Source organism: Rathayibacter sp. AY1F9, from assembly GCF_002932155.1.
GTDB lineage: Bacteria > Actinomycetota > Actinomycetes > Actinomycetales > Microbacteriaceae > Rathayibacter.
Window position 1 is genome coordinate 57,672 of record NZ_PSVA01000003.1, and the last position, 114,608, is coordinate 172,279.

Below are 114,608 nucleotides of genomic sequence, written 5' to 3' on the forward strand. Positions count from 1 at the left end.
GAGCATCAGCGCGATGCTCACCCTGATGGGCGCGACCGCGACCGTCGCGAGCTGGGAGGAGCTGCGCCAGCGCCGCGAGGTGCGGGCGACCGCGAACCGCCTCGTCAACTTCGACGACGCGAACCTCCGCCGCTCCGCCCAGGCCGCCGTCGCGGCGTGCGCCCGCGTCGAGCGCGCGATGGAGATCCTGGGCGACGACATCCCCGAGCACCTCCGCTACGCCGGGCGCCTGCGCCTCGCGCACCGCGACGCGAGCCTCGACGAGCTCGGCCACCACGCCGATCCGCCGATGACGAAGGACGCCGTCGCCGGCCGCATCCGCCGCCTCCTCGCGATGGCCGACAAGCGCGCGTCCGACCTCGACATCCCGGGCACCGACGCGAACCTCCCGGCCGAGCTGCAGGACCTGTAGGCCCGGCCGCACGGCGCGCCCCGCCCGGCGAACGCTGAGTGTCTCCTGGTCGAACAACGCAAGCCCTCCGAACGCGGAGGGGCCCCCTCGCTAGACTGATCGGGTCGCTCAGGACACTCCCGGCCCTCCTCCTCCGCCTCGCGGAGGACGCCGAGACGCCGGCGGGTCGCACGGGAGCGACGACCACGAACAGGAGATCGCACATGGCTGACTACACGCTCGCCGAACTGCCCTACGACTACTCGGCCCTCGAGCCGAACATCAGTGGGCGGATCATGGAGCTCCACCACGACAAGCACCACGCGACGTACGTGGCCGGGGCGAACACCGCCCTCGCCTCGCTGCAGGAGGCTCGCGACAGCGAGAACCTCGCGAACGTGAACAAGCTCCAGAAGGACCTCGCCTTCAACCTCGCCGGTCACGTGAACCACACCGTGTTCTGGAACAACCTCTCGCCGGACGGCGGCGACAAGCCCGTCGGCGAGCTCGCCGCGGCCATCGACGACAACTTCGGGTCGTTCGACAAGTTCCGCGCCCACTTCACCGCCTCGGCCCTCGGCATCCAGGGCTCCGGCTGGTCGATCCTCGCCTGGGACTCTCTCGGCGAGAAGCTCATCATCGAGCAGCTCTACGACCACCAGGGCAACCTCGCCGCGGCGACCGTCCCGGTCCTCCTCCTCGACATGTGGGAGCACGCCTTCTACCTCGACTACGTCAACGTGAAGGCCGACTACGTCAAGGCGTTCTGGAACATCGTGAACTGGGCCGACGTCTCCGCGCGCTTCGAGAAGGCCCGCGAGAAGACTTCGGGCCTGCTGCTACTGTCGTAGCGATCTCGGCGTCCCGGGCCCCGCGTCCGGGACGCCCTGTCGTCGGCTTCCACCCCTCCACTGCACCGTCGAGGTGCCTTTCCTCACCAGGAGATATCTGTGTCCGTCAAGATCGGCATCAACGGCTTCGGCCGTATCGGCCGTAACTTCTTCCGTGCAGCCCTCGCCAAGGGCAGCGACCTCGAGATCGTCGCGGTCAACGACCTCACCGACAACAAGGCCCTCGCGCACCTCCTGAAGTACGACTCCATCACGGGACGCCTCGACGCGACCGTCGAGCTCGACGGCGACCGCATCGTCGTCAACGGCAAGCCGATCGTCGTCCTCGAGGAGCGCGACCCCGCGAACCTCCCCTGGGGCGAGCTGGGAGTCGACGTCGTCATCGAGTCGACCGGCCGCTTCACCAAGTCGGAGGACGCGCGCAAGCACATCACCGCGGGTGCCAAGAAGGTCATCGTCTCCGCTCCCGCCACCGGCAGCGACGTCGCGACCCTGGTCCTCGGCGTGAACGAGAACACCTACGACCCCGCGACGCACGACATCATCTCGAACGCGTCCTGCACCACGAACTGCCTCGCGCCGCTCGCCAAGGTGCTGCTCGACAACTTCGGCATCGAGCGCGGCCTGATGACCACGGTCCACGCGTACACCGCCGACCAGAACCTCCAGGACGGCCCGCACAGCGACCTGCGTCGCGCCCGCGCTGCCGCCGTCAACATCATCCCGACCTCGACCGGTGCCGCCAAGGCGCTCGGCCTGGTCATCCCGGAGCTCGTCGGCAAGCTCGACGGCTACGCCCTCCGCGTCCCGGTCCCGACCGGCTCGATCACCGACCTGACCGTCGAGCTGACCAAGCCCGCCACCGTCGAGGAGATCAACGCGGCGTACAAGGCGGCCTCCGAGGGAGACCTCAAGGGCATCCTCAAGTACACCGAGGACCCGATCGTCTCGAGCGACATCGTGACCGACCCGCACTCGTCGATCTTCGACGCGGGCCTCACGAAGGTCATCGGCAGCCAGGTCAAGGTCGCCTCCTGGTACGACAACGAGTGGGGCTACTCCAACCGCCTCGTCGACGTCACCGAGTTCGTCGCCGGCAAGCTCTAAGGGCTGCGCGCAGTGACGCTCCGCACTCTGGACTCACTGGGCTCCCTCGCAGGCAAGCGCGTCGTCGTCCGCTGCGATCTGAACGTCCCCCTGAAGGACGGAACGATCACGGACGACGGCCGCGTGCGCGCGTCGGTGCCCACGCTCCAGCGTCTGGTCTCCGAGGGCGCCCGAGTCGTGGCCGTGAGCCACCTCGGGCGCCCCGAGGGGAAGCCCGAGGCGAAGTACAGCCTCGCTCCCGTCGCCGCCCGCCTCGGCGAGCTGCTCGACGCTCCGGTGGCCTTCGCCGAGGACACCGTCGGGGAGGCGGCCTCGGCCGCCGTCGACGCCCTCGAGGACGGCCAGGTCGTCGTCCTCGAGAACCTCCGGTTCAACGCCGGCGAGACGAGCAAGGACGAAGCCGAGCGCCGCACCTTCGCCGAGAAGCTGGCCGCCTACGGCGACGCCTTCGTCTCCGACGGGTTCGGCGTCGTGCACCGCAAGCAGGCGAGCGTCTACGAGCTCGCCGAGCTTCTCCCCAGCGCCGCCGGCACGCTGATCGCGGCCGAGCTCGAGGTGCTGGAGCGGCTCACCGAGAAGCCCGAGCGCCCCTACGCGGTCGTCCTCGGCGGCTCGAAGGTCTCGGACAAGCTCGGCGTGATCGAGCACCTGCTGCCGAAGGTCGACTCGATCCTCATCGGCGGCGGAATGCTGTTCACCTTCCTCAAGGCCCAGGGCCACGAGGTCGGCGCCAGCCTGCTGGAGGCGGACCAGGTCGACACCGTGCTCGGCTACCTCGCGAAGGCGAAGGAGCTGGGTGTGGAGATCGTCCTGCCGACGGACGTCGTCGTGGCGTCGGAGTTCGGCCCCGACGCCGATCACCAGGTCGCCTCGGCCGACGCGATCGAGGGCACGCCCTTCGGTGAGAAGGGCCTCGGCCTGGACATCGGACCGGACACCGCCGCGCACTTCGCCGAGATCATCGCGGCGTCCAGGACGGTGTTTTGGAACGGCCCCATGGGCGTCTTCGAGCTCGAGCCGTTCGCGGCGGGCACCAAGACCGTCGCGCAGGCGCTCACCGAGGTCGACGGTCTCAGCGTCGTCGGCGGAGGCGACTCCGCCGCGGCCGTCCGCGCCCTCGGGTTCCGCGACGACCAGTTCGGCCACATCTCGACGGGAGGCGGAGCGAGCCTCGAATTCCTCGAGGGCAAGCGCCTCCCCGGACTGGAGGTCCTCGGATGGTAGACACCGCCGCCCGCACCCCGCTCATCGCCGGCAACTGGAAGATGAACCTGGACCACCTCCAGGCCATCGCCTTCGTGCAGAAGCTGGCGTGGAGCCTCAAGGACGCCGACCACGACTTCGACGGTGTCGAGGTCGCGGTGTTCCCGCCCTTCACGGACCTCCGGCCCGTGCAGATCCTCGTCGACTCGGACAAGCTGCCGCTCAAGTACGGCGCGCAGGACGTCTCGAAGTTCGACAGCGGCGCCTACACCGGTGAGATCTCGGGCCAGTTCCTGAAGCAGCTCGACTGCGACTACGTGATCGTCGGCCACTCGGAGCGTCGCACGCTCCACGGCGAGACGGACGCGGACATCGCCGCCAAGTCGGCCGCGGCCGTCAATCACGGCGTCGCTCCGATCATCTGCGTCGGCGAGACCGCGGAGGACCTCGAGAAGCACGGCCCGTCGGCTGTGCCGGTCGCCCAGCTGAAGGAGGCCCTCACCGGCCTCCCCGCGGACGCCGACCTCGTCGTCGCCTACGAGCCGGTCTGGGCCATCGGCTCCGGACAGGCCGCGACACCCGAGCAGGCCCAGCAGGTCTGCAAGGCGCTCCGCGGAGTCGTCGCCGACGTCCTCGGCGCCGACACCGCCGCGAAGACCCGCATCCTCTACGGCGGCTCCGTGAAGTCCGGCAACATCGCCGGCTTCATGCGCGAGCCCGACGTCGACGGAGCACTCGTCGGAGGCGCCAGCCTCCAGGTCGACGAGTTCGCGGCGATCGCGCGATTCCGGAACCACGTCGGGGTCTGAGCTGCTGCGACGAGAGGGCGGGCCCATCGGGCCCGCCCTTTCGTCGTCCACGCCGCTCCCCGCGCGGCGTGGCGGGGTCGGCTTCGCGACGGGGCGGGGTTCCGAGAGCGGGATGCGTTCGGCTACGGAGATCCGCTGGGACGCGGATCGCCGGTTCGCCTCGGAGATCCCACACCGGCTTCGCGCGTTGGCCGGTGCGGTGCTGTCGGCTCGTCGCGGGGTGCTCTCCGAGAGAGTGGCGCGTTCGGCTCGATCGGTCCGCTGGTACGTGGATCACAGGCTCGCGGTCCGGCGACTGAAGAGGTTGTCGAGGGCACCGCGACGAGGCCACCCGCTCCGCCCCTCGACGGACACTCGTATACATCGCCCCGAACACGGGACGACGCATTCCTCGCGGATTCGCAGGCGCCGTTATACTCGTCGGGGCGCGCAACGCGCCAGAACTTCGAAAGGTACCGCGTGGACATCCTCCAGGTCGTGCTCCAGGTCATCCTGGGCATCACGAGCCTCCTGCTCACCATGCTGATCCTGCTCCACAAGGGGCGCGGCGGCGGTCTGTCCGACATGTTCGGGGGCGGAGTCACCTCCAACCTCGGCGCGTCGGGCGTCGCCGAGCGCAACCTCAACCGCATCACCGTGATCCTGGGCGTCGTCTGGCTGGCCTGCATCGTGGTGCTCGGACTCATCACCAAGTTCACCACCGGAGCATAGGGGTACTCGCAATGGCATCAGGCGGCAGTGCAATCCGCGGTTCGCGCGTCGGCGCAGGACCCATGGGCGAGCAGGACCGGGGCTTCCACGCGGAGCGCGTCGCGGTCTCCTACTGGGACGCTCTCGGCAATGAGACGGTGCGCCACTTCTCGGCGGCCCTCCCCGAGGACGAGATACCCGAGGTGATCGACTCCCCGCAGTCCGGTCTCCCCGCGGGCCGCGACCGGGCGAACCCGCCCCAGGTCGCGAAGACCGAGCCCTACAAGACGCACCTCGCCTACGTGAAGGAGCGCCGCACCGAGGCCGAGGCGGCTCAGCTCCTCGAGGAGGCGCTGCAGCAGCTGCGCGCCCGACGAGGCACCGCGACCCCGTCCTGATCCTCACCGCACGACGAACGACGGAAGGCCCGCCCCCTCAGGGGACGGGCCTTCCGTCGTTTCCGGACCGGCCTCAGTAGCTCGGAGCGATGAGCGACTCGGGGACCTCGGCCGCAGCCTCCTGGTCGACAAAGAACACCGTGCGCTTGCGACCGAACGCGCCCGACGCGGGCACCTCGTTCGTGCTGGCACCCGCGAGCGCGAGGCCCAGGGCCGAGGCCTTGTCGGCGCCGGCGAGCACCATCCAGATGCGGTCCGACTGGTTGATCAGCGGCAGCGTGAGGGTGAGGCGCTCCGGCGGCGGCTTCGGCGAGTTGCGGACGGCGAGGACGCCGGGAGTCGTGGAGCGGATCGCGGAGCGCTCGGGGAACAGCGACGCGATGTGCCCGTCCGGCCCGACACCGAGGAAGGTGATGTCGAAGCGCGGGTAGTCGCGCCCCTCGGAGGCGTGCTCGCGCAGCTCCGCGTCGTAGGCAGCGGCGGCGCCGTCGAGGTCCAGACCCTCGTCCGAGGCCGGGTAAGAGTGCACGTTCGCCGCCGGCACGTCGAGGACGCTGAAGAGGTCCCCCGCCTGGACGTCGTTGCGGTCCTCGTGGCCGCGGGGCACCCAGCGCTCATCGCCCCACCAGAAGTGCACGCGCGACCAGTCCACGTTGCCGGCGGCGGAGGAGGAGCCGATCTCCTTGAGCGTGGCGGCTCCCATCGTCCCTCCGGTGAGCACGACGTTCGCCGAACCCAGGTCGTCGAGGACGTCGATCGTCTTGGTGAGGAACCGGGCGGCGACCGAGCCGGCGAGGGTCTGCTTGTCGCGGTGGACCAGCACGCGGCGTTCGGTGGTCATCTCAGGGGACTCCTTCGGGTTCGGGTGCCGATCGGCGGGGTTCGGCTCCGTGTCGGGAAGCTCTGAGGCGTGGGCGCCCTGGACGGGCGCCCACGCCTCAGGAGGCGCTGCGGGCCTCGGCCTTCTCAGTGAGCATGTCGACCCCGCGCGAGATCACTTCACCGTACAGGTCATCCGGGTCGAGCCGGCGCAGCTCCTCCGCCAGGCAGTCCCGGAGGCTGCGGCGGGGGAGCGAGATGTCGTGGACCGGCTGATCGGGCTGCGTGAGCGTCGCGACGTTGGGCACCGAGCGCTCGAGCTCGATCACTCCGGAGTCGCGGATGAGCCGCACGCCGTGGATCCCGCTGGACCCGGTGGCGCTGATCGTGAGCTCGTGGTCGACGGGGATGTCGAGCTCGAGCTGCAGCCAGGCGGCGAGCAGGATCGTCGAGGGGGAGTCGGGCGCGCCCGAGACCTCGACGGCCGTGATCGGCTCGTAGGGCGGCTGGTCGAGCACTGCTGCGAGCTGCGCGCGCCAGAGGGTGAGGCGGGTCCAGGCGAAGTCGGTGTCGCCGGGGGCATAGGTGGAGGCGAGGTGGTGCAGCGCCTCCGCCGGGTTCGACTGGGCCGACGCGTCGGTGATCCGCCGGGTGGCGATCCGGCCGATCGGGGACGCGGAGGCGTTGTCCGGAGCGCTGTTCGGCCACCAGGCCACGACGGGGGCGTCGGGGAGGAGCAGGCCCGTGACCAGGCTCTCCTCGTCCTCGGCCGCGTCCCCGTAGGGACGGAGCACGACGACCTCGCTCGCGCCGGCGTCGCCTCCGACCCGGATCTGCGCGTCGACCCGCGCCGTCGCGTCGACCGGGACCGTGGTGGTGCCGTCGTCTTTCGAGACCACGATGACGCGCATCGGGTGCTCGCGGGACGCGTCGTTCGCGGCTTCGATGGCCTCCTCCTCGTGACCCCGGGAGGTCGCGATGATGAGGGTGAGGACGCGGCCGAGGGCGACGGCGCCGCCCTCCTCGCGGATCTTGACGAGGGTCTTCGAGACCTCGCTCGTCGTGGTGTCGGGCAGATCGACGATCATGGACGCCTCCAGGTGCGGCCGTCGCGGGCGAGGAGCTCGTCGGCGGAATCGGGGCCCCAGGTTCCGGGGCGGTACTGCTCGGGCTGGCCCTGCGTGGCCCAGAACTCCTCGATCGGGTCGAGGATCTTCCAGGACAGCTCGACCTCCTCGTGCCGGGGGAAGAGCGGCGGCTCGCCCAGGAGGACGTCGAGGATGAGACGCTCGTAGGCCTCGGGACTCGCCTCGGTGAACGCGTGGCCGTAGCCGAAGTCCATCGTCACGTCGCGCACCTGCATGCCGGCGCCGGGCACCTTCGAGCCGAAGCGCATGGTGACGCCCTCGTCGGGCTGGACCCGGATGACGAGCGCGTTCTGGCCCAGCGACGTGGTCTGGCTCTCGGCGAAGAGCTGCTTCGGTGCCCGCTTGAACACGACCGCGATCTCGGTGACGCGGCGGCCGAGGCGCTTGCCGGCCCGCAGGTAGAACGGCACGCCGGCCCAGCGTCGGGTGCCGATGTCCAGGCGCATGGCGGCATAGGTCTCGGTGGTCGAGGTGGGGCTCATGCCGTCCTCCTCGAGGAAGCCGAGCACCTTCTCGCCGCCCTGCCAGCCGCCGGCGTACTGCCCGCGGGCGGTCGCGGTGGAGAGGTCGGCGGGGAGGCGGACGGCCGCGAGGACCTTCTCCTTCTCCGCACGGAGGTCGGCCGCGTCGAACGAGATCGGCTCCTCCATGGCGGTCAGGGCGAGCAGCTGCAGCAGGTGGTTCTGGATGACGTCGCGCGCCGCTCCGATGCCGTCGTAGTAGCCCGCGCGCCCGCCCACGCCGATGTCCTCGGCCATGGTGATCTGCACGTGGTCGACGTAGTTCGAGTTCCAGAGCGGCTCGTACATCATGTTGGCGAAGCGGAGGGCCAGGATGTTCTGGACCGTCTCCTTGCCGAGGTAGTGGTCGATCCGGAAGACGGAGTCGGGCGGGAAGACCGACTCGACGACGTCGTTCAGCTCGCGAGCCGTCTTCAGGTCGCTGCCGAACGGCTTCTCGATGACGACGCGGCGCCACTGGCCGTCCTTCTGCTCGGCGAGGCCGGAGCTGCGCAGCTGCTCGGTGACCTGCGGGAAGGACTTCGGGGGGATCGAGAGGTAGAAGGCGAAGTTGCCGTTCGTGCCGCGCTCGCGGTCGAGGTCGTCGACGGTCGTCTTCAGGCGGGCGAACGCCTCGGGGTCGTCGAACTCGCCCTGCACGAACCTGATGCCCTGCGCAAGCTGCGCCCAGACCTCCTCGTGGAACTCGGTGCGGGCGTGCTTCTTCACGGAGTCGTGGACGACCTGCTCGAAGTCCTGGTCGTCCCAGTCGCGCCGGGCGAATCCGACGAGGGCGAAGCCGGGAGGCAGGAGGCCGCGGTTGGCGAGATCGTAGACCGCGGGCATGAGCTTCTTGCGGGAGAGGTCGCCGGTCACGCCGAAGATGACGAGGCCGCTGGGCCCGGCGATCCGGTTCAACCGGCGGTCGAAGCTCAACCTCAGCGGATTGAACTCGGGGGTGATGTCCACAGACATGTGCAGTGTCCTTCTGTGTGCCGGTGGGACCGGCGCACTGCTATCGGTGAGAGAGGGGGAGGAGCGGGCGGGCCCGGCTGCTGCCCCGGGAAGTGGTCGCGGGACGACCGCGGGCACGCCGCCGCGCGCTCGAGAGCGCAGCGGCGGCGTGCCCGTCGGATCAGGTGTTGAGGGCCTCGAAGAGCGCCTCGAGGTCGGCCTCGGGGTCGGTCAGCGTGAGGGTCAGCACCGGCCGGCCGTGCTCGGCGAGCACGCTCGCGTCGCCGGCGGCCTGCGCCAGGATGAGCTGGCCGAAGGTGAACGGGCTGTCCGGGATCTCGAGGTCCACGTCGGAGCGCTCGGTGATCTGGAGGAACACGCCGGTCGGCGCCCCGCCCTTGTGGTACTGCCCGGTCGAGTGCAGGAAGCGCGGGCCCCACCCGAAGGTGACGGGGCGCTGGGCCTGCGCGGCGAGGAGGTCGCGCACGCCCTCGAGCTGCGGGAGCGCGAGGCGGTCGACGTACGCCTGGATCGAGACGTAGCCGCCGTCGCCCAGCTGCGCGAGGAGGCGGTCGACAGCGGCGGCGACGGTCGAGACGCCCTCGGTGACGCTGCTGCTGCCGGTGACCTCGATGCCCGCGTCGGTGAACGCGGGCGCCTCGGGCTCGGGGCGCTTCTCGAGCAGGGCCCGGGTCGCGACCTTCGCCGACTCGACGTCGGGCTGGTCGAACGGGTTGATGCCCAGGAGGCGACCCGCGACGGCGACGGCGTACTCCCACGTGAGCATCTGAGCGCCGAGCGAGCCGGAGAGGAGGATCTCGCCCTCGTGGCGGTCGCGCGGGAACAGGTGCAGCGCCGTGGCGTCCTCGACCAGGCGGACGACCTGCACGTCGGGCAGGTCCTCCGAGAGCTCGGGGGCCAGCGTGCCGAGGACGACGGGGAGGATGCCCGTGCCGTCCTTGCCGGTGGACTCGGCGATGAGCTGCTCCGCCCAGTCGGCGAAGCCGACGATGTCGGTCCCGTCGGCGACGATCGCGAGCTTGTCGCGGCGCGGGCTGGTCGCGGCGATCGCCGCTCCGAGGATCAGGCCCGGGTTCTCGGGGGAGTCCACGGCGAGCCCGAGGGAGGCCTCGGCCGCCTCGTCGAGGAGGGCCTCGATGTCGGCGCCGGCGAGCCCGGACGGCACGAGGCCGAACGCGGAGAGCGCCGAGAAGCGCCCGCCGATGTTCGGGTCGGCGTTGAACACGCGGTAGCCGGCCTCGCGGGAGGAGGTGTCCAGGGGCGAGCCCGGGTCGGTCACGATGACGATGCGGTCGAGCGGATCGATGCCCGCCTCCGTGAACGCCTTCTCGTAGGCCTTCTTCTGGCTCGCGGTCTCGACGGTCGAGCCGGACTTCGAGGAGATGACGACCGCGGTCGACGCGAGCCGGTCGTTCAGGGCCGCGAGCACCTGGCCGGGCGCCGTCGAGTCGAGCACGGTGAGCTCGACGCCGGCGGTGCGGGTGATGACCTCGGGCGCGAGCGAGGAGCCGCCCATGCCGCCGAGGACGATGTGGTCGACGCCCTTGGCCTGGAACTCCTCGCGCAGGGCGAGGATCTGGGGGATCAGGGGGCGGGAGACGGTGGTCGACTCGGTCCACCCGAGGCGCTTGGCCGCCTCCTCCTCCGCCGCGGCGCCCCACAGGGTGGGGACCTGGGCGGTGATGCCGGAGGCGACCTCGTCGGCGACGAGCTCCGGGACGACGCGGTCGACGGCCTTCTCGGCGTCTCCGCTGACGTGGATCTGGATGGCCATGATCAGGCCTGCGCCTTCGCGCCCTCGAGCGCCGCGGTGACGGTGTCGAGCAGCTCGTTCCAGGAGACGATGAACTTCTCCACGCCCTCCTTCTCGAGCAGCTCGGTGACGTCGGCGTACGAGACGCCCTGCGCCGCGACGGCGTCGAGGACGGCGTTCGCGTCGGCGTACGAGCCCGTGACGGTGTCGCCGGTGATGACGCCGTGGTCGAAGGTCGCCTCGAGGGTCTTCTCGGGCATCGTGTTGACCACGCCGGCCGCGACGAGCTCAGTCACGTAGAGGGTGTCGGGGAGGTCGGTCGACTTGACGCCGGTCGAGGCCCAGAGGGGGCGCTGGCGGTTGGCGCCGGACTCCTGGAGCAGCAGGGCGCGCTCGGTGGCGAACGCCTCGACGAAGACCTCGTAGGCCAGCTGCGCGTTGGCGACGCCGGACTTGCTCTTGAGGGCGCGGGCCTCGTCGGTGCCGACGGCCTCGAGGCGCTTGTCGATCTCGGTGTCGACGCGCGAGACGAAGAACGAGGCGACGGAGTGGATGGTCGACAGGTCGATGCCGGCGTCCTTGGCCTTCTCGAGGCCGGCCAGGTACGCGTTGATGACGGCGCGGTAGCGGGCGAGCGAGAAGATCAGGGTGACGTTCACCGAGATGCCGGAGCCGATGACCTCCGTGATGGCCTCGAGGCCCTCGACGGTCGCGGGGATCTTGATCATCGCGTTGGGGCGGTCGACCTTGGCCCAGAGGGCCTTGGCCTGCTCGATGGTGCCCTGGGCGTCGTGCGCCAGGCCGGGCTCGACCTCGATCGACACGCGGCCGTCGTAGCCGTTGGTCGCGTCGTAGATCGGGCGGAAGATGTCGGACGCCGCGGCGACGTCGTCGGTGGTGATCTCGAAGACGGCGTCGGTCACCGAGGTGCCGGCGGAGGCGAGCTCGCGCACCTGGGCGTCGTAGGACTCGCCGTTGGTCAGGGCCGCGGCGAAGATCGTGGGGTTCGTGGTGACTCCGACGACGTTCTTCTCCTCGATGAGCTTCTGCAGCCCTCCGGTGGAGATGCGCGAGCGGGAGAGGTCGTCGAGCCAGATGCTGACGCCGGCGGCGGAGAGCTCTGCGGTGGGGGTGTTCTCGGTCATGTCTCTTCTTCTTCTGCGTAGGTGGTGCGTGGTGTGAGGGGGAGCCGCTGCTCCGACGGCGAAGGCCGCGTCCGTGGTGGACGCGGCCTTCGGGTCAGGAGGCTGCGAGCGACTCCTTGGCGGCGGACAGTGCCGCCTCGGTGGTGATCCCGAACTCGCGGAACAGGGTCTTGTAGTCGGCCGAGGCGCCGAAGTGCTCGATCGAGACGGAGCGGCCGGCGTCGCCGACGTACTTCTGCCAGCCCAGGCTCAGGCCGGCCTCGATCGAGACGCGCGCCTTCACCGAGGAGGGCAGGACCTTCTCGCGGTACTCGGCGTCCTGCTCCTCGAACCACTCGAGGGACGGAGCCGAGACGACGCGGGCGTTGACGCCCTCGCTCCTCAGGGCCTCGCGCGCCTCGACGGCGATCTGGACCTCGGAGCCGGTCGCGATGAAGATCACGTCCGGGGTGCCGCCCGGCGCCTCGGCCAGGATGTAGGCACCGCGGGCGACGTTCGCGGCGGAGGCGAAGGTCTCGCCCTCCGCGTCGCCCTCGCCGCGCTCGAACACCGGGATGTTCTGACGGGTGAGCGCGAGGCCGGCGGGGCCCTCGCGGCGCTCGAGGATGGTCTTCCAGGCGTAGGCGACCTCGTTCGCGTCGCCGGGGCGGACGACGTCCAGGCCCGGGATCGCGCGGAGGGTCGACAGCTGCTCGACCGGCTGGTGCGTCGGGCCGTCCTCGCCGAGCGCCACGGAGTCGTGGGTCCAGACGTAGATGGCCGGCGCCTTCATGAGCGCGGCGAGACGGACCGCCGGGCGCATGTAGTCGGAGAAGATCAGGAAGGTGCCGCCGAAGGGGCGGGTGTTGCCGTGCAGGACGATCCCGTTGAGGATCGCGCCCATGGCGTGCTCGCGGATGCCGAAGTGCAGCACGCGGCCGCCCTTCTTCCCGGTCCACTCGTGGGTCGAGAACTCCGTCGGGACGAAGGAGCCGGCTCCCTCGATCGTCGTGTTGTTCGACTCGGCGAGGTCGGCGGAGCCGCCCCACAGCTCGGGGATCACTCCGGCGAGGGCGTTGATGACCTTGCCGGACGCGGCGCGGGTCGAGACCTCCTTGCCGGGCTCGAAGACGGGGAGCGCCTCCTGGACGCCCTCGGGCAGCTCGCCCGAGAGGACCCGGTCGAGCAGCTCCTTCTTCTCGGGGTTCGCGGACGCCCAGGCGGCGAGCTGCTCGTCCCACTCGGCGTGCTGGGCCTGGCCGCGCTCGACGGCCTTGCGGGTGTGCTCGATGACCTCGTCGGCGACGTCGAAGGTCTTCTCGGGGTCGAAGCCGAGCACCTCCTTGAGTCCGCGGAGCTCGTCGGCGCCCAGGGCGGAGCCGTGGATCTTGCCGGTGTTCTGCTTCTTCGGCGACGGCCAGCCGATGATGGTGCGCAGGATGATGAGCGACGGCTTGTCGGTCTCGCCCTTCGCGGCCTCGATCGCGGCGTGCAGCTCGGCGACGTCCTCGTGGTACTCGCCGGTCTTCTTCCAGTCGACGACCTGGACCTGCCAGTCGTAGGCCTCGTAGCGCGCCTTGACGTCCTCGGTGAAGGCGATGTTGGTGTCGTCCTCGATCGAGATCTGGTTGGAGTCGTAGATGACGACCAGGTTGCCGAGCTTCTGGTGGCCGGCCAGCGAGGAGGCCTCGCTGGTGACGCCCTCCTGCAGGTCGCCGTCGCCGGCGATCACGTAGACGAAGTGGTCGAACGGGGAGGTGCCCGCGGCGGCCTCCGGGTCGAACAGCTCGCGCTCGAAGCGCGAGGCGTAGGCGAAGCCTACCGCGGAGGCGAGGCCCTGGCCGAGCGGCCCGGTGGTGATCTCGACGCCGTCGGTGTGGCCGTACTCCGGGTGGCCCGGGGTCTTCGAGCCCCAGGTGCGCAGCGCCTTGAGGTCGTCGAGCTCGAGTCCGTAGCCGCCCAGGTAGAACTGGACGTACTGGGTCAGCGAGGAGTGGCCGACCGACAGGATGAACCGGTCGCGGCCGATCCAGGTCGCGTCGGACGGATCGCGGCGCATGACCTTCTGGAACAGGAGGTAGGCGGCGGGCGCGAGGCTCATGGCGGTTCCGGGATGGCCGTTGCCGACCTTCTCGACCGCATCCGCGGCGAGAACCCTCGCCGTGTCGACTGCCTTCTCGTCAATGGATTCCCATTGCAGTTCTGACACTTGGTACTGACCCTTCTCGAGACGTGGGGCAGACGGGGACCGTCCGCCCTCTCGCATGGTGGAGCACGCCGCATGACGACTTCGACACGATGCTCCGGCGACGGCCCTCTCGGCCCCGTGCCGACGATCGTCGGGCGGGCTCGGGTGCGTGCCGGGCGCTCTGGCGAGCAGTCCCGAGTATACGGAGGGGGGTGCGCCGCTGACCGGGGGTTGCGTGGTCGCATATGTCTGCGTCCGATTGGACAAGCGTGCACGCCGGGCCCGGCTCCCGGACGGGCGCATTACACTCGTTCGGGATCATCGAATCGTTAGAGGAGCAATGGACGCAGTCGTGGAGACCACCGCCGTCGAGCGGGACGGGGCGTCGCCGACGACCCTCTCGCGCAAGGTGAAGGCCTTCGTCGCTCTGACGAAGCCGCGCGTGATCGAGCTGCTCCTCGTGGTGACTGCTCCGACGATGATCCTGGCGCAGGGCGGGATCCCCAATCTGCTGCTGGTCCTCAACGTCCTGATCGGCGGCGCGCTGAGCGCCGGGTCCGCGGGCGCGTTCAACTGCTACTTCGACCGCGACATCGACCGGATCATGAACCGGACGAAGAACCGGCCGCTCGTGACCGGGGAGATCTCGGACCGGTCCGCGCTCGTCTTCGCGACCACGATCGGCGTCCTGTCGATCGTCTGGCTCGGCCTCACGGCCAACTGGCTCTCCGCGGGCCTCTCGCTCGCCGCGATCCTGATCTACGTCGTGTTCTACACGCTCTTCCTCAAGCGCCGGACGCCGCAGAACATCGTGTGGGGCGGCATCGCGGGCTGCATGCCGGTGCTGATCGGCTGGGCGGCGGTCACCGGCTCGCTCGACTGGGCCCCCGTCATCCTCTTCTCCGTCATCTTCCTCTGGACGCCGCCGCACTACTGGCCGCTGTCGATGAAGTACCGGGACGACTACCAGGCCGCCGGCGTGCCGATGCTGGCCGTCGTGCGCGGACGCACGATCGTCGGGCTCCAGGTCATCCTCTACGCCTGGGCCACCGTCGCCTGCTCGCTCCTGCTGATCCCCGTCGCCGGAATGGGGGTGCTCTACACGGTGGTCGCGCTCGGCAGCGGAGTCTGGTTCATCGCCGAGACGCACCGCCTCTACAGCCTCGCGATCCGTCACGAGCACGTCTCGCCGATGCGGGTGTTCCACGGGTCCATCGGATACCTCACCCTGCTCTTCCTCGCCGTCGGCATCGACCCGCTGCTCCCCTTCTGATGGTGACGCCGTTCTCCTTGCTCGCCGAGCGGGTGACCCTGGGTCCGCGCGCACTGCGCTGGGGGACCACCGCGGCGCTCGTCGCGAGCATCCTGATCATCTTCTTCGGGGGCGTCGTCCGGCTGACCGGCTCTGGCCTCGGCTGCCCCACCTGGCCGGCGTGCGAGCCGGGCTCGCTCACCTCGACCCCCGAGCTCGGGATCCACGGCTTCATCGAGTTCACGAACCGCGCGTTCACCGGCGTCCTCGTGGTCGCGGTGGGCTGGGCGATCACGGCCGCGCGCCTGCAGAAGCCGCGCGACCGCACCATGACCCGGCTCGCTTGGTCGCAGTTCTGGCTCGTCGTCGCGAACGCCCTCGCGGGCGGCGCGACCGTCCACTCGGGCCTCAACCCGTACATCGTGGCCGGGCACTTCGTTCTCGCCATCGCCCTCCTCACCACCACCGCACTGACGTGGCACCGCGCCCACCGCTCGCAGTCCGTGGCCTTCGAGCCTGACCGCCCGACGCGGGCGCTCAGCATCGGGCTCGTCGGCCTGACGCTCCTCGTGATCCTCGTGGGGACCCTCGTGACGGGGACCGGCCCGCACGCCGGCGACTCCGCGGAGGTGCCCCGCATGCAGTTCCACTGGGAGAGCGTGACCGTCGTCCACGGCGTGCTCGGCACGGCGGTGCTCGTCGTGGGCGCCGCGCTGCTCCTGCGCCTGTCGCGGGCGGCGGGCTCGGAGCTCGCCCGGCGGCGCGTGGTCGCCTTCCTCGTGGTCGTCGTGCTGCAGGCGCTGGTCGGGGTCGCGCAGTCGCTCACCGCGCTGCCCGAGACGCTCGTCGCGGTGCACCTGCTCGGCTCGGCGCTCATCTGGGTCGGCGCGGTCCGCGTGCTGCTCGACGTCAACCCGAGGCTGTTCACCGTGCGCGCCCAGCGCCGGGACGCCGCCCAGGAGCTCCAGCCCGCCGCCTGACCGCGGGCTCCGGCTCGGCGGAGAGCAGGTGCCGCCGGAGGCGCAGGAGCACGCGGGGGAGCGCCCGCAGCGGGAGGTCGGCCGCGATCGCGCGGGCGAGAGGGCCGAACGCCCGTGCGGGTCCGGTCGGCAGGCCGGCGCCCATCAGTGCGGTCACGAGTCGTGCGGGGATCGGGGTCGATGCGTCGTTCGTCATGGCGGAACCGAATCACGGACCACCGACACTTGTATGGCCATGCGCGTCTGGAGGCACGTCGCCGGTGCCCGGCCGACACCCAGGTGCGGAGGTTCCGCTGAACGGCGGACGCCGGTAGAATGAGAAGCTGGTCACGGTTCGACGCACCCTGCGCACGTGATCCGCACACGGCCCGATGGAGCGCCGACGCACACCTCCGGAATCCAGGGACGCACATCATCCGCTCCGCGCATCAGATCGATCGCGCGACCGGCCGGAGAGCACCCGCGGGCCACCCCCGGGGGAATTACTCCGGGACCCGACCGGTTAGCAGTGGGTAGGAAACGAGGTACACATGTCAGACATCCTGATCGACCGCCCCGAGCTCGAGAGCCTGGGCGTCTACGAGTTCGGCTGGTCCGACTCGGACTCCGCCGGAGCCTCCGCGCGACGCGGCATCTCGCCCGAGGTCGTCTCCGACATCTCCGCGCTCAAGAACGAGCCCGCCTGGATGCGCGACCGCCGCATGAAGGCCCTGAAGCTCTTCGAGCGCAAGCCCATGCCGACGTGGGGCGCCGACCTGTCGGACATCGACTTCGACAACATCAAGTACTTCGTCCGCTCCACCGAGAAGCAGGCGCAGACCTGGGACGACCTCCCGGACGACATCAAGAACACGTACGAGAAGCTCGGCATCCCGGAGGCGGAGCGCCAGCGCCTCGTCGGCGGCGTCGCGGCCCAGTACGAGTCCGAGGTCGTCTACCACCAGATCCGCGAGGACCTGGAGGAGCAGGGCGTCATCTTCATGGACACCGACACGGCGCTGCGCGAGCACCCCGAGATCTTCGAGGAGTACTTCGGCAGCGTCATCCCCGCGGGCGACAACAAGTTCGCGGCGCTGAACACCGCGGTCTGGTCCGGCGGCTCCTTCGTGTACGTCCCCAAGGGCGTCCACGTGGACATCCCGCTGCAGGCCTACTTCCGGATCAACACCGAGAACATGGGCCAGTTCGAGCGGACCCTGATCATCGCGGACGAGGACAGCTACGTCCACTACATCGAGGGCTGCACGGCTCCGATCTACAAGTCGGACTCGCTGCACTCGGCCGTGGTCGAGATCATCGTGAAGAAGAACGCCCGCGTGCGCTACACGACGATCCAGAACTGGTCGAACAACGTCTACAACCTCGTCACCAAGCGCGCGATCGCGCACGAGGGCGCGACGATGGAGTGGATCGACGGCAACATAGGCTCCAAGGTCACGATGAAGTACCCGTCGATCTTCCTGGTCGGCGAGCACGCCAAGGGCGAGACCCTCTCCGTCGCGTTCGCGGGCCCCGGCCAGCACCAGGACGCCGGCGCGAAGATGGTCCACATGGCGCCGTACACGCAGTCGTCGATCGTCTCGAAGTCGATCGCCCGCGGCGGCGGTCGCGCCGGATACCGAGGCGAGGTCCGGGTGGACGCGAACGCGCACCACTCGGCGAACACCGTGCGCTGCGACGCCCTCCTGGTCGACACCATCTCGCGCTCCGACACCTACCCGGCGATCGACATCCGTGTCGACGACGTGCAGCTCGGCCACGAGGCGACGGTGTCGAAGGTCAGCGAGGAGCAGCTCTTCTACCTGATGTCGCGCGGCCTGCCGGAGGACGAGGCGATGGCCATGATCGTCCGCGGCTTCATCGAGCCGATCGCGCGCGAGCTGCCCATGGAGTACGCCCTCGAGCTGAACAAGCTCATCGAGATGGGGATGGAGGGCAGCGTCGGTTGACGCCCGCCTCCCCCCTCGAAGGGGCGCCCGGACGGGGCGCCCCGCACCCATCGAAAGGAACCACCGCCAGATGACGGTCCCCACGAGCGCCGCGACCCCCGAGATCGACGGCGCGGCCGCCGCTGAGCGCCTGGGCATCAGCGCCCACTCCGACGGGGCGTTCACGCCCGTGCAGACGCGCTCCGAGCGCTTCGCGTCGGCCGACGTCGAGGCCTTCGAGGCCGTCACCGGCCGCGAGATCGCCTGGAAGCTGACGCCCGTCGCCCGCCTCGGCGATCTGATCGACGGCGCGCTCGACGGCTCGCCCGCCCCCCTCGAGCACGCGGCGGTGGACGGTGTCGACGTCTCGTGGGTCGGCCGCGACGACCAGCGGATCGGCACCGTCGGCCTCCCCGAGGACCGCGCCGCCGCGAACGCCTGGTCGAGCTTTGAGAAGGCCCTCGCCGTCCGCGTGACGGGCGAGGACGAGAAGGTCGCCACCCTCGTCCGCTCGAGCCTCGGCTCCGCACCCCGCGCCGCGCACACGATCATCGAGGCGGCGCCCTACGCCCGCGCCGTCGTCGTGCTGCAGAACGAGGGGGAGGCCTCCCTCGCGGAGAACGTGGAGATCCTCGTCGGCGAGGGCGCGCAGCTCACCGTCGTCACCGTGCAGGAGTGGGCGGACGACGCCCGGCACCTGGCCAACCACTTCGTGCGGGTCGGACGCGACGCGAAGGTGAAGCACATCGTGGTCACCCTCGGCGGCTCCATCGTCCGGGTGAACCCCTCGGCGCACCTCGTCGAGCGCGGAGCGGACGGCGAGCTCTTCGGCCTGTACTTCGCCGACGGCGGCCAGCACCTCGAGCAGCAGGTGTACGTCGACCACGACGCCCCCGACACCCGCAGCCGCGTGACCTACAAGGGCGCGCTGCAGGGCGAGGGCGCGCGCACCGTCTGGATCGGCGACGTCCTGATCCGCAACAGCGCCACCGGCACCGACAGCTACGAGCAGAACCGCAACCTGGTCCTCTCGGACGGCACGCGCGCCGACTCCATCCCGAACCTCGAGATCGAGACCGGTGACATCGCCGGAGCGGGGCACGCCTCGGCGACCGGCCGCTTCGACGACGAGCAGCTCTTCTACCTGCAGTCCCGCGGGATCCGCGAGGACGAGGCGCGACGCCTGGTCGTGCGCGGGTTCCTCAGCGAGATCGTGCAGCAGATCAAGGTCGCCGAGCTCGAGGACCGCCTGCAGCTCGCGATCGAGGCGGAGCTCGCCGGCAGCGCCGGCCAGACCGGCTCCTCCCGCGGAGCGGCGGTCACCGCATGAGCAACGCCGCGATGATCTGCTCGGTCTCCGAGCTGATCCCCAACCAGGCCATGCGTGTCGAGGTCGACGGAGTCGCGATCGCGGTCGTGCAGGACTCCGCCGGCGAGATCCACGCCATCGGCGACACGTGCACGCACGGCGAGATCTCGCTCTCCGAGGGCTTCGTCGAGGGCGACAGCCTCGAGTGCTGGGCGCACGGCTCCCAGTTCTCCCTCCGCACCGGCACCCCCCTGAACCTCCCGGCCTACGAGCCGGTCCCCGTCTTCGTCGTCGAGATCATCGACGGCGACGTCTACATCGACCCGACCGTCACGAAGGAAGTCTGAATGTCCGTTCTCCAGATCAGCGATCTCCACGTCAGTGTCGAGACCGAGCAGGGGACCAAGCAGATCCTCCGCGGTGTCGATCTCACCATCAACCAGGGTGAGATCCACGCGATCATGGGCCCCAACGGGTCCGGCAAGTCCACCCTCGCGTACACGATCGCGGGACACCCCAAGTACCACGTCGACGGCGGCTCGATCACCCTCGACGGCGTCGAGGTCCTCGACATGTCCGTCGACGAGCGCGCCCGCGCGGGCCTCTTCCTCGCCATGCAGTACCCGGTCGAGATCCCCGGTGTGACCAACACCAACTTCCTCCGCACTGCCAAGACCGCGATCGCCGGCGAGGCGCCCGCCATCCGCACGTGGACGAAGGACGTCAAGTCGGCGATGGCGAACCTCCGCATGGACTCGTCCTTCGCGGCGCGCAACGTCAACGAGGGCTTCTCGGGCGGCGAGAAGAAGCGCAACGAGATCCTCCAGCTCGAGCTGCTCGCCCCGCAGTTCGCCGTCCTCGACGAGACCGACTCCGGCCTCGACGTCGACGCGCTCAAGATCGTGTCGGAGGGCGTCAACCGCGCCCACCAGAGCACCGGTCTCGGCGTGCTGCTGATCACGCACTACACGCGGATCCTCCGCTACATCCAGCCCGACTTCGTCCACGTCTTCGTCGCCGGCCGCGTCGCCGAGCAGGGCGGCAAGGAGCTCGCCACCCGGCTCGAGGACGAGGGCTACGACCGCTTCCTGACCTCGGCGACGGTCTGATCATGGCGGTCACCACTCTCGAGCCGAAGCTCTTCGACCAGGTCGAGGAGGCCCTCAAGGACGTCATGGACCCCGAGCTCGGGGTCAACGTGGTCGACCTGGGACTCATCTACGACCTGGGCTGGGACGACGAGAACGACGCCCTCGTCATCCACATGACCCTCACCTCGGCGGGCTGCCCGCTGACCGACGTGCTCGAGGAGCAGACCGCCGAGTCGCTCGACGGCATCGTCGAGGCGTTCCGGATCAACTGGGTCTGGATGCCGCCGTGGGGTCCCGACCGGATCACCGAGGACGGGCGCGACATGATGCGCGCACTCGGCTTCTCGATCTAGCCGCTGCACACCGACGCCGAAGGGCCGGGAGGAGTCGTCCTCCCGGCCCTTCGGCGTTCCTGTCGTCTTCAGCCTGTCGCAGTCCGTCGTGGAGTCGGAACGGCCGGGCGGGACGGCTCCGGAGTCCGGGGCCGTCGTCGTCCCCGCCGGTCGAGTCGGTGGAGGTGCCCACCGAGGTCGAGCAGGAGGACCGGGCGGCTCGACCTCTGCCGGACGCCCGAAGGGCCGGGAGGAATCGTCCTCCCGGCCCTTCGGCGTCCGTGCGACCGCTCAGCGCGAGCGTCGCGAGAGCATCGCCCAGGTGGTGGGGAGCAGCGCGGCGGCGACCAGCGCCTTGAGCGCGTCGCCGACCAGGAAGGGCACGAGTCCCGCGGAGAGGACGGAGCCGAGGTCGGCTGGCAGCCCCAGCGAGGCGAGGGCGGCGGCCAGCCAGGGCAGGCCGACGAGGTAAATGGTGGCGGTGCCGGCGAGGAAGGTCACCAGCGTGCCGAGGACGCGACGGTCCCACTGCCGCTGGGCGAGCCACCCGGTGACGATCGACGCGAGGACGAAGCCGACGATGTAGCCGCCGGTGGGACCCGCGAGGACCGCCCAGCCGTGCGAGCCCTCGGTGAAGACCGGGGCGCCGAGAGCGCCGACGAGCGCGTACACGAGCATGGAGAGCGCGCCGCGGAGTGCGCCGAGCGTCGTGCCGACCAGAAGGACCGCGAAGGTCTGGCCCGTGAAGGGGACCGGCCACATCGGGATGAACAGCTGCGCCATCGCCGCGGTGAGACCCGCACCCGCGAGCACCAGCAGGGCGTCGGTCGCGACGGAGCGGGTGACGAGCCGGTCGGCGAGGACCGGGCGCGGGAGGGCGGAAGAGGAAGGGGACATGGGTGATCTCCGAGAGTCCTGGTCGCCCGAGAGCGAGGAGCGAGCGCGTCCGCGGTGAGCGGACGTGGATCCGCCCCGCGGCTCAGGAAATATACTAGGGGGCTGCCGCATCGCGGCCCCTTGCCCCACTCCTCCCGAACCGAACGCCATTTCTTGGCGGGAACGGACAGCACTGTGCTCAGCGTGCACGACCTCGAACTCCGAGTCGGCGCCCGACTCCTGATGGAGAACGTCTCCTTCCGGGTGGGCGACGGCGACAAGGTCGGCCTCGTCGGCCGCAACGGGGCGGGGAAGACGACGCTGACCAAGGTCCTCGCGGGCGACCTCATCGCCTCGAAGGGCACGGTCGACCGCGGCGGCGAGATCGGCTACCTCCCTCAGGACCCGCGCTCCGGCGACCCGGAGGAGCTCGCGCGCACCCGCATCCTCGACGCCCGCGGGCTGGGGCAGCTGGTGCTCGGCATGCAGGAGGCGACGGTCGCGATGTCGAGCAGCGACACCTCCGTGAGCGAGGCCGGCATGAAGAAGTACGGCAACCTCACGGATCGCTTCCTCTCCCTGGGCGGATACGCGGCTGAGGCGGAGGCCGCGTCGATCGCGAGCAACCTCAACCTCCCCGACCGGATCCTCGACCAGCCGCTCAAGACGCTCTCCGGTGGCCAGCGGCGCCGCATCGAGCTCGCGCGCATCCTCTTCTCCGACGCGAGCACGCTGATCCTCGACGAGCCGACGAACCACCTCGACGCCGACTCCGTCGTCTGGCTCCGCGAGTTCCTCAAGAACTACCGCGGCGGCTTCATCGTGATCAGCCACGACATCGAGCTGGTCGGCGAGACCGTGAACCGCGTCTTCTACCTCGACGCCAACCGCCAGGTCATCGACGTCTACAACATGAACTGGAAGAACTACCAGCGCCAGCGCGCCGCCGACGAGGAGCGCCGCAAGAAGGAGCGGGTCAACGTCGAGAAGAAGGCCGGCGCCCTCCAGCTGCAGGCCGCCAAGTTCGGCGCGAAGGCCTCGAAGGCCGCAGCGGCGCACCAGATGGTCGCGCGTGCCGAGCGCATGCTCAGCGGGCTCGAGGAGGTCCGTGCGGTCGACCGCGTCGCGAAGCTCCGGTTCCCGACCCCGTCCGCCTGCGGTCGCACCCCTCTGCAGGCTCAGAACCTGTCGAAGAGCTACGGCTCGCTCGAGATCTTCACCGCCGTCGACCTCGCGATCGACCGCGGCTCCAAGGTCGTCATCCTGGGGCTCAACGGAGCGGGCAAGACGACGCTCCTGCGCATCCTGGGCGGCGTCGACCAGCCCGACACCGGAGTGATCGAGGCCGGGCACGGCCTCCGGATCGGCTACTACGCGCAGGAGCACGAGACGATCGACGTCAAGCGCTCGGTGCTCGAGAACATGGTCTCCTCCAGCCCGAACCTCACCGAGACCGAGGCCCGCCGGGTCCTGGGCTCGTTCCTGTTCACCGGCGACGACTCGCACAAGCCGGCCGGGGTCCTCTCCGGCGGGGAGAAGACCCGTCTCGCCCTGGCGATGATCGTGGTCTCGGGCGCGAACGTTCTCCTGCTCGACGAGCCCACCAACAACCTCGATCCCGCGAGCCGCGAGGAGATCCTCGACGCGCTCGCGCACTACGAGGGCGCGGTCGTCCTGGTCAGCCACGACGAGGGAGCCGTCGAGGCACTGAACCCCGAGCGCGTCCTGATCATGCCGGAGGGCACCGAGGACCACTGGGCGGCCGACTACCTCGACCTGATCACGCTCGCCTAGCGGGCGTCGAGCAGCTCGTCCTCGACCTCGGAGTCGCTGCGGCCGCGGCGTCGGCGGCGCTCCTCGCGCCGCTCCTCGGCCGCCACGACCTCGGGGTCGTCGGCGTTGCGGATGCGGTACTCGTGTCGGATCGCCCAGCCGAGCCCGCCGAAGCCCATGACGGCGAACAGCACCCACTGGATCGCGTAGCTGATGTGCAGGCCCTCGTCGGAGACTGGCTTGATCGCGGCCAGCGGGGGAGCGTCGACCGGCGCCGGCGCCTCGGCGACCAGCAGGCCGTACGCCGAGGTCCGCAGGGGCTCGTCCAGCTGCGTCGACAGGTCATCGAGCTGGATCGTGGCGATCTGGCCGGCCGGTGCGGAGCGTCCGTCGATCCGTCCCTCCGCGGGCTTCAGGCGGGCGACGACGGTCACCTCTCCCTCGGGCGGCGCGGGGATCGCGTCGGGGGAGTCCTGGGTCGAGCCGACGGGGACCCAGCCGCGGTCGACGACGAACACGCTGCCGTCGTCGAGCCGCAGCGGCGTCAGGATCTCGAAGCCGGGGTTGCCGTTGTAGGGCCGGTTGCGGACGAGGGTCTGCCCCTGCGTCTCGTAGACGCCGGTGATCTCGACCGGGCGGTACTCGAGGGCGTCGTCCCACGTGGAGTCGGCGGGGAGCAGCCCGTCGAGCGCCACCGGGTCGGCGGTCCAGTTCGCGGTGACCAGCCGGTTGGTCGAGGCGGCCTGGTCGAGCCGCGCGACCTGCCAGCGCGAGAGCAGCACGCAGGCGACGGCGAAGACGATCGCGAGAGCGAGGTAGCCGAACCAGCGTCGCGAGAAGACGAAGCGCCAGGAGGGACGGGGCGCGTCGCCGCTCATCGTTCCGCTCCGCGATCGACCGTGTAGAGCGGCTTCACCTCGAGCGGGAAGTCGCGGGCGAGGAGGAACTCGCGCAGGAACTCCAGGTGCTCGCCGCAGGCCAGCCAGGTCTTCCGACGGTCCTCCGCGTGGATCCTCGGGTTCCGCCACGCGATCGCGAACGTCGCCGTCCGCGGGCAGCCCGCTCGGGAGCAGGCGTGCGCGTCGGGGACCCGGCCGAGCGGGATCACGGCCGGTCTCCTCGCGGGTCGCCGCCCTCGGGGCCGGTCGGCGCCTCGGAGTCGGGGGCGGGGGGCGGTGGGACCGGCCGGGAGAGGACGATCGCACCCGGCCGCTCGACGTTGCCGCGCTCGCCCGCACTGCCGACGTTGGCCAGCACGACGGCGAAGTAGGGCAGGACCACGGCGCCGATGGCGAAGAACAGCAGCCACCAGCCGTGGGCGAAGAGCAGGCAGATGACGCAGAGCATTCTGATGCCCATGGCGATCGAGTACTTGATCGCGCGGGAGCGCCGCTCGGCGCTCGGCGACGGCGGTAGGGAGGTGAGTGTCTCGCGTGGTTTCACAGCCCTGCAAGCCTACGTCGCGGCGGGCGGGTGCAGGCCGGGAGGGCCTCATCCCGGAATCTGTTGCGCGACGCGCCTCTAGGATGTACGGGTCGCCCGGCGCCGCACGAGCGCCGGCAGGAGGGACACCATGACCACGCCGCGCACCGTCCTCGTCACCGGGGGCAACCGGGGGATCGGCTTCGCCATCGCCCAGGAGTTCGTGGCCGCCGGTCACCGGGTCGCCGTGACCGCGCGCTCGGGCTCCGGCCCGGAGGGCTCCCTCACCGTCGTCGCGGACGTGACCGACGCCGCCTCCATCGACGCCGCGTTCACGCAGGTCGAGGCCGAGCTGGGCCCGGTCGAGATCCTGGTGGCGAACGCGGGCATCACCCGCGACACCCTGCTGCTGCGCATGTCGGAGGAGGACTTCACGTCCGTCGTCGACACGAACCTCACCGGGGCGTTCCGCGTCGTCAAGCGCGCATCGAAGGGGATGCTCAAGCAGCGCTTCGGCCGCGTCGTCCTCATCTCCAGCGTGGTCGGCCTCTACGGGTCGCCGGGCCAGATCAACTACTCCTCGTCGAAGGCCGCCCTCGTGGGCTTCGCCCGCTCGCTGACCCGCGAGCTCGGCGCCCGCAACATCACCGCCAATGTCGTCGCTCCCGGCTTCATCGAGACCGACATGACCGCGGAGCTCTCGCCGGAGCAGCAGGCGGAGTACCGGAAGAGCATCCCGCTCGCCCGCTACGGCACCGCTGCCGAGGTCGCGAAGGTCACGCGCTGGCTGGCCGGCGACGAGGCGGCGTACATCTCGGGTGCCGTGATCCCGGTCGACGGCGGCCTCGGGATGGGCCACTGACCGATAAGCCCTGGGCTTATATCCAACGGATATAAGCTCTAGGCTTATGCGATGACCTCCTCCGATGTCGTCGCCGTGCTCCTGGACCTGGTGACCTCCCGCTCCCTCGTCGACCGGGCGGGTGCTCAGCGCGAGATCGAGCGGGGCTTCGCCGAGGTGGAGGCCGCGGTCCCGGCGATCCAGCCCCTGCACCCGACGGTCGGCGACGAGTTCCAGGCGATCTACCCCTCCGTCCACGCCGCGCTCCGAGCGACGCTGCAGGCGCGCCTCTCGCTCCCGGCCGGCGTCGACTGCCGCGCCGGCATCGGCCTGGGCGAGGTGCGGGTGGTCGGGTCGGGGATCGCCGGGGACCTCGAGGACGGGTCCGGCTGGTGGCACGCCCGCGAGGCCATCGATCGCGCCCACGCGCTCGAGGACGGTGCCGTGCCCACGGCCCGCGGATGGTTCGTCGCCGGGGACGCCGACGGGGACTCCGGCGAGGCGGCGGTCAACGCCTACCTCCTCTCCCGCGACGCCCTGGTCGGAGCGCTCAGCGCGCGCGATCGCCGGCTCGTGCTGGGGAGCCTGCGCGGAGCGTCGCAGAAGGAGCTGGGCGAGCAGGAGTCGATCTCGCAGCCCGCCGTCTCGCAGGCGCTGCGGCGTGCGGGAGCGGGCGCCCTCCTCGTCGGCGCGCGCCTGCTGGAGGAGACGTGCTGACGGCGCTGCTGCTCGCCGTGATCGGCCTCGGCGACCTCGCGCGCACGCACCTCCGCCGCCGTGGGGCCCTCCTCGCGATCCCCGTGCTCGCCGCCGCAGCCGTGACCGCAGCGCTCCTCGTCGGAGCCCCGCCGCTCGGTGCGGCGATCGTCGTCGTCCTGGCCGGAGCCTGGCTGCTGACGACCACGACCGTCGAGAACGCGCGGCCGCCCGGGGGTCTGCGTCCGGCCGTCGCCCTCGTCGCGGCGGTCCTGGTGCTGACCGCTGTCGACCGCGCCGCCGGCGTCCCGACGGGGCCGCTCGCGCCGATCACCGTCGCGAGCACGCTCCCTCCGATCGAGCAGCTCGCTCTGGCGGTCGGAGCCGGGCTCTTCCTGCTGGAGAGCGGCAACGTGATCGTGCGGGCGGCGCTGTTCCGCGAGCTCCCGCAGGCCGAGCCCGCGCCGCGTCCACGCTGGAGCGAGCGCTTCGCGCGTCGGGAGCCGGCCGACGCCCGCCTGCCGGACCTCCAGGGCGGGCGCACGATCGGACCGCTGGAGCGGCTGCTGATCGCCGGCCTCACGCTCGCCGGAGCCATCGGCCTCGCCGGTGCCGTGCTCGCGGCCAAGGGGATCGTGCGCTTCCCCGAGATCTCCCGCGACGGCGGCAGCGGCGAGAAGGCGGAGTACTTCCTGGTGGGCTCGCTCGTCAGCTGGGCTCTGGCGCTCGGCTGCGCCGGACTCGTCGCGATCGCGGGCCGCTGACCTCCCTGAGGCCGGGGGAGGCGGGCCTCAGCCGCGGAGGCCGAGGACGGGCAGCAGCTGCGACAGGTCGAGGCCGCCGACGACGAGGTCGGCGCGCTCGCGCACCAGGGGCTTGGCGTTGAAGGCGACCGCGAGGGAGGCGACCGCCATCATCTCCAGGTCGTTCGCACCGTCGCCGACGGCGATCGTGCGCTGCGGCGGGACGCCCGAGACCGCCGACCACTCGCGGAGCGCTTCCGCTTTGGCCGCGGCGTCGATGACCGCCCCGTCGACCGCTCCGGTCAGCAGGCCGCCCCCGCAGCAGAGGCGGTTGGCCCGGACGAAGTCGAGGCCGAGCGCACCGGCGACCGGGTCGAGGACCTCGTGGAACCCTCCGGACACCACTCCGATGCGGCCGCCGGCGGCGTGGACGCCGGCCACGAGCTCGGCGGCGCCGGGCGTGACGCGGACGCCTGAGCTCACACCGGGGAGCACCGACTCCGGGACCCCGGCGAGAGTGGCGACCCGCTCGCGGAGGCTCTCGCCGAAGTCGAGCTCGCCGCGCATCGCCCGCTCCGTGACGGCGGCGACGCGCTCCTCGGAGCCGGCGTGCACCGCGAGGAGCTCGATCACCTCGTCCTGGAGGAGGGTGGAGTCCGCGTCGAGGACGACGAGGAAGCGGGCAGGCGTCGCAGGACGCTCACTCATGGGCCGGTCCGATCGGTCGGGTGGGCGCGCCGGGGCGCAGAGCTCGACCCGCGGGGGTGCTACGGGTGGACGACGACGCCCTTGCCGACGACGGTGATGCCCGACTCGGTGACGGTGAACCCGCGCTCGCGATCGCGGTCGTGGTCCACGCCGACTCGAGCACCGGGCTCGACGACGACGTCCTTGTCGAGGATAGCGCGGACGACCAGCGCGTCAGGGCCGATGCGGACCTTGTCGAAGACCACCGAGTCGGTGACCGTCGCGTTCGACTCGATGACCGTCCAGGGCCCGACGACGCTGCGCTCGATGTGCGCGCCCGAGATCACGGTGCCGAGCGAGACGACCGAGTCGACCGTCGATCCCATGTTGCCCTTGCCGTCGCGGACGATCTTGGCCGGAGGGGAGTTCAGCTGCGACGAGAAGATCGGCCACTGCTGGTTGTAGAGGTTGAAGACCGGCAGCGCCGAGATGAGGTCCTGGTGGGCCTCGAAGAAGGAGTCGATGGTGCCGACGTCCCGCCAGTAGTAGCGGTCGCGGTCGGTCGAGCCGGGGACGTCGTTGAGCTTGAGGTCGTAGACGCCGGCCTCGCCGCGCGCGACGAAGTCGGGGATGATGTCGCCGCCCATGTCGTGGTCCGACGTGGAGGACTCGCCGTCGCGGATGACCGCGTCGATCAGGGCGTCCGCGTCGAAGACGTAGTTGCCCATGGAGGCGAGGACCTCGTGCGGGGAGTCGGCCAGGCCGACGGCGTCCTTGGGCTTCTCGAGGAACTCGGAGATCATCGTCGGGACGATGCCGTCGCCCGCCTCGTCACCGGCGAGCTGGATGACGCCGAACTGGTCCGCGAGCTCGATCGGCTGGCGGATGGCCGCGACGGTCGCCTTCGCACCGGACGTGATGTGCGCGTCGATCATCTGCGAGAAGTCCATGCGGTAGACGTGGTCGGCGCCGACCACGACGACGATGTCGGGCTTCTCGTCGCGGATCAGGTTGAGGCTCTGCAGGATCGCGTCGGCCGAGCCGCTGAACCAGCGCTTGCCCAGGCGCTGCTGCGCGGGGACCGAGGCGACGTAGGAGTTCAGGAGCCCGGAAAGGCGCCAGGTCTGCGAGACGTGGCGGTCGAGCGAGTGCGACTTGTACTGCGTCAGCACGACGATCTGAGTGAGACCGGAGTTGATCAGGTTGGACAGCGCGAAGTCGATCAGCCGGTACTGCCCGCCGAACGGCACCGCGGGCTTGGCCCGGTCCGCCGTGAGGGGCATGAGGCGCTTTCCCTCGCCGCCGGCGAGGACGATGCCGAAGATCTTCTTTGACTGCATGGCACCACAGTAGGGGCTCGGGCTTCCCCGTGGACCCCGGCTGTCGCCGGGGGAGCGCCCTGTACTACGGTTCGGGGGTGCGAGTCGATCTGCTGACCAAGGAATACCCGCCCGAGGTGTACGGGGGAGCCGGTGTCCACGTGGCCGAGCTCACCAAGGCGCTGCGCAGCGACCTGGAGGTCGTGGTGCGCTGCTTCGGCGCGCCGCGCGAGGAGGAGGGCACGTTCGCGTACTCCGTCCCCGCGGAGCTCGCCGAGGCGAACGGCGCGCTGCAGACCCTCGGGGTCGACCTGCAGATCGCGCAGGACGCGGCGGGGGCCGACCTGGTCCACTCCCACACCTGGTACGCCAACGCCGCGGGGCGTCTCGCCCAGCTCCTGCACGGCATCCCGCACGTGGTCTCGGCGCACAGCCTCGAGCCGCTGCGTCCGTGGAAGGCCGAGCAGCTCGGCGGCGGCTACCGCGTCTCGAGCTGGATCGAGCGGGAGGCGTACGAGAACGCCGACGCCGTGATCGCGGTGTCCGGCGGCATGCGCGAGGACATCCTCCGCTCCTACCCGGCCCTGGACCCGGCGAAGGTCCACGTGGTCTACAACGGCATCGACCTCGACGCCTGGCACCCGGTCGAGGACGAGGCCGTCCTCGCCGAGCTGGGCATCGACCCCTCGCGCCCCTCCGTGGTCTTCGTCGGCCGCATCACCCGGCAGAAGGGCCTGCCCTACCTGCTCCGCGCTGCAGCGACCCTGCCTCCCGAGGTGCAGCTCGTGCTCTGCGCGGGCGCCCCCGACACCCCCGAGATTATGGCCGAGGTCACCTCCCTCGTCCGCAGCCTCCAGGAGGAGCGCACCGGCGTCGTCTGGATCGACCGGCATCTGCCGCGCCACCAGCTCTCCGCGGTCCTGACGAACGCGACCACGTTCGTCTGCCCCTCGATCTACGAGCCCCTCGGCATCGTCAACCTCGAGGCGATGGCCTGCGGTGCGGCGGTCGTCGGGACGGCGACCGGCGGCATCCCGGAGGTCGTCGACGACGGCGTGACCGGCCGTCTCGTCCCGATCGAGCAGGTCACCGACGGCACCGGCACCCCCGTGGACCCGGAGCGCTACGTCGCCGACCTGGCCGCCGTCCTCGCCGAGGTCGTCGCCGACCCGGAGACGGCGAAGCGGATGGGCGCCGCGGGCCGCGAGCGCGCGCAGAGCCACTTCAGCTGGACGCAGATCGCGCGGGACACCCGGGCGATCTACGACTCGCTCGTCTGAGCCTCCCGGCCGCCTCCTTTAGAATGGCTCCCATGCCCAGCGTTGTCTCGTTCGTCGATGTGTCCTTCGTCCGGAACGGCAAGCGGATCCTCGACCACGTGTCGTGGGACGTGGCCGAGGACGAGCGCTGGGTGATCCTCGGCCCCAACGGGGCGGGCAAGACCTCGATCCTGCAGATCGCCGCCGCGCAGAACTACCCCTCGACCGGTGCCGCGCACCTGCTCGAGGAGACCCTCGGCCGGGTCGACGTGTTCGAGCTGCGCCCGCGCATCGGCTACGCCTCGACCGCGATGGCGCGCCGCCTCCCGGTCGGCGAGAGCGTGCTCGACGTCGTGATGACCGCCGCCTACGCCGTCACCGGCCGCTGGAACGAGGGCTACGACGCGATCGACGAGCGCCGCGCCCGCCGCGTGCTGTCCGAGTGGAAGCTCGAGCACCTCGCCGAGCGCACCTTCGGGACGCTCTCGGACGGCGAGCAGAAGCGCGTCCAGATCGCCCGTGCGATCATGACCGACCCCGAGCTGCTCCTGCTTGACGAGCCGGCCGCGAGCCTCGACCTCGGCGCCCGCGAGGAGCTCGTCCAGCTGCTGGGCGGCTTCGCGAAGGACCCGGCGTCGCCCGCGATCGTGATGGTGACCCACCACGTCGAGGAGATCCCCGACGGCTTCACCCACGCCCTGCTCCTCCGCGACGGAGCGGTGGTGGCGGCGGGCCCGCTGGCCGAGTCCCTGACCGAGGCGACGCTCGCCGAGACCTTCGGGCTCGACATCGCTCTCACCCGCGAGAACGGGCGCTTCTCGGCCCGCGCCCGCGGCTGACCCCGCTCCGGGATCCGGGCGCGGCGCGACTTCTGCGCGCGCTGCCGGTCTGGTATTCTCGGTAGCTGGTTCGGGCCCGTTCGCGGTGCGCCCGCCCTCATCCACCCGTTCCCGTCGACGACAGGTGCGGTTCAGGACCATCGACGACAGGACACGACCATGAAGACCGACATCCACCCCGAGTACTCCGCGATCGTCTTCCGCGACCTCGCGTCCGGTGAGACCTTCCTCACCCGCTCGACCGCGAAGAGCAGCAAGACGATCGAGCTCGACGGCGTGACCTACCCCGTCATCGACGTCGAGATCTCCTCCGCCTCGCACCCGTTCTACACGGGCAAGCAGCGCATCATGGACTCGGCCGGCCGCGTCGAGAAGTTCAACAGCCGCTACAAGAACTTCGGCAAGTAGCACTCCTCGAAGGGCCCTCGACCTCACGGTCGGGGGCCCTTCGTCGTTCCCGCGGGGCGGTCCTCAGTAGCGGTAGAAGCCCTCTCCGGTGGCCGTTCCGAGGCGGCCGCGATCGAGGTACTCCGTCTTCAGGTGGGCGGCGAAGGCCTGGGAGGCCTCGTCCGGGGCCGCGGCGGCGATGTTGTAGGCGGTCCGCAGACCGACGACGTCGAAGATCTGGAAGGGTCCGAGAGGGGCGCCGGTGCCGATCCTCCAGGTCTTGTCGATGGTCTCGTGGTCGGCGTAGCCGCCCATGAGCAGACCCGACGCGGCGTTGAGGAGCGGCACCAGCAGCGAGTTCAGGACGTAGCCGGCCTTCTCCTTCTGCAGCCTGATGGGCTCGAGGCCGCTGGAGACGGCGAACTCCACGACGGCGTCGACCACGGCGGGGTCCGTGTCCGCCGTCCCCATGATCTCGGCCGTGTTCTGCGCCCAGACGTGGTTGGCGTAGTGCAGCGCGAGGAACCGGTCGGGTCGGCCGGTCGAGGCCTTCAGGTCGCTGGGGAGCAGCGTGGACGAGTTGGTCGCGAAGACCGTGCGCTCGGGAGCGAGCGCACCCAGGCGGCCGTACAGCTCCTGCTTCAGGCCCAGGTCCTCGGGGACGGCCTCGATCACGAGGTCGGCGTCGGCGACAGCCTCCGCGAGGTCGGAGGTGAGGCGGAGGGAGTCGAGCGCCTCCTGCGGTCCGCCGGCGACGCCGCCGGGCACCGACTCGTAGACGCCCGCGAGACCGCGGAGCCGCTCGCGCGCCGACTCGAGGACGTCGTCGGAGAGGTCGTAGACGGTGACGGCGAAGCCGTGGAAGGACGACTGGAAGGCGATCTGGGAGCCGAGCACTCCGCTGCCGAGGACGGTGACCGTGCGGATCGTGGGCATGACTTCTCCTTGCGAGAGGGGGGGAGGGGGAACACGTGCTCACCCGATCCCACAGCGCCGCGGTCCGCGGAGCGAGGGCTTGCGCCGACGGGCGGGCCGTGGCCGTCGGGGAGCCGGCGCGGTAGCGTCCCGGCATGGTGTCCTTCGCCGACAAGCCGATCCTGCCGTTCACGACTCCTGAAGAGTGGGACGCCTACCTCCGCGGCGAGCCCGACCCGGACGGAGTCCGGCTGAAGCTGCGGAAGAAGGCCGCCGTCGATCCGGGGATCACCTACGCCGAAGCGCTCGACATCGCGCTCTGCCACGGCTGGATCGACGGTCAGGCGGGAGCCTTCGACGAGCAGTTCAAGCTCCAGGCCTTCACCCCGCGGCGTCGCGCTAGCCCGTGGTCCAAGGTCAACCGCGATCACGTCGCACGGCTGCTGGCGGAGGGCCGGATGCTGCCGGGCGGGCTGGCCGAGGTCGAGCGGGCACGCGCCGACGGGCGCTGGGACGCGGCCTACCGGCAGCGCGATGCGGAGGTGCCGGACGACTTCCAGCGGGCGCTCGACGCGGATCCGCAGGCCCTGGCCTTCTTCGCGACCGTCGGCGGGCAGAAGCGCTTCGCGTTCCTCTTCCGCCTCTCGCAGCTGAAGCGGGCGGCGACGCGGGAGCGGCGGATCGCGGAGTACGTGGCGCTCCTGCGCGAGGGGCGCACGCTGACCTAAGGGGTCAGTGGCGGACCGGCCAGCCCCCGTCGGCGACGAAGGACTCGTCGCGGACGCGGCGCATGTACTCCTGGAAGGACTCGGCCTGGGTGCGGCACCAGTCGACCTGGAGCGCGTGCAGGGCCTCCGCGCCGACTCCGAGCTCGTCGGCGAAGGCGCGGCCCAGCGCCTGGGCGACCCGACCCGCCGCGATCGCGTCCGCGCCCGCGTCGTGCGCCTCGGTGAGGGCGACGCCGTAGTGCTCGGCGGCGAGGGTCAGGGTGCGCTTGCCCTTGCGGTAGCGGTCCACCGCCTTGTCGATCACGAGCGGATCGACGACGGGGCTCGGGTCGAGCAGCACGGGCACGCCCCAGCGGCGCGCCTCGTGGGCGAGGAGCGAGAGGTCGTAGGGGGCGTTGTAGACGACGACCGGGATGCCGCGGGCGAGGAGCGAGCGCAGCGCCTCGGAGATCTCGGCCACGACCTCGCCGGCGGGGCGGCCGTGCGCGCGGGCGTGCTCGGTGCTGATCCCGTGGACGGCGGAGGCGCCGGCCGGGATCTCGACCCCGGGATCGGCGAGCCAGGTCGTGCCCTCGATCGGCTCGCCCGCCGCGTCGATCACGCCGACGTGCGCGGTGACGATGCGGCTCGTGCGGACGTCGATGCCGGTGGTCTCGAGGTCGAACACGGCCAGCAGATCGAACCACCGCGCCCCCTCGGAGGGGACGAGCTCCTGCTCGGCGTCGTCGAACAGCATCGGCTCGGTCTGCGTCTCGGTCGTTCCGGTGGTGCTCACGCCGACAGCCTAAAGGGGGCCTCCGACATCGGCCGGAGGCCCCTCGGCGTGCTGCCGGGTCAGCGGGCCTCGTGCGCCTTGGCGACGTGGAGCCAGAAGAAGCCCTGCGTGCCGAGCGTCATCGTCAGCGTGCCGTCGTCCGAGAATCCGGGGAAGCGGCCGCCGCCGAACAGGTCGCTCAGCGTCGATCCGGGGTTCTCGGGGTCGGTGATCGTGACCGAGACCGGGTTGTGGTTGAAGCTGAAGACGCAGAGCACCTCCTCGGGCTGGTCACCCATCTCGGAGCCCGAGCCGGCGTAGTCCCGCACGAAGGCGAGCACCGACTCGTGGTCCGTCTCCAGGACGCGCATCGACCCGAGGCCGAACGCCGGGTGGCCGCGGCGCACGTGCAGGACGTTCCGCATCCAGTGCAGCAGGGAGCGGGACTGCGCCAGCTGCGCCTCCACGTTGACCTGGTTGTAGTGGTAGACGAGCGACTGGACGATCGGCTGCACGAGCTTGCCGGGGTCGGCTGCCGAGAAGCCGGCGTTGCGGTCGGGCGTCCACTGCATCGGCGTGCGCGACGCGTCGCGGTCGTTGAGCCAGATGTTGTCGCCCATGCCGATCTCGTCGCCGTAGTACAGGAACGGGCTGCCGGCGAGGGAGAAGAGCAGGGCGTTGATCAGCTCGAGCTCGGCGCGCGAGTTGTCCAGCAGCGGCGCGAGCCTGCGGCGGATGCCGATGTTCGAGCGCATCCGCGGGTCGTAGGCGTACCAGCCGTACATGGCCTGGCGGTACTCCTCGGACACCATCTCGAGCGTGAGCTCGTCGTGGTTGCGGAGGAACACGCCCCAGGCGGCGCCGCTGGGGATGTCGAACGTCTCGGAGAGCACCTTCTTCAGCTCGTTCGCCGTCTGCGCGCGGAGGGAGTAGAAGATGCGCGGCATGACCGGGAAGTCGAACGCCATGTGGCACTCGGGCTCCTCCTCCGTGCCGAAGAACGCGGCGACCTCTCGCGGCCACTGGTTCGCCTCGGCGATCAGGATGCGGCCGGGGTAGTCGCGGTCGACCATGGTGCGGAGGTTCTTGATGAACTCGTGGGTCGGCGGTTCGCCCTCTCCGTTGCCCTCGTCGGACTCGTAGAGGTAGGGGATCGCGTCGAGCCGGATGCCGTCGACGCCGAGGTCGAGCCAGAACTTGACCACGTCGTGGATCGCCTCGTGCACGGCGGGGTTCTCGAAGTTGAGGTCCGGCTGGTGCGAGAAGAAGCGGTGGAAGTAGAACTGGCGGCGCTCGGCGTCGAAGGCCCAGTTCGAGTCCTCGGTGTCGACGAAGATGATGCGGATGTCCGGCCACTTGTCGTCGGTGTCGTTCCAGACGTAGAAGTCGCCGTAGGGGCCCTCGGGGTCGGACCGGGACTGCTGGAACCACTCGTGCTGGTCGCTGGTGTGGTTGAGCGGGAAGTCCATCACGATGCGCATGTTGCGCTCGTGGGCCTTCCGCACGAGGTCGCGGAAGTCCTCCATCGTGCCGAACTCGGGGAGGATCGCCTTGAAGTCGGAGACGTCGTAGCCGCCGTCGCGCAGAGGCGACATGTAGAACGGCGGGAGCCAGAGGGCGTCGATCCCGAGCCACTGCAGGTAGTCGAGCTTGGAGGCGAGCCCGTTGATGTCGCCGGCGCCGTCGCCGTTGGAGTCGTAGTACGACCGGATCATCACCTCGTAGAACACCGCCCGGCGGTACCACTGGGGGTCGAGGGCGAGTCCGGGGAGTTGGATCGGCGACGTGAAGCTCACGGTGCTCCTTCTGCTGCTGCCTGAGCGGATGACCGTCTCGCGAGACGGGTGGGCGGTGCGCCGTGTTGCGAGCGCGTGATCATGCTCCCGGCTCGGATCGAGGCCACGCAAGGCGTTGCGGCCAGATCTTCGACGGGGTTTCCCTACGATAAGGAACGCGATGACCACTCCCTCCCCCTACGCCTCCGATCTCGGCCGTGTCCCCGTCCGCGAGGCCGCGGTGGACGTCGCCGGATCCCGCACCGCCTACTGGACCTACGGCGCTCCGGACGCCTCGACCGTCCTCGTGCTGGTGCACGGGTTCCGCGGCGAGCACCACGGCCTCGAGCCCGTCGTCGCCCGTCTGCTCGCCGGGGGAGCGGACGTGCGGGTCGTCGCTCCCGACCTGCCCGGCTTCGGCGCCTCGACCCCGATGACGCGCCTGCCGCACGACGTGGACGGCTACGCCTCCTGGCTCGGCTCCTTCCTCGACGCGCTGGGGCTCCGCGGCGAGGCGGCCGTCCTCGGCCACTCCTTCGGCTCGATCGTCGCGGCCGCGGCCGTCGCGGACGGGCTGCCCGCTCCGCTCCTGGTGCTGGTCAACCCGATCGGCGCGCCCGCCCTGCAGGGTCCGCGCGGCGTCCTGACCAGGCTCGCCGTCCTCTACTACCGGCTCGGCGCGCTCCTGCCGGGGCCCCTCGGACGCCGCCTGCTCAGCGACCCGCTGATCGTGCGGGTGATGAGCCTGGCGATGGTGAAGACGAAGGAGCCGGCGCTGCGACGCTTCGTGCACGACCAGCACGACCGCTACTTCAGCGCCTTCGCCTCCCGCGACACGGTCCTCGAGGCGTTCCGCGCCTCCGTCTCGCACGACGTCGGCGAGTACGCCTCCCGGATCGGCGTGCCGACGCAGCTGATCGCCGCGGCGCAGGACGACATCACTCCGCTCCCGGCGCAGTACCGCCTGCTCGAGAGGCTGCCGCACGCCCGCCTGCACGTCATCGACGGAGTCGGCCACCTGATCCACTACGAGACGCCGGACGAGGCCGCCGCCGTGCTGCGGACGGCCCTCGAGGAGGGGATCGACCGATGAGGATCGTCGTCGACTGCCGGTACACCCGGCTCGAGCGGCACGACGGGATCAGCCGCTACACCGCGGAGCTCGTCCGCGAGCTCGCGAAGCTGCACGACGTGACCATGCTGATCAGCGACCGCCGCCAGCTCGCGATGCTCCCGTCGCTCCCGTGGGAGCGCGTGACCGGGCCGACCAGCCCGTTCGAGCCGTTCGTCGCGCTGCTGGTGAACCGGCTGCGGCCCGACGTGGTCTTCTCGCCGATGCAGACCATGGGCTCGCTCGGCCGCCGCTACCGGCTCGTCCTGACCGTGCACGACCTCATCTACTACCGCCACCGCACTCCGCCGCGCGACCTGGCCGCTCCCGTGCGCGCGCTCTGGCGGCTCTACCACCTCGCCTGGTGGCCGCAGCGGAGGCTCCTCCAGCGCGCCGACGCGGTCGTCACCGTCTCGGAGACGACCCGCGACCTGATCCGCTCCCACCGCCTCACCACCCGGCCGGTGGTCGTCGTCCCGAACGCGGCGACCGAGCCCGACGAGGCGAGCGCCGCTCTGGCGGGATCGCTGCCCGACCGGTCGGCCGCGCGCTCGCTCGTCTACATGGGCTCGTTCATGCCCTACAAGAACGTCGAGACGCTCGCGCGCGCGATGCGGCTGCTGCCCGACTACGAGCTGCACCTGATGAGCCGGGCGAGCGACGAGACCGTCGAGACGCTCCGGGCCCTGGCGCCGACCGCGAAGCTGGTGTTCCACCAGGGGGCGCCGGACGCGGAGTACCGTGCGGTGCTCGCGCGGGCGACCGCTCTCGTGACGGCGAGCAGGGACGAGGGCTTCGGGATCCCGCTGGTCGAGGCGATGGCGCTCGGGACGCCGGTCGTGGTGAGCGACATCCCGATCTTCCGCGAGATCGCCCAGGACGCCGCCGTGTACGTCGACCCGTCGAGCGCGAAGGGCATCGCGGACGGCGTGCGGTCGCTCGAGGACGGCGCCGTGTGGCGGACGCACTCGGCCCGGGCGAGGGAGCGGGCCGCGGCCTTCTCCTGGCGCGACTCCGCCCGGGTGCTCTTCGGGCTCCTGCAGGACCTCGGCCGGCGCTGACGCGGTCCGGCGATCGGACCGCCTCCGGGAGGCGGGCCGTCAGGCTCCCGGAGCCGGGCTGAGCACGTCGTCGAGGTCGACGTCCGCCACGACCACGTCGCCGGAGTCGTCGACGCCGACGATGCGCAGTGCCCCGTCGACGATGGCGAAGTCGTGCCGGGAGCCGTTGCCGACCGAGACGCCGTGCACGGGGAGGTCCTCGCTGCTGAGCGCGCGGATCAGGCTGCCGATGACCGCACCGTGCGTGGCGACGACGACGGACGCGTCGGGGAAGCGCTCGGCCACCTCGAGCAGCGCGGCGGTCGCCCGCTCGACGACCTCGGCGCGGGTCTCGCAGCCGGGGATCGGCGCGCGCTCGATGCCTCCGGGGAAGCGCTCGGCGAGCTCGGGACCGGTCATCCCCTCCGCCTCGCCGTAGGCGCGCTCGGCCAGGCCCGGCACCGCCAGCGGCTCGTCGAGTCCGAGACCGCGCGCGATGATCGCTCCGGTGTCGAAGGCGCGCTGCAGCGGACTGGCGACCACCGCGTCGAAGCGCCGGTCGGCGAGCAGCCGCGCCGCCGCCCGCGCCTGGGCGCGCCCGGTCGCATTGAGCGGGATGTCGCTCCTGCCCTGGATGCGCCGGGCGGCGTTCCAGTCGGTCTGGCCGTGGCGGACGAGGGTGAGCTGGGTCACAGGGGCCTCTCGGGAGGTCGGGTGCGGAGCGGGCGGGAGCTCAGAGGGCGGCGGTGCGGCGCGCGGGCAGGCGCTCGGCGAGCTCGCGGAGCACCTCGCTGGTGCCGCCGTCGATCTTGATGCTCGCGCGCGAGTCGCCCTTGGTGGTGCCGCGGTTGACGATCACGATCGGCATCCGGGCGCGACGGGCGATCTCGAGGAAGCGGATGCCGGAGTTGACCACGAGCGACGAGCCGGCCACGAGCAGCGCGTCGGCGCCCGCGACGATGGCGCGCGCCTCCTCGAACCGCTCGGTCGGGATGAACTCGCCGAAGAAGACGATGTCCGGCTTCAGGATCCCGCCGCAGACCGTGCACTCGGGGACGGTCATCGCCGAGACGTCGTGGACCTCGGCGTCGCCGTCGGGGTTGAGGGAGGAGACGTCGGGGTCGTCGAGCCAGGGGTTGAGCGCCTCGATCCGCTCGGCCACCGCGTCGCGGGCGAAGTACTGGCCGCAGGTCATGCAGCGCACACGGTCCGCCGAGCCGTGCAGATCCACCACGCGGCGCGAGCCGGCCCGGACGTGCAGGCCGTCGACGTTCTGCGTGACGACGCCCGTGAGCAGGCCGCGCTCCTCGAGCCGGGCCAGGGCCCGGTGGCCGTCGTTGGGGAGCGTGCTGGTGAACCGGCGCCAGCCGAGCTGGCTGCCGGCCCAGTACCGGCGGCGGTAGTCGGGATCGGCGACGAACTGGGAGTAGGTCATCGGGCTGCGCACCGGTGCCCCGGCTCCGCGGTAGTCGGGGATGCCCGAGTCGGTGCTCATGCCCGCGCCGGTGACGGCGGCGATGCGGCGCCCGCTGAGGAGTTCGACGGCCTGCTCGACCGCGAGCGCCTCGGGGCCCTCGGCGACCGGTGTCGGACTCGACTCCATCCGCGCCTCCTTCGAGGGCCGTTCGAGCGGCCCCTGGACGAGTTTAGTCCGCGCCGTGCCCTAGATTGCCGGGATGCCGATCGTGCACATCACCGACCTCGACCACCCGCTCCTCGCCGACTACCACCGCCTCACCGACGTGGCGCTGCGGCGGGTGCTGGAGCCGGAGGGCGGTCTGTACATCGCCGAGTCGGCCAAGGTGATCGAGCGGGCGCTCGACGCCGGGCACCGTCCCCGCTCGGTCCTGGTGCAGGAGAAGCGGCTGCCGGACGCGGCCGGGGTGCTCGAGCGTCATCCCGAGGTGCCGGTCTTCGTGGCGCCGGATCCGCTGATCGAGGAGCTGACCGGGTTCCACCTCCACCGCGGAGCGCTCGCCTCGATGCACCGTCCGCCGCTGCGGCCGATGGCCGAGCTGCTGGAGGGCGCGCGCCTCGTCGTGATCCTGGAGGACCTGGTCGACCACACCAACGTCGGCGCCGTCTTCCGCGCCGCGGCCGGCATGGGCGCGGACGCGGTGCTCGTGACGCCGCGGTGCGCGGACCCCCTGTACCGGCGCAGCGTCCGGGTGAGCATGGGCACGGTCCTGCAGGTGCCGTGGACGCGCACCCCCGAGTGGGCACCGGCTCGCCGCGCTCTGGAGGAGGCCGGGTTCTCGGTCGCCGCGCTGGCGCTCGCTCCGGACGCGGTGCCGCTCGACGAGTACGCGGCGGCTCGCCCCGAGCGCGTCGCGATCGTCCTGGGCGCCGAGGGGGACGGGCTCAGCCGCGCGGCGCTGGACGCCTCGGACACCGTCGTCACCATCCCGATGCTGCACGGCGTCGACTCGCTCAACGTGGCCTCGGCGAGCGCCGTCGCACTGTGGGCGCTGACCCGCGGGCGCTGACCGCCCGGCTCCGGCGCTCGGCGGCCCCGCGGTGACCTGCTGCTGACGCTCCCGACGCTGGATCGGGGTCGGTGCCGCGCGTCACCCGCCGCGTCCGACGACGGGGCGGCGTCCGGGACGGATGAGAGGCCCGCCCGTACGATGACGGGGTGACCTCCCCGACCCGATCCGACGACGCCCTCGACCTGTTCGGGGAGCCCGCCGCGCCGGAGCCGCGACCGCGTCGACGGCGCGGGGCGGTCGTCGCCGGTCTCGTCGCCGCGACCGTGCTGGTCGGCGGAGGCGGTGCCTACGCGACCAACGCGGCGACCGCGGAGCTGCCGACGGCGAGCGCCGTCGCGGTGGACCCCGTCTCGAGCACCGTCGACGCGCCCGCTCTGGCCTGGCCTGCCTACGGCTCCGGCGCCGTGGCGGCCGTGGGCATCGACGGGACGGAGGAGGACGGGCTGCTCGCCCGCTACGGCTCCACCGGAACCGTGCCGACGGGGAGCATCGCCAAGGTCGTCACCGCTCTCGTCGTCCTCGCGGCGAAGCCGATCGCGGCGGGGACGGACGGGGAGACCATCACCTTCACGAGCGCGGACGTGCAGTACTACAACGACACCCTGGCCGAGAACGGCTCGAACGCTCCGGTCACCGCGGGTCTGCAGCTGACCGAGCGGGAGGCGCTGACCGCCATGATGCTCCCGTCCGCGAACAACTACGCGAAGTCGCTCGCGATCTGGGCGTACGGCTCGGAGGACGCCTTCCTCGCCGCGGCGCGCGGCTGGCTCGACGGGCAGGGGCTCGAGCGGACCTCCCTCGCCGACACCAGCGGGCTCTCGCCGGCGACGGTCAGCACGACGGCCGAGATGGTGCGCCTGGGCGAGCTGCTGATCGCGGACCCGGTGCTCGCTCCGATCGTCGCGATGCCGACCGCGGTCATCCCGGGGGTCGGCGAGGTCGACAACACCAACTCGCTCCTCGGCCGCTCGGGAGTGGACGGGATCAAGACGGGGACGACCGACGAGGCGGGCTCGTGCCTGCTGTTCTCGCTCGACTCGACCGTCGAGGGCCGGCCGGTCACCCTGGTCGGCGTGGTGGTGGGCGCGCGCACGCACCCGCAGCTCGCCGCGGACGTGCTGACCCTCGTCCCGACCGTCGAGGCGGGCTTCCGGACCGTCCCGCTGACCGTCGAGGGCCAGGACTACGGCACCCTCACGAGCGCCTGGGGGGAGACGGCGACGGCCGAGACCGCGGAGGCGCGGTCCGTGCTGGTGTGGGGCGCGGTCTCGACGACGACCACGGTCGCCCTCGATCCGCTCGAGACCGTCGCCGACGGCGAGCGCGTGGGGACCGCGACCGTCGACGTCAACGGCACCCCGTACGAGCTTCCCCTCGTCGCCGACGGGTCGATCGAGGACCCGGGCTTCGCCTGGCGCCTCGGCCACCCGGCCGAGCTGTTCGGCTGAGCGCGGGGCGAGCCGCCGCCTCCCGGGAGCGGATCAGGCCAGGGGATCCGCGGCCCTATCGCCGATGATCCGCACGCCGGCGGTCGCGATGTCCTCGGCGACCTCCTCCGGCGTCGCGTTGCCCGGCACGACCGAGCCCGGCTCCGAGGCCGCGGGATCGATGCTCCAGCGCTCGGCGGAGGGCCGCTTGGCGGTGATGAAGTCGCCGGAGGACTGGTGGCGGACTCGGCGCAGCACCCAGGGCACGAGGTACTCCCGCGCCCACTGGATGTCCTCCGTGCGGGCGGCACGCCACGTGCGGGCGTGCAGCGGCTCCGGGGCGAGGGGGCGCAGGTCGTTCTCGACGTTCAGCGACTCGAGGACCATGCGCGCGACCTCGTGGTGGCCGTGCGGGTTGAGGTGCAGGCGGTCCGGCGCCCACATCCGCACGTCCTGGATCTCCTGGAGGGACCACTGGTCGGCGACGATGCAGTCGTACCGCTTGGCCAGCGCCCGCAGGTTCTCGTTGTAGATCGCGACCTTCCCGCGGATCCGCCCGAACACGGGGGAGAAGCCCACATCCACTCCGGTGAAGAGGACGACGGTCGCCCCGTCGGAGCGGAGCCGGGCGAGGCCCGACTCGAAGCGGGACGCGATGTCGTCGGGGTCGGTCCCCGGGCGGATGACGTCGTTCCCGCCCGCGGAGATGGTGATGAGGTCGGGGCGCAGCTCCAGGGCGGGCTCGACCTGCTCGTCGACGATCTGCTGCAGGAGGCGGCCGCGGACCGCCAGGTTGGCGTAGGCGAAGTCCTCGTTCTGGCTGCCCAGGACCTCCGCCACGCGGTCCGCCCAGCCGCGGTGCCCGCCGGGGCTGCCGGGCTCGGGATCGCCGATCCCCTCGGTGAAGGAGTCGCCCAGGGCGACGTAGCGGGACCACGGATGACGCTGCTCGACCATCCCTCCATCATGCTCCGCACCCGGCCGCCGGTGGCACGGCGCGACACGCCGTGCGCCTCCCGGCGGGCCGCGGAGACCGAGCCGCTGTCGGAGGCGTCGGCTAGATTCGGTCCACGTGAACAGTCCCTCGAGCTTCGGTCATCAGGTCGGCACCTCCGCCGCTGAGCACCTGTCCCCGTCGTTCCCGGGCAGGGCGCCGTGGGGTACCGCGAACAAGCTCCGCGCCTGGCAGGCGGAGGCGCTCGAGGCCTACTTCCAGCACGAGCCGCGCGACTTCCTGGCCGCCGCGACCCCGGGCGCGGGCAAGACCACCTTCGCGCTGCGGCTGGCCGCCGAGCTGCTGCACAACCGCACGGTCGACCGGATCACCGTGGTCGCGCCGACGGAGCACCTCAAGCGCCAGTGGGCCGAGGCCGCGCACCGCGTCGGCATCCGCCTGGACCCGACCTTCACCAACCGCATGGGCCGCCACGCCCGCCACTACCACGGCGTCGCCGTCACCTACGCGCAGGTCGCCGTCCGCGCCGAGCTCCACCGCGAGCTCACCCTGTCCGGGCGCACCCTCGTCATCCTCGACGAGGTGCACCACGCCGGCGACGCCCTCAGCTGGGGCGACGCGGTGCGCGAGGCCTTCGAGCCCGCGGTCCGCCGGCTCTCGCTGACCGGGACGCCGTTCCGCTCGGACACGGCGGCGATCCCGTTCGTCAGCTACCTGCCGGACGAGGAGGGCATCCGCACCTCGCTCACCGACTACGCCTACGGCTACGGCCGCGCGCTCGCGGACGGCGTCGTCCGGCCGGTGCTGTTCATGGTCTACGCCGGGCAGATGCGCTGGAAGTCGAAGGCCGGCGACGAGATGGAGGCGCGGCTCGGCGAGGGCAACACCAAGGACATCACCTCGCAGGCCTGGCGGACCGCGCTGGACCCGAAGGGCGACTGGATCCCCTCGGTCCTCCGCGCCGCCAACACCCGCCTCACCGAGGTGCGGCGCGCCGTGCCCGACGCCGGCGGCCTGGTCATCGCGACCGACCACTACACCGCGCGCGCCTACGCCGCGATGCTCCGCGAGATCAGCGGCGAGACCGTCACCGTCGTGCTCTCCGACGAGAAGGAGGCGAGCGACCGGATCGAGGAGTTCGCGAAGGACACCAGTCGCTGGATGGTCGCGGTCCGCATGGTCTCCGAGGGCGTCGACGTGCCGAGGCTCGCCGTCGGCGTCTACGCGACATCGGCGTCGACTCCGCTGTTCTTCGCCCAGGCGATCGGCCGCTTCGTGCGCGCGCGGCGCCGCGGCGAGACCGCCTCGGTGTTCCTCCCGAACGTGCCCGGCCTGCTCGCGCTGGCGGGCTCGATGGAGCTGCAGCGCGATCACGCCCTCGACCGCAGGACCTCCGACGACGAGGAGTACCCCGAGGCCGACCTGATGGCCGACGCCGAGCGCAGCGACAAGGCGTCCTCCGATCTCCTGGAGGAGGGCCGCTTCGAGTCGATCGGCTCGGCCGCCACCTTCGACCGCGTCGTCTACGAGGGCGCCGAGTTCGGGATGGAGGTCGAGGTCGAGAGCGAGGAGGAGCTCGACTTCATCGGCCTGCCGGGGCTCCTCGAGCCCGACCAGGTGCGGGAGCTGCTCCAGCACCGGCAGCAGCGGCAGGCCAAGCGCGCCGGCAGCCGCGCGGGGGCGGCGGCCCCGGCCGAGCCGGCGAGCGAGATCCCGGCGCCGCTCTACCGCACGCTCAAGGAGCAGCGCAGCCTGCTCAACTCCCTGGTCGGTCTGTGGGCGCGGGGGACGGGCGAGTCGCACGGCCAGGTGCACACCGAGCTGCGCCGGCTCTGCGGCGGACCCGCGGTGGCGCAGGCGAGCGTGACCCAGCTGCAGGCGCGGATCGACCTCCTGCGGCGCAGGCTCGGCTCGCACTGATCGCGGTGCGGCGCCCCGGTGAGTGGCGCCGTGGCCCCGACGACGGGGCCGATCGCTGCTCCTGCCCAGCCCGGCCGTCCCCTCCGCGTGCACCGGACAGTCCCCCCGGCGCGTTCTAGCCGATGCACCCGGCGCGGCGCCAGCCCTCCCCGGCGGACCGGGCGCGACCGTACTGTTCGAGCGTGACCCACCGGAACGACCTGCCCGCTCACGCGCCCGCAGGACGAACCGGACGGCGGTTCCGGCCGCCGGTCGTGACCACCGGAGGAGGACCGCGCGATGAGCGCTGACCGTCAGGGGAATGCTCGAGACACGCTCGCTAAGCTGAGCAGTCGGTCCGTCGCGGAAGTGACGGACCATCACCCCCGACGTCGGGCATCCGCAGACCGCACATCGGCGTCTCCCGGACTGCCCGAGAACAATCCCCTGAGGAGTCTCGTGGAGACCTGGCCCGGAACCGCCTACCCGTTGGGCGCGACGTTCGACGGAAGCGGCACGAACTTCGCCCTGTTCAGCGAGATCGCCGAGCGCGTCGAGCTGTGCCTCTTCGAGGAGGACGGCACCGAGACGCGCGTCGAGATCCAGGAGTCGGACGCCTACGTCTGGCACTGCTACCTCCCGCAGGTCCAGCCGGGCCAGCGCTACGGCTTCCGCATCCACGGACCGTACGACCCCGATGCCGGCCACCGCTGCAACCCGAACAAGCTGCTGCTGGACCCCTACGCGAAGGCGATCTCGGGGGAGATCGACTGGGACCAGTCCCTCTTCTCGTACACCTTCGGCGACCCGGACTCGACGAACGACGAGGACTCGGCGCCGCACATGATGATGGGCGTCGTCATCAACCCCTTCTTCGACTGGGCCGGTGACCGCCGCCCGCGCACCTCCTACGACAGCACCGTGATCTACGAGGCGCACGTGAAGGGGCTCACCAAGACGCACCCCGACGTGCCGGAGGAGCTCCGCGGCACCTACGCCGGAGTCGCCCACCCTGCGGTGATCGACCACCTCAAGCACCTGGGCGTCTCGGCGATCGAGCTCATGCCCGTGCACCAGTTCGTGAACGATTCGACGCTGATGGACAAGGGCCTCTCGAACTACTGGGGCTACAACACGATCGGCTTCTTCGCTCCGCAGAACACCTACTCCTCCACGGGCGACCAGGGCCAGCAGGTCCAGGAGTTCAAGAGCATGGTGAAGGCGCTCCACGCTGCCGGCATCGAGGTCATCCTCGACGTGGTCTACAACCACACGGCGGAGGGCAACCACCTCGGCCCCACCCTGTCGTTCCGCGGCATCGACAACGAGGCGTACTACCGCCTCGTCGACGACGACAAGCGCTACTACATGGACTACACCGGCACCGGGAACACCCTGAACGTGCGACACCCGCACTCGCTCCAGCTGATCATGGACTCGCTGCGCTACTGGGTGACGGAGATGCGCGTCGACGGCTTCCGCTTCGACCTCGCCTCGGCGCTGGCACGCGAGTTCTACGACGTCGACCGGCTCTCCACCTTCTTCGAGCTCGTCCAGCAGGACCCGGTGGTCTCGCAGGTGAAGCTGATCGCCGAGCCGTGGGACGTCGGGCCCGGCGGCTACCAGGTGGGAAACTTCCCGCCCCAGTGGACGGAGTGGAACGGCAAGTACCGCGACACGGTCCGCGACTTCTGGCGCGGCGAGCCGTCGACGCTGGGGGAGTTCGCCTCGCGCCTCACCGGCTCGGCCGACCTCTACGCGCACTCGGGCCGCTACCCGGTCGCCTCGATCAACTTCGTCACGGCGCACGACGGCTTCACCCTCCGGGACCTGGTCTCGTACAACGAGAAGCACAACGACGCCAACGGCGAGGACGGCAACGACGGCGAGTCGCACAACCGCTCCTGGAACCACGGCGTGGAGGGGCCCACGGACGACTCGCGGGTGCTCGCGCTCCGGGCGCGCCAGCAGCGGAACTTCCTCGCGACGATGCTGATCTCCCAGGGCGTCCCGATGATCCTCCACGGCGACGAGCTGGGCCGGACCCAGAACGGCAACAACAACACCTACGCCCAGGACAGCGAGCTGACCTGGATCGACTGGGCGCACGCCGACCGGCCGCTGCTCGAGTTCACCGCGGCGCTCATCCGCCTGCGCGCCGAGCACCCGACCTTCCGCCGCATGCGCTTCTTCGACGGCCGCCCCGTGCTGCGCGGCGACGGCGAGCCCCTGCCCGACATCGTCTGGTTCACCGCCGCCGGCACCGAGATGTCCCCGTCCGACTGGGACTCCGGTCTCGGCCGATCGGTGGGCATCTACCTCAACGGCAACGGGATCCGCGAGCGCGACCAGCGCGGGCGCCCCGTCACCGACGTCAGCTTCCTCCTGTACTTCAACGCCGACGACGTCGACGTCGAGTTCGCGATCCCGAGCGACGAGTACGCGCTCGAGTGGAGCGTCCTCGTCGACACCGCCGGCGCCGAGGCGGACTCGATCCCGCGTCCGGCGGGGGCGATGCTCACCGTCCAGGCGAAGTCGCTCGTCATCCTCCAGGAGCACAGCACCCCCGAGCCCGAGGTCGACCACTCGGTCGCCGCCTCGCTCGCGTCCCTGGCGGCCACCTCGGCCATCCCGATCGTCTCCTCGACGGGACCCACCAGCCCCCACGCCGAGTCGACCGACTCCGCGACCGCACCCTCGACAGGAGCCTGACGTGCGTCTGCCCGCCTCCACCTACCGCCTCCAGATCCGGTCGGCGTTCGACCTCGACGACGCCGCCCGCGTCGCCGACTACGTGCGCGCGCTCGGAGCGGACTGGCTGTACTTCTCGCCGCTGCTGAAGGCCGAGCCCGGCTCGGACCACGGCTACGACGTGGTGGCACACACCGAGGTCGATCCCGACCGCGGTGGCGCGGCCGGCCTGGCGAACGCCTCGGCCGCGGCGCGGGCGGAGGGCCTCGGCGTCCTCATCGACATCGTCCCCAACCACATGGGCGTCGCGACCCCGAGCGAGAACTCGTGGTGGTGGGACCTGCTGAGGAACGGGAAGTCCTCCCGCTACGCCACCGCCTTCGACATCGACTGGGAGGCGGGGGGCGGGAAGCTGCGCGTGCCGATCCTCGGCGACGGTGCGAGCGAGGGCGACAGCGACAGCGAACTCGACGCGCTCGAGGTCGTCGGCGACGAGCTGCACTACTACGAGAACCGCCTGCCGATCGCGCCCGGCACCGCCGAGCCCGGCGACTCCGGCCGCACGGTGCACGCGCGCCAGAGCTACGAGCTCGTGAACTGGCGCCGCGCCGACGCCGAGCTGAACTACCGCCGCTTCTTCGCGGTGAACACCCTCGCCGCCATCACGGTCGAGCGGCCCGAGGTGTTCGACGCCTCGCACGCCGAGATCGTCCGCTGGTTCACCGAGGGGCTCGCAGACGGCCTGCGCGTCGACCACCCGGACGGCCTGGCCGACCCGGGCGGATACCTCGACGACCTGGCCCGCGCGATCGGCGGCGCCCCGGTCTGGGTCGAGAAGATCCTCGAGGGCGACGAGGAGCTCCCGCCGCACTGGGCGACCGTCGGCACCACGGGCTACGACGCCCTGGCCGACGTCGACCGCATCCTGGTCGACCCCGACGCCCGCCCCGTGCTGGAGGGCCTCGACGCCGAGCTCACGGGGAAGGGCGCCCCGCTGCAGTGGGCCGACCTCATCCACGACACCAAGCGCGGCATCGCCGACGGCATCCTCCGCTCCGAGGTCCTGCGGCTGGCCCGCCTGATCCCCGGCATCGAGGGAGCGGACGACGCGCTGGCGGAGCTCCTGGCGACCTACCCGGTCTACCGCAGCTACCTCCCCTACGGAGCGGAGCACCTCGAGCACGCCCGCGTCGACGCCGTGCGCCGCCGTCCCGAGATCCGCGCGACCATCGACGAGGTCGCCGCGGCGCTCGGCGAGACCGGCACGCCGGTGTCCGTGCGCTTCCAGCAGACCTCCGGCATGGTGATGGCGAAGGGCGTCGAGGACACGGCGTTCTACCGCTTCAGCCGCCTCACCTCGCTGAACGAGGTCGGAGCGGACCCGGACGAGTTCGCGATCGACCTGGTCGAGTTCCACCGCCGCCAGGCCGTGCGCCAGGCCTCGTTCCCCGCCTCGCTCACCACGCTCTCGACCCACGACACGAAGCGCGGCGAGGACACCCGTGCCCGCATCACCGCACTGGCCGAGGACCCGGAGGCGTGGGCGGCGACGCTCCGCGAGCTCCACGCCCTCGTCGGCTTCGGCGACGGCCCGATCGAGCACCTGCTCTGGGAGGCCGTCGTGGGGACCTGGCCCGCGAGCCGCGAGCGCCTGCACGCCTACGCCGAGAAGGCGTCGCGCGAGGCCGACGACTCGACGCACTGGACCGCTCCTGACGAGCAGTTCGAGAAGCGGATGCACGCGGCGATCGACGCGGCGTTCGACGAGCCCGCCGTCCGCCGGCTGGTCGAGCAGACCGTCGAGCGGGTGTCGGCCGCCGGCTGGTCGAACGGCCTCGCCGCGAAGCTCGTGCAGATCACCGCCCCGGGCATCCCGGACGTCTACCAGGGCAGCGAGCTCTGGGAGACCTCCCTCGTCGACCCGGACAACCGCCGCGAGGTCGACTTCGGGCAGCGTCGAGCGCTGCTGGAGCGGATCGACGGCGGCTGGAAGCCCGCGATCGACGCCGAGGGAGCCGCGAAGCTCCTCGTCACCTCGCGCGCCCTCCGGCTCCGCCGCGACCGCCCCGAGCTGTTCACCCGCTACGCCGCCGTCCCCGCGATCGGGCCCGCCGCCGAGCACGCGATCGCCTTCGACCGCGGCGGCGCGCTGACCGTCGCGACCCGGCTCCCCGAGGGCCTCGCCGCTTCGGGCGGGTGGAACGGCACGGTCGTGGTCCTGCCCGGGCACCCGATGGAGGACGTCCTCACCGGCCGCACCTTCGCGGGAGGAGTGACTCCGGTCGCCGAGATCCTCGCCGACTACCCCGTGGCACTGCTCGCCCCGGTCTCCTGATCGGTTCCGCCACCGCACCCCAGACCGATACGACCCCTCCTGGAGACAGCAGTGATCAGCACGACTCCCTACCGCTACGCACTTCCGACGACCGGTCCCGAGCGGTTCGACGTCTGGGCCCCCGAGGCCTCGACGGTCGAGCTCCTCCTCGGCGGCGACTCGTCGCTGACGATGACCCGCCACGGAGACGACGGATGGTGGCGGGCGCCCGCGTCGGCCCCGGCCACCGGCGAGGTCGACTACGGGTACCGGGTGGACGGCAGTGGTCCGCTGCCGGACCCCCGCTCGCGTCGCCAGCCGAAGGGCGTGCACGAGCTCTCGCGCACGTTCGACCCCTCGGCGCACGAGTGGGGCGACTCCGCCTGGACCGGGCGCGAGCTCGCCGGCGCCGTCATCTACGAGCTGCACCTCGGCACGTTCACACCCGAGGGCACCCTGGACGCGGCGGCGGAGCGCTTCGAGCACCTGCGCTCGATCGGCGTGGACTTCATCGAGCTGCTGCCGGTCAACGCGGTGAACGGAACGCACAACTGGGGCTACGACGGCGTCCTCTGGTACGCCGTGCACGAGCCGTACGGCGGACCCGAGGCGTACCAGCGCTTCGTGGACGCCGCCCACCGTGCCGGCCTCGGCGTGGTCCAGGACGTCGTCTACAACCACCTCGGCCCGAGCGGCAACTACCTGCCGGAGTTCGGCCCCTACCTCAAGAACGAGAAGGCCAACACCTGGGGCAGCTCGATCAACCTGGACGGCGAGGGTTCGGACACCGTCCGCGGGTACATCATCGACAACGCTCTGATGTGGCTGCGCGACTACCGCGTCGACGCCCTGCGCCTGGACGCGGTGCACGCCCTCTCGGACGAGCGGGCCGTGCACGTGCTCGAGGAGATGGCGAGCGAGGTGGCCGTGCTGTCGGCCCACGTCGGGCGCCCTCTGACGCTGATCGCCGAGTCCGACCTCAACGACCCGACGCTGATCACTCCGCGGGAGGCGCACGGCTACGGGCTCGACGCGCAGTGGAGCGACGACTTCCACCACGCGGTCCACGTCGCGCTGACCGGGGAGACCACGGGCTACTACGAGGACTTCGCGCCGCTCGGCGCCCTCGCGAAGGTGCTGACCCGGGGCTTCTTCCACGACGGCACCCTCTCGACGTTCCGCGGCCGTCACCACGGCCGTCCGGTGGACACCGAGCACATGCCGACCTGGCGCCTGGTGGTCTGCAGCCAGAACCACGACCAGATCGGCAACCGGGCGGTCGGCGACCGTCTGACGGCGTCCCTCGACGAGGGCCGTCTCGCTATCGCCGCTGCTCTGACGCTGCTGGGCCCTTTCACTCCCATGCTGTTCATGGGCGAGGAGTGGGCGGCGTCGACCCCGTGGCAGTTCTTCACCTCGCACCCGGAGAAGGATCTGGGCGAGGCGACGGCGAAGGGCCGCATCGAGGAGTTCGCGAAGATGGGCTGGGATCCGGAGGTCGTGCCCGACCCGCAGGACCCGGAGACGTTCCTGCGCTCGCGGCTCGACTGGTCCGAGGTCGGGGAGGGGCGTCACGCCCGCACCCTCGAGGTGTACCGCGAGCTGGCGGCGATCCGCCGCCGCTACCCCGAGCTGACGGACCCGCGCTTCGGGTCGCTCCGCGTGGAGTTCGACGAGGATGCCCGCTGGCTGACTCTCGGCCGCGGTCGGGTGACCGTGGCGATCAACGTCGGCGAGTCCGCCGCCCGCATCGCCCTGCCGGAGGTGGCGGAGACGCTGCTCGGCGTCGGGGAGTACGCGGTGCAGCCCGGGGACACCGAGGTGGATCTCGGCGCCTCCTCGCTGCTGGTGACGCTGAGCGCCTGAGCGCCTGAGCTCCGTGGCGGCCGGCTGATCAGGTGGCCGGCCGCCGCTGTCCTGAACGGTCGCCTCGGGCCCGAGCGCTCAGAGCGTGACCGCGGCGTACTCCGTCGCGGTCACGACCCGCACTCCCTCGTCGTGGACGAGCAGGAGCGCGCGGAGGGGGATGGCCCGCTTGTGGCACGCCGCCGCCAGGTGACGGGCGAGGACCCGATCGGTCTCGCCGAGGAAGGCGCGCCCGGGACGTTCGAGGGCGAAGGCGAGCGAGCCCACGTCCTGGTGCGCCACGGCCTTGGCGAGGGTGGCGACGATCCGCTCGGTCTTCTCCTCGTCGGGGTGCACGGGGAGCCCGTCCACCGGGTAGAGGATCGGCAGCTGCACGCCGTCGCGGTCGAGGAAGATCGGCCACAGCGCCCGGCGGTAGGCCGGTCCGATCAGCGAGGAGACGCGCTCGCGCAGCTCGCGGTCGTTCAGGAGCGGCGCATCGAGGTGCGGAGCGGGAGCGGCGTGGTCGAGAGTGGTCATGGTGTCGCTTTCTCGTGGGGCGAGCGGGCGGTGCCGCTGAGGGGTCATCGGAAGTTGCGGGAGGTGGTGCGAGCGCCGACCGTGAGGGTCTCGAACCTGTCGGCGAGGAGGTTCGTCACCCCCTCGTCGGAGCGCTCGAGGATCCCCCTGACCAGCAGGGCGGGTGCCTCGCGGGCCACGCGGCGGTAGCGGTTCCATACTCCGACGGAGCAGATCACGTTGAGGATCCCGTGCTCGTCCTCGAGGTTGAGGAAGGTCACTCCACCGGCTGTGGAGGGACGTTGGCGGTGGATCACGACCCCACCGACCTCGATCCGGGTCCCCGAGGGGATGGCGGGGAGATCGGCCGAGGAGCGGGCGCCGCGGCGAGCGAGTCCCTCGCGGAGGTGGCGCAGCGGATGGTCGTCGGGCGAGATGCCGGTGGCCCAGAAGTCGAAGACCACGCGCTCCTGAGGGGAGAGCATCGGCAGGAGCGGGGGCTGCACGACGACCGTGGAACCGGCGAGGAACTCCTCGCGGTCGCCTGCGGCGGTGCCGGCCTCCCAGAGCGCCTGCCGACGCTGCAGACCGAGCGAGTCGAAGGCGCCCGCGGCGCCGAGGGCCTCCAGCTGAGCCGCGGTCGTGCCGACCCGACGCGAGAGGTCGGCCATGCTCGCGTAGGGTCCGCCGCGTTCGCGCTCGGCGACGATGTGCTCGGCGAGCGCGGTGCCGATGCCCTTCACCCCTGCCAGCCCGAGCCGGATCACGAAGCCGCTGTCGCGCCTGTGGTCGTCCGTGTGGAAGTGCTCGGTGCGGTCGAACAGTCCCGTGGGCGGCTGATCGGCGCGGAGGCAGTCGTCGCTCCCGTAGGCGGCGCCGCTCCTCCGGCGTGCGGGGGCATCCTCCTTCGCCTCGAGCCCGGGAGGCGCCAGGGAGCGGTTGACGTCGGGCGAGACGACCTCCACTCCGTGACGCCGGGCATCGGCGACCAGGGTGTGCGGGGCGTAGAAGCCCATGGGCTGCGCCCTCAGCAGCGCGGCGGTGAACGCGGCGGGGTAGTGCAGGCGGAGCCAGGCGCTCGCGTAGACCAGCAGGGCGAAGCTGATCGCATGGCTCTCGGCGAAGCCGAAGTTCGCGAAGGCCTGGATCCGGAGGTAGATGTCGTCCGCGACCTCGCCCGTGATGCCGTTGCGGGCCATCCCCTGGTAGAGCCGCTCGCGGAGGGTCTCGATCTTCTCGGTCCCGCGCTTGGACCCCATCGCCCGGCGCAGCAGGTCGGCGTCCTCCGCGTTGCAGTCGCCGACGGCCACGGCCACCTGCATGAGCTGCTCCTGGAAGAGCGGCACGCCGAGGGTGCGCTTGAGCGGCGTCACGAGGAGGGGGTGCTGGTACGTCACCGGCTCCTCGCCGAGTTTGCGGCGGATGTAGGGATGGACCGCACCGCCCTGGATGGGGCCGGGGCGGATGAGCGCGACCTCGATCACCAGATCGTAGAAGCGGCGCGGCTGCAGCCGGGGGAGGGTGCCCATCTGCGCCCGGCTCTCGACCTGGAACACCCCGATCGAATCGGCGCGGCAGAGCTGGTCGTAGACGCCCTTCTCCTCCCGGGGGAGGGTGGAGAGGTCCCACTTCTCGCCGACGTGCTCGGCGACGAGGTCGAACGTGTACTGCAGGGCGGCGAGCATCCCGAGCCCGAGGAGGTCGAACTTGACCAGGCCCATCCAGGCGCAGTCGTCCTTGTCCCACTGCAGGACGGTGCGGTCCTCCATCCGGGCGGGCTCGATCGGGCAGACCTCGCCCACGGGCCGGTCGGTCAGCACCATGCCGCCGGAGTGGATGCCCAGGTGCCGGGGCGTGCCCAGCACCCGGGTGGTCAGGGCGACCACGTCCTCGGGGATGTCGTGGTCGGTGCTCTCGGTGACGGACCCCCACCGCTCGACCTGCTTCGACCAGCCGTCCTGCTGCCCGGCGCTGTATCCGAGGGCCTTGGCCATGTCGCGCACGGCGAACTTGGGCCGGTAGGTGATGACGTTGGCGACCTGGGCCGCGTTCAGACGTCCGTACTTCCGGTAGACGTACTGGATCACCTCCTCGCGTCGCTCCGAGTCGAAGTCGACGTCGATGTCGGGCTCCTCGTCGCGGATGCTGGAGAGGAACCGCTCGAACGGCAGGTCGTAGAAGATCGAGTCGACCGCCGTGATTCCCAGGACGTAGCAGACCGCCGAGTTGGCGGCCGAGCCGCGTCCCTGGCAGAGGATGCCGTTCCGCTTGGCGTAGTGGACGATGTCGTGGACGATCAGGAAGTAGCCCGGGAAGTCCTTCTGCTCGATCACCGCGAGCTCCTTCTCGAGGCGCGCGAGGACGTCGGCGTCGGCGCGGGGGTACTTGGCCGGCACGGCCTCGCGCACGAGCTCGCGCAGCCAGCTCATCGAGGTGTGCCCCTCGGGGACCTCCTGGCGCGGCAGCCGGGGCCGGACTCGGCCGAGCTCGAAGGCGATCTCGTCGGCGACGCGCACCGTGTTCTCCACGGAGCCGGGGTAGCGGCCGAAGCGCTCGGCCATCTCGGCTCCGGAGCGCAGGTGGGCGCCGCCCGCGGCGGGGAGCCAGCCGTCCATCTCGTCGAGGCTCCGGCGTGCTCTGACCGCGGCGAGGGCCGTCTGGAGGGGGCGCTCCTCCGGCCGGGCGTAGTGCACGTTCCCGGTGGCGACCGTCCGCAGCCGGAGCTTCTCGGCGATCGCCGCCAGCTGGTCGTTGGCGCGCGAGGCGAGGGGATCCCCGTGGTCGTACAGCTCCACGAGGACGTTGGCGGGACCGAAGAGCCGGACGAGCTCGCGGACCTCCTGCTCGGCCGCGGCCACTCCTGCGGCGGCGAGCGCTTGACGGACCGCTCCCTTGCGGCAGCCCGTCAGCACGATCCAGTGGCCGTCGGCGGCGCGCGCGAGCTCCTCGAGGTCGTAGCTCGGCTTGCCCTTCTCAGCTCCGGCGAGCTGGGCGGTGGTGATCGCACGGGCGAGGCGGTGGTAGCCCTCCTCGCGGCGCGCGAGGACGAGCAGGTGGGTCCCCTCCGGATCGGCGACCCCGTTCTGAGGCGAGGTGAGCCCGATCGAGAGCTCGGCTCCGAAGGCCGTGCGGACGGCGTGCCCCTGCGCGGCCTCGGCCATCCTCACGATGCCGTAGAGGCCGTCGTGGTCGGTGAGCGCGAGAGTGTCGATGCCGAGCCGGACCGCTTCCTCGACCAGCTGCTCCGGCTTGCTCGCCCCGTCGAGGAAGCTGAAGTGGGAGTGGGCGTGCAGCTCGGCGTAGGGCACCGGATGAGCCGGCGGCCGGACGTCGTCCCCTGCCACGTAGGCGGGGCGCTTGTGCGACCAGGCCGGACTGTCGCCGCCGTCGCCCCGGACGACGGTGCCGTCGGCGCGCTTGCCGCTGGAGAGGCGGCGCTCGAACTCCGACCAGGGGATCGGCGGGTTGTTCCAGCCCATCGGGGCTCCTTCGATGCTCGTTCGCGGTGGTGGAGGGATGCTCCGGTTCAGTCGTAGCGGGCCTCGGCTGCCCAGACCCCGTCGAGGCAGAGCAGCAGCCAGGCGACACCGGCGGCGTCGACCACCTGGAAGCGGTCGTAGCGGACGGCGGTGCTCGGATCCCACCAGCGCTCGTCGATCGGCCAGGGACCCGCCCATCCGGCGAGGGGCTCCAGGCGTGCCTGAGAGGTCCCGGGGGTGAAGTAGGCGGGCACGGAGCTGAGGGCGCCGCGCTCGTCGACCGCGACGGGTTCGCCCCTCGGTCCGCGGACGAGCACGGCCGCGGGCTCCGCGAAGACCGTCGGCGGGAGGGGCGGCGGCAGGGAGCCGGGCCAGGGCAGGGTCCTCGGCCGTGCGTCGCCCGGCTCCCGGTCGCCCCAGGGGATCAGGTGCTGGCGGTCGCGGAGGGATCGACCCCCTCCGATCGACGCGGTCATCACGGCCTCGTGCCCGAGCATGCTCTGCACGCGGCTCAGCCCGTGGTGGACGCGCTCCTCCGGAGCGGTGCCCCAGAGACCCTGCTCGTGGTTGCCGATCGCGTCGACCGCCTCGGGCTCGACGCACAGCCGCGAGATCGGCGCTCCGAGACCGGTGTCGATCTCCCCGCTGCCCTGCAGCTGCCAGCGGACCCGGTCGAGCACGTCGCCCGGGGTGAACCATCTCGGGTGCAGCCAGCTCCTGGAGGAGACCTCACCGCGCTCGCTGACGACCTCGATGCGGATAGCGGTCGCGACCAGCTGTGCGCGGGTGAGCCCGGCGACGAACTCCTCCGCGGGGACGCGGAAGGCGAAGGCGGCCTGGTCGATGCGGTCCAGAGGGGGCTCGAACTCCATCGCCCGGTCGAGGCGCTCCGGCGGGAGCCGGGGCACCACCGTCTCCGACTCCGCACCGGCGGCGAGGAGGTGCGCGTGGGCGCCCTCCGGTCCGAACCGGGCGGCGACGTCCTCGCGAGGGAGGGCGGCGAAGGCGCCGAGGGTGCGGACGCCGAGTCTGCGCAGGAGCGCCACCAGGTCGTCCCCCCGGCGGGGAGCACGGGCAGGGGCTGCGACGGACTCGGTCTCGAGGGCGTCGAGCGGGAGCGGGGCGAGGAAGTCTGCCGCTGCTCCTGGGGGCACGACGGCGACGGGGCGGCCGGAGTGCTTCGCGGCGAGCTCGGAGGCGAAGAGCCCGTCGGCGATCCCGATGCGGGCGTCGGGAAGACCCAGCTCGGCCAGCCGCTGCAGGATCGCCTCGGCCGCGCTCTGCTCGCTCCCGTAGTAGCGGCGCGGACCGCGGGCACGGATCGCGCACAGACCGGGCCGGATCAGCTGGACGCCCGGGGTGATCTCCTCGAGCGCCTGGATGAGCGGCTCGAACGCCCGGTGGTCGAGCACCGGGTCGTACGGGAGGACGGCGAGACCCGTGCAACGGGACTGCGCCTCGCGCACGCGCATGCCCCGCCGGACCCCCTCCGCCCGGGCAGCGGGGGAGGAGGCGAAGACCAGGCTCTTCTCAGTGAGGGCCAGGGGGTGCTCGTCGCCGAGGCCGGCGTCGGCGGCGGCCGCGAGGAGGGGCCAGTCGGGGCACCAGACGAGGATCGTCCGCCGCAGCTCGGGTGCGCTCGCCATCTCAGACCGCCCGCTCGTGCAGGCGGCCGTGCTCGACCCGGGAGCCGAAGGCGCTCTCGACGCCGGGCATGCTCATCCGCACCGTGCGCACCCGGGTGCCGGCCCGGCCGACCACATCGACCATCGCCTCCCGGGAGCGCAGGTAGCCGTGGCCGTCGCCGAGCCCCTCCCAGCGGCTGCTGCGGATGCTGAGCCGCGCCTCGGCCTGGGGCCACTCGCCGAGGATCACGAGCGCGGCACCCCGCTGGCGCAGTCGTGCTCCCAGACGCGAGACGTCGGCCGAGGAGACGGAGGCGGGCGGACGGGTGAGCACGACGGTCAGCACATCGACCAGAGCGGCGGTGACGGTGAGCCAGTGCTCGGCCGGTGCGGGCACGAGCACCAGGCGCTCGAGGTCGATCCCCATGCCGGCCGCGGCCTCGGCCCCGAACTCCGGGACGCCCACCACGCCGCACCACGAGCCCTCGGCGGACGGGCCGGCGAGCAGCCCCATCGCCAGACTCATCGAGCCCTCCACCGAGTAGGCGGCACCCTGCTTGAGCGAGCCGCCCGGGAGCACGGAGGAGAAGGCCGGCAGGGTGGCGAGGCTCCTGGTCTCGAGAGTGGTCGCCTGCATGTCCCGGATGCGGGACTGCAGCTCCTTCACCGACGCGAGCTGCCGCAGAAGGGGCTCTGCGGCCTCGGCCGTCTCCGCGGAGACGAGGGATGAAGGGGGGCTCATCTGCCCATGTTCGAACATGTGTTCGAGTATGTCAATCGCCACCGACATCCACCGGCGAGCCGCTCGGACCCTTCCGCGACCGCCCGGCGAGGCGCACTGAGGAGGAGGTTCCAGGCGTCCCGGGCAGTCTCGCATCCGCCTCCGACATCCCCGTCCTGGGGCGTTCTCCACCGGGTCTCGGCGAGGGAGGGCCTCCTGCCGCGCCTCTACCATGGGAGCCATGTCCGACGCCCTGCTCGACCCCGCCGACTCCGACGCCACCGCCCCGGCCGCGCCGCGCAGAAGGACCCTCGTGGTCAAGATGGGGTCCAGCTCGGTCACCAAGCAGTCGGGTCCGGATCCCGTTCTCCTGGCCAGCGCGCTCGAGAGCGCCTTCGCCGCCCGCGCGCTGGGCTGGGACGTCGTGCTGGTCTCCTCCGGCGCCGTCTCCTCGGGCCGGGCGCTCTTCGCCCGCTCGCAGGAGGAGCCGATCAGCGCCCGCCTGGCGGCAGCGGTGGGCCAGACCGTCCTGATGGGCTTCTACCGCTCGGTGGCCGAGCTCTCGGGCGCCCTGGTCGCGCAGATCCTCATCGGCGAGTCCGACCTCGCCTCTCCCCGGCAGATGGCACACGTCGCCGAGGCGATCCGCCACGCCCTCGACGCCGGAGTCGTGCCCGTGGTCAACGGCAACGACACGATCGACTCCGCCGGCTCGGACAACGACGGCGTCGCCGGCGGATTGGCGATGCTCCTCGGCGCGGACCTGCTGCTGCTGCTCACCGACGTCCCCGGCGTCTTCGCCGGCAGCATCGCCGAGGGCGTGCACCTCGAGGAGCTGGGCATCTCGGAGCTGCGCCGCATCGGCGTGCAGAAGGGCGGTACCGGCCGAGGGGGCATCCGCTCCAAGCTGCGGGCCGCCGAGCTCGCCGCGCACAACGGCGTCTCGACCAGGATCGCCGGGGCGCGCACCCCCGAGGTCATCCTGGGCGCCCTGGGAGGGCCGGGCCCGGGCACCCTCGTCCGCGCCGTGCACGCGCATCCGCCCGTGGAGCAGCGCTGGATCTCCGGAGTGGCCACCGGCCGCGGCCGCGTCGAGATCAACCTCGAGGCCGAGCGGAGCATCGGAGCCGGCTCGAGCCTGTTCGCCTCTGGCATCAAGCGCGTCTCCGGCGAGTTCGGCGGCGGCGACGTGATCGAGGTGCGCGCCCTCAGCGGAGAGCTCCTCGCGCGCGGCGTCTCCCGCGTCTCCTCGCGTCTGCTGACCCTGGTCCGCGCACTCCGGGTCGACGAGATCGCCCGCGTCTTCGTGGCGGTCCTCGGCCATGCCGCCACGACGGCGCCGTCGGCGAGTCCGGAGGGGGAGGAGAGGCCGCAGCTGACCCGCGCTCTGGAGTACGCGCGCACTCTCTCCTCCGAGCACGCTCGGGCCGTCGCGATGGAGATCGTCTCCCTCTTCCCCGCCGAGAGCATCTCGGCCCTGCTGGGGCAGGGCGCGGGGGAGGGCGAGCTCGTCGAGCGCTACACCCGCCTCGTCCGCACCCTCGCCATCGTGGAGAACGAGAACCTGGCCGTCTTCCGCTCCTGACCGCCGGTGGCGCGCCACGTCTCAGTGCATTTCGCGCCTTCGCGTCATGATCGCCGTTCTCCGGTGTCTTCCTGGTGATGGCGCCGCTCCTGGGCGCCCCCGACGGAACGGATCATCGATGAGCGTCCCCACTTCCACAGCCGGCCACTTCCGCGAGTCCGACATCACGCCCGAGAGCTTCGAGATCGAGCGGCTCGAGCGGCGGCTCGCCCTGCTCGAGGCCTCGATCGCCCAGGGGGAGCGGGCACTGCTGGGCCGGGTCGACCCGAGCACCGGAGATCCCCTCCCAGGCGCCTGCGGGGGGCACCGAGCCCAGCTGGTCAGCAACTTGACGACGGAGCGGGCCCTCGCCGACCGCATCCGGGAGATGCTCGCCGCTCGGAGCTGACGGGGTGCGTACGGCACCATGGGGCCATGGTCACTATCACCGTCGCCGGTCTCGCCCAGCACTTCCACCCCGCCGAGCGGGGCACCGTCCGCCTCGAGATCCGGCGCGAGTCGCGATCCCGACCCCAGGCGCTCGCCGAGGTCACCGCCCTGCACGCGCGGGTCCGTGAGGAGGCGGCCGCCGAGCAGGCGTCCGGCGCCGCCACCTGGTGGTCCTCCGATCAGATCTCGGTCTCCTCGATCCGCCGGTACATCAAGGACTCGGACGTCACGCAGCTGTTCCATGTCGCGGCCGCCGGGGTCCGGGTGAAGTACCGGGACTTCGCGGCTCTCGGGCGCTGGGTCGGCTCGATCTCGGAGGTGCCGGGGATCCAGATCTCGGGGATCGACTGGGACGTGACGGCGGCGCGACGGGCGGGCATCGAGCGCGAGGTCCGCACCGCTGCCGTGCGCGACGCGCGCGAGCGGGCCGAGGCCTATGCGGCGGCCCTCGGCCTGACCGAGGTGCGGGTGCTGACCCTCTTCGAGCCGGGACTGCGGCCGCACACGCGCATCGAGGGCGGCTCGGCGATGATGAGCCGCGCCAAGGCGTTCTCCTCTCCTGAGGAGCCGCTGGCCCTCAAGCCGGAGGACATCGAGGTCACCGCCTCGGTCTCCGCCGACTTCGAGGCGCACTGACGCGGAGACGCGACCGGGGGACCGGTTCCGCTGCGGACGGAGAGCGCATGCCTGCACCTGCGACCCGCTGATCGTCTGCATGGCGACCCCGAGAGTCGCCCCGAGGCGACCGACCATCGGCTCCACGACGACCCCTCTCCGCCCCGATCAGCGGGCACGCGACCACCATACGTGTATTGAGGACTCCTCGGGAGCGCTGTCGCGGTTCGGCGTCCGCCGTGCACACCCTCCGGGAATAGCGGGGGACCCCCGAGCGCTGAGGCAGGCATGGTCTCGCGCAACGGCTTCCTCTCCTTCGGCCACTACCAGTCCGTCCCCGGGTCTCAGACCCGCTCGGCTCGCGACGTCCTCCTCCAGACGATCGAGCTCGCGGAGGCGGCGGAGGAGATCGGCATCGACGGCGCCTACGTCCGCGTGCACCACTTCGCGCCGCAGCTCGCCTCGCCGTTCCCGCTGCTGGCGGCGATCGCCGCGCGCACCCGCCGCATCGAGATCGGCACCGGGGTCATCGACATGCGCTACGAGAACCCGCTCTACATGGCGGAGGAGGCGGCCGCCACCGACCTGATCTCCGACGGCCGGCTCGAGCTCGGGGTCAGCCGGGGATCGCCCGAGACCGCCCTGCGCGGGTCCGAGGCGTTCGGCTTCGTCCCCCCGGAGGGGATGACCGACCCCGACCTCGCCCGGCAGAAGGTGCGCATCCTCCGGGAGGCGCTCGCCGGAGCGCCGGTCGCGCAGTCGGATCCGGCGATGACGCGCCAGTCGCTCCCGCTCTCGATCGAGCCGCGCTCGCCCGGCCTCGAGGACCGGATCTGGTGGGGTGCCGGCAGCTTCGCGACCGCGCGCTGGGCAGCCGAGCAGGGCATGAACCTGCAGTCGTCGACCCTGCTCCTGGAGGAGGAGGGCGTGCCCTTCGACGAGCTGCAGGCCCGCCAGATCCGCGAGTACCGCGACGCGTGGAGCGAGGCGGGCTGGGAGCGCACTCCGCGCGTCTCCGTGTCGCGCAGCGTCCTTCCGATCACGACCGATCTCGACCGGCTGTACTTCGGCGGCCGCGGCGAGCAGGACCAGGTCGCCACCCTCGAGGGCGTCCGCGCCCGATTCGGCCGCAGCTACACGGGCGAGCCGGACGCCGTCTCCGCCGAGCTCGCTGCGGACGCCGCCGTGCAGGAGGCGGACACGCTGCTGCTCACCCTTCCCAACCAGCTCGGGGTCGAGTACAACGCGCGGCTCCTGCGCACTGTCGTGGAATCGATCGCTCAGGCTCTCGGCTGGTCGCCGGCGACAGCAGGCGTCTGACGCCGAGGCACGGTCTGTGCAGGAGGGCCCCTGCGGTGCAGGAGCGCCCCTGCGGTGCAGGAGCGCCCGTTTACTGCAGGAGCGCCCGTTTACTGCAGGAGACGCCCCGCCTCTTCGGGAAAGAGCGGGGCTTCTGCTCTCTCCGACCACAGCATCTTTCCCGCCGGCGCGAGGAGCGGACGGTGCCGGGAACGACGGAACCCCCCGCCTCTCCGAGGAGAGACGAGGGGTTCCGATCAGTGTGTCCGAGGGGGGACTTGAACCCCCACGCCCTATACGGGCACTAGCACCTCAAGCTAGCGCGTCTGCCATTTCCGCCACCCGGACGAGTGTTTCCTTCGACCTGCGTTTCCGCGGCCGAAGAAGACATTAGCACGGTTCCGGGGCCTCTCACGCCACCTCCCGGCCCACCGTCCTCCGCGCGCCGTCGAGCCCGCGCCGGTACCGTTGCCCGCATGTCCGACAGCATCGACAGCGCGCCCGTGACCGACAGCACCCTCGACGAGACGGCGCTCATCGCGCGCGATCTCATCCGCTTCGACACCAGCAACTACGGCGACGGGAAGGCGGAGCCGGAGCGCCCGGCCGCGGAGTACGTCGCGGCGAAGCTGCGCGACCTCGGCCTCGAGCCCGAGCTGATCGACTCCGACCCGGGACGCACGAGCGTCGTGGCGCGGGTCGCCGGGGAGGACCGCGAGCGCGGCGCCCTCGTCGTCCACGGGCACCTCGACGTGGTGCCCGCCATCGCCGACAACTGGAGCGTCGACCCGTTCGGCGGCGAGATCAAGGACGGCATGCTCTGGGGCCGCGGCGCGGTCGACATGAAGAACATGGACGCGATGATCCTCGCCTCGCTCGGCGACATCCTCCGTGAGGGGAGGCGCCCCTCCCGCGACCTCGTCATCGCCTTCTTCGCCGACGAGGAGGCGGGCGGTGTGCGGGGATCGGGATTCCTGGCCCGTGAGCGGCCCGAGCTGTTCGCCGGAGCGACCGAGGCGATCAGCGAGGTCGGCGGCTACTCGATCGAGCTGGCCGGCAAGCGGGCCTATCTCGTGCAGACGGGCGAGAAGGCGCTGATGTGGCTGACCCTCCGCGCGCACGGCACGGCGGGGCACGGCTCGCAGATCAACTCCGAGAACGCCGTCACCCGGCTGGCGCAGGCGATCGCCCGCATCGGAAGCGAGGAGTGGCCCACCCGCCTCACCGACACCACGCGCGAGCTGCTCGACGAGGTCGCCCGCCTGCTCGGCCACGACCCTCAGCGCAGCACTCCGGAGGAGCTGGCACTCGCCACCGGCACCGCCTCGCGCTTCATCGCCGCGACGCTGCGCACCACCGCCAATCCGTCGATGCTGTCGGCCGGCTACAAGGCCAACGTCATCCCGGACACCGCGGACGCCACCATCGACGTGCGCGTCCTCCCCGGCGAGGAGGACGCGGTGCTCGAGCGCCTGAAGGTCCTCGCGGGCGAGCACGTCGAGATCCTCGTCCAGCACCGCGACATCGGACTCGAGGTGCCCTTCGCCGGCCCCCTCGTCGAGAGCATGGCCGCCTCGATCCGCCGGTTCGATCCGGGCGCCGAGGTCCTCCCGTACCTGCTCTCCGGAGGCACCGACAACAAGGCGCTCTCGACGCTCGGCATCACCGGATACGGATTCGCGCCGCTCCAGCTGCCGTCGTCCCTGGACTTCCCGGCGCTGTTCCACGGGGTCGACGAGCGCGTTCCACTGGACGCACTAGTGTTTGGCAGGAAGGTCCTGACCGATCTCCTGCTGAGCTCCTGACGGCGCCGCGGACCGGGTCAGCACCGACCGATCCCGACCGACTGCTGGCCGACGACGCCCCAGCCCTCCTCGAAAGTGACGCATGGGCCTGCTCGACGCGCTGATCCTGGGACTCGTCCAGGGTCTGACCGAATTCCTCCCCATCTCCTCCAGCGCCCACCTCCGGATCGTCAGCGAGCTGCTGCCCGGTCTCGGCGGCCGCGACACCGGAGCCGCGTTCACCGCTATCACGCAGCTGGGCACCGAGACCGCCGTCATCATCTACTTCTGGCGCGACATCGTACGGATCGTTTCGCACTGGGCGCGCTCCCTCGTCGGCCGGATCCCGCGCTCGGACCCGGACGCCCGCATGGGCTGGCTCATCATCCTGGGCAGCCTTCCGATCATCGTCCTCGGCCTCGTCTTCCAGGACGCGATCGAGACGACCCTCCGCTCTCTGTGGGTGGTGGCCACCACCCTCATCCTCTTCGGCATCCTGCTCGGCATCGCCGACGCGGTCGGCGCGAAGAAGCGCCGCCTGCGCGACCTGGGCGTCCGCGACGGCCTGATCTTCGGAGGCGCGCAGGCACTCGCCCTGATCCCCGGCGTCTCGCGCTCGGGAGGCACCATCACCGCGGGCCTCTTCCTCGGCTACGAGCGCAAGGCGGCGGCGCGCTACTCCTTCCTCCTCGCGATCCCCGCGGTGTTCGGCAGCGGTCTCTACCAGCTGTACAAGAGCATCAGCGACCCGGTCGTGCTCCCGAACCAGGTCCAGGTCGGCGGGCTCGAGACTCTCGTGGCGACCATCGTCGCGTTCGTGGTCGGCTTCGTCGTGATCGCGTTCTTCATGAGCTACATCTCCCGCCGCAGCTTCCTCCCGTTCGTCGTGTACCGCATCGTCCTCGGCGTCGTCCTCATGGTCGCGCTCGCCACCGGCCTGATCGCCGCCTAGATGCGCGCCTGGACCGCCGCCGACGTCCCCGCCCTGCCCGGCCGGGGGAGCGCACCGCGCCTGCACGACACCGCGACCGCCGGCCCCGTCGAGCTCGACGCGCCCAGCGGAGTCGCGAGCCTCTACGTCTGCGGCATCACGCCCTACGACGCCACCCACCTCGGGCACGCGTCGACCTACCTCGCCTTCGACACGGTCCAGCGCGTCTGGCTCGACGCGGGCTACACGGTCGAGTACGCCCAGAACGTGACCGACGTCGACGACCCGCTGCTCGAGCGTGCGACGGCCACCGGTGTCGACTGGCGCGACCTCGCCGAGGAGCAGGTCGAGCTGTTCCGCGGCGACATGGTTGCCCTTTGCGTCCTGCCTCCGCAGCACTACGTCGGAGTCACCGAGACCGTGGATCCCATCGCGGAGGCGGTCGCCCGTTTGGAGCGCGACGGCGTCGCCTACCGCGTCGCTGCTCCGGACGCGGCGGAGGAGGGCGCGAGCGACCTCTACTACGACATCGCCGCGGCCGAGAGCGCCGTCTGGCACCTGGGCAGCGAGAGCCGGCTCGACGCGGAGTCGATGGCCCGCTTCTCGGCGCTGCGCGGGGGCGACCCGGAGCGCGCCGGCAAGCGCGACCCCCTCGATCCGCTGCTCTGGCGGGCCGAGCGCGCCGGCGAGCCCGCCTGGGACGCCGAGGTCGGCCGCGGCCGTCCGGGCTGGCACATCGAGTGCTCGGTGATCGCCCTCGACCGGCTCGGACCCGAGTTCACCCTGCAGGGCGGCGGGAGCGACCTGGTCTTCCCGCACCACGAGTTCAGCGCCGGCCACGCCGCGTCGCTGTCCGGCCGTCCTCTGGCCCGCGCCTACGCGCACGCCGGGATGGTCGCCTACCAGGGCGAGAAGATGAGCAAGTCGCTCGGGAACCTGGTGCTGGTCTCACGTCTGCGGAGCGAGGGCGCGGACCCGCGGGCGATCCGCCTCGCGCTCCTCGCGCACCACTACCGCTCCGACTGGGAGTGGCTGCCCGGGGACCTGCCGTCGGCCGAGGCGCGCCTGGCGCGCTGGGAGGCGGCCCTCGCCGCCGTCGGACCGCGCTCGGCGCTCGAGGTGCTGGCGCAGCTGCGCGAGGCGCTGGCCGACGACCTCGGCACTCCGGCCGCCCTCGCCGTCGTCGACGCCGCACTGACCGAGGGCGTGGACGACCCGTCGCTCCTGCGCGACGCGGTCGACGCCCTGCTCGGGGTGCGCCCGGCCTGAACCCCGTCAGGCTCGAGTCCCGTAAGCCTCGAGTCCCGGACGGCTCGAGTCCCGAACGGCTCGAGTCCCGTCAGGGCGGCCGGGAGGGTCATCGGCCGGAGCGGTCCCGTGATCGACGACCGTCTCGGACGAGCGGGCGCCGGCGGAGGCTACGGGCGCCAGGGCTCCTCGCCGGAGCGGCCGTCGCCGCGGCGGCGCAGGTAGCGCTCGAACTCCTGGGCGATCGCCTCGCCGCTCGCCTCGGGCGAGTCGACGGTGTCGCGCGCCTGCTCGAGCTGGGCGATGTACGACGCCATCTCCTCGTCCTCGGCGGCGAGGGCGTCGATGCCGCGCTCCCACTCCTCCGCCTCCTCGACGAGGTCGCCGCGGGGGATCGCCAGGCCGACGACCTCCTCGAGCTTCTCGAGCAGCGCCAGCATCGCCTTGGGCGAGGGCGCGTTGTGCACGTAGTGCGGGACGGAGGCCCAGATCGAGACGGCGGGGATGCCGACCTTCTGTGCGGCCTCGCCGATCACGCTGAGGATGCCGACCGGCCCCTCGTAGCTGGAGCGCTCGAGCTCGAACGAGCTCCGCAGCTCCGCGTTCTCGCTCGAGGCGAAGATGGAGATCGGCCGGGTGTGCGGGACGTCGGCGAGCATCGCGCCGAGGAAGACGACGGCGGAGATGTCTATCGCGAGCATGGCGTCGACGACCTCGGCCGCGAAGCTCTTCCAGCTGCGCGAGGGCTCGGTGCCGATCATGAGGTACAGCGCGCTCTCGGCGTCGACCGAGGTGTCGGCCGGGCCGAAGATCTGGGTGCCGGGCCAGGCGAGGCTGCGGCGGCCGTCCTCGCCGATCGAGAGCATGGGGCGGGTGTACTGGAAGTCGTAGTACTGCTCGGCGTCGACGGCGAAGAGGGGCACGTACTCCCCGGCGTCCTTGACCAGCCGCAGCGCGCCGCTGGCGGCGTCCCCGGCGTCGTTCCAGCCCTCGAAGGCCACGACCAGGACGTTCCCCGTGATCACGTTCATAGGCAGGATCTCCGCGTTCGGCTCGATGTGCGGGGAGCGCACACCGCGCCTGTCCCTCCGTCCAGGATAGGACCGCCCCCGGCCGCGCCCGTCCCGTCCGGCGGGATCGGCCGCGCTGTTCGCTCTCGGCCCGCGGCCGGGGAGGGGCGCGGCCCTGCCGGTACCATGGTCGCTCGTGACTCCCGAGACCTCCGCCCGGCCGCTGTCCTCCGAGCCGCTCGGAGGAGCGTCCGCCCCCGCCGCCGTCCTCTGGGACATGGACGGGACGCTCGTCGACACCGAGCCGTACTGGATGGCGTCGGAGCACGCGCTCGTCTCCTCCTTCGGCGGAGTGTGGACCCACGAGGACGCGATGGGACTCGTCGGCTCGGGCCTGCCCGCCGCCGCCCGCATCCTGCAGGGCAAGGGCGTCGACCTCTCCGTCGACGCGATCATCGACCGGATGACCGACGAGGTCGTCGACCAGCTGGCCGTGAGCATCCCGTGGCGACCGGGCGCGCTCGAGCTGCTGCACGCGGTGTCCGAGGCGGGTGTGCCGCAGGCGCTGGTCACGATGTCGATCTCGCGGATGGCCGCGGCCGTCGTGGACCGGATCCCGTTCCCCGCCTTCGCCGCCGTCGTCAGCGGCGACATGGTCGAGCGCAGCAAGCCCCACCCCGAGGCGTACCTCCTCGCCGCGAGCACCCTCGGTGTCGACATCACCGCATGCGTCGCGATCGAGGACTCCCTCACGGGCCTCGGCGCGGCCGTCGCCTCCGGAGCCGCGGCGATCGGCGTCCCGCACCAGCTGGAGCTGGATCCCGCCGCCCCCTACGCCCTCTGGCCCACTCTCGCGGGCCGCACCGTCGCGGACCTCGCGACGGTGTCCTCCGAGCACCGCGGCTCCGGCCCGGCCACGACCGAGACGGAGGCCCGCCGATGACCGGTGAGGCACTGCAGCATTCCGGACCCTTCCGCGCGGGAGACCGCGTCCAGCTGACGGGACCCAAGGGGCGGATGAACACCATCACGCTCGTTCCCGGCAAGGTGTTCCACACGCACCGGGGCGGCATCGAGCACGACACGGTGATCGGGCTGCCCGACGGCTCGGTGGTGACCAACACCGTCGGCGTCGAGCACCTCGCGCTGCGCCCTCTCCTCGCCGACTTCGTGATGTCGATGCCCCGCGGCGCGGCGATCGTGTACCCGAAGGACGCGGCCCAGATCCTCGCCCTCGCCGACGTCTTCCCCGGCGCCCGCGTGGTCGAGGCCGGTGTCGGCTCCGGCGCGCTCTCGCTCTGGCTGCTGCGGGCGGTGGGTCCGACCGGCCGGCTGTCGTCGTTCGAGCGGCGCGAGGAGTTCGCGGATGTCGCACGGGCGAACATCGAGACCTTCCTCGGCTACACGCCCGACAACTGGAGCGTCACCGTCGGCGACCTCGTCGAGGCGCTGCCCGGCACGGTCCCGTCCGGCGAGGCCGACCGCGTCGTGCTCGACATGCTCGCGCCCTGGGAGTGCCTCGACGTCGCCGCCGAGGCTCTCACGCCCGGGGGAGTGCTCCTCTGCTACGTGGCCACCGTCACGCAGCTCTCGCGGACGGCGGAGGCGATCCGCGCCTCGGGCCTGTTCACGAACCCGTCGTCGAACGAGACCATGGTCCGCGGCTGGCACGTCGAGGGCCTCGCGGTCCGGCCGGACCACCGGATGATCGGCCACACCGGCTTCCTCATCACCGCTCGCCGGCTCGCTCCGGACACCGTGCTCCCCGAGCTCAAGCGTCGCCCGTCGAAGACGGACTTCAGCGACGAGGACGTGGAGGCCTGGACCCCCGGCGCGCTCGGCGAGCGCGCCGTGAGCCCCAAGAGCCTGCGCAAGCGGGTCCGCGAGTCCGCCACCAGCGCCGAGCTCTCCCGGGCCCGCGGGTTCGGCGAGGAGACCGCGGAGCCCGACGACGAGGGCATCCTCTAAGCTGTTCCCGGCCTCCGGGCCGTCTCCACCCCGGGCGTCACCGCTCCCCTTCACTCGAATCGAGGACCCGTGCGCAGGACCACCGCGCTCATCGCCGGCATCGGCATCGTCGCCGCTCTCACCGGATGCACCGCGTCCTCCTCGCAGGCGGACTGCGACGCTCCGTTCTCCTCCGGCGACTCCTCGGCGGCGGTCAGCGCCACGGGCGACTTCGGAGCGAAGCCGGACGTCAGCGTCCCGACGCCGCTGAAGGCGGACGGCACGCAGGTCAGCACCCTCATCGAGGGCTCGGGCGCACCGCTCGAGAAGGGCCAGCTCGTCACCATCGACTACACCCTGGTCAACGGAGCGGACGGCACGGTCCTCGAGACCTCGCCCTACGACGGGTCGAGCACCGCCCGCTTCGGCGTCGGCGGAGCCGGGCTCGTCGGCCTGAACGAGGGCCTCCTCTGCACGCAGGTCGGCTCGCGCGTCGCCATCGCGATCGCCCCCGAGGACGGCTTCGGCCAGTCCTCGTCGCAGCTCGGCATCTCGGAGGACGACACGCTCGTGCTCGTCGCGGACGTCCGTGAGGCCTCGCTGGCCCGCGCGAACGGCGCCGCCCAGCCCGCGCCCGACGGCTTCCCGACGGTGACGCTCGGCGACGACGGACGCCCGGGGCTCGCGAAGCCCTCCGGTGACGCGCCGACCGACCTCCGCATCGCCCAGCTCAAGAAGGGCGACGGCGACGTCGTCGCCGAGGGCGACCAGGTCGTCGTGGCCTACACAGGCTGGCAGTGGAGCGACGGGAAGGTGTTCGACTCCAGCTGGGAGAAGGGCGCTCCCGCCGTCTTCACGGCCGCCGACGGCTCGACCACCCAGGGCGGAGTCATCGCCGGATTCGCCGACGCCCTCATCGGCCAGCCCGTCGGATCCCAGGTCATCGCGGTCATCCCGCCGGACCAGGGCTACGGCGACCAGGGCTCCCCTCAGGGCGGGATCCCCGGCGGCGCGACGCTGATCTTCGTCGCCGACATCCTCGGAAAGGTCTGACCGGGCCCGGCCCTAGACTGGAGGGCGTGCCTTCCGACGCCCCGTCCTCGAGCCGCGTCCCGGCCGAGGAGCGTCTGTTCAACCTCGTGCTCGCGCTCGTCGCGGCCGAGAACGGACTGACGAAGGCCGACGTCCTCTCCACGGTGCAGGGCTACCGGCAGCGGGTGGGCCGGGGCGACCGGACCTCGCTCGAGCGCCAGTTCGAGCGCGACAAGGACGACCTGCGCGAGCTGGGCATCCCGATCGAGACGGTCGACGCCCCGGGCGACCCGGGCAACACCCAGACCGTCCGGTACCGCATCGCGAAGCGCAGCTACGACCTCCCGGCCGACCTGACCTTCGACCCGGAGGAGCTCGCGCTGCTCCGCCTGGCCGGGGCGGTCTGGCGCGAGGGGACGCTCTCGGCGGAGTCGCGGCGCGCGCTGATCAAGCTGCGCTCGATCGGGGTCGAGTCCGTCGACCCCGTCATCGGCATCAGCCCCTCGATCCGGGTCCGCGAGGCCTCGTTCGAGCCGCTCAACGCTGCGCTCGACCGCGGCCAGGTCGTCCGCTTCCCCTATCTGAAGCCCGGCGGCGAGGAGCCGCGCGTGCGCACCGTGCAGCCCCGCGCCCTGGTGAACCACCAGGGGCGCTGGCACCTCCACGGCTGGGACGAGGGCGCCGAGGGCACGCGGACCTTCCTCCTGTCGCGGATCGTCGGGCCGGTCGCGTCCACCGGCCGCACCGCGCCTCTCGTGGAGGGGGACCACGCGGCGACCGCTCTCGCCCAGCTCGACGAGATCCTGCAGCGCAACAGCGCGCTCCTGCGCGTCGCCCCCGACTCCGACGCCGCCCTCCGTCTCGGCGGGCGTGCCGAGGCCGAGGGCGAGGGCCAGGGCCTGCTGCGCCTGCACTACACCGACCCGGACGTGCTCGCGGACGAGCTCGCCGGTCACGGTCCCGAGGTGCGGGTGCTCGAGCCGGAGGAGCTCCGCCGCCGCGTCCTCGACCGCCTCCGCCGCACCCTGGACGACCATGGAGGGGATCCCCGTGGCTAGACCCCGCTCCCTGCAGGCGCGCGACCGCCTGGCCGTCCTCCTCTCCCTCGTTCCCTACCTGCTCGACCGGGGCCGCGTGTCCGTCGCCGAGGTCGCCGCGCACTTCGAGATCCCGGAGGAGGAGGTGCGCCGCGCGGTGCGCCTCATCGCCGTCTCGGGCATCCCCGGCGAGACCGCGCAGTACCAGGCGAACGACCTCTTCGACATCGGCTGGGACGACTTCGAGGAGAACGACCACGTCGTCCTCACCCACCAGGTCGCGATCGACGACTCGCCGAGGTTCTCGGCGCGGGAGGCCGCCGCCCTCATCGCCGGCATGCAGTACCTCGCAGCGCTGCCCGAGAACCAGGGCAACGACCGGATCGCCTCGCTGATGGGGAAGCTCGCACGCGGCGCCTCCTCGGCCCCGAGCGCGGTCGCGGTCTCGCGCGGCACGGGCGCGGACAGCGCTGTGGCGCTCCTGCGGACAGCGATGGGCTCGGCGACGCAGGTCGCTTTCGACTACCGCAGCGCCCGCGGCGAGACCGAGTCCCGGCTCGTCGACCCCTTCGTGCTCGAATCGGTCGATCGGGACTGGTACCTGCGCGGATGGGACCACCTCCGCGAGGGCGTCAGGACGTTCCGGGTCGACAGGATGCGCTCCCTCCGCGACACGGGGACGCCGATCGTCCGGCGCCGCAACGAGGTGACCCTCTCGGAACGGCTCTTCGAGGCCTCCGCCTCCGATCTCGTCGTGGACCTGCGCGTCGCCCCCAGCGCTGTCGTGCTGCTGGGCGACTACGCGGCCGACGCCGAGTTCCCCGATCCCGTGCCGGGGGAGGAGGACCACGGTGTCCTCGTCCGTCTCCGCGTCGCCCATCTGGAGGGACTGACGCGCCTGGTGGCGTCGTTGGCGGGTCTCGTCACCGTGGTGGCACCCCCCGAGGCGCGCACCGCGGTCGCGCTCTGGGCGGCCTCCGCGCTCGCCGCGAACGAGGGGGAGCCGTCGTGACCTGGTGGTCGTGGATCCTGATCTGGCTCGGCCTCGCGCTGGGCGCTCTGGCGATGCTGGTCCTCTTCGCCCTCTCCTACTGGCGCAAGGGGAAGGTGCTCCTCGGACAGCTGTCCGAGGTCACCGCGAAACTCGAGACACTGAGTCCTGGAATGACGGACGACCTGCCGCCCCGGCCGTCCTCGTCGCTGTTCGCCGATCGCGACGACGTGAGGCGTGCGCACGAGGGCCGGCGTGACGCACGTCGCGACAGGATCGATCTCCGCCGGTCAGAACGGGTCGAACAGGGTAAGCTCCTCGTACACCGCAACCGACAAGTGAAGTGAGTCTGCAATGTTCGCTGGCCTCCAGGGGTGGCACCTCCTCATCATCCTCGCCGTGATCCTCCTCCTGTTCGGTGCGCCCAAGCTCCCGCAGCTGGCCCGCAGTGTCGGGCAGTCGATGCGGATCTTCAAGAGCGAGGTCAAGACCATGAAGGACGAGGACGGCACCGAGCGCCGTGAGTCGACCGAGGGGACCACCGGCACCGTCGCCGGATCCACCGGCACGACCACCGGCACCGGCACCACCACGCCGCCCGAGTCCCCGCTCAAGTAATGACGTCCGTGGCACCGAAGAAGCCACGGACGAAGCGGACGAAGAACCCCGACGGGCGCATGTCGCTCGGGGCGCACCTCGTCGAGCTTCGCAACAGGCTCTTCAAGTCGGCGATCGCGATCGTCATCGCGTGCGTCGCGGGGTGGTTCGTCTCGGAGTGGGTCTTCGAGGCCCTCAAGGCTCCGATCTCCGAGGTGGCCTCCACCCAGGGCAAGGAGGCGATCCTCAACTTCCCGACGATCGCCGGTGCCTTCGACCTGCGGCTGCAGATCGCCATCACGGTGGGCATCGTCCTGGCAAGCCCGGTCTGGCTGTACCAGATCTGGGCGTTCCTCGTCCCGGGCCTGACCCGCAAGGAGATGCGGTACGGCCTCGGCTTCATCCTCACCGCCATCCCGCTGTTCTTCGCGGGCTGCGCGGCCGGCTGGTTCGTGTTCCCGCACATCGTGGAGCTCCTGACGAGCTTCACCGGCAGCAACGCGGCGAGCTTCCTCGACGCCAAGATCTACTACGAGTTCGTTCTCAAGCTCGTGCTGGTCGTCGGCATCGCCTTCGTGCTGCCCGTCTTCCTGGTGCTCCTCAACTTCCTCGGCATCCTCCCCGGCATGCTGATCCTCAAGTCGTGGCGCATCGCGATCATGGCGATCGTGCTCTTCACGGCGATCGCGACCCCCGCGGCCGACCCGATCTCGATGTTCCTCCTGGCCATCCCGATCATCTTCCTGTTCTTCCTCGCCTGCGGGATCGCGATCCTGCACGACCGGCGCGCCGCCAAGCGCCAGCTGGTGTTCGACGGCAGCCCCTCCGACCTGCCCGCGTGACCGGACCGTCTCCCGCCGAGCGGTTCGCCGCGTTCCGGACGCGCCAGGGCCACGCGAGGGTCGAGGCGTTCCGCTCGACCCTCGCGTTCGACCTCGACCCCTTCCAGTACGAGGCCTGCAGCGCGCTCGACGACGGCCACAGCGTCCTCGTCGCCGCGCCCACCGGCGCCGGCAAGACCGCGGTGGCCGAGTTCGCGATCCACCTGGCCATGCAGGACCCGACGGCCAAGGTCTTCTACACGACGCCGATGAAGGCGCTGAGCAACCAGAAGTTCCAGGAGTTCGTCGAGGACTACGGAGCCTCCGAGGTCGGCCTGCTGACCGGCGACTCGAACGTCAACGCGCGCGCCCGCATCGTCGTGATGACGACCGAGGTGCTGCGCAACATGCTGTACGCCGACTCGGACCTCCTGCGCGACCTCGCCTACGTCGTGATGGACGAGGTGCACTACCTCGCCGACCGCTTCCGCGGCGCCGTCTGGGAGGAGGTCATCATCCACCTCCCGCAGCGCGTGCGGCTGGTCTCGCTCAGCGCGACCGTGTCGAACGCCGAGGAGTTCGGCGACTGGCTCCAGACCGTCCGGGGCGAGACCGAGGTCATCGTCTCCGAGGAGCGGCCCGTCCCGCTCGACCAGCACGTCCTGGTGGGCGGCAAGCTGGTCGATCTCTTCGACTCCTCCGGTCGGGCGGCGACGAACCGGGTGAACCCCGAGCTCGCCCGCATGGCCCAGGGCGGCTCCCGGGTCGAGCGCGGCGGCAGGGGCGGCCGCAACGGCCGAGGCGGTCGCGGCCGCTACCCGGAGCAGCGCACCGAGGAGCTCGTGCTGCGCTCGGAGGTCGTCGAGATCCTCCGCGGCAAGAACCTCCTCCCCGCGATCTTCTTCGTCTTCAGCCGTGCGGGCTGCGACCAGGCCGTGCGCCAGGTGCTGCGGTCGGGCGTGCGCCTCACCGAGCGCCACGAGCGCGACGAGATCCGCGCGATCGTCGAGGAGCGGTGCCGGACGATCCGCGACGAGGACCTCGCGGTGCTCGGCTACTGGGAGTGGCTCGACGGACTCCAGCGGGGCGTCGCCGCGCACCACGCCGGGATGCTCCCCGCCTTCAAGGAGGTCGTCGAGGAGCTGTTCCTGCGCCGGCTCGTGCGCGTGGTCTTCGCGACCGAGACGCTCGCGCTCGGCATCAACATGCCGGCCCGCACGGTCGTCCTCGAGAAGCTCGAGAAGTTCAACGGCGAGGCGCGCGTCCCGATCACACCGGGGGAGTACACCCAGCTCACCGGCCGGGCGGGCCGACGCGGCATCGACGTCGAGGGCCACTCGGTGATCCAGTGGCGCGGCGGGATGGACCCTCAGGCGGTCGCGTCCCTCGCCTCCCGGCGGACCTACCCGCTCAACTCCAGCTTCCGCCCCAGCTACAACATGGCCGCGAACCTGATCGAGCAGTTCGGGCGGGTGCGCACGCGCGAGATCCTCGAGTCGTCGTTCGCGCAGTTCCAGGCCGACCGGTCCGTCGTCGATCTCGCCCGCCGGGTCCGCCAGCAGGAGGAGTCGATGGCGGGCTACGTCACGGCGATGCAGTGCCACCTGGGCGACTTCGAGCAGTACGCGGCGATCCGCCGTGAGATCGGCGACCTCGAGCGCCGGGGCGCGGTGCGCGGCGAGTCGGCCTCCCACGCCGAGCGCGAGAAGCGCCAGGGACAGCTCACGAGCCTGCGGCGTCGGATGAAGGCGCACCCGTGCCACGCCTGCTCCGACCGCGAGCAGCACGCGCGCTGGGCCGAGCGCTGGTGGAAGCTGCGCCGCGAGACCGACGAGATCGAGCGCCAGATCCGCTCGCGCACCGGCGCCGTCGCCCGCATCTTCGACCACATCACGGACGTGCTGCTCGAGCTCGGCTACTTCCGCCGGGACGAGGTCGGCGAGCTCTCGCTGACGCCCAACGGTCGCACGCTCCGCCGGATCTACGGGGAGCGGGACCTGCTCGTCGCCGAGTGCCTCCGGAAGCAGGCGTGGACGGAGCTCGATCCGGCCGGCCTCGCGGCGATGGCGTGCTGCCTGGTCTTCGAGCCGCGACGCGAGGAGGGGACGCTCGGCGAGCAGTTCCTGCCCCGCGGCGCGTTCCCCGAGGCGCTGGAGAGGACCCAGCTTCTGTGGGCCCGGCTCGACGACGTCGAGCGGGAGCACCGCCTGCCGGGCAGCAACCCGATCTCGACGAGCCTGGCGCTGTCGATGAACATGTGGGCCAAGGGCATGCCGCTCGACATGGTGCTCCGCGAGTCCGACATGGCCGCCGGCGACTTCGTGCGCTGGGCGAAGCAGACCATCGACCTCCTCGACCAGCTCTCCGTCGTCGCCGAGGGCAAGGTCGGCCGCGCGGCCCGGACCGCCCTCGACCTGGTCCGCCGCGGCATCGTCGCGTACTCGACAGTCGCATGACGCCGATCGCTCCTCCGCCCGACGGGCGGACCGTTCCGCTGTGGGTGGCGCTGCCCCTCGCCGCCCTCGGCGGCGCCGTGCTCGACCGCGGCTTCCCCGACTCCGACGTCTGGCCGCTGGCGATCGTGGGCGCCGCGGCGATCCTGTTCGCGCTGGGGGGGCGCGGCTTCTGGAGCGGAAGCCTCGTCGGCCTCGTCGGCGGAGCGGTCTTCTGGGGCGTCCACATCGAGTGGCTGACCCTCTACCTCGGCCCGGTCCCGTGGGCGGCCCTCGCCGGCCTGCAGGCGATCTTCTTCGCGCTCTCCGCGGGGCTGATGGCGGTCGTCTCCACGCGCGGCCACCGCGTCTGGACGGGACCGCTCGGCCGGATGGTCGGCCTCCCCGCCCTCCTGGCGGCGCTCTGGATCGGGCGCGAGTCGATCACCAGCGTCTGGCCCTACGGCGGCTTCGCCTGGGGCCGCCTCGCGATCTCGCAGTCCCTCGGCCCGCTCGCCGGTCTCGCGGCGTGGATCGGCTTCGCCGGCCTCGGCTTCGTGGTGGCGTTCCTCGCGGCCGTGCTCGCGCAGGCCGTCCGCGAGATGTCCGTCCCGGCCTTCTCTCGCGTCAGCGCTCTCGCGGGCTTCGCGATCGTGGCGCTGGTGTTCCCCGCCTGGCCGGCACCGACGGAGGGCACGACCCGGATCGCCGCCGTCCAGGGCGACTCCGATGCGGGCCTGTTCTCGCAGAGCTACCGCGGGCAGATCCTCGAGGACCACACCTCGGCGACGCTGCCGATCCTCGATCAGGACGTCGACATGGTGGTGTGGCCCGAGAACGGCGTCGACATCGATCCGACCCGGAACGCCCAGTCGGCCGCCGTCCTCGACTACCTCAGCCGGACGATGGACGCGCCGTTCGTCGTGGGCACGATCACGAACCCCTCGGACGACGTCTTCTACAACAGCTCGCTGCTCTGGAAGGCGGGGGAGGGGGCGACGCAGGTCTACGACAAGGTGCATCCCGTCCCGTTCGCCGAGTACATGCCGGACCGGGCGTTCTGGCGGATGTTCGCTCCGGACCTGGTCGACCTGGTGAGCCGCGACTACTCGATCGGCACCCGTCCCAACGTCTTCGACGTGAACGGCGTCCTCGCAGGCATCGCGATCTGCTTCGACATCTCGGACGACGCGCTGACGAACGCGATGGTCGACGGGGGAGCCCAGGTCATCCTCGGGCAGACCAACAACGCCGACTTCGGCCGGACCGACGAGAGCGTCCAGCAGCTCGCGATCGCTCGCCTGCGGGCCATCGAGACCGGGCGCAGCGTGGTCAACATCTCGACCGTCGGGACGAGTGCGATCATCGGGCCGGACGGCGCGACGATCGACTCCCTGACATGGTTCGAGCCGGGTGCCATGGTGGACGAGGTCCCCCTCAGCTCCACCACGACCCCGGCTCTGGTGTGGGCGCGAGACCTCGGCTGGTACTTCCTGGCCGCCGGTCTCATCGGCATGGTCTCGTTCGTCCTCAGGACGCGCGAGCCGCGACGCCGTTACCGCTGACCGGCGCTACGCGCCGATCTTGTGCTCGCCGCGCCTGGCGCGCAGATAGGCGAGCCGCTCCTCGAGCAGCTCCTCCAGCTCCGCGCGGGTCCGACGCTCGAGCAGCATGTCCCAGTGGGTGCGCGGAGCCTTCTGCTCGCCCTTGTCCACGACGACCGGCTTCGAGTCCACCATCAGAGTGGCCTCGTGACCGCAGGAGCGGCACTCCCAGGTCTCCGGTGCTTCCGCGTCGGCCGAGAACACCATGTCGGTGTCGTGGCCGCAGTTCGCGCAGTGGTACTCGTACGTCGATCGCGGGGAGAAGACGACGCCTTCTTCGCTCTGCAGGCTCTGGGATCCGAGCCGCATTCCTCGCAAGCTTCGATCTGCCATTGTGTGGTCTCCTCTCGCTGTGCTTCCCCAGTGTCAACGTCGTACCTGGAGGTGGTCTTCCCGTCCCTGCCATTGCCAGAGAATCCTCAGGTCGGAGGCGTATTCCGCGGCTCCTGAGGGCGTGGCCGACGGGCGCTGAGGAAGGCGTCGACGGCCGCTCGGGCGAGGTCGGTGCGGTCGGTCACGAGCCCGTCGATCCTGAGCGCGAGGAGCTGCTCCATCCGCTCCGGATCGTCGATAGTCCAGAGGTGGATCTCGCAACCTGTCACCCGCAGCCGGGCGAGGATCCGCGGCTCCGCGACGCGGAGGCCGAGCGCGCTCTCGGGCACCTGGAGCGCGTCGATGCCGCGGAGAGCGAGACGCACGGGGAGGGCGGCGCCGAGGTGGGCGGCGACCAGGGCGACGACGAAGCGGACCGCCGACGCCGAGGTCGCGGCGCCGGGAAGACGGCGGAGGGCCGCTGCTCGACGGATCTCGGAGAACGAGGTGATCAGGACGCGCTCCGAGGCGGCGGCGCCGGACACCGCCGCGACAACCGGACCGATCGCGTCCCGCGACTTCACATCGACATTGAAGCGCGCGCGGGGGAGTGCGGCGAGGGCCTGCTCGAGAGAGGCGAGCCGGGCGCCGCCCGCCAGCCGGAGGTCCGCGAGCTCCTCCCACCGGGTGGCGGCGACGACGTGGCGGCGGCCGGAGCGGTCGATCACCTCGGCGTCGTGGACGAGCACGGCGACCCCGTCGAGGGACGCGCGCGCGTCCGTCTCGAGGAGGTCCGCACCCGCGGCGAGGGCGCGCTCGAAGGCGGCGAGCGTGTTGCCCTCGGCCGGCGGGCCGAATCCACGATGCGCGATCACCCGGGGCATCGGCCCGCTCAGGACGAGGGGTGGCTCGGAGGCGCGCATCGCGGACCGGGTCCGCGGCTCAGACGGCCGGCGGCGGGGGAGTGGGCGCGGAGTCCGGGGTTCCGTCGGTCGTCGCGGGCGCCGCGGGGGCGGACGTGTCGGATCCGGGCACGACAGGCGTGGAGCCGACGGACCCGGATGCGGCAGGCGCGGAAGCCGCAGGCGCCGACGTGGGTACCGCGTCCTGCGGGCGGACCGCCGGGGCGGACTGGCCGCGCTGGCCGAGCGCTCCTCCGATGCCCTTCAGCGCCTCGGTGAGCTCGCTCGGGATGACCCAGAGCTTGTTCGCGCTGCCCTCGGCGATCTTGGGGAGCGTCTGGAGGTACTGGTAGGCGAGCAGCTCGCTGTCGGGGCGGCCCTCGTGGATGGCGTGGAAGACGGTGGTGATCGCCTTGGCCTCACCCTCGGCGCGCAGGACCGCCGCCTTCGCCTGGCCCTCCGCCGCGAGGATCGCGGCCTGGCGCTGACCCTCGGCGTTCAGGATCTGGGACTGCTTGGTGCCCTCGGCGGTGAGGATCACGGCTCGACGGTCGCGCTCGGCGCGCATCTGCTTCTCCATCGAGTCCTGGATGGAGAGGGGCGGGTCGATGGCCTTGAGCTCCACGCGTCCGACGCGGATGCCCCACTTGCCGGTGGCCTCGTCGAGGACGATGCGCAGCTGCCCGTTGATGTTGTCGCGGGAGGTCAGCGCCTCCTCGAGGTTCAGGCCGCCGACGACGTTGCGGAGCGTGGTGGTGGTCAGCTGCTCGACCGCGCCGAGGTAGTTGGCGATCTCGTAGGTCGCCGCCCGGGCGTCCGTCACCTGGAAGTAGACGACCGTGTCGATCGAGACGACGAGGTTGTCCTCCGTGATCACGGGCTGGGGCGGGAACGAGACGACCTGCTCGCGCAGATCGATCAGCGGGCGGACCCGGTCGATGAACGGCACGACGAGATTGAGGCCCGGCAGCAGGGTCTTGTGGTACTTGCCGAGGCGCTCCACGACCCCGGCGGTGGCCTGGGGGATGATGCGGACCGCTCGGAAGAGGACGACCAGGGCGAAGAGGACGACGGCGGCGACGACGACGATCGTCACGACGGAGGACGGTGTCACGGTGTGCTCCTTTCGGCGGGGACGACGACCGCGGTCGCGCCCTCGATGGCGGTGACGACGACTCTCTCGCCGACTCCGAGTGTGCGGTCCTCGACGAGCGGGGACAGGCGGACGGTCCAGGTCTCGCCGTTGGCGAGCTTGACCTGGCCGGCTCCGGGGCCGGCGAGGACGACGCTGCCGGAGAGCCCGAGGAGAGCGTCCGCTCCGCTGGGGGTGGGATCGCCGCCCCGCTTCAGCAGCCGCAGCAGCGGCGGACGGACGGAGAACAGCAGGAGGGCGGCGAGGACGGCCGCGACGGGGACCTGGACCCAGAAGGGAGCCCCGACCAGCCCGGTCAGCAGTCCGCCTATGCTGCCGACGGCGAGCATCAGGAACGTGAACTCGAGAGTGATCATTTCGACGATCACGAAGATGAGGATCAGCGCGAGCCAGAGGATCCACGCGTACTGGGTGACAGCGTCCATGCTGTGTGCTCCTTCCCCTCGACGAGCATTCCCAGGCTATCAACGCCCCCCGGACGAGGGCTGGGAGAGGGGGTGCGCCGACGATCTCGAGGCCCTTGGTAGACTCCTCCGTCGGGCCGTGGCCCGTCATCGTGCCCGATCCGGTCTCCGAGCCGGCGTTCTGGAGGAATACCCGTGTCCAATCCCCTCGCCCCCGGCTCCTTCGACGGCAAGCGCGCTCTCGTCACCGGGTCGTCCCGCGGCATCGGCGCCGACACGGTCCGCTACCTGGCCGAGGCCGGAGCCCGCGTCGTCGTCAACTACCGCTCGAAGGCGCCGCGCGCCGACAAGCTCGTCGCGCAGATCGTCGAGGCCGGCGGCACCGCCATCGCCGTCGGCGCCGATCTCACCGACGCCGACTCGCGCGCCGAGCTCTTCTCCCGCATCGAGAAGGAGTACGGAGGACTGGACGTGCTCGTCCTGAACGCCTCCGGCGGCATGGAGAGCAACATGGGGGAGGACTACGCGATGGTCCTCAACCGCGACTCGCAGGTCGCCGTGCTCGACGCGGCGCTGCCGCTGCTCTCCGAGGGCTCCCGTGTCGTGTTCGTCACGAGCCACCAGGCGCACTTCATCCGGACCACGCCCACGATGCCCGAGTACGAGCCCGTCGCGCTCTCCAAGCGCGCCGGCGAGGACGCCCTGCGCGAGCGGATCGGTGAGCTCGCCGAGCGCGGGATCGAGTTCGTCGTCGTCTCGGGCGACATGATCGAGGGCACCATCACCGCGACCCTGCTGGAGCGCGCGAACCCGGGCGCGATCAGCTCGCGTCGCGAGTCGGCCGGCAAGCTCTACAACGTGCAGGAGTTCGCGGCCCAGGTCGCTCTGGCGGCCGTCGAGCCGATCCCCGCGGACAACACCCGCCTCGTCGGCGACATCTCCGACTTCGCCTGATCGCCTTCGCGGAATGACCCCGGCGCGCGGGTCTGCGATCCTCGACGGATGACTCCGATGGACGGCAGCGGACCGGCATCGGGGGAGTCCGTCCGCGCCGACGGGTTCCGCACATCGGCAGCCTCCGGGCGGCGTGGCGACTTCGACAGGGACGGCGAGACGAGCATCCTCCTCGACGCCGTCGCGGTGATGGCGAACTGGAGGAGGCGCTCGCCCTTCCGGTGCCGCGCCTTCCGGCGGACGCCCGAGAGGACCGAGACCTACCGACTGGAGGTGCGGCCCGTCGAGGCGTCGTTCTCCTGCGTCGACGAGCGCACCGGGACGGTCGACGCGTACGACGCCCCGACCGGCCGGTACGTCTCCGGGGGCGAGGAGCGTCCGCTGGACCGATGGCAGCTGCTGCCGGAGCCGCTGGCGGCCCGCCTGGCCTTCCCGCTGAACCTGCCGGTCTGGGGACGGCCGAGCGACGGGTACCGGATGACCGGCGCGTCGATCGACGGCGCGCTCACCGTGATCCGTCTTCGACACCAGGCCGACGGCCGCGTCCGCGGCACGATGACCGTCGATCCGCGGCTGCGGCTGGTCACGCGCTTCGACACTCCGACCGAGACGTGCTGGTACGAGGACGTCGAGGCGTGGGTGGAGCATTCGCCGATCCGCTGATGACGTTCCGGACCGTCGGGCGGCCTCAGTCCCGGTCCGTCCGGTCCGTCCACCGTTATCCGATAATGCACATTATGTCAGTTCGACCGAAGTCCCGTTCTGCAGGGATGGCGATCGGCTCCCCTCAACGCTCCTGCGACAGGACGTCATCGATCGCCGCCGCGCTCCGATGGCAGACCGGGCGCTTCGACGGTGAGGCCTCGGATCACCGCGGCGACGACCATGCGCTGCGTGAGTTCGGCGCTGGTGTCCACGGGCCACTGGCTCACCGACCCGACGTGCGCCGCGACGACCGCCTTCGCCAGGACGGCGGACTCGACGGCGGGGACGCGGCCGTGCACGGCGGCGAGGGCGGCGAAGCGCTCGCCCAGCTCGCGCGAGACGCGGTCGTCGTCGATCATCATCCGCTCGGCGAACTCCGGGTCCGCGGCAGCGCGTGCCAGGAGCACCGACCGCAGGGAGAACCACTCGCGGCTCGACGGGAGCGCGTCGAGGAGGGAGCGTACGGCGCCGTCGAGGGTCGCCGCGCGGTGCTCCTCCTGCAGCTGGACGTCGAGGGCCTCCTGCAGGCTCCCCCACACTCTCGCGGCCTGCTCCTCGTGGAGTGCGAGGAAGAGCTGGTCGACACCGGCGAAGTTCGAGTAGAACGCGCCGCGGGTGAAGCCCGCCTGCGCGCAGATGTCCTCGACGCGCTGGCCGATGGTGCCCGTGCTCTCGAAGAGCTCGGCGGCCGCGGCGAGGAGACGTCGTCGCGTCTCGCTCCTCCGCCGGACCGGAGCCTGCTCGCCTGTGACCACGCCCCCAGCCTATTCGGATCGTTGCACTGAATGGGCCTTTTCAGTACGTTTCGTTTTCAATGCATACCGTATCGAGAACTGGAACGCCCGAACCTCGACGGCGACGGTCCCCGTGGCTGCCGACCGCAACCGTCGTGCTCATCGGGGCGGTCCTCGCCTGGCTGAACCGGGTGGAGTGGTGGGGGTGGCTCGTCGTCGCGGCGGCCGCGGTCCTGATCGCGGCCGTCTCGAGGAGCTGGCGGCACCGGCACTGGATGCTGCGTACGGCGGCCTGGGTCGCGTCCGCAGGGCTCGTCGGAGCCGTCGCCCTCGCCGCGGGTCCTCTCCCGGCGACGCGGACGCTCGCCGGTCCGCACACCGCCCCGGTCACGACCCGGCAGGGCGACGTCGTCGGTGTGCACGACGCCGCGGCCGGGGTCGACGCCTTCGCGGGGATCCCCTACGCCGCTCCCCCGGTCGGCCCGTTGCGTTGGGAGGCGCCCCGCCCGGCCCCGCAGCGGTCGGCGACCCTCGTGGCCGACGACTTCGGCCCCTCCGCCGTTCAGCCGGAGCCGACGTTCCTCTCCCGAGCGGCGACCCGCGTGCTCGACCTGCCGCTGGAGGAGACGCTCCTCGGCGGGTACGCGACGGACGAGGACAGCCTCCGCCTGAACATCTGGACGCCGGCCGGCGGGGCGGGCGACTCCAGCCCGGTCCTCGTCTACCTCCACGGCGGCGCGTTCGTCTCGGGGTCCGGCGCCCTCCCCGCCTACGACGGCGCGGCGCTCGCCTCCCGGGGCGCGGTGGCCGTCACCGTCGCCTATCGTCTGGGCGTCCTCGGTTTCCTCGCCGTTGATGTGCTCGGCGGCGGCACCCCGGGGAATCAGGGACTGCTCGACCAGGTCGCCGCTCTGCAGTGGGTGCAGGACAACATCGCCGCTTTCGGCGGGGACCCGGGGCGGGTGACGGTCGCCGGCCAGTCCGCCGGCTCCGGCAGCGCCTGCATCCTCGGGGCCTCGCCCCTCGCGGCCGGCCTCCTCCACGGGATCATCGGGGAGAGCGGAGGATGCCTGGGGTCGGCGGGAGATCGCGAGGCCGGCGACCTCTACGACGACGCCGCCACCGCACGGGAGGCGGCTGCGCGCCTGAGCGAGGCCCTCGGCGGGGCGAGCCTCGCCGAGATGAGGGCCCTGCCGGCCGAGCGCATCGTCACGGCCGCCGCTGGCCTCTCGCAGCACTGGTGGCCCTCGATCGACGGCGTCGTCCTCCCCGACACGCCGCTCGCCGTCTACGAGGCCGGTCGGCAGAACGACGTCCCCCTCCTGCTCGGCAGCAACTCCGACGAGACCTCGCTCGATCTGCTGGGAGGCGTCGACCCGGATCCGGACGCCTACGAGCAGGAGGTGCGCCGGGAGCACGGAGACGACGCGGACCGATTCCTCGCGCTGTACCCGGGTGCCGTCGAGGACCAGGTCGTCGACTCCCGGCTGCGCGCCGACAGCGACCGGACGATGACCGCCCCGATGCGGCTCTGGGCGCTGACGGCCGCCCGGACCGGGCGGGCGGGCGTCCACGCCTACATCTTCACGCGCACTCCCCCGGAGAGCGGACTCGAGCGGTTCGGCGCGTACCACGGCGCCGAGGTGATGTACGCGTACGGGAACCTCGGGGCGGACGGCGACGCCGACTACACGGACGTCGACCGCCGGCTCGAGCAGGAGATGACCGCGCGCTGGCTCGCGTTCGTCTCCCACGGCGATCCGGACGCCGCCGGCCGCGAGCGGTGGCCGGCCGTCCAGGAGGATCCGGACAGCGTGCTCGAGTTCGGCGACGTCGTCCGGGTCGCCGGGCGCCCGTCCCCCGACGCGGTCGACTTCTGGCTCGCGGGGACGGGCTGACGCGGGGGCGCTCCTCGCGGCGGAACCCTCCGGTCAGCGGGGAGCCTCCGCTCAGAGCTGCCCGACGAGGTGCGCCTGCCGGCCGTCGCGCGCGAAGACCGGGATGACGGCCAGCGGCGCGTCGGCGACGATCCACTGCCCGCCCTCGTGCTCGGCGCCCGTCGAGAGCTCCGTCCAGCGCGCCCCGGCGGGCAGGTAGACCCGTCGGGAGACGGCTCCGGCGTGCGTGACCGGAGCCACCAGCAGGTCCGAGCCGAAGAGGTACTGGTCGGCCAGATCCCAGGCCTCCGGGTCCCCCGGGAACTCGTGGAACACCGCGCGCAGCACGGGCTGGCCCAGCTCGTGCGCCTCCCGCATCGCCTCGCGCGTGTAGGGGCGCAGGGTCTCGCGCAGATGCAGCAGGCGGGTGAGGATCGGCGTGGCCTCCTCGCCGAAGCTCCACACCTCGTTCGCGGCTCCGGTCGCGGCGCGGCGGGTCCCGTCGGCGGCCGTGACCGGGGCCGACGGCGCGCGGTCGCCGTGGAGGCGCATCACCGGGCTGAACGCGCCGAACTGGAACCAGCGCACGAGGAGCTCACGGAACTCCGGATCCGACGGGTCTCCCCCGGCGAATCCTCCGATGTCGGTCGTGAACCACGGGATCCCCGCGACGCCCATGTGGATGCCGGCCGTGATCTGGTGGCGCAGGTCCGCGAAGGTCGAGTGGATGTCGCCCGACCACACGAGCGCACCGTAGCGCTGGCTGCCCGCCCACGCGGTGCGGACGAGGTTGACGATCGCGGTCTCCCCGCCCTCGCTCTGCCCCTCGAAGAAGCCGCGGGAGAACGCCTGCGGGTAGAGGTTGCCGACCTGGACGGCGGGGCCGGCGGCGTAGCGGTAGTTGTCGAAGTCGTAGACGCCGTACTCGGGCTCGGCCTCGTCGAGCCAGAAGAGCCGGATCCCGTGCTCGCCGTAGTTGCGCCGGCACGCCTCCCAGACGAACCTCCGGGCGGCGGGGCTCGTCGCGTCGTAGAACGCGCTCGGACCCTCGAACTGCATGTGCAGGTCCAGGCCCCGCTCGGCCTTGACGAGGAGGTTCCCCTTCTTCATCGCGATGTAGTTCTCGGACTCGACCGACACCTGCGGCCAGACCGAGACCATCAGCTCGATCCCGAGCTCGCGCAGCTCGGCGACCATGGCGGACGGATCCGGCCAGAACTCCTCCTCGAAGCGGAAGTCGCCCATGTGCGGCCAGTGGAAGAAGTCGGCCACGATCACGTCCATCGGCAGGCCGCGGCGCCGGTGCTCGCGGGCGACCTCGAGCAGCTGCTCCTGGTTCCAGTAGCGCAGCTTGCACTGCCAGAAGCCGAGGCCGTGCTCGGGCATCATCGGGACGTGCCCGGTCGCGTCGGCGTAGGCCCGGGTGATGTCGGCCGGGGTCTCCCCCGCGGTCACCCAGTAGTCGAGCTGCTGGGAGGACTCGGCGGACCACTCCGTGCGGTTGGCCGCGAAGGTCGCGCGGCCGATCGCGGGGTTGTGCCAGAGGAACCCGTAGCCGCGGCTCGACAGCACGAACGGGACGCTCGACTGGGAGTTGCGGTGCGCGAGCTCGAGCGTGCAGCCCTTCAGATCGAGGATGTCCTGCTGGTACTGCCCCATCCCGTACAGCTTCTCGTCGGGGGACGTCTCGAACAGCGCGGTCAGCCGGAAGTCGCCGCCCAGGTGCGGACGCTGCTCGCGGGCGCGCAGCTTGAGCGCTCCCCCGCTCCCGAGCTCCCGGAAGAGCAGCTCCCCCCGACGGTCGTAGAAGGAGAGGGAGCAGGAGAGCTCGTGGTAGCCGGTCTGGTAACCGTAGCCCTCCTGCTGCTCGAGGACGACGGTGATGCCGCCGGCGCGCAGCGTCGCCCGCGGTCCCTCGATCGAGACCTCCGGCGCGTGGCGCTCGGGGGCGATCAGCGCCCAGTCGGTGTCGAGGACCTCCCCGGACCGGCGGGCGCGGACCCGGACGCTGTCCCTCCCCCACGGCTCGACGACGACGGTCTCGCCGTCGCCGCGCCAGACGAGGCGGTCCCCCTCGAGCGCGAACGCGTCGGTGTCCATGTGCTCCTGCTTCCTCGAGTCGGGCACGGCGCTCAGTCCTTGACCGCGCCGGCGGTGACCCCGGCGGCGACGTAGCGCTGGGCCACGATCAGCAGCACGGCGGCCGGGATGGAGGCGATCACGGCGGTCGCCATGATCCCGTTCCAGTTGGTGGTGGTCGATCCGATGTAGCGGTAGAGGCCGAGGGTGAACGGCACGATGCTGTTGCCCGAGGTGAGCGAGTTCGCGTTGAGGAAGTCGGCCCAGGCGAACAGGAACGAGAACAGGCCCGCGGTCACGATCGAGTTCCGGCTCAGCGGGATGACGATCGAGACGAAGGAGCGCCAGTTGCTCGCACCGTCGATCCGCGCGGCCTCGATCAGCTCGTCGGGGATGCCGAGCATGAAGGCCCGGAGGATGATCACCGCGAACGGCACGGAGGCGGTCGCGTCGGCGAGGATCAGGCCTGGATAGGTGTTGAGCAGCCCCAGCGCGTTGTAGATCGCGAACAGCGCGGTGACCAGGACGATCCCGGGGATCATCTGGGCGAGGAGGAACACGAACATCACGACGCCGGTCCCCCGCACCCGGAACTTCGCCATCGCGAAAGCGGCGGGCAGGGCGATCGCCAGCGTCAGGATCACGCAGCCGATCGAGATCACGAGGCTCGTGATGAGGTTCGGCAGCTGCGTCGAGAACGCCTGCACGTACCCGTCGAGGGTCGGGTCGCCGGGGAACAGGCTCGGCGGGGTCTGGATCAGGTTCTGCGGCTTGGTCAGCGAGACGTTGACCATCCAGTAGAGCGGGAAGAGGAGGAAGCCGCAGAGCACGATCGCGATGACCACGTCGATCCCGCGGCGCAGCCCTGTGGTGTGCCGGTTCATCCGAGGTCCTCCTTGCGCTGGGCGCGGATGTAGATCACGCCGAAGACGAGGGCGACGATCACGAGGATCTGGCCGGCCGCCGCACCGACTCCGAACTGCAGGTCGGTGAAGGACTGCTCGTAGGCCCAGGTCGCGAGGGTGTGCGAGCTGTTGGCCGGGCCTCCCTTGGTGAGGATCCAGATGACGTCGAACACCTTGATCGTGTAGACGAGGCCGAGGAGGAGCGTGACGGAGGTCACCGGTCGCAGCAGCGGCCAGGTGATGCTCCAGAAGGACCGCCAGCGCGAGGCGCCGTCCAGTGCCGCGGCCTCGTAGAGGCTCTCGGGGATGCCCTGCAGGCCTCCGTGCAGCAGCACCATGTTGAACGGGATGCCCAGCCAGATGTTGGCGATGATGACCGCCCACAGCGAGACGGACGGATCGGTCAGCCAGCCGACCGGCGTGCCGATCGCGGCGTTCAGGATGCCGAACTGCTGGTCGAAGATCCAGCGCCAGGCCGTCGCCGAGACGATCAGCGGCAGGAGCCACGGCAGCAGGATGAGGGAGCGGAACGTCGCCGAGAGCGGGAACCGGCGGCTGAAGAACAGCGCCAGGGCCATGCCGATCGTGAACTGGCCCACCAGCGAGACCACGGTGAAGACCACGGTGTGCCAGGCGATGCTCGCGAAGATCGGATCGGTGACGACCGTGACGTAGTTGTCGAAGCCGACGAAGGGGGCGATCCCGGTCACGAAGGACGACGGTCCGAAGTCCTGGAGGCTGAGGACGACGCCGCGGATGATCGGGTAGACGAAGAAGACGGCGAGGAAGATCACCACGGGCGCCATGAAGGCGGCGGCGGCGAGGCGGAGGTGGGAGCGGGGTCGGCGGCGGGCGGGCGGCCTGGTGGCCGCCCCGCCCGCGACCGGCGCCGTGAGCACGGCGGGGTCGGTCATGCGGCCGCTACTTCAGGCTCGCCGCGGCGTCGTCGAGGGCCGCCTGCGGCGTCTTCGAGCCGGTCAGCGACTCCTGGATCGCGGTCCAGAGCGCCTTCGAGGTGTCCGGGTAGGCGACGCCGAGGTCGCTGGTGCGTCCCTGCGCGACCGAGATGGCCTCGACCCACGGCTGGAGCGCGGGGTCCTCGGTCGCCTGCTCGGCGGCCGCGTCGGCGTACGGCATGATGTACGACTGGCCGGCCGCCCAGGCCTTCAGGCTGTCGGGCTGGATGACGCACTGCGCGAACTCCGTGGCGAGGGTCTGCTTCGCGGCGTCGGAGGCGACCACCTCGACGAACTCGCCGCCGAGCGGGCTCGGTGCCGCTCCCCCGTCCTTCGCCGGGATCGGCACGACGCCGTAGTCGATGCCCGCCTCGTCGAGGGCGGAGAGCTGCCAGGTGCCGTTGACCATCATCCCGAGCTTGCCCGCGAGGAACTGGTCGCGGACGTCCTGCTGGTTGGCGTTGACGTTCGCCTGCGAGGCCGAGCCGCTCTTCACCAGGTCGGTCCAGAGCGCGAGCGCCGAGACGGCGTCGTCGGAGGAGATGTCCTCGAGGGTCGCACCGGAGCCCCAGAAGAAGGGCAGGAACTGGAAGGTGCCCTCCTCGGTGCCGATCGCGGAGAAGCCGAGCCCGGTGACGTCGCCCGCGGTGAGGGCCTTCGCGGCGGTGGTCAGCTCGTCCCAGGTCGTCGGCGGAGTGACGCCGGCGGCCTCGAAGAGCGCCTTGTTGTAGAAGAGCGCGAGGGTGTTCGAGCCGATCGACGAGCCGTAGGTCTTCCCGTCCAGCTGGCCGGCGGCGAGCACGTTCGGGAGGACGTCGCTGGTGTCGAGCCCGGAGGCGGCGTTGTCGACGAGCAGGCCGGTGTCGGCGAACTTCGCGACGTTGGGGTTGTCGAGGACGACCAGGTTCGGCGTCGTCTTCGACGCGGCCGACTGCAGGAGCTTGGTGGTGAGGTCGGGGTCGGAGGTGCGCTCGAGGGTGATCCCGGTCGAGGCCTCGCAGCCGGCCAGGAGCTGGCCGTAGGGGGAGGACGCGTCGTACTGGGTGAAGCTGTCCCAGAGGGTGAGCGACTTCGACGAGTCGTCGCCCGCTCCCTGTGCGCTGCACGCGCTGAGGGCGACTCCGGCGATGAGGACGAGGGAGGCGGCGCCTGCGGCCCGTCGGATGCTGTTCTTCACGGTATTCCTCTCTGAATACGGTCGGAACGAGCGGAGCGCTCGCGCCGGGAAGACCCTCCGGGAGCGCCCGCTGGGGCGGTCCGTCCGGAAGTCGTGGCGAGCCTAACCGAGTCGGAGAACCGGTTCAATAGATTTCGGAGAACCGGTTCACCGATCGCCCGGGGAACACTCCGGACGACCCGGCGACGTCAGCCGCGCGCCCGCCGCCACGAGGGGACGACGCCCCGGCTGGTGCCCGGCGAGAAGGGCGCGGTGGTGCCGAGGTCCACGACTACCGCGGGCAGCAGCTCCGTCACTCCCGGAGTCGCGGTGCCGGCGAGCTCGTCGAGCACCAGGTCGACCGCCCGCGAGACCATCTCGTCGCCGGGCAGGTCCACCACGGTGACCGGCTGGTCGGCGTGCCGCATCACCGCCTCCGGGGCGATGGTCATGATCGAGCAGTCCTCCGGGACCCGCAGGCCCAGGCCGCTGAGGCGCTGGAGGAACGGCTCGAGCACGCCCGGCCCGTGCGTGACCACGGCGCTCAGGCCGGGGAGCTGCTCCTGCGCCTGCTCGAACCAGTCGTCGACGTCGTCGGTGCTGGGGATGACGGCTCCCCGCACGCCGCGCAGGCGGCACTGGTCGAGGAAGCCCTCGCGGAACCGCAGGGCGAAGGCGTAGCCGCTCTCGTAGGCGTCGGGGCCCATCCCGAGGACCGCGATCTCGACGTGCCCGAGGTCGGCGAGGTGGTCGACGGCGACCCGCGCCGCGCCGTCGAAGTCGAGGTCGATCGCGCTGAACGGGCTGCCCTCGCCCGGGTAGCCGACCAGCGCGGTCGGCAGGCCGATGCTCGCGAGGACCGGCAGCCGGGGGTCGTCCCGGCGGATGTCCATCACGACGAGCGCATCGGCGAGGACGTCGCGCGCCAGCTCCCCCTCGCCCGTGCCCATCATCAGCAGGTCGAAGCCGCGGGCGCGGGCCGCGTACATCGCCGCCCGCACGAAGCGCATGAAGACGTCGACATCGGTCTGCCGCGACTCCGGATCGACGGAGGCGAAGAAGCCGAGGATGTTCGTGCGCCGCAGCGCCAGGGCCCGCGCCATCGGGTCGGGCCGGTAGCCGAGCCGCTCCACGCTCGCGAGCACGCGCAGGCGGGTCGCCTCCGGGAGCTTCTTGTTGCCGGAGAGCACGTAGGACACCGTGCTGCGGGCCACCCCCGCATCGGCCGCGACGTCGCGAATGGTCACCATGGGCTCAGCGTAGTGAGGGCGCGGCGACGGGAGGGCCCGCCGGCGACCCCCTCGACCGGTGGGCAGCAGCGTGCATACCAGGGCGGTCCGGCCGTCCCGCCGTGGGTGGAGAGCCGTCCGCCGCGAGCCGCGCGACGGCGCCGACGGACGCAGGCCGCGGACGAGCAGTCGGTCACGGTTGCGCGCGGGTCCGACGGGCACGTACGGTCGACCCGTACCTCGTCGCGAGCCGCGACGTCGGTGCGGCCGCCACACCGGCCGATCCAGCGGCTCGCGGTCACGGGGGCTCCCCGCACGGAAGACGGACTCTTGCGCTCCAGCACCGGTACTGCGTCCACGACGCAGCAGCTGCTCTCGCACTGACGTCCCCCGTGCCCGCCCCTCAGGGGCGAGCCGTTGCTCCTTCGGAGTCCGGTGGTCGTCGTGCGCCGACACCGACCCCTGGAGCACCGTGCCCTCCACTTCCCGCACCACCCCGCCCGCCGTCGTCCTCCACGACTGCACGTTCGCCTGGCCCGACGGCTCCGTCGTCCTCGACCGCGTCACCGCTGCGTTCGGACGCGGGCGCACCGGTCTCGTCGGCGCGAACGGCGCCGGCAAGTCGACCCTCGTCCGCCTCGTCACCGGCGGCCTCTCCCCCACCGCCGGGAGCGTCTCGACGACGGGACCCGTCGACCTGCTGCCCCAGCGCCTCCGGCGAGGGCCCGACGACACCGTCGCCGATCTCCTCGGGATCCGGCATCGCCTGGACGCTCTGCACGCGATCCTCCGCGGCGACGCGGATCCGCGGCAATTCGAGGTGCTCGCGGACGACTGGGACCTCGAGGCCCGAGCGCTCGCCGCACTCGGCGACGCCGGTCTCGACCTGGAGGAGGCGGACCTGCTGCGGCCGGTCGCGACCCTCTCCGGAGGGCAGGCCGTCCTCACGGCCGTGACCGGCGTCCGGCTGCGCGGTCGGCCGATCGCCGTGCTCGACGAGCCGACGAACGACCTCGACCGGCGCTCCCGAGGGCTTCTGCTCGACCTGGTCGACCGGTGGCGCGGGACGCTCGTGCTCGTCAGCCACGACCGGGAGCTGCTCGAGCACGTCGACGAGATCGCGGAGCTGCGCGACGGGGCCGTCCGCACCTCCGGCGGGACGTTCTCGGCGTTCGAGGAGCGGCTCGCCCTCGAGCAGGTGGCCGCGGAGCGCGATCTGCGCGACGCCGACCGGCTTCTCCGCGCCGAGCGGCGGCAGCGCATCGAGGCCGAGACGACCATCGCCCGTCGGGCGCGGGCGGGCGCGCGATCGGCGGAGTCGATGCCCGCGATCCTCGCGAACGCGCGGAGAGGACGCGCCGAGGCGACCGCGGGACGGCTGCGCTCCGGGCACGGGGCCGCGGAGGCGCGGGCGCGCGAGCAGGTCGACGCCGCGTCGCGGGCAGTGCGCGACGACGACCGGGTCCGCCTCGACCTGCCGGACCCCGGGGTCGCGGCCGGGCGCCGTCTGGCGGAGGTGACGGTGCGCGGCCGGACGACGGTGCTCCAGGGGCCGGAGCGGATCGCCGTGGTCGGCGCGAACGGGACGGGGAAGACCACCCTGCTCGAGCACCTCGTCGGGGCGACGGGTGCGCGGGAGCATCCGCTCGCCGGCACCACGGCCCGAGCGCTGACGGAGCGGGTCGGCTGGCTCCCCCAGCGCCGCGAGGGACTCCTCGACGAGGAGGCCACCGTGCGGGAGCACGTCTCCCGGGCCGCGCCGGATCGTCCGGCGGTCGAGCTGCGGAACGCCCTCGCGCGGCTCCTGGTGCGCGGCGACGTGGTCGATCGGAGGATCGCGTCGCTCTCGGGCGGCGAGCGGTTCCGCGTCGCGCTCGCCGGGCTCGTGCTGGCGCAGCCGGCTCCGCAGCTGCTCGTGCTCGACGAGCCGACGAACGACCTCGATCTCGCCACGACCGACCACCTCGTCGACGTTCTCGCCGCCTGGCGGGGCGGCCTGGTCGTCGTCAGCCACGACGAGGCGTTCCTCGACCGGCTCGGACTCCACTCCCGAGTGGTGCTCGACGCGGAGTGACGGCTGGTCCCCCGGCCCCCGGCGGTTCTGGCCTCGACCGGGCCCCTGCCGCCGGGGAGACTGTCCGGGCCCCTCCCGCCCTCAGCGAACGGACCGACGTGCTCACCGGACTCAGCGCCTTCCCCCTCACACCGCTCCGCGACGACAGCATCGACGAGCGGTCGTTCGCCGCTCTCGTCGAGCGGCTCGCGCGGGCGGGAGTCGACTCGATCGGCGCCCTGGGCTCGACCGGCTCGGCTCCGTACCTGGACCGCGGCGAGCGCCGGCGCGCCGCCGAGATCGCCGTCCGCGGCGCCGGCCCGGTGCCGGTCGTGGTCGGGATCGGGGCGCTGCGCACCTCGCAGGTGCTGGCGCTCGCCGAGGACGCGCAGAGCGCCGGAGCGAGCGCGGTGCTCCTGGCGCCGCTCGGCTACCAGCCGCTGACGGACGAGGACGTGCTGGGGCTCTACGAAGACGTGACGGCTCAGCTCTCGGTGCCGCTCGTCGTGTACGACAACCCCGGGACGACGCGCTTCTCCTTCTCCGACGACCTCTACGGGGCCGTCGCCCGGCTGCCGCAGGTCGCCTCCCTCAAGATCCCCGGCGTGCCGGAGGGACCGGGCGCCGCGGCGGCGCGCGTCAGCGAGATCCGGGCGCGGGTGCCGGAGGGGGTCACCGTCGGGGTCTCGGGGGACGCCGCGGGTGCGCGCGGGCTGCTCGGCGGCTGCGACGCCTGGTACTCGGTGATCGGCGGCATCTTCCCGCGGACGGCGCTGTCGATCGCCCGGGCGGCGCAGTCGGGCGATGAGGCGGCCGCGATCGCGGGATCGGCACGCCTGCAGCCCGTCTGGGACCTCTTCGCGGAGCACGGCGGCAGCTACCGCGTGGTCGCAGCGATGGCGGAGCAGCTCGGTCTCGCCGAGGCGCGCTGCCTCCCGCGTCCGGTCCGCGGGCTCGGTGCACGGGCGCGGGCCCGGGTCGCGGAGGTCCTGGCGGAGCTGGGGCCTGTGCTGGAGTGATGCTCGGGCGGGTCGACGGGAGGACGGCTCGGACGGCGTGGTCGTTCCGGACAGCTGGAGGGGCGGGCCGGGGATGTCCCCGACCCGCCCCTCCGGCGGAGCACGCGACCTCAGCAGGCCTTGGACGCGCGGTAGGTGTTGCGTCCCGCCGCCACGAACAGCGCGTCGAGGACTCGGGCCTTGCCCGGCGCCACGGAGTAGCAGCTGCCGTCGAAGTCGGCGATGATGTCGGCCTTGCGCTCGACCGTGCTCGACCCGCAGTTGCGGAAGACGAGAGCGCGCTGGCGCAGGACGCCCTCGGGTCCGAGGGTGGCGCCGGTGGCCACCTCCTGGGCTCCGCACGCGTAGTTCCCGGCGCTCACGTACTGTCCGTTCGCGACCTCGGCCGCGGAGGCGGGCGTCGCGACAGCGACGACGCCGACGGAGGCGATGGCGCCCGTGAGGGCGAGGGTGGCAAGAGTTCGTCGAAGAGTCATGGTCGTTTCTCCTTCTGCTTCTCGGTCCCTTCACGCTGGCACCGGTCCGCCGACGAGCGCGAGGAACCTGGGAGCCTTCACACCGGGGGGCCAGACCGGTGCGGGGAAGTGCTCCCGAACGGAGCGAAAGGGTCGGAACCGGTGGGGCGGGCGATCAGGAACGGGCCTCTCCTTCGCTTCCGGAGCGCCTCGATCCGCCGCCGATGCGGTCGCCGAGCCGCCGACCGTTCCGTCCGTGCGGCGTCGTCCCTCCGCCGTCCCGCGACTGGCGCGCATCGACGGGTCGTCCGGCCGGTCCTCCGGCTAGCGTTGCAGGCACACCCCCCGCCGACCCGGACCGCTCCGCCGACCTCGTCGGTTCGCGGTCCCTGCACGAGGAGCCCCCGTGTCCCCCGACGATTCAGCAGTACCCCCCTCTCGAACTCCCGGCCTCCGGCGGCGCGCCGTCATCGGCGGCGCCCTCACGGGTGCTCTCGCTCTGGGCGCGGCGACGCTCCCGGCCGCCTCCGCCTCCGCCTCCCCCGTGCCCGGCCTGCCCGGGGAGAGGACCCGCACGATCAACGTGAGGACGAAGAACCGCGGCGTGCTCTACGACGTCCTCACGGTCTCGATCGCGGGCGACCTCGCGCGGATCTTCGTGCCGCAGACGGTGAAGCCGCGGCAGGCCGCGGCGGTACCGGTGATCTGGTTCATCCACTCCGCGCAGGCCGACCACACCTCGCTGTCCAGCGTCTTCGCGTACCCGGCCGAGCTCGCCGTCGAGCGGGGCGCCATCGCGATCTGCCAGACGCTCGGCGGAACGATCTGGACCAACGACACCGCGCAGAAGCACCAGCGGAACGGCTACGCCTACCTCTCCGGCCAGTTCCCGATCGCCGCCAGCTACCTCTGGGCGATGTCGGCCGGCGGCGCGCTCGCCTGCGAGGACTACGGCGCGCGGGTCTTCCCCGGCATCAACGGCGTCTACCTGGTCAACGGCGTCTACGACCTCCGCGACACCCACGACCGCACGACGCGGGGCCGCTTCTCGATCGGCGGTGCCTTCGGCGGCAGCACCGCTCAGATCGACTCCCACAACCCGAAGCGGCTGCCCGCCTCCGCCTGGGCCGGCGCGAACATCCGCGCGGTGGTGTCCGACACGGCCCACCCGGACCCGAGCGTGCCGCCGGCACTGCACGGGCTCGCCCTCGTGAAGAAGGCGACGGCCACGGCCAGGGAGGCGACCGTCCGGACGCACGCGCTCGGCCACAACGCACCGTCGTGGGTGAACCAGGACGGCATCGACGCGATCTTCCGCTGGCACGCCGGGCTGGCCGCCGCGCCGGCGCCGTCGGCGACGCCGACCCCGACGAAGACCCCCGTCGTCCGCCCGTCCACCGCGGGCCGCTGGGACTTCGACCAGGCGGACGCCCCGTACGCGGGAGAGCCGGGGTCCCCGTTCCGACCCCGCTGAGCGGTCCGGACGCGACGGCGTCCCTCGGGATGCGCTGACCGTCACGGGCCCGCGGCGGGAGCGCTCGGCCGCAGTGAGACCGGGCCTACGTCCCCTCCGCGGAGCTCCGCGGCGCCCTCTTCCGGACAGGGCCGCTAGAGGACATTGTCAGCGGCGGGACGGCCGTGCCACGGTTCGAGGACGGCCGATGAGGGCCGTCCCGATCGAAGGCAGCACATGCGCTCCAGCACCGTCCCTCGTCCGCCCGCCGTCCAGGACGGCACGTCGCAGCCGCGGGATCCAGGAGCGGCGCGGCGGCTCCGGCGGGGTCTGCTCGGGTTGACCGCGGCCGTCGCGCTCCTCGTCGGCACCGCCGTTCCTCTCGCGGCGGTCGCCGCTCCGTCCGCCCCTGTCCTCGGGGTGGCGGCCTGGGGAAGCGGCACCGACGGGAAGACCACGGTCCCGGCCGGGGTCGAGGGCGTCCTCTCCCTCGCCGCGGGCCGGACCCACAGCCTCGCCGCGAAAGGCGACGGCGGGGTCGTCGCCTGGGGCCGCGGGTCGTACGGGCAGACCAGCGTCCCCGACGGTCTCACGGGGGTCGTCGCGGTCTCCGCCGGCGACTACAGCAGCCATGCGCTGAAGAGCGACGGGACCGTCGTCTCCTGGGGCTACGACGGCGACGGGCAGGTGTCGAGGAGTGCCGCGCTGACCGGGATCGTCGCGATCTCGTCCTCCCGCGACAACAGCCTCGCGCTCGGCAACGACGGCACCGTCACGTCGTGGGGCAGCAACGGGCTGGGCGAGGGCCTGGTCCCGGCCGGCCTCGGAGGCGTCACGGCCATCGCCGCGGGCCGGCGCCACAGCCTCGCCGTGTCCGGCGGGAGGGTGGTCGCCTGGGGCTGGGACCTCTACGAGCAGACCGACGTCCCCGCGGGGCTCGAGGGCGTGGTGGCCGTCGCGGCGGGAGAGACCCACAGCCTCGCGCTGAAGGAGGACGGCACCGTCGTCGCCTGGGGCGCGAGCTCCGACTCGGTCGTCGTCGACTACGGCCAGACCACGGTGCCGGAAGGCCTGTCCGGGGTCGTGGCGATCGCCGCCGCGTCCGACTACAGCCTCGCGCTGAAGGGCGACGGCACGATCGTCGGCTGGGGCCGGAGCTCGGCCGGGCAGCTGCAGTCACCCGCCGGCCTCGCCGGCACGACGGCTCTCGCAGCCGGACCCGATCACGTGCTCGCCCGGGGCCCGCGTCCGGTCCTGACGGCGGATGCTCCTCCCGCGTCCGGGCCGCTCGGAGCGGCCGCCTCGTACACCTTCGCGGCCGACCGCCCCGCCTCGTTCGCGATCGCCTCCGGCTCACTCCCCGACGGCCTGACCCTCAGCGCGTCCGGGCTCCTCTCCGGCACGCCGACGACCGCGGGCACGTCCACCTTCGCCGTCTCCGCGCGGAACCCCTTCGGCGCTACCGTCGGGGCCCCGCACACGTTCGCCGTGGCGGAGACGACGGTCGCGCCGACCCTGGCCGGCGACCCGCCCGCCGCGACGGTGGGCACCCCGTACGACTTCGACTACAGCGTGACGGGCACACCGGCGCCGACGGTCTCGCTCGTCTCCGGAACGCTCCCCGCCGGCCTGAGCCTCGATGATCGTGGCGGCCTGACCGGGACGCCGACCGCCGACGGACGCTCCACCTTCACCCTGCGGGCCTCGAACGCTGCGGGGAGCGCGGAGACCACCAGCACCGTCGTCGTCTCCCCCGCCGCCGCTGCACCGGCGATCTCCGGCACCCCCGGGCCGGGCGTCGTCGGCACCCCCTACGACTTCGGCTACACCGTCTCCGGCTTCCCCGCGCCGTCGGTGGCCGTCTCCTCAGGTGCGCTCCCGTCCGGCCTCACCCTGACTCCGGCCGGGCGCCTGACCGGGACTCCGTCCGCGCCGGGCACCTTCACGTTCACGCTGGCGGCCCGCGCCGGCACCGCCTCCGCGGAGACCACCAGCACCGTCACCGTCTCGTCGCCGACGGTCGCGCCGACCCTCTCCGGGACGGTCGCGGCCGGCGTCGTCGGCTCGGCCTACGACTTCCGCTACGCGGTGAGCGGCACGCCCGCTCCGTCGGTCTCCCTGGTCTCCGGCGCACTGCCCGCCGGACTCACCCTCGACGCGACCGGGCGCCTCTCCGGGACGCCGACCACGGCCGGGACCACCACCTTCAGCATCCAGGCCGCGAACTCGGCGGGCACGGCTCGGGCGACGAGCACGCTGACGGTCTCGCCGAAGCAGGTCGCGACGAAGGCCGATCTTCGCGTCGACCTCTCGGGGCCGGCCTCGGCGGTGAAGGGGAGGACGCTCACCTACACCCTCATCACGACGAACGCCGGTCCGGCCGCCTCGGCGTCGGTCGTCTCGCAGGTCGTCCTGCCCGCGAGCGTGCAGTTCGTCTCGGCGACCGGCTCGTACACCAGGGTCGGGAACGTCGTGGTGTTCCAGCGGGCCGGCCTGGCGGACGGGCGGACCGTGTCGGAGAAGATCACGGTGAGGGCGGCCGTCTCGGGCACGGCGACCGCGCTGGCGGCGGCGTTCTCGACGAAGACGCCCGACCCGTCCATCCGCAGCAACGCGGACACGGCGAGCACGACGATCCGCTGACCGCGGGAGCGTGACGGCGGGCGGTCCCTCGCGGGCCGCCCGCCGTTCTCGGTGCGGGAGCGTCGAGGTCCGCCGCGTCCGCGCCTCGTCTTCGACCGCTAGCCGGCCCGAGGACGGTAGAAGCGCACGACCGGGAGGGCAGCCGTCGGAGCCTCGCGCACGACGATCTCGAGGCGCTGGACCAGGGCCGGGACGGTCGGCGTGGTCTCGAGCAGGCACTCGAGCTCTCCGTCGCGGCCCGGCAGGAGGAAGGCCGCCTGCGCCGCGGAGGCGCTCCAGAGCAGCCGCTCCACCAGCGGCCTCGCGGTCGGGTCCTCGGCGAGCCCGCCGATCTCCGCGATCGCCGTGGCGAGGCGGCGGGCGCGCACGTCGGCCGGCACATCGCTCAGCAGGTTGGGGCTGAACAGGGCGCCGCTGCCCGGCTCCCCCGCCCGGGTGAGGTCTCCCGCGACGATCGCGGCCTCGACGGCGGCGGCCGCGGCGAGCGTCGACGGGAGGAGGGTGATGGTCCGCGCCGGCGGAGCGGTGTCCTCGAGGGCGGCGCGGAGGAGTCCCGTCGCGGCGGCGGCGAGCTTCGCCCCGTTCGCGGTCGCGAAGACCACGGCCCCCAGGCCCGACTCCAGATGCCAGCGCATGTTCGACGACCAGCCCGGCAGGCCGCCGGAGTGGTGGGCGATCCCGCCGAAGCGGACGTCGTGCTCGACGACGAGGCCGAACCCGTACGCGGAGCCGTCGAGCGTGCTCTCGACGGCGCGAGGGCTCAGCGCGGGGACCGGCGTCCAGCCGCGCTGCATCTCGCGGCGGGAGGCGCGGCTCAGCACCGGGTCGTCGTCCGCGCCGTCCTCGCCCTCGAACGCGGAGGAGAGCCAGCCGCTCCAGCGGGCGATGTCGCCGACCGTGCTGAACATGCTCGCGGCGCAGGCGCCCGCTCCGGTGCCGGTGACGGGGCGGGGCACCCAGGTCGCTCCGTCGTCGAAGGTGCTGAAGCCGGCCGCGAGGTCGGTGCCGTCGGGGTAGTCGCCGCTGTCGTAGCGGGTGTCGTGGAGGCCGAGCGGCTCGAGGATCGTCCGCGTCGCGAAGGACGGGAAGTCCTCCCCGGTCACGTTCTCGACGAGCACGCCGAGCAGCCAGAAGCCGATGTTGGAGTACTGGTAGACCTCACCCGGCCGCTCCGTGAAGGTCAGCCCGCGGCTGACGACCTCGAGGAACTCCTCCCGCGTCAGAGCCATGACGTCGTCGGCCCAGCCGTTGTCCTCCGGGAGCCCCGAGCAGTTGCTGAGGAGCATCCTGACCGTCACGGGCAGCGGCAGGCCCGCGGAGTCGAGCGGGTCGGTGAACTCCGGCACGTGGTCGGCGACGCGGTCGTCGAGGCGGAGCAGCCCGCGGTCGCGCAGGATCAGCACCGCCGCCGCCTCGAAGCTCTTCGACATGGAGGCGATGCGGTGCACGGTCCCGGGCCCGGGAGCGGCGCCGTCGAGGCGGTGCTCGCCGCGGCCGTGGTGGACGAGCAGCCCGGTGCGGTCGAACAGGGCCCAGCTCACCGAGGGGGCCGGCGGCGCCTCCCCGTCGAACCACCGGGCCAGCCGGTCCTGGAGCGGCGGGGAGAGGAGCGTCGGCGGAGGGAGCGTCATGCCCTCATCCTCCCGCACGCGGCACAGGCCGCCGCGGTCCTGCGGGTCACCGCGGGAGGACGCCGTCGGGGCTCAGCCAGTCCGGGCGGCTCCCCTCGACCGCGTCCAGGACGTCCTCCTGCGGGCCGGTCGCCGATCTCCGCGGCGACGGCCGCTCCGGCGGGCTGACGGGTCCCGGCGAGAGCCCGAGCGACCGCCGGCACCTGCGAGCCGGACGAGGAACTTCTCAGGTCCTCTTGCGTGTCGCAGGCGCGGAACCTAGTTTTGTCGAACCGGTTCGAAGCACTGTTGCTCCGACCCCGGACCGACGCCCGCCGTCGTCCGGCCGGCTGTCCCCACAGAAAGTGACCAGCGTGACAACGATGTCCTCCCCGAGGCGCGGCACCCGCTCCCTCGCCCTCGCGCTGAGTGCCGCGACACTCGCCGCCCTCGCCGTCGCTCTCCCGAGCGCCGAGTCCGCCTCCGCGGCCGACACCTCCGTCCCCGCCGACGCGCTCATCCTCCAGTACGACTTCGAGCAGGGGCAGGTGTCCGGATCCACGGTCGCCGACCTCTCGTCGAAGAAGCTCGACGGCACCGTCATCAACAGCGCGAGAGCGACGTACGTCGCGGGTCGGAAGGCCGGTACGACCGCGATCGACCTTCCCGGGGGCGCGGCGGACTCGACCTCCGCGCCGTACCTGACCGTGCCGAACGGGCTCTTCCAGGGCGTGACGCAGACCACCGTCTCCGCCTGGACGAAGTGGTCCGGCACCGGAGGCTTCCAGTGGCTGTGGTGCCTGGGCATCAGCCCCGACGCCGCGTCGGCCTTCGCTCCGTCGTTCGACGGCGGCAGCGCCCGCGCGATCATCAAGCAGCTGAAGGACGGCGGCGAGACCGGAGTCTCCAGCTCCTCGCCGCTGCAGAAGGACCAGTGGGTCAACGTCACCGCGACGATGGACGGCACGACCGTGACCCTGTACCTCAACGGTCTGCAGGTCGCGACGGCTCCCGCCTCCGTCGACCTCGCGAAGCAGCTCTACTCCGCCTCCGGCTCCAAGAGCGGCAACATCGGCCGGGCGCTCTGGAACGTGCACCCCTACTTCGACGGAGCGATCGACGACTTCCGCGTCTACAACCGGGCTCTGACCGCCGCTCAGGTCCGGGGTCTGGCGGGCGACGCCGCGCCGGCCGTCACCGGCGTTCTCTCGACGAGCGTCGCGGTCACCACCGGCATCGGCGTCGCGCCGGCCCTGCCGGGGGTCCCCGCCACCTACTCCGACGGCGTGAACCGCGACGCCCCGGTCACCTGGGAGAGCGTCCCCGCCTCCGCGTACGCGAAGCGCGGCACCTTCACCGTGAAGGGCACCGTCACCGGCCTCGGCACCGCGGTCACGGCGACCGTCACGGTGCGCGCACTCGACGAGATGACCATCGACCTCGGCGCGAGCACCGGGGAGTTCATGGGCGGCGCGTCCGGCACCCTCTACGGGGTCTACGGCGAGGGCCTCCCCTCCGACAACCTCCTCGAGGGGATCGACCTGCGCACGGTCTCGACCAAGGCGCAGGACGGGCCGCAGCATCCGGGCGCGGACGCGCTGAGCGTCGCTAAGGCCGTCGCCGACACCTCGGACGGCGACACCTACATCTACATGACGGACATCTACCGCGGCTTCCCCTACGAGTGGCCGGGCAGCACTCCCCAGGAGAAGCTGGCCGACTACCAGGCGAAGATCGCCACGCAGGTCGATCAGGTGCTCGCGCTCCCCGAGGAGTACCAGGACAACATCGTGTTCGTGCCGTTCAACGAGCCCGAGGGCAACATGTTCGGCAACGGGAAGTGGAGCTACAACGGGAAGAGCTGGCTGGAGGACCCGACCGCGTTCTTCGCGGCTTGGGACAGCACCTACGCGCTGATCCGCGACAGGATGCCCGACGCCCGCATCGCCGGACCGAACACCAGCGTCCTCTACGACCAGGTCCGCGGGTTCATGACCCACACGCTCGAGCAGGACACCGTCCCCGACGTGATGACCTGGCACGAGCTGAGCGCCCCGGGTGAGATCCGCACCAACGTCGACCGCTTCCGGGCCTGGGAGGACGAGCTGTACGCGGGCACGTCCTACGCCGGGAAGCACCTGCCGGTGAACCTCAACGAGTACGCCTTCAACTACCACACCTCCGTGCCCGGCCAGATGGTCCAGTGGATCAGCGCGCTCGAGGACAAGAAGGTCGACGGCGACATCGCCTACTGGAACATCGACGGCAACCTCTCCGACTCCGCGGTGCAGGCCAACCGCGCCAACGGCCAGTGGTGGCTCCTCAACGCCTACGCCTCGATGACCGGCGACACCGTCGCGGTCACGCCGCCCAAGCCCGGCCAGAGCTACACCCTCCAGGGCGTCGCGACCCTCGACACCGCGGCCAAGCAGGCGAGAGCCCTCTTCGGAGGCGTCGGCGGCTCGCAGAAGGTCGCGTTCGAGCGCATCCCGGCCGCCACCTTCGGCTCGAAGGTCCACGTGGAGGTCAGCGAGATCCGCTGGACCGGCCAGGTCGGCGACTCGGGAGCCCCGCAGACGGTCAAGGAGTTCGACGCGTCCGTCGTGGACGGCGCCCTCTCGCTGGACTTCGGCGGATCCCTCCCCGCGCTCGACGTCGACTCCGCCTACGAGGTCGTCCTGACCCCGGGCGCCAACGCGTCGTCGCCGTCCGCCTCACCCGTCGACTTCCGCCAGAAGTACGAGGCCGAGGACGCCCGCTACACCGGATCGCGGAACCTCAACGGACCCGAGGGCTCGCCGACCAACGTCGGCGGCTTCTACACCTCGGGCGGACGCAACGTCGGCGGGATCCGCACCGGCGGCGACCTGAAGCTCGACTTCGCGGTCACCGTCCCGAAGGACGGCGAGTACGACCTCAGCGTCTTCGCCAACTCCCTCAACACCTACGCCGCCAACGCCCAGCAGGGTCCGATCAACGCGTTCCTGAGCGTCGACGGCGCTGCGGAGCAGGAGATCCTCCTTCCGCTGGCCTACAAGTTCGTGGTCTGGGACCACGCGGACACCAAGGTGAAACTGACCGCCGGCACCCATACGATCTCGCTCGCCGCGAAGAACCTCGCCGGCACGAAGTCGACCGTGGGCGACGCGATCGTCGACAAGATCGAGCTCTCCCTCCCGAGCGCGGCCGCCGCGACCTCGATCCATGAGGCCGAGACCGGCACGCTCGAGAACGGAGCGACGGCCGACTACTCCCGCGCCGGCGTCTCCGGCTCGGGCACGGCGAAGGTCACCAGCGGCGCCTCCACCACCGTCTGGGGCTACTCCGCGAAGGACGCGCCGTCCTCCGTGACCGTGGACACCCTGGGCGGCGGCACCGGCGACCTCTACGTCAACGACGTGAAGGTCGGGCCGGTGGGCGCGAGCTCGACCCGTCAGGTCTTCCTCTCGGGCGGCGTGAACAAGATCGAGGTCGTCGGCACGAGCGGCACGCTCCTCGTCGATCGGATCGTCATCGGAGCGAGCGCGAACCCGCCCGCGACGACGAGCTACGAGGCGGAGACGGCCACGATCACCGGCCCCGCCACGCTCCGCGACCTGTCCTTCGCGTCGGGCGGCAAGGCCGTCGGGAACATCGGCGGCGGACGCGACGGCGACTCGACCCTGACCTTCGGCGACGTGAAGGCCGAGCAGGACGGGACCTACGCGCTCACGCTGCGCTACTCCAACGAGGAGCAGTCCCCCGCGACGCACTACAACCCCGACCCGCTCGCCCGCCACGCGGACATCACGGTCAACGGAGTGACGCAGCGCGTGCTCTTCCCGCACACGTTCCACCAGAACCAGCTGTGGGACCTGAGCGTGCCGGTCACGCTCAGGAAGGGCTCGAACACCATCGCGATCACCTCGAAGGAGCTCCCGGGCTTCGACGGGACGACCTACCTCTCCGACACCTTCCCCGGCGTCCTGCTCACCTCGCAGTACGCGCCCAACATCGACAGGATCTCGGTCACGCCCTTCGTCGGGCGGACCACGGGCCTGACGGTGAGCGGCACAGCGGCCTCGCGCTGCACCGCGGGGAAGGTCACGATCACGGGGACGGCGACCAACACCAGCGCGGTCGCCGCTGACATCACGATCGGCTCGGCCTGGGGCACGAAGACCTTCACCGGGGTCGCTCCCGGCAAGACGGTCTCGGCCGCCTTCAGCACCCGCGCTGCGAGCGTCGGAGCCGGCGCTCTCGACGTGCGGATCGCGGGGACGGTCGACGGCGCTGCGGCGAGCGGATCCACGGCACCGGCCTACGGTGCGGCGCGCTGCGGCTGATCCGTCGAGAACGCCCTGACGCGGCCGGGCACCTCGTGCGCCCGGCCGCGTCGGCGTGTCGTCGGGACCGGACGGACCGCGACGGGGACGAGCGCGCCGTGGACGAGCAGAGCGCCGGAGCCGCAGCGTCCGGTCCTCGGGCCGCGGACGCGGCGCCCGAGTTGCGTGCGCCGCGCCGCACTGCCACTCTCGACACGGTTCGAGCGGGGGTGGAGATGGCCACGATCGGAGACGTCGCGAAAGCGGCAGGGGTCTCGCGCAGCACGGTGTCGTACGTCCTCTCCGGCAAGCGCAGCATCTCCCCCGAGACGCGCAAGCGCATCGAGGACGCGATCGCCGAGCTCGACTTCACGGTCAACGCCGGAGCACGGGCGCTCGCGACGCGCCGCACCATGGCGCTCGGCCTGCTCGTCCACTTCGACCCGGACGAGTTCGCGCCCGCGATGGTCGAATACGTGCTCCCCATCACGGCCCGCGCCCGCGAGCTCGGCTACGACGTGCTGCTGGCCACCGAGGCCGACGGGGCGGCTGCCGTCCGCCGGCTCACGCGCTCCGGCCAGGTCGACGGACTGATCCTCCTGAGCGTCGCGGACGACGACGACCGGCTGCCCGTCCTGCGCGCCTCGCGGCGGCCCGGTGCCGCCCTCGGCGTGCCCGCGGACGCCTCCGGGGTGGACGTCTTCGACCTCGACTTCGGCGACGCGGCCCGCCTGCTGATCGAGCACCTGGGCGCCCTCGGGCATCGGAGCATCGGTCTCATCACCCCGCCTGAGCGCGTCTTCGACCGCGGAGGGACCTACGGGCTCCGGTTCCGCGAGTCGGCTCTCGAGACCGCCGGTCGGCTCGGGATCGAGCTGGTGCTGCGCCCTGCCGCCACCGCCGCCGACGCCGTCGAGCCGATGGTCACGGCGTTCCTCGACGACAACCCCGGTGTCACCGCGCTGGTCGTCCACAGCGACCGGACCATCGCGATGCTTCCCGCGATCCTGGGCCGACGCGTTGTCGCCGTGCCCGGGCAGCTGTCCGTCGTGAGCCTGTACTCGGCCGAGTTCGCCCGCGACTTCTCGCTCCCCTACAGCTACGTCGAGACAGGAGCCGCCGAGCTCGGCGCGCACTTGGTCGACACGCTCGTCGAGCGGATCGAGCAGCCGTCCCGCGGCGAGGAGCCGTCGATCCGCCTCCTGCCCGCGCGTCTCGTCGACCGCGGGAGCGCCCGCGCGGTCTGAGGACCGCTCCGGAGCCCCCGAGGCCCGGTCAGAAGCGCGAGGCGACCTCGTAGAGGACCTCGTCGTCGCCCGCGTAGACGCCGTCGCGCCGCGGCCAGTGCGCGATCACGTCCGTGAAGCCGAGCTCCTCCGCCCGGCCGGCCATGTCCTCGAACCGGGCGACGCTCTCGAGGGAGTAGTCGCTCCCGGAGTCGAGCGAGAGGTGGCGCTCGACGGTGCGCGGGTCGCGCCCGGCCGCCTCGAGCGCCGCGTCGAGCCGCCGGGAGAGGGACGCGACCGCCCGCCACCACTCCTCGCTCGACACTCCCTCCGGGCCGGTGGTGACCCAGCCCTGCCCGCGATCGGCGACGAGCGCGAGGCCCTTCGGCCCGTTCGCGGCGAGGACGAACGGGACGCGGGGGCTCTGCACGGGCTCGCCCACCATGCGCGCCGAGCGGGCGGTGAACCACTCCCCCTCGAGGTCCACTCCGCCCGAGCCGGGCTCCTCGAAGCGCAGCAGCGCGTCGAGGGCTGTGACGAACTCGGTGAAGCGCTCGTGCCGCTGCCGGGGCGAGTAGTCGGGCTGCCCGAGCACGCGCGCGTCGAAGCCCGTGCCGCCCGAGCCGAGCCCGAGGATGGTCCGACCGCCCGAGATCTCGTCCAGCGTCGCGATCTCCTTCGCGAACGGCACCGGGTGGCGGAAGTTCGGGGAGGCCACGAACGTGCCCAGGCGGAGCGTCTCGGTCACCATCGCAGCAGCGGTGAGGGTGGGGACGGTCGCGTGCCACGGCTGGTCGGCGAGGGAGCGCCAGGAGAGGTGGTCGTAGGTCCACGCGTGGTCGAAGCCCAGGCCCTCGGCCGACTGCCACTTCCGGCGGGCCTCGGCCCACGGGTCCTGCGGGAGGATGACGATGCCGTGTCGCATCGTCCGAGTGTACGAGCGCCGTCGGGTCAGAGCGCGGCGGGCGGCACCGGGGGCGGATCGGGCACCTCGTCCACGACCGAGCGCGGGACCATCAGGGTCGGCATCCGCACGCGCAGGCGCAGCGGTTCCCGCTCCGACGCGCCGAGCAGCTCGCGGGCGGCGCTCCGCACCTGCCGGGCGAGCGCCGGGTGCACGGCCCCCGGATCCTCGAACGCGGAGACCAGCTCGCGCAGCACTCGGGTGGTGCTCCGCGGGTCGCCGTCCTGCCTGGGCATCGGATCGGCCCCTCACTCTCGGCACGGCCGTCAGGGTCCCGGCGGTGCAGCGGATGTCTCGCGCCGACGGTAGGGCCGGGGACGGCGCCGTGGCACTGAGGTTGACAACGGGAGGACCCGGCGGATCGCGGTGCGCGGGGTGCGATCCGCGGCGAGGGCGGTCCTGGCGGGGAACGACGGCCACCGCCGGGAGAGCCCGCTTCCACGATCGCGCCCGTCCGGTCGCGGCTACTCTCGGGGCGTGATCACGACGACGGAGCGGGTGGACGACTGGATCGAGGGCTGGTGCCGGGCACGCGGCGTGCAGCGCGTCCGCGAGGACGGGGCATGGCTGGTCGATGTCGGAGCGGAGTCGCGCACGCGGGAGCGGATCCTGGTCGATCCGTCGCCCTCCGCGCTGCAGGCGGGCGCCGAGCAGACGGCCGGGCCCCGGGAGTGGATGACGGTCATCGGCCTGGGCGACGACGCCCGCCTCGCGCCCGCCGCCGGGCTGGAGCTCGTGTCGGGCGACGAGAGCCTGATGGCGGCGCTCCTCGACACGGGCCGCACCGCCGAGGGTGCCCTGCTCGAGGGAGCCGTGCTCGAGGCCGCCGACGGAGTGGCGAGCGTCCGGCTGCTGGTCGACGGAGTCGTCGCCGCTCAGGGCACCGCCGCCGTGCACGGGACGGTCGCGGTCCTGGACCGGATCGAGACCGATGCGCGGTTCCGCCGACGCGGGCTGGGACGGCGGGTCGTCGACGCCCTCACCGCCTGGGCCCGGTCCGAGGGTGCACGGAGCGGTCTCCTCGTCGCCAGCACGGACGGCCGCGCCCTCTACCTCACCCTCGGCTGGGAGGTGGTCGCGCCGGTGCGCATCTGGCGCGGGGCCGCACTCCGAGATCCGGGACAGGGCTGCGCGGCCGCCGGGCGATGATCCCCCGCCGTACGGCCCTCCGGGAGCGCACGTCCGCCTGAGTACGGAATCCCGCGCAGCGGATACAGGCGGCGGAGAACGGCGGAGCAGCCGTGAAGCGGCCGCCCGCCGATCTGTATTCAGCCGATAACACCACCCTCGAAAGAGGGACGCGCGCTATCGCTCGAACAGCCTTGTCCGAGAAGCGGATCATCCACTTCTCGGACTCGTGTCACCGCCCTCGGGTCGTCAGCCGAGAGCGCCCTTCTCGGCCGAGTAGAGCTGCTTCACCTGCTCCGCGGTCAGCGCCCGGTCCCACACCCGCAGTCGGGCGAGGGAGCCGGCGAAGCGGTTGATCATCGTGCCGTCCCGGCCGACCGCTCCGACCACGAAGTCGCCCGGAGCCGCGTTGAGGCCGTCGGGGTAGACGTAGGGGTTCTTGGCGTAGGTCGCGCCGAGCTTGTCGGTGTACACCGGGTACGCGGTGGCGGCGCCGTCGAGGTACGAGACCGCGACTGCGCCGTCGTACGTCCCGACGTGCAGCTGCCACACGCCGCGCGTGATCCGGCGGGGCTCCACCGAGTAGTCGCGCGAGTACGGGTAGCCGGGCGTCGGCCCGCCGAGCTTCGAGACGTGCATGCACACGCGCTCCCAGCCGCCGTACTCGGGGAGGTTGTTGAACAGCGCATAGGAGCGCAGCGGCCCGACCGTCGACTCCTCCCAGACGCCCGCGATGCAGGCGCCGTCCGCGTCGGAGTTGAGCACCCACACCGCGATCGTCACCTGGCCGGTCGAGGCGCCCAGGTTGAGCGGGCCGACCTCGTCCTTGGGGACGACCAGGTGGTCCGTCGTCCCGTTGAGGGCGACTCCGGTGCCGAACGGCGTGGCGACGGCGCGGGCGGAGGAGCCCGCGCCCTGCCGGAGCGCCGGAGCGCCCGCGACGGCCGAGGCGAAGGGGGCGGCGCTCTCGGCGAAGGACCACTCCGCGATCGGCGTGGGCACGGTGACCGTGGGGACCGGAGCGGCGTCGCCGACCACGAACGCGTCGAGGATCAGGTTGGTGCCGCTCGAGGCCGGGTTGCGGCCGCTCCCGCGGCGGATGGTCACCGTGTGCGGCCCGGCCGCGAGCTGTCCGCTGCTCCAGACCGTCTGCTTCGACCGCGTCGCGGCGCTGTAGCGGTCGACGGACGCGACCTTGACTCCGTCGAGCTCGACCTCGTTGATGCCGGACGAGCCGGTGAGGCGGCTGATCCAGCTCACGCTGGTACCCGTGAAGGCGAGGGTGGCGGAGGCGCCCGCGGTGGTCGAGTAGGCGATGCTGCCGCCGCTGTCCGTGCTCGCCTTCAACGTCGACCAGGTGCCGGTCGTGACGATCGGGGCGGCGCCGTTCTCGTAGGTGCCCGCTCCGGGCAGCGTCGTCGCCGGCGGAGGCGTCGCGTCGCCGACCACGAAGGAGTCGAGCAGCAGGTTGGTCCCGGTCGAGGCCGGATTGCGGCCGCTCCCCCGGCGGATCGTCAGCGTGTGCGGCCCGGCGGCGAGCTGTCCGCTGCTCCACACCGTCTGCTTCGAGCGGGTGGACGCGCTGTAGCGGTCGACGGAGGCGACCTTCACACCGTCGAGCTCGACGTCGTTGATCCCGGAGGACGACGTGAGTCGGCTGATCCAGGCGATGCTCGTGCCGGTGAAGGCGAGCGTCGCGGAGGCGCCGGAGCTGGTCGAGTAGGCGATGCTCCCGCCGCTGTCCGCGGTGGCCTTCAGCGTCGTCCAGGTGCCGGTGGTGACGATCTGCGCGGCGCCGTTCTCGTAGGTGCCCGCGCCGGGCAGCGTGGACACGGGTGGCGTCTCGGGCTCGGGCTCCGTCTGCGGCACGGGGCCCTCGGTGATCCAGCGCTGGAAGGTGTCGAGCATCTCCTTGTTGGTGAAGCTCGGGACCTTGTGCCCGTCGGTGCCCTCCCCCGGGTGGGTGCGGACCGTCGCCTCCTTCGCCAGGGGCAGGGCCGCGGCGTGGAGGGCGGCGCCGTGCAGGGCGAACGGCACGACCTTGTCGTCGGGCGATCCGGTGATCCTCAGCCGCGCACCGCGCCACACCGACGCGGGCAGCCGCGCCGGGTTGGTGGCGGCGATGGCCGCGGCGTCGGCGTACTCGGGGCCGATCCGGTCCGGTTCGCTCGCCGCCCGCTCCTCCATGTCGTAGGAGCTGTTGCAGAGGTACGCGCCCCGGATGTTCGGCACCATCCGCTTCCCGTAGGCCCAGGTCAGAAGCGGCCCGCCCCCGGAGTCGGAGCGGAGGAGGCTCGCGTCGATCCGCCATACCGACGAGGCCCAGGCGGCGACAGCGGCCTGGATCTCGATCGCCCGCGGGCTCGACCAGATGCTGCCGCCGTAGGTCGGGCAGATGCTGACGATGCCGCGGTCCACGGCGAGGTCGGCCGAGTACGCGAAGGCGCTCGAGAGCGCCGTGTGGGTGCCGTTGCGGGCGTGGTAGTACCAGAGCATCGATGCGCCCCTGGTCTGCGACGGAGGCGTCGCGTGCGGCACGAACAGGCGCGCCCGGTCCCCCGCGACGACGACGTCGATGATCTCGTAGCGCTTCCCGCCCGTCTTCGACGTGGCGGTGGACAGGCGCGAGACCTCGCCGGGCAGTCGGGGCACCGCGGTGAGGTCGCCGGCCGCGAGGGCCGGCGTCGCGAAGGCGATCGCGCCCGCGCCGGCGACGGATCCGGCGAGGATCGTGCGGCGGGAGAGAGCGGAGAGGGCCTTGACGCCCGATCGGGAGCCGGTGCGGGAGGAGTCGGCGGAGTCGCCGACGGCAGTGTCCTGAGGAGTCACGGAAGAGAGAGCCTTTCCGATCGTCACCGTTCCGGGTACACCGATCGAAAGAGGAGGAGAAGGCGTTCAGTGAACGAGCGGCAGCGCTCGCGTTACTGATGCGGATCACCTTCTCCTCGAGAAGGAAAGGGAAGCCGGATCAGGCTAACAGAGGGGAGGAGAAGGGGTTCTGTATTTCTACCCACCGTTTCATCGACCGGAGGAGAATGGGCGAGGAATTATCCGGCCGCTTATCGTCCCTTTTCCGGTGACACGACGCGTGCTGGACACCGCCGTCTGGCAGGATGCCCCCGTGTCGGAGACGGGTCGGCTGCAGCGGGGCGGCGCCCTCCCCGTGCTCCTCGTGTTCCTCCGCCTCGGGCTGACCTCGTTCGGCGGGCCGATCGCGCACCTCGGCTACTTCCGCGAGGAGTTCGTGGTGCGCCGCGGCTGGCTGACCGATCGCGCGTACGCCGACCTCGTCGCGCTGTGCCAGTTCCTCCCCGGACCCGCGTCCAGCCAGGTCGGGATGGCGGTCGGCCTGCAGCGCGCGGGACTCGCCGGACTGGTCGCCGCGTGGTGCGGATTCACGCTCCCCTCGGCGATCGCCCTGGTCCTCGTCGCCGGGCTCGTCGCCGGTGCGGGCGACGTCGCCTCCGCCGGCTGGCTCCTGGGCCTCCAGGCGGCGGCGGCCGCGGTCGTCGCGCAGGCCGTGCTCGGGATGGCGCGCTCGCTCGCACCGGACCGCCGCCGCGCGACGATCGCCGGCGCAGCGGCTGTCGCCGTCCTCCTCGCCCCGGAGCCCGCGCTGCAGGTGGCGGTGATCGCGGCTGCGGGCCTGGCCGGCGTTCTCTGGCTCCGCCGCGAGGAGGGGGCTCCGGACGACGGCCCGGGGTTCGCGGTCCGGATCCCGACGGCGCTCGCGGTCTCGGCCCTCGCCCTCTGGGGGCTCCTCCTGGTCGGCCTCCCCCTGCTCGCCGCGCTCACCGGCGAGGGAGCGGCGGGTCTCGCCTCCGTCTTCTACCGGTCGGGCGCTCTGGTGTTCGGGGGCGGCCACGTCGTGCTGCCTCTGCTGGAGGCGCAGACGGTCGGCGCCGGCACGGTCGGGCAGAGCGAGTTCCTGGCCGGATACGGGGCGGCGCAGGCGGTGCCCGGCCCGCTCTTCACCTTCTCCGCGTTCCTCGGCGCGGTGGGCGCGGGGACGCCGGACGGTGTCGCGGGGGCGGCGATCGCGCTGGTCGCGATCTTCCTGCCGGGCGCTCTGCTCGTGGTCGGCGTGCTCCCGTTCTGGCAGCGGCTGCGGCACCTGCCGGTCGCGCAGAGGGCGCTGGCCGGCGTGAACGCCGGCGTGGTGGGACTGCTCGGCGGCGCCCTCTACAACCCGGTGCTGACCGAGGGCATCGGCTCGACCGGCGCTCTGGCGCTCGCGATCGGCGCCTTCGTGGCGCTGACGCGCTGGACCGTGCCCCCGTGGATCGTCGTCCTCGCCGCCGCGGGCCTCGGCGCCCTGCTCCTCTGACTCCCTCCGGGGACGACGATCCGGACCAGCCCTGGCAGTCTGGACGCATGAGGGCTCGGGGGACGACAGCGGCAGTGGCGACGACGGCAGCGGCGGGGCTCCTGCTGCTGGGCGGGTGCACCGCCGGCGGCGGGGCCGAGGCGGGCGCCACGGCGTCCGCGCCCGCCTCGCGGACGCCGAGACCCGCCATCACCGACCTGATCACTCCGAGCCCGACCCCCTCCGCTCCGGCGACCGCCGAGCCGGTCGGAACCGTCGTCGACGCCGGGCCGGTCGGCGAGGGAGTCCCCGCCACCGTCTCGGGCACCGGCCCGGCCGACGTGTCGTTCCAGCGGCAGGGCGAGTTCGCGGTCGTCCTGAGCCTGGACTGCTCGGCCTGCACCGGCACGGCGATCGTCACCGCCGCGGGCCGGATGACGCCCTTCGGCGAGGCCGCCGCCCCGATGACGGGGTCGTTCCTGACCGGGATCTTCCACGACGACCCCGTCGAGCAGCAGGTGATCGTCCGAGCCGACGGGCCGTGGACGCTCGGCCTGCAGAGCTGGAACGACCTCGCGACGGTGAGCGGTGCGCAGTCCGGCACCGGCCCGGCCGTCCTGTTCTTCTCCGACGACGTCCCGCGCGTGACGGTCGACTACACGCCCGCGGGTCCGGACGACTCGTTCTCCGGCCGTGTGTTCACGACCTCCGATCAGCCGCAGCTGTTCGGCGACTCCGTCGCCTTCTCCGAGGTGTTCGAGGCCGACCTGCCCGGCGTCATGGCCGTCCAGACCGAGGGGACCTGGACCGTGACGCCGACGCCCTGACCCGGGGTCGCGACGCGCCGTCCGCGGAGTCGGGGAACGGGCGCCCCTCGGCCCAGACCCGCTGCACGCGGAGCGACGCGTCGAGCAGGACGACGTCGGCGCGGTACCCGGGGGCCAGCAGGCCGAGGTCGCCACGGCCGAGCACGCGGGCGGGAACGGCGGTGAGGGCGGCGACGGACGCCTGCAGCCCGAGCCGGCCGGGCCCGACGGCCCGCCGCAGGGCCTCCTCCTGCGTGAGCGTGGATCCGGCGAGCACAGCGGTGCCCGTGAGCCGGGCGACTCCGCCGAGCACCTCGACGTCGAGCGGGCCGAGGCGGTGCACTCCGTCACCCGCCCCGGCCGCCGCCATCGCGTCGGTGACGAGCGCGATCCGCCCGGGAGCCGCCGCGAACGCGAGCCGCACCACCTCGACGTCCACGTGCCGGCCGTCGAGGATCAGCTCGAGCGCGACCCGCTCGTCCCCCAGGGCCACCGGGATCGGGCCCGGGGAGCGGTGGCCGATCCCGGGCATGGCGTTGAACGCGTGCGTGACCAGCCGGGCTCCGCGGTCGAACGCGGCCCGCGCCTGGTCGGCGTCCGCCTCGGTGTGGCCCACCGCGACCACCGTGCCGGCGCCGGCGAGCCGCTCCACCGCGGCGAGGGCTCCCGGCAGTTCGGGCGCGAGCGTGATCTGCGCGAGGCGTCCGCGGGCGGCGTCCAGCAGCCGGCTGACCGCGCCGGAGGAGGGGTGCACGAGAGCCGCGGGGTCGTGCGCTCCCCCGCGCGAGGGCGCGAGGAACGGGCCCTCGAGGTGCGCGCCGAGCACGAGCGGGTCGGTGGCCGCGAGGGCCGAGACCGCGTCCAGAGAGGACTCCAGCTGCTCCAGCGGCGCCGAGACCAGGCTGACCAGCGAGCGCGTGGTGCCACGGGAGCGGTGCAGCGCGAGGCCCGCGCGGATCGCCTCCGCTCCTCCGTCGAAGCCGTGACCGCCCCCTCCGTGCACGTGGAGGTCGAGGAAGCCCGGGACAGCGGTGAGGCCCCGCGCGTCGTACAGCTGCGCCCCCTCCGCCTGCGCCTGCCAGCCGGTGCCGGTGCCGGTCGCCGTGATCGCGCCGTCCCGCGCGCGGAGCCAGTGGTCCTCCACCGTCCCGGCCGCGTCGACCTTCCGTGCGCTGTGGATGATCAGCGCGGCGTGCGCCATGCGGTCCCCTCCTGGGTGTCGGTTCCGGATCGTCGGGGACTCCGCCCCTCCCGACGATGGCACAGCCCCTGCCGGTCGAGCCGGTCCGACACCGATCACTGCGCCACCCGAACGCATTCCGCGCCTCCGCGTCACGAACAGGGACCTCGCGCGTCTCCTGTGCATGCCTCCCCTGGACACCCGAACCCCCGCCCCCCGCCTCGCCGCCTCCCGCCGGCCGCTCGACGTCGTCGCCATCGCGGCGGCCGCCCTCGTCAACGAGCGCTACCTCGATCGGCGCTTCACCGTCCACCACCTCGCCGCCGAGCTGCGGATGCCCGCCCTGCTGCTGCGGCTGCGGTTCCGCCGCTGCTACGGGCTCGGCCTCGACGAGCACCTCGCCCTCCGCCGACTCGAGCTGGCCGCCGTCCTGATGGCGAGCACCCCCGTCGCTCTCGGCGGCCTCGACCGCATCGCCCGGGGCTCCGGCTACCGGGGCACCGCCGAGCTGGACCGCGACCACCGGAGGCACCGCCGGTCCTCCGCGCTGGCCGCCTGGTTCCGGGCCGCCCCGCGTCCCGAGCGCGAGCACCGGCCCGGCACCCGGCCCGAGGAGGAGCGGCTCGCCGCAGCGCCGGGCGCCGCGACGCCGGACCGCCCCAGCAGCGTCCGCTCGGCACCTGTCACCCCGCTGAGGCGCCGCGCCTGAGCCCGGCCGCGGAGCGGTACAGTGCCACGATGCGCACCTCCGGAACC

General features: G+C 72.0%; 99 protein-coding genes and 1 tRNA gene (1 of these 100 only partly in view). 60 read left to right on the top strand and 40 right to left on the bottom strand.

The window, feature by feature from the left end; all coding sequences use genetic code 11:
- From whiA to C5C37_RS03425, 7 genes are all read left to right on the top strand, one after another.
- A protein-coding gene (gene whiA / locus C5C37_RS03395; protein WP_104221905.1) for a DNA-binding protein WhiA crosses the window boundary here: on the top strand, positions 1-412 show its end. Its footprint begins 569 nt before the window's first position; the window shows 412 of its 981 coding nt (coding positions 570-981); its start codon lies off the left edge, out of view; the stop codon is at positions 410-412.
- A gap of 203 nt (positions 413-615) precedes the next feature.
- On the top strand, positions 616-1,242 hold the full coding sequence (locus tag C5C37_RS03400; protein ID WP_104221907.1) for a superoxide dismutase: 627 nt from the start codon (positions 616-618) through the stop codon (positions 1,240-1,242).
- A 99-nt stretch (positions 1,243-1,341) separates the two neighbouring features.
- Positions 1,342-2,349: a type I glyceraldehyde-3-phosphate dehydrogenase gene (gene gap, locus C5C37_RS03405; protein ID WP_104338477.1), complete on the top strand. Its 1,008-nt coding sequence runs from the start codon at positions 1,342-1,344 to the stop codon at positions 2,347-2,349.
- Between the two features lie 12 nt (positions 2,350-2,361).
- Positions 2,362-3,573: a phosphoglycerate kinase gene (locus tag C5C37_RS03410; RefSeq protein ID WP_104338478.1), complete on the top strand. Its 1,212-nt coding sequence runs from the start codon at positions 2,362-2,364 to the stop codon at positions 3,571-3,573.
- Entirely contained in the window at positions 3,567-4,361 is a 795-nt protein-coding gene (tpiA, locus tag C5C37_RS03415; protein ID WP_104221913.1) for a triose-phosphate isomerase, read from the top strand. Before C5C37_RS03410 ends, tpiA begins: the two co-directional genes overlap by 7 nt.
- Before the next feature lie 459 nt (positions 4,362-4,820).
- The gene (secG, locus tag C5C37_RS03420) at positions 4,821-5,072 is read left to right on the top strand and encodes a preprotein translocase subunit SecG (RefSeq protein WP_104221915.1); all 252 of its coding nucleotides are present in this window, start codon (positions 4,821-4,823) and stop codon (positions 5,070-5,072) included.
- Between the two features lie 11 nt (positions 5,073-5,083).
- The gene (locus C5C37_RS03425; RefSeq protein ID WP_055791968.1) at positions 5,084-5,449 is read left to right on the top strand and encodes an RNA polymerase-binding protein RbpA; all 366 of its coding nucleotides are present in this window, start codon (positions 5,084-5,086) and stop codon (positions 5,447-5,449) included.
- Between the two features lie 73 nt (positions 5,450-5,522).
- Here the strand turns inward: C5C37_RS03425 and pgl are convergent, their stop codons facing one another.
- The 6 genes from pgl to tkt form a co-directional block, all read right to left on the bottom strand.
- A complete protein-coding gene (gene pgl / locus C5C37_RS03430) occupies positions 5,523-6,290 on the bottom strand; it encodes a 6-phosphogluconolactonase (protein WP_104221917.1) in 768 nt (255 codons plus the stop codon).
- 97 nt (positions 6,291-6,387) lie between these two features.
- A complete protein-coding gene (locus tag C5C37_RS03435; protein ID WP_104232638.1) occupies positions 6,388-7,356 on the bottom strand; it encodes a glucose-6-phosphate dehydrogenase assembly protein OpcA in 969 nt (322 codons plus the stop codon).
- On the bottom strand, positions 7,353-8,891 hold the full coding sequence (zwf, locus tag C5C37_RS03440) for a glucose-6-phosphate dehydrogenase (RefSeq protein WP_104246802.1): 1,539 nt from the start codon (positions 8,889-8,891) through the stop codon (positions 7,353-7,355). Before zwf ends, C5C37_RS03435 begins: the two co-directional genes overlap by 4 nt.
- A gap of 160 nt (positions 8,892-9,051) precedes the next feature.
- A complete protein-coding gene (locus C5C37_RS03445; RefSeq protein ID WP_104221922.1) occupies positions 9,052-10,665 on the bottom strand; it encodes a glucose-6-phosphate isomerase in 1,614 nt (537 codons plus the stop codon).
- Positions 10,666-10,667: 2 nt separating this feature from the next.
- A complete protein-coding gene (gene tal / locus C5C37_RS03450) occupies positions 10,668-11,789 on the bottom strand; it encodes a transaldolase (RefSeq protein WP_104221924.1) in 1,122 nt (373 codons plus the stop codon).
- A 94-nt stretch (positions 11,790-11,883) separates the two neighbouring features.
- Positions 11,884-13,977 (bottom strand): transketolase, encoded by a 2,094-nt coding sequence (tkt, locus tag C5C37_RS03455; RefSeq protein ID WP_104225291.1) that lies wholly within the window; start codon positions 13,975-13,977, stop codon positions 11,884-11,886.
- 319 nt (positions 13,978-14,296) lie between these two features.
- On the opposite strand from tkt, the gene C5C37_RS03460 reads away from it, so the two are divergent.
- From C5C37_RS03460 to C5C37_RS03490, 7 genes are all read left to right on the top strand, one after another.
- The gene (locus tag C5C37_RS03460; protein ID WP_104232635.1) at positions 14,297-15,229 is read left to right on the top strand and encodes a heme o synthase; all 933 of its coding nucleotides are present in this window, start codon (positions 14,297-14,299) and stop codon (positions 15,227-15,229) included.
- Positions 15,229-16,188, top strand: a complete 960-nt coding sequence (locus C5C37_RS03465) for a heme A synthase (protein ID WP_104246804.1) — start codon at positions 15,229-15,231, stop codon at positions 16,186-16,188. The genes C5C37_RS03460 and C5C37_RS03465 overlap by 1 nt, the downstream gene beginning before the upstream one ends.
- Before the next feature lie 530 nt (positions 16,189-16,718).
- Positions 16,719-18,137 (top strand): Fe-S cluster assembly protein SufB, encoded by a 1,419-nt coding sequence (gene sufB, locus C5C37_RS03470; protein WP_104338479.1) that lies wholly within the window; start codon positions 16,719-16,721, stop codon positions 18,135-18,137.
- A gap of 70 nt (positions 18,138-18,207) precedes the next feature.
- Positions 18,208-19,446: a Fe-S cluster assembly protein SufD gene (gene sufD, locus C5C37_RS03475; RefSeq protein WP_104338480.1), complete on the top strand. Its 1,239-nt coding sequence runs from the start codon at positions 18,208-18,210 to the stop codon at positions 19,444-19,446.
- Positions 19,443-19,772 carry a non-heme iron oxygenase ferredoxin subunit gene (locus C5C37_RS03480; RefSeq protein ID WP_077222834.1) on the top strand — a complete coding sequence of 110 codons (330 nt, stop codon included), beginning with the start codon at positions 19,443-19,445 and terminating at the stop codon, positions 19,770-19,772. The genes sufD and C5C37_RS03480 overlap by 4 nt, the downstream gene beginning before the upstream one ends.
- On the top strand, positions 19,773-20,534 hold the full coding sequence (gene sufC, locus C5C37_RS03485; protein WP_104221937.1) for a Fe-S cluster assembly ATPase SufC: 762 nt from the start codon (positions 19,773-19,775) through the stop codon (positions 20,532-20,534). It abuts the gene before it with no gap.
- A 2-nt stretch (positions 20,535-20,536) separates the two neighbouring features.
- Positions 20,537-20,869, top strand: coding sequence for a metal-sulfur cluster assembly factor (locus tag C5C37_RS03490; protein ID WP_104221939.1), 333 nt, complete (start codon positions 20,537-20,539; stop codon positions 20,867-20,869).
- Between the two features lie 270 nt (positions 20,870-21,139).
- On the opposite strand, the gene C5C37_RS03495 is transcribed toward C5C37_RS03490, so the two are convergent.
- The gene (locus tag C5C37_RS03495) at positions 21,140-21,745 is read right to left on the bottom strand and encodes a biotin transporter BioY (RefSeq protein ID WP_104232632.1); all 606 of its coding nucleotides are present in this window, start codon (positions 21,743-21,745) and stop codon (positions 21,140-21,142) included.
- A gap of 174 nt (positions 21,746-21,919) precedes the next feature.
- Between C5C37_RS03495 and C5C37_RS03500 the strand changes: the two genes are divergently transcribed.
- Entirely contained in the window at positions 21,920-23,518 is a 1,599-nt protein-coding gene (locus C5C37_RS03500) for an ABC-F family ATP-binding cassette domain-containing protein (RefSeq protein WP_104221943.1), read from the top strand.
- Here C5C37_RS03500 and C5C37_RS03505 read toward each other — a convergent pair.
- From C5C37_RS03505 to C5C37_RS03515, 3 genes are read right to left on the bottom strand one after another with little or no spacing between them, the layout of a single operon-like run.
- The gene (locus tag C5C37_RS03505; protein ID WP_104297635.1) at positions 23,515-24,375 is read right to left on the bottom strand and encodes an SURF1 family protein; all 861 of its coding nucleotides are present in this window, start codon (positions 24,373-24,375) and stop codon (positions 23,515-23,517) included. The genes C5C37_RS03500 and C5C37_RS03505 overlap by 4 nt on opposite strands.
- Positions 24,372-24,605: a hypothetical protein gene (locus C5C37_RS03510; RefSeq protein ID WP_104260748.1), complete on the bottom strand. Its 234-nt coding sequence runs from the start codon at positions 24,603-24,605 to the stop codon at positions 24,372-24,374. The genes C5C37_RS03505 and C5C37_RS03510 overlap by 4 nt, the downstream gene beginning before the upstream one ends.
- On the bottom strand, positions 24,602-24,940 hold the full coding sequence (locus C5C37_RS03515; protein ID WP_104221949.1) for a DUF3099 domain-containing protein: 339 nt from the start codon (positions 24,938-24,940) through the stop codon (positions 24,602-24,604). Before C5C37_RS03515 ends, C5C37_RS03510 begins: the two co-directional genes overlap by 4 nt.
- Positions 24,941-25,070: 130 nt before the next feature.
- On the opposite strand from C5C37_RS03515, the gene C5C37_RS03520 reads away from it, so the two are divergent.
- Genes C5C37_RS03520 through C5C37_RS03530 form a run of 3 tightly spaced genes read left to right on the top strand, consistent with a single transcriptional unit; the run spans position 25,071 to position 27,220 of the window.
- On the top strand, positions 25,071-25,781 hold the full coding sequence (locus C5C37_RS03520; protein WP_104338481.1) for a beta-ketoacyl-ACP reductase: 711 nt from the start codon (positions 25,071-25,073) through the stop codon (positions 25,779-25,781).
- Positions 25,782-25,832: 51 nt separating this feature from the next.
- Positions 25,833-26,477 (top strand): SatD family protein, encoded by a 645-nt coding sequence (locus tag C5C37_RS03525; RefSeq protein WP_104268641.1) that lies wholly within the window; start codon positions 25,833-25,835, stop codon positions 26,475-26,477.
- A complete protein-coding gene (locus C5C37_RS03530; RefSeq protein ID WP_104333665.1) occupies positions 26,471-27,220 on the top strand; it encodes a hypothetical protein in 750 nt (249 codons plus the stop codon). Before C5C37_RS03525 ends, C5C37_RS03530 begins: the two co-directional genes overlap by 7 nt.
- A gap of 27 nt (positions 27,221-27,247) precedes the next feature.
- Here C5C37_RS03530 and serB read toward each other — a convergent pair whose 3' ends face one another.
- The gene (gene serB, locus C5C37_RS03535; protein WP_104333666.1) at positions 27,248-27,907 is read right to left on the bottom strand and encodes a phosphoserine phosphatase SerB; all 660 of its coding nucleotides are present in this window, start codon (positions 27,905-27,907) and stop codon (positions 27,248-27,250) included.
- A gap of 59 nt (positions 27,908-27,966) precedes the next feature.
- Positions 27,967-29,226, bottom strand: coding sequence for a glucose-1-phosphate adenylyltransferase (locus C5C37_RS03540; protein WP_104221960.1), 1,260 nt, complete (start codon positions 29,224-29,226; stop codon positions 27,967-27,969).
- A gap of 77 nt (positions 29,227-29,303) precedes the next feature.
- Here C5C37_RS03540 and glgA point away from each other — a divergent pair, with 77 nt between their 5' ends.
- The 3 genes from glgA to C5C37_RS03555 all read left to right on the top strand — a co-directional run bounded on the left by glgA (position 29,304) and on the right by C5C37_RS03555 (position 31,711).
- Positions 29,304-30,485, top strand: a complete 1,182-nt coding sequence (gene glgA / locus C5C37_RS03545; protein ID WP_104221962.1) for a glycogen synthase — start codon at positions 29,304-29,306, stop codon at positions 30,483-30,485.
- Positions 30,486-30,517: 32 nt separating this feature from the next.
- A complete protein-coding gene (locus C5C37_RS03550) occupies positions 30,518-31,303 on the top strand; it encodes an ABC transporter ATP-binding protein (RefSeq protein WP_104338482.1) in 786 nt (261 codons plus the stop codon).
- A 159-nt stretch (positions 31,304-31,462) separates the two neighbouring features.
- Positions 31,463-31,711 carry a type B 50S ribosomal protein L31 gene (locus C5C37_RS03555; protein ID WP_068253003.1) on the top strand — a complete coding sequence of 83 codons (249 nt, stop codon included), beginning with the start codon at positions 31,463-31,465 and terminating at the stop codon, positions 31,709-31,711.
- A gap of 63 nt (positions 31,712-31,774) precedes the next feature.
- On the opposite strand, the gene C5C37_RS03560 is transcribed toward C5C37_RS03555, so the two are convergent.
- Positions 31,775-32,626 carry a 3-hydroxyacyl-CoA dehydrogenase gene (locus C5C37_RS03560; protein ID WP_104287902.1) on the bottom strand — a complete coding sequence of 284 codons (852 nt, stop codon included), beginning with the start codon at positions 32,624-32,626 and terminating at the stop codon, positions 31,775-31,777.
- Positions 32,627-32,760: 134 nt separating this feature from the next.
- Here C5C37_RS03560 and C5C37_RS03565 point away from each other — a divergent pair, with 134 nt between their 5' ends.
- The gene (locus C5C37_RS03565; RefSeq protein WP_104232624.1) at positions 32,761-33,333 is read left to right on the top strand and encodes a YdeI family protein; all 573 of its coding nucleotides are present in this window, start codon (positions 32,761-32,763) and stop codon (positions 33,331-33,333) included.
- 4 nt (positions 33,334-33,337) lie between these two features.
- Here the strand turns inward: C5C37_RS03565 and C5C37_RS03570 are convergent, their stop codons facing one another.
- A complete protein-coding gene (locus tag C5C37_RS03570) occupies positions 33,338-34,069 on the bottom strand; it encodes a 3'-5' exonuclease (protein ID WP_104222136.1) in 732 nt (243 codons plus the stop codon).
- A gap of 98 nt (positions 34,070-34,167) precedes the next feature.
- Positions 34,168-35,883 carry a maltose alpha-D-glucosyltransferase gene (gene treS, locus C5C37_RS03575; RefSeq protein ID WP_104221970.1) on the bottom strand — a complete coding sequence of 572 codons (1,716 nt, stop codon included), beginning with the start codon at positions 35,881-35,883 and terminating at the stop codon, positions 34,168-34,170.
- A 160-nt stretch (positions 35,884-36,043) separates the two neighbouring features.
- On the opposite strand from treS, the gene C5C37_RS03580 reads away from it, so the two are divergent.
- Positions 36,044-36,955 (top strand): alpha/beta fold hydrolase, encoded by a 912-nt coding sequence (locus tag C5C37_RS03580; protein WP_104250357.1) that lies wholly within the window; start codon positions 36,044-36,046, stop codon positions 36,953-36,955.
- Complete coding sequence (locus C5C37_RS03585; RefSeq protein ID WP_104225279.1) at positions 36,952-38,034, top strand: glycosyltransferase family 1 protein; 1,083 nt, start codon at positions 36,952-36,954, stop codon at positions 38,032-38,034. Before C5C37_RS03580 ends, C5C37_RS03585 begins: the two co-directional genes overlap by 4 nt.
- A gap of 39 nt (positions 38,035-38,073) precedes the next feature.
- Here C5C37_RS03585 and C5C37_RS03590 read toward each other — a convergent pair whose 3' ends face one another.
- Together C5C37_RS03590 and C5C37_RS03595 are read right to left on the bottom strand one after the other, a co-directional pair.
- The gene (locus C5C37_RS03590; RefSeq protein ID WP_104232621.1) at positions 38,074-38,706 is read right to left on the bottom strand and encodes a histidine phosphatase family protein; all 633 of its coding nucleotides are present in this window, start codon (positions 38,704-38,706) and stop codon (positions 38,074-38,076) included.
- A 40-nt stretch (positions 38,707-38,746) separates the two neighbouring features.
- Positions 38,747-39,616, bottom strand: a complete 870-nt coding sequence (locus C5C37_RS03595; RefSeq protein WP_104250355.1) for a Sir2 family NAD-dependent protein deacetylase — start codon at positions 39,614-39,616, stop codon at positions 38,747-38,749.
- A gap of 73 nt (positions 39,617-39,689) precedes the next feature.
- On the opposite strand from C5C37_RS03595, the gene C5C37_RS03600 reads away from it, so the two are divergent.
- Together C5C37_RS03600 and C5C37_RS03605 are read left to right on the top strand one after the other, a co-directional pair.
- Positions 39,690-40,499, top strand: coding sequence for an RNA methyltransferase (locus tag C5C37_RS03600; protein ID WP_104232619.1), 810 nt, complete (start codon positions 39,690-39,692; stop codon positions 40,497-40,499).
- 149 nt (positions 40,500-40,648) lie between these two features.
- The gene (locus C5C37_RS03605; protein ID WP_104246813.1) at positions 40,649-41,950 is read left to right on the top strand and encodes a D-alanyl-D-alanine carboxypeptidase family protein; all 1,302 of its coding nucleotides are present in this window, start codon (positions 40,649-40,651) and stop codon (positions 41,948-41,950) included.
- Between the two features lie 33 nt (positions 41,951-41,983).
- Here the strand turns inward: C5C37_RS03605 and C5C37_RS03610 are convergent, their stop codons facing one another.
- The gene (locus C5C37_RS03610) at positions 41,984-42,886 is read right to left on the bottom strand and encodes an SGNH/GDSL hydrolase family protein (RefSeq protein ID WP_104246814.1); all 903 of its coding nucleotides are present in this window, start codon (positions 42,884-42,886) and stop codon (positions 41,984-41,986) included.
- Positions 42,887-43,001: 115 nt separating this feature from the next.
- On the opposite strand from C5C37_RS03610, the gene C5C37_RS03615 reads away from it, so the two are divergent.
- From C5C37_RS03615 to treZ, 4 genes are all read left to right on the top strand, one after another.
- Positions 43,002-44,804, top strand: a complete 1,803-nt coding sequence (locus tag C5C37_RS03615) for a DEAD/DEAH box helicase (protein ID WP_104237466.1) — start codon at positions 43,002-43,004, stop codon at positions 44,802-44,804.
- A 438-nt stretch (positions 44,805-45,242) separates the two neighbouring features.
- Entirely contained in the window at positions 45,243-47,495 is a 2,253-nt protein-coding gene (gene glgX / locus C5C37_RS03620) for a glycogen debranching protein GlgX (RefSeq protein WP_104268648.1), read from the top strand.
- A gap of 1 nt (position 47,496) precedes the next feature.
- Positions 47,497-49,809, top strand: coding sequence for a malto-oligosyltrehalose synthase (gene treY, locus C5C37_RS03625; protein ID WP_104338483.1), 2,313 nt, complete (start codon positions 47,497-47,499; stop codon positions 49,807-49,809).
- 51 nt (positions 49,810-49,860) lie between these two features.
- A complete protein-coding gene (gene treZ, locus C5C37_RS03630) occupies positions 49,861-51,654 on the top strand; it encodes a malto-oligosyltrehalose trehalohydrolase (RefSeq protein WP_258074030.1) in 1,794 nt (597 codons plus the stop codon).
- A gap of 78 nt (positions 51,655-51,732) precedes the next feature.
- Here treZ and C5C37_RS03635 read toward each other — a convergent pair whose 3' ends face one another.
- From C5C37_RS03635 to C5C37_RS03650, 4 genes are read right to left on the bottom strand one after another with little or no spacing between them, the layout of a single operon-like run.
- Complete coding sequence (locus tag C5C37_RS03635) at positions 51,733-52,173, bottom strand: hypothetical protein (protein ID WP_104221992.1); 441 nt, start codon at positions 52,171-52,173, stop codon at positions 51,733-51,735.
- A gap of 44 nt (positions 52,174-52,217) precedes the next feature.
- Positions 52,218-55,631: an error-prone DNA polymerase gene (locus C5C37_RS03640; RefSeq protein ID WP_104338484.1), complete on the bottom strand. Its 3,414-nt coding sequence runs from the start codon at positions 55,629-55,631 to the stop codon at positions 52,218-52,220.
- A 47-nt stretch (positions 55,632-55,678) separates the two neighbouring features.
- Positions 55,679-57,277 (bottom strand): DNA polymerase Y family protein, encoded by a 1,599-nt coding sequence (locus C5C37_RS03645; RefSeq protein ID WP_104262932.1) that lies wholly within the window; start codon positions 57,275-57,277, stop codon positions 55,679-55,681.
- A gap of 1 nt (position 57,278) precedes the next feature.
- Positions 57,279-57,998 (bottom strand): hypothetical protein, encoded by a 720-nt coding sequence (locus C5C37_RS03650; RefSeq protein WP_104273061.1) that lies wholly within the window; start codon positions 57,996-57,998, stop codon positions 57,279-57,281.
- A 220-nt stretch (positions 57,999-58,218) separates the two neighbouring features.
- Between C5C37_RS03650 and proB the strand changes: the two genes are divergently transcribed.
- From proB to C5C37_RS03670, 4 genes are all read left to right on the top strand, one after another.
- Complete coding sequence (gene proB / locus C5C37_RS03655) at positions 58,219-59,562, top strand: glutamate 5-kinase (protein ID WP_181065651.1); 1,344 nt, start codon at positions 58,219-58,221, stop codon at positions 59,560-59,562.
- A 118-nt stretch (positions 59,563-59,680) separates the two neighbouring features.
- Complete coding sequence (locus tag C5C37_RS03660) at positions 59,681-59,950, top strand: hypothetical protein (RefSeq protein ID WP_104222002.1); 270 nt, start codon at positions 59,681-59,683, stop codon at positions 59,948-59,950.
- 26 nt (positions 59,951-59,976) lie between these two features.
- Positions 59,977-60,627, top strand: a complete 651-nt coding sequence (locus tag C5C37_RS03665) for an SIMPL domain-containing protein (protein ID WP_104222004.1) — start codon at positions 59,977-59,979, stop codon at positions 60,625-60,627.
- Positions 60,628-60,894: 267 nt separating this feature from the next.
- On the top strand, positions 60,895-61,926 hold the full coding sequence (locus C5C37_RS03670; protein ID WP_104338485.1) for an LLM class flavin-dependent oxidoreductase: 1,032 nt from the start codon (positions 60,895-60,897) through the stop codon (positions 61,924-61,926).
- A 242-nt stretch (positions 61,927-62,168) separates the two neighbouring features.
- Here the strand turns inward: C5C37_RS03670 and C5C37_RS03675 are convergent.
- Positions 62,169-62,253 (bottom strand) — tRNA-Leu (locus C5C37_RS03675).
- 128 nt (positions 62,254-62,381) lie between these two features.
- Between C5C37_RS03675 and C5C37_RS03680 the strand changes: the two genes are divergently transcribed.
- The 3 genes from C5C37_RS03680 to mshC all read left to right on the top strand — a co-directional run bounded on the left by C5C37_RS03680 (position 62,382) and on the right by mshC (position 65,889).
- Entirely contained in the window at positions 62,382-63,710 is a 1,329-nt protein-coding gene (locus C5C37_RS03680) for a M20/M25/M40 family metallo-hydrolase (RefSeq protein WP_181068004.1), read from the top strand.
- Positions 63,711-63,792: 82 nt separating this feature from the next.
- On the top strand, positions 63,793-64,641 hold the full coding sequence (locus tag C5C37_RS03685; protein ID WP_104222008.1) for an undecaprenyl-diphosphate phosphatase: 849 nt from the start codon (positions 63,793-63,795) through the stop codon (positions 64,639-64,641).
- Positions 64,642-65,889 carry a cysteine--1-D-myo-inosityl 2-amino-2-deoxy-alpha-D-glucopyranoside ligase gene (gene mshC, locus C5C37_RS03690; protein WP_104338486.1) on the top strand — a complete coding sequence of 416 codons (1,248 nt, stop codon included), beginning with the start codon at positions 64,642-64,644 and terminating at the stop codon, positions 65,887-65,889.
- 149 nt (positions 65,890-66,038) lie between these two features.
- On the opposite strand, the gene C5C37_RS03695 is transcribed toward mshC, so the two are convergent.
- Complete coding sequence (locus C5C37_RS03695) at positions 66,039-66,899, bottom strand: proteasome assembly chaperone family protein (protein ID WP_104222142.1); 861 nt, start codon at positions 66,897-66,899, stop codon at positions 66,039-66,041.
- Positions 66,900-67,074: 175 nt separating this feature from the next.
- Here C5C37_RS03695 and C5C37_RS03700 point away from each other — a divergent pair, with 175 nt between their 5' ends.
- The 10 genes from C5C37_RS03700 (at position 67,075) to lnt (ending at position 77,300) form a co-directional block, all read left to right on the top strand.
- Positions 67,075-67,821 carry an HAD family phosphatase gene (locus C5C37_RS03700; protein WP_258066905.1) on the top strand — a complete coding sequence of 249 codons (747 nt, stop codon included), beginning with the start codon at positions 67,075-67,077 and terminating at the stop codon, positions 67,819-67,821.
- Positions 67,818-68,846, top strand: coding sequence for a tRNA (adenine-N1)-methyltransferase (locus C5C37_RS03705; RefSeq protein ID WP_104222012.1), 1,029 nt, complete (start codon positions 67,818-67,820; stop codon positions 68,844-68,846). The genes C5C37_RS03700 and C5C37_RS03705 overlap by 4 nt, the downstream gene beginning before the upstream one ends.
- Before the next feature lie 69 nt (positions 68,847-68,915).
- Positions 68,916-69,878 carry an FKBP-type peptidyl-prolyl cis-trans isomerase gene (locus C5C37_RS03710; RefSeq protein ID WP_104222014.1) on the top strand — a complete coding sequence of 321 codons (963 nt, stop codon included), beginning with the start codon at positions 68,916-68,918 and terminating at the stop codon, positions 69,876-69,878.
- Between the two features lie 26 nt (positions 69,879-69,904).
- Positions 69,905-70,915 (top strand): YafY family protein, encoded by a 1,011-nt coding sequence (locus C5C37_RS03715; RefSeq protein WP_104222016.1) that lies wholly within the window; start codon positions 69,905-69,907, stop codon positions 70,913-70,915.
- Positions 70,908-71,906 (top strand): YafY family protein, encoded by a 999-nt coding sequence (locus C5C37_RS03720; protein ID WP_258059235.1) that lies wholly within the window; start codon positions 70,908-70,910, stop codon positions 71,904-71,906. Before C5C37_RS03715 ends, C5C37_RS03720 begins: the two co-directional genes overlap by 8 nt.
- On the top strand, positions 71,903-72,232 hold the full coding sequence (locus C5C37_RS03725; RefSeq protein ID WP_104222020.1) for a hypothetical protein: 330 nt from the start codon (positions 71,903-71,905) through the stop codon (positions 72,230-72,232). Before C5C37_RS03720 ends, C5C37_RS03725 begins: the two co-directional genes overlap by 4 nt.
- Positions 72,233-72,239: 7 nt before the next feature.
- A complete protein-coding gene (gene tatA, locus C5C37_RS03730; RefSeq protein ID WP_104222022.1) occupies positions 72,240-72,503 on the top strand; it encodes a Sec-independent protein translocase subunit TatA in 264 nt (87 codons plus the stop codon).
- Positions 72,503-73,324: a twin-arginine translocase subunit TatC gene (gene tatC / locus C5C37_RS03735; protein WP_374952911.1), complete on the top strand. Its 822-nt coding sequence runs from the start codon at positions 72,503-72,505 to the stop codon at positions 73,322-73,324. Before tatA ends, tatC begins: the two co-directional genes overlap by 1 nt.
- Positions 73,321-75,759, top strand: a complete 2,439-nt coding sequence (locus C5C37_RS03740; protein WP_104222026.1) for an RNA helicase — start codon at positions 73,321-73,323, stop codon at positions 75,757-75,759. The genes tatC and C5C37_RS03740 overlap by 4 nt, the downstream gene beginning before the upstream one ends.
- The gene (lnt, locus tag C5C37_RS03745) at positions 75,756-77,300 is read left to right on the top strand and encodes an apolipoprotein N-acyltransferase (RefSeq protein ID WP_104268654.1); all 1,545 of its coding nucleotides are present in this window, start codon (positions 75,756-75,758) and stop codon (positions 77,298-77,300) included. Before C5C37_RS03740 ends, lnt begins: the two co-directional genes overlap by 4 nt.
- A gap of 6 nt (positions 77,301-77,306) precedes the next feature.
- On the opposite strand, the gene C5C37_RS03750 is transcribed toward lnt, so the two are convergent.
- The 4 genes from C5C37_RS03750 to C5C37_RS03765 form a co-directional block, all read right to left on the bottom strand.
- Positions 77,307-77,672, bottom strand: coding sequence for an RNA polymerase-binding protein RbpA (locus C5C37_RS03750; RefSeq protein WP_068207052.1), 366 nt, complete (start codon positions 77,670-77,672; stop codon positions 77,307-77,309).
- Positions 77,673-77,758: 86 nt separating this feature from the next.
- Complete coding sequence (locus C5C37_RS03755) at positions 77,759-78,535, bottom strand: glycerophosphodiester phosphodiesterase family protein (protein WP_258066906.1); 777 nt, start codon at positions 78,533-78,535, stop codon at positions 77,759-77,761.
- A gap of 58 nt (positions 78,536-78,593) precedes the next feature.
- Positions 78,594-79,649 (bottom strand): SPFH domain-containing protein, encoded by a 1,056-nt coding sequence (locus tag C5C37_RS03760; protein ID WP_374953801.1) that lies wholly within the window; start codon positions 79,647-79,649, stop codon positions 78,594-78,596.
- Between the two features lie 14 nt (positions 79,650-79,663).
- Positions 79,664-80,131, bottom strand: a complete 468-nt coding sequence (locus C5C37_RS03765) for an NfeD family protein (protein ID WP_104260699.1) — start codon at positions 80,129-80,131, stop codon at positions 79,664-79,666.
- Between the two features lie 174 nt (positions 80,132-80,305).
- Here C5C37_RS03765 and C5C37_RS03770 point away from each other — a divergent pair, with 174 nt between their 5' ends.
- Both C5C37_RS03770 and C5C37_RS03775 read left to right on the top strand, forming a co-directional pair.
- Entirely contained in the window at positions 80,306-81,064 is a 759-nt protein-coding gene (locus C5C37_RS03770) for an SDR family oxidoreductase (RefSeq protein ID WP_104260700.1), read from the top strand.
- 48 nt (positions 81,065-81,112) lie between these two features.
- On the top strand, positions 81,113-81,727 hold the full coding sequence (locus tag C5C37_RS03775; protein WP_146085179.1) for a hypothetical protein: 615 nt from the start codon (positions 81,113-81,115) through the stop codon (positions 81,725-81,727).
- A 146-nt stretch (positions 81,728-81,873) separates the two neighbouring features.
- Here C5C37_RS03775 and C5C37_RS03780 read toward each other — a convergent pair whose 3' ends face one another.
- Complete coding sequence (locus C5C37_RS03780) at positions 81,874-82,524, bottom strand: TetR/AcrR family transcriptional regulator (RefSeq protein WP_104283647.1); 651 nt, start codon at positions 82,522-82,524, stop codon at positions 81,874-81,876.
- 134 nt (positions 82,525-82,658) lie between these two features.
- On the opposite strand from C5C37_RS03780, the gene C5C37_RS03785 reads away from it, so the two are divergent.
- Positions 82,659-84,401: a carboxylesterase/lipase family protein gene (locus C5C37_RS03785; RefSeq protein WP_219814458.1), complete on the top strand. Its 1,743-nt coding sequence runs from the start codon at positions 82,659-82,661 to the stop codon at positions 84,399-84,401.
- 51 nt (positions 84,402-84,452) lie between these two features.
- Here the strand turns inward: C5C37_RS03785 and C5C37_RS03790 are convergent, their stop codons facing one another.
- The 5 genes from C5C37_RS03790 to C5C37_RS03810 form a co-directional block, all read right to left on the bottom strand.
- The gene (locus tag C5C37_RS03790) at positions 84,453-86,480 is read right to left on the bottom strand and encodes a TIM-barrel domain-containing protein (protein ID WP_104246851.1); all 2,028 of its coding nucleotides are present in this window, start codon (positions 86,478-86,480) and stop codon (positions 84,453-84,455) included.
- A 32-nt stretch (positions 86,481-86,512) separates the two neighbouring features.
- Entirely contained in the window at positions 86,513-87,343 is an 831-nt protein-coding gene (locus C5C37_RS03795; protein WP_104222044.1) for a carbohydrate ABC transporter permease, read from the bottom strand.
- Entirely contained in the window at positions 87,340-88,278 is a 939-nt protein-coding gene (locus C5C37_RS03800; RefSeq protein WP_104225253.1) for a carbohydrate ABC transporter permease, read from the bottom strand. The genes C5C37_RS03795 and C5C37_RS03800 overlap by 4 nt, the downstream gene beginning before the upstream one ends.
- Positions 88,279-88,285: 7 nt before the next feature.
- The gene (locus C5C37_RS03805; RefSeq protein ID WP_104222048.1) at positions 88,286-89,497 is read right to left on the bottom strand and encodes an extracellular solute-binding protein; all 1,212 of its coding nucleotides are present in this window, start codon (positions 89,495-89,497) and stop codon (positions 88,286-88,288) included.
- A gap of 188 nt (positions 89,498-89,685) precedes the next feature.
- The gene (locus tag C5C37_RS03810; RefSeq protein ID WP_104222050.1) at positions 89,686-90,726 is read right to left on the bottom strand and encodes a LacI family DNA-binding transcriptional regulator; all 1,041 of its coding nucleotides are present in this window, start codon (positions 90,724-90,726) and stop codon (positions 89,686-89,688) included.
- 451 nt (positions 90,727-91,177) lie between these two features.
- Here C5C37_RS03810 and C5C37_RS03815 point away from each other — a divergent pair, with 451 nt between their 5' ends.
- A complete protein-coding gene (locus C5C37_RS03815; RefSeq protein WP_104338489.1) occupies positions 91,178-92,779 on the top strand; it encodes an ABC-F family ATP-binding cassette domain-containing protein in 1,602 nt (533 codons plus the stop codon).
- Positions 92,780-92,877: 98 nt separating this feature from the next.
- A complete protein-coding gene (locus tag C5C37_RS03820) occupies positions 92,878-93,777 on the top strand; it encodes a dihydrodipicolinate synthase family protein (protein WP_104222054.1) in 900 nt (299 codons plus the stop codon).
- Between the two features lie 110 nt (positions 93,778-93,887).
- Here C5C37_RS03820 and C5C37_RS03825 read toward each other — a convergent pair whose 3' ends face one another.
- Complete coding sequence (locus C5C37_RS03825) at positions 93,888-94,253, bottom strand: hypothetical protein (protein ID WP_104222056.1); 366 nt, start codon at positions 94,251-94,253, stop codon at positions 93,888-93,890.
- Positions 94,254-94,638: 385 nt separating this feature from the next.
- Between C5C37_RS03825 and C5C37_RS03830 the strand changes: the two genes are divergently transcribed.
- Positions 94,639-95,706 (top strand): hypothetical protein, encoded by a 1,068-nt coding sequence (locus C5C37_RS03830; RefSeq protein WP_104246834.1) that lies wholly within the window; start codon positions 94,639-94,641, stop codon positions 95,704-95,706.
- A 216-nt stretch (positions 95,707-95,922) separates the two neighbouring features.
- On the top strand, positions 95,923-98,328 hold the full coding sequence (locus tag C5C37_RS03835) for a putative Ig domain-containing protein (RefSeq protein WP_104338490.1): 2,406 nt from the start codon (positions 95,923-95,925) through the stop codon (positions 98,326-98,328).
- Between the two features lie 98 nt (positions 98,329-98,426).
- Here C5C37_RS03835 and C5C37_RS03840 read toward each other — a convergent pair whose 3' ends face one another.
- A complete protein-coding gene (locus tag C5C37_RS03840; protein WP_104338491.1) occupies positions 98,427-99,959 on the bottom strand; it encodes a serine hydrolase in 1,533 nt (510 codons plus the stop codon).
- 362 nt (positions 99,960-100,321) lie between these two features.
- Here C5C37_RS03840 and C5C37_RS03845 point away from each other — a divergent pair, with 362 nt between their 5' ends.
- Together C5C37_RS03845 and C5C37_RS03850 are read left to right on the top strand one after the other, a co-directional pair.
- On the top strand, positions 100,322-104,263 hold the full coding sequence (locus C5C37_RS03845; RefSeq protein ID WP_104338492.1) for a LamG-like jellyroll fold domain-containing protein: 3,942 nt from the start codon (positions 100,322-100,324) through the stop codon (positions 104,261-104,263).
- A gap of 215 nt (positions 104,264-104,478) precedes the next feature.
- Positions 104,479-105,489 (top strand): LacI family DNA-binding transcriptional regulator, encoded by a 1,011-nt coding sequence (locus tag C5C37_RS03850; protein ID WP_104338504.1) that lies wholly within the window; start codon positions 104,479-104,481, stop codon positions 105,487-105,489.
- A gap of 28 nt (positions 105,490-105,517) precedes the next feature.
- Here C5C37_RS03850 and C5C37_RS03855 read toward each other — a convergent pair whose 3' ends face one another.
- Positions 105,518-106,393: an LLM class flavin-dependent oxidoreductase gene (locus tag C5C37_RS03855; protein WP_104338493.1), complete on the bottom strand. Its 876-nt coding sequence runs from the start codon at positions 106,391-106,393 to the stop codon at positions 105,518-105,520.
- Between the two features lie 26 nt (positions 106,394-106,419).
- Positions 106,420-106,668, bottom strand: coding sequence for a hypothetical protein (locus C5C37_RS03860; RefSeq protein ID WP_146076891.1), 249 nt, complete (start codon positions 106,666-106,668; stop codon positions 106,420-106,422).
- 241 nt (positions 106,669-106,909) lie between these two features.
- Between C5C37_RS03860 and C5C37_RS03865 the strand changes: the two genes are divergently transcribed.
- Positions 106,910-107,581: a GNAT family N-acetyltransferase gene (locus C5C37_RS03865; protein WP_219814459.1), complete on the top strand. Its 672-nt coding sequence runs from the start codon at positions 106,910-106,912 to the stop codon at positions 107,579-107,581.
- A 228-nt stretch (positions 107,582-107,809) separates the two neighbouring features.
- Here the strand turns inward: C5C37_RS03865 and C5C37_RS03870 are convergent, their stop codons facing one another.
- Positions 107,810-110,389: a LamG-like jellyroll fold domain-containing protein gene (locus C5C37_RS03870; RefSeq protein WP_104260708.1), complete on the bottom strand. Its 2,580-nt coding sequence runs from the start codon at positions 110,387-110,389 to the stop codon at positions 107,810-107,812.
- A 292-nt stretch (positions 110,390-110,681) separates the two neighbouring features.
- Between C5C37_RS03870 and chrA the strand changes: the two genes are divergently transcribed.
- A complete protein-coding gene (gene chrA / locus C5C37_RS03875; protein WP_258074031.1) occupies positions 110,682-111,887 on the top strand; it encodes a chromate efflux transporter in 1,206 nt (401 codons plus the stop codon).
- Positions 111,888-111,961: 74 nt separating this feature from the next.
- Entirely contained in the window at positions 111,962-112,693 is a 732-nt protein-coding gene (locus C5C37_RS03880; protein WP_104260710.1) for a hypothetical protein, read from the top strand.
- On the opposite strand, the gene C5C37_RS03885 is transcribed toward C5C37_RS03880, so the two are convergent.
- Complete coding sequence (locus C5C37_RS03885) at positions 112,644-113,873, bottom strand: N-acetylglucosamine-6-phosphate deacetylase (RefSeq protein WP_104338494.1); 1,230 nt, start codon at positions 113,871-113,873, stop codon at positions 112,644-112,646. The two genes, C5C37_RS03880 and C5C37_RS03885, sit on opposite strands and share 50 nt — an antisense overlap.
- Positions 113,874-114,036: 163 nt before the next feature.
- Between C5C37_RS03885 and C5C37_RS03890 the strand changes: the two genes are divergently transcribed.
- Positions 114,037-114,561: a hypothetical protein gene (locus C5C37_RS03890; protein WP_104225241.1), complete on the top strand. Its 525-nt coding sequence runs from the start codon at positions 114,037-114,039 to the stop codon at positions 114,559-114,561.
- The last annotated feature ends 47 nt before the right edge of the window (positions 114,562-114,608 follow it).

What these genes read in the sequence shown, in the direction of transcription:
- C5C37_RS03400 (WP_104221907.1), top strand. Translation starts at nt 616, where the DNA reads ATGGCTGACTACACGCTCGCCGAACTGCCCTACGACTACTCGGCCCTC.
- tpiA (WP_104221913.1), top strand. Translation starts at nt 3,567, where the DNA reads ATGGTAGACACCGCCGCCCGCACCCCGCTCATCGCCGGCAACTGGAAG.
- C5C37_RS03425 (WP_055791968.1), top strand. Translation starts at nt 5,084, where the DNA reads ATGGCATCAGGCGGCAGTGCAATCCGCGGTTCGCGCGTCGGCGCAGGA.
- pgl (WP_104221917.1), bottom strand. Translation starts at nt 6,290, where the DNA reads ATGACCACCGAACGCCGCGTGCTGGTCCACCGCGACAAGCAGACCCTC.
- C5C37_RS03435 (WP_104232638.1), bottom strand. Translation starts at nt 7,356, where the DNA reads ATGATCGTCGATCTGCCCGACACCACGACGAGCGAGGTCTCGAAGACC.
- zwf (WP_104246802.1), bottom strand. Translation starts at nt 8,891, where the DNA reads ATGTCTGTGGACATCACCCCCGAGTTCAATCCGCTGAGGTTGAGCTTC.
- C5C37_RS03445 (WP_104221922.1), bottom strand. Translation starts at nt 10,665, where the DNA reads ATGGCCATCCAGATCCACGTCAGCGGAGACGCCGAGAAGGCCGTCGAC.
- tal (WP_104221924.1), bottom strand. Translation starts at nt 11,789, where the DNA reads ATGACCGAGAACACCCCCACCGCAGAGCTCTCCGCCGCCGGCGTCAGC.
- C5C37_RS03460 (WP_104232635.1), top strand. Translation starts at nt 14,297, where the DNA reads ATGGACGCAGTCGTGGAGACCACCGCCGTCGAGCGGGACGGGGCGTCG.
- C5C37_RS03465 (WP_104246804.1), top strand. Translation starts at nt 15,229, where the DNA reads ATGGTGACGCCGTTCTCCTTGCTCGCCGAGCGGGTGACCCTGGGTCCG.
- sufB (WP_104338479.1), top strand. Translation starts at nt 16,719, where the DNA reads ATGTCAGACATCCTGATCGACCGCCCCGAGCTCGAGAGCCTGGGCGTC.
- sufD (WP_104338480.1), top strand. Translation starts at nt 18,208, where the DNA reads ATGACGGTCCCCACGAGCGCCGCGACCCCCGAGATCGACGGCGCGGCC.
- C5C37_RS03480 (WP_077222834.1), top strand. Translation starts at nt 19,443, where the DNA reads ATGAGCAACGCCGCGATGATCTGCTCGGTCTCCGAGCTGATCCCCAAC.
- sufC (WP_104221937.1), top strand. Translation starts at nt 19,773, where the DNA reads ATGTCCGTTCTCCAGATCAGCGATCTCCACGTCAGTGTCGAGACCGAG.
- C5C37_RS03490 (WP_104221939.1), top strand. Translation starts at nt 20,537, where the DNA reads ATGGCGGTCACCACTCTCGAGCCGAAGCTCTTCGACCAGGTCGAGGAG.
- C5C37_RS03495 (WP_104232632.1), bottom strand. Translation starts at nt 21,745, where the DNA reads ATGTCCCCTTCCTCTTCCGCCCTCCCGCGCCCGGTCCTCGCCGACCGG.
- C5C37_RS03505 (WP_104297635.1), bottom strand. Translation starts at nt 24,375, where the DNA reads ATGAGCGGCGACGCGCCCCGTCCCTCCTGGCGCTTCGTCTTCTCGCGA.
- C5C37_RS03520 (WP_104338481.1), top strand. Translation starts at nt 25,071, where the DNA reads ATGACCACGCCGCGCACCGTCCTCGTCACCGGGGGCAACCGGGGGATC.
- C5C37_RS03525 (WP_104268641.1), top strand. Translation starts at nt 25,833, where the DNA reads ATGACCTCCTCCGATGTCGTCGCCGTGCTCCTGGACCTGGTGACCTCC.
- serB (WP_104333666.1), bottom strand. Translation starts at nt 27,907, where the DNA reads ATGAGTGAGCGTCCTGCGACGCCTGCCCGCTTCCTCGTCGTCCTCGAC.
- C5C37_RS03540 (WP_104221960.1), bottom strand. Translation starts at nt 29,226, where the DNA reads ATGCAGTCAAAGAAGATCTTCGGCATCGTCCTCGCCGGCGGCGAGGGA.
- C5C37_RS03550 (WP_104338482.1), top strand. Translation starts at nt 30,518, where the DNA reads ATGCCCAGCGTTGTCTCGTTCGTCGATGTGTCCTTCGTCCGGAACGGC.
- C5C37_RS03555 (WP_068253003.1), top strand. Translation starts at nt 31,463, where the DNA reads ATGAAGACCGACATCCACCCCGAGTACTCCGCGATCGTCTTCCGCGAC.
- C5C37_RS03560 (WP_104287902.1), bottom strand. Translation starts at nt 32,626, where the DNA reads ATGCCCACGATCCGCACGGTCACCGTCCTCGGCAGCGGAGTGCTCGGC.
- C5C37_RS03565 (WP_104232624.1), top strand. Translation starts at nt 32,761, where the DNA reads ATGGTGTCCTTCGCCGACAAGCCGATCCTGCCGTTCACGACTCCTGAA.
- C5C37_RS03570 (WP_104222136.1), bottom strand. Translation starts at nt 34,069, where the DNA reads ATGCTGTTCGACGACGCCGAGCAGGAGCTCGTCCCCTCCGAGGGGGCG.
- C5C37_RS03580 (WP_104250357.1), top strand. Translation starts at nt 36,044, where the DNA reads ATGACCACTCCCTCCCCCTACGCCTCCGATCTCGGCCGTGTCCCCGTC.
- C5C37_RS03585 (WP_104225279.1), top strand. Translation starts at nt 36,952, where the DNA reads ATGAGGATCGTCGTCGACTGCCGGTACACCCGGCTCGAGCGGCACGAC.
- C5C37_RS03595 (WP_104250355.1), bottom strand. Translation starts at nt 39,616, where the DNA reads ATGGAGTCGAGTCCGACACCGGTCGCCGAGGGCCCCGAGGCGCTCGCG.
- C5C37_RS03600 (WP_104232619.1), top strand. Translation starts at nt 39,690, where the DNA reads ATGCCGATCGTGCACATCACCGACCTCGACCACCCGCTCCTCGCCGAC.
- C5C37_RS03610 (WP_104246814.1), bottom strand. Translation starts at nt 42,886, where the DNA reads ATGGTCGAGCAGCGTCATCCGTGGTCCCGCTACGTCGCCCTGGGCGAC.
- C5C37_RS03635 (WP_104221992.1), bottom strand. Translation starts at nt 52,173, where the DNA reads ATGACCACTCTCGACCACGCCGCTCCCGCTCCGCACCTCGATGCGCCG.
- C5C37_RS03640 (WP_104338484.1), bottom strand. Translation starts at nt 55,631, where the DNA reads ATGGGCTGGAACAACCCGCCGATCCCCTGGTCGGAGTTCGAGCGCCGC.
- C5C37_RS03645 (WP_104262932.1), bottom strand. Translation starts at nt 57,277, where the DNA reads ATGGCGAGCGCACCCGAGCTGCGGCGGACGATCCTCGTCTGGTGCCCC.
- C5C37_RS03650 (WP_104273061.1), bottom strand. Translation starts at nt 57,998, where the DNA reads ATGAGCCCCCCTTCATCCCTCGTCTCCGCGGAGACGGCCGAGGCCGCA.
- proB (WP_181065651.1), top strand. Translation starts at nt 58,219, where the DNA reads ATGTCCGACGCCCTGCTCGACCCCGCCGACTCCGACGCCACCGCCCCG.
- C5C37_RS03660 (WP_104222002.1), top strand. Translation starts at nt 59,681, where the DNA reads ATGAGCGTCCCCACTTCCACAGCCGGCCACTTCCGCGAGTCCGACATC.
- C5C37_RS03665 (WP_104222004.1), top strand. Translation starts at nt 59,977, where the DNA reads ATGGTCACTATCACCGTCGCCGGTCTCGCCCAGCACTTCCACCCCGCC.
- C5C37_RS03670 (WP_104338485.1), top strand. Translation starts at nt 60,895, where the DNA reads ATGGTCTCGCGCAACGGCTTCCTCTCCTTCGGCCACTACCAGTCCGTC.
- C5C37_RS03680 (WP_181068004.1), top strand. Translation starts at nt 62,382, where the DNA reads ATGTCCGACAGCATCGACAGCGCGCCCGTGACCGACAGCACCCTCGAC.
- C5C37_RS03685 (WP_104222008.1), top strand. Translation starts at nt 63,793, where the DNA reads ATGGGCCTGCTCGACGCGCTGATCCTGGGACTCGTCCAGGGTCTGACC.
- mshC (WP_104338486.1), top strand. Translation starts at nt 64,642, where the DNA reads ATGCGCGCCTGGACCGCCGCCGACGTCCCCGCCCTGCCCGGCCGGGGG.
- C5C37_RS03695 (WP_104222142.1), bottom strand. Translation starts at nt 66,899, where the DNA reads ATGAACGTGATCACGGGGAACGTCCTGGTCGTGGCCTTCGAGGGCTGG.
- C5C37_RS03705 (WP_104222012.1), top strand. Translation starts at nt 67,818, where the DNA reads ATGACCGGTGAGGCACTGCAGCATTCCGGACCCTTCCGCGCGGGAGAC.
- tatA (WP_104222022.1), top strand. Translation starts at nt 72,240, where the DNA reads ATGTTCGCTGGCCTCCAGGGGTGGCACCTCCTCATCATCCTCGCCGTG.
- tatC (WP_374952911.1), top strand. Translation starts at nt 72,503, where the DNA reads ATGACGTCCGTGGCACCGAAGAAGCCACGGACGAAGCGGACGAAGAAC.
- lnt (WP_104268654.1), top strand. Translation starts at nt 75,756, where the DNA reads ATGACGCCGATCGCTCCTCCGCCCGACGGGCGGACCGTTCCGCTGTGG.
- C5C37_RS03750 (WP_068207052.1), bottom strand. Translation starts at nt 77,672, where the DNA reads ATGGCAGATCGAAGCTTGCGAGGAATGCGGCTCGGATCCCAGAGCCTG.
- C5C37_RS03755 (WP_258066906.1), bottom strand. Translation starts at nt 78,535, where the DNA reads ATGCCCCGGGTGATCGCGCATCGTGGATTCGGCCCGCCGGCCGAGGGC.
- C5C37_RS03765 (WP_104260699.1), bottom strand. Translation starts at nt 80,131, where the DNA reads ATGGACGCTGTCACCCAGTACGCGTGGATCCTCTGGCTCGCGCTGATC.
- C5C37_RS03775 (WP_146085179.1), top strand. Translation starts at nt 81,113, where the DNA reads ATGACTCCGATGGACGGCAGCGGACCGGCATCGGGGGAGTCCGTCCGC.
- C5C37_RS03790 (WP_104246851.1), bottom strand. Translation starts at nt 86,480, where the DNA reads ATGGACACCGACGCGTTCGCGCTCGAGGGGGACCGCCTCGTCTGGCGC.
- C5C37_RS03795 (WP_104222044.1), bottom strand. Translation starts at nt 87,343, where the DNA reads ATGAACCGGCACACCACAGGGCTGCGCCGCGGGATCGACGTGGTCATC.
- C5C37_RS03800 (WP_104225253.1), bottom strand. Translation starts at nt 88,278, where the DNA reads ATGACCGACCCCGCCGTGCTCACGGCGCCGGTCGCGGGCGGGGCGGCC.
- C5C37_RS03810 (WP_104222050.1), bottom strand. Translation starts at nt 90,726, where the DNA reads ATGGTGACCATTCGCGACGTCGCGGCCGATGCGGGGGTGGCCCGCAGC.
- C5C37_RS03825 (WP_104222056.1), bottom strand. Translation starts at nt 94,253, where the DNA reads ATGACTCTTCGACGAACTCTTGCCACCCTCGCCCTCACGGGCGCCATC.
- C5C37_RS03835 (WP_104338490.1), top strand. Translation starts at nt 95,923, where the DNA reads ATGCGCTCCAGCACCGTCCCTCGTCCGCCCGCCGTCCAGGACGGCACG.
- C5C37_RS03840 (WP_104338491.1), bottom strand. Translation starts at nt 99,959, where the DNA reads ATGACGCTCCCTCCGCCGACGCTCCTCTCCCCGCCGCTCCAGGACCGG.
- C5C37_RS03845 (WP_104338492.1), top strand. Translation starts at nt 100,322, where the DNA reads ATGTCCTCCCCGAGGCGCGGCACCCGCTCCCTCGCCCTCGCGCTGAGT.
- C5C37_RS03850 (WP_104338504.1), top strand. Translation starts at nt 104,479, where the DNA reads ATGGCCACGATCGGAGACGTCGCGAAAGCGGCAGGGGTCTCGCGCAGC.
- C5C37_RS03855 (WP_104338493.1), bottom strand. Translation starts at nt 106,393, where the DNA reads ATGCGACACGGCATCGTCATCCTCCCGCAGGACCCGTGGGCCGAGGCC.
- C5C37_RS03860 (WP_146076891.1), bottom strand. Translation starts at nt 106,668, where the DNA reads ATGCCCAGGCAGGACGGCGACCCGCGGAGCACCACCCGAGTGCTGCGC.
- C5C37_RS03885 (WP_104338494.1), bottom strand. Translation starts at nt 113,873, where the DNA reads ATGGCGCACGCCGCGCTGATCATCCACAGCGCACGGAAGGTCGACGCG.
- C5C37_RS03890 (WP_104225241.1), top strand. Translation starts at nt 114,037, where the DNA reads ATGCCTCCCCTGGACACCCGAACCCCCGCCCCCCGCCTCGCCGCCTCC.